General features: G+C 58.8%; 95 protein-coding genes, 2 tRNA genes and 6 pseudogenes (1 of these 103 cut by a window edge). 48 read left to right on the forward strand and 55 right to left on the reverse strand.

The window, feature by feature from the left end:
• Positions 1 to 85: 85 nt before the first annotated feature.
• A complete protein-coding gene (locus KUIN1_RS28715; protein WP_442963293.1) occupies positions 86 to 967 on the reverse strand; it encodes a methyl-accepting chemotaxis protein in 882 nt (293 codons plus the stop codon).
• Positions 944 to 1,714 (reverse strand): annotated as a pseudogene (locus KUIN1_RS28720) (MCP four helix bundle domain-containing protein); the annotation flags it as partial. The pseudogene KUIN1_RS28720 and the gene KUIN1_RS28715, both read right to left, overlap by 24 nt.
• Before the next feature lie 290 nt (positions 1,715 to 2,004).
• Between KUIN1_RS28720 and KUIN1_RS14430 the strand changes: the two are divergent.
• The 5 genes and pseudogenes from KUIN1_RS14430 to KUIN1_RS14440 all read left to right on the forward strand — a co-directional run.
• Complete coding sequence (locus KUIN1_RS14430; protein WP_152092078.1) at positions 2,005 to 2,778, forward strand: DUF2786 domain-containing protein; 774 nt, start codon at positions 2,005 to 2,007, stop codon at positions 2,776 to 2,778.
• A 98-nt stretch (positions 2,779 to 2,876) separates the two neighbouring features.
• A complete protein-coding gene (locus KUIN1_RS28725) occupies positions 2,877 to 3,335 on the forward strand; it encodes an MCP four helix bundle domain-containing protein (protein WP_442963262.1) in 459 nt (152 codons plus the stop codon).
• Positions 3,271 to 3,666 (forward strand): annotated as a pseudogene (locus KUIN1_RS28730) (MCP four helix bundle domain-containing protein); the annotation flags it as partial. The gene KUIN1_RS28725 and the pseudogene KUIN1_RS28730, both read left to right, overlap by 65 nt.
• Positions 3,652 to 4,569: a methyl-accepting chemotaxis protein gene (locus KUIN1_RS28735; RefSeq protein WP_442963296.1), complete on the forward strand. Its 918-nt coding sequence runs from the start codon at positions 3,652 to 3,654 to the stop codon at positions 4,567 to 4,569. The pseudogene KUIN1_RS28730 and the gene KUIN1_RS28735, both read left to right, overlap by 15 nt.
• Before the next feature lie 341 nt (positions 4,570 to 4,910).
• Positions 4,911 to 5,309: pseudogene (locus KUIN1_RS14440) on the forward strand (hypothetical protein); the annotation flags it as partial.
• A gap of 39 nt (positions 5,310 to 5,348) precedes the next feature.
• On the opposite strand, the gene KUIN1_RS14445 reads toward KUIN1_RS14440, so the two are convergent.
• Positions 5,349 to 5,567 carry a hypothetical protein gene (locus KUIN1_RS14445; RefSeq protein ID WP_003397855.1) on the reverse strand — a complete coding sequence of 73 codons (219 nt, stop codon included), beginning with the start codon at positions 5,565 to 5,567 and terminating at the stop codon, positions 5,349 to 5,351.
• Positions 5,568 to 6,326: 759 nt separating this feature from the next.
• Between KUIN1_RS14445 and KUIN1_RS14450 the strand changes: the two genes are divergently transcribed.
• Both KUIN1_RS14450 and KUIN1_RS14455 read left to right on the forward strand, forming a co-directional pair.
• Positions 6,327 to 7,310 (forward strand): DUF1852 domain-containing protein, encoded by a 984-nt coding sequence (locus KUIN1_RS14450; RefSeq protein WP_152092080.1) that lies wholly within the window; start codon positions 6,327 to 6,329, stop codon positions 7,308 to 7,310.
• A gap of 27 nt (positions 7,311 to 7,337) precedes the next feature.
• Entirely contained in the window at positions 7,338 to 8,369 is a 1,032-nt protein-coding gene (locus KUIN1_RS14455; RefSeq protein WP_152092081.1) for a methionine synthase, read from the forward strand.
• A gap of 158 nt (positions 8,370 to 8,527) precedes the next feature.
• On the opposite strand, the gene KUIN1_RS14460 is transcribed toward KUIN1_RS14455, so the two are convergent.
• The 4 genes from KUIN1_RS14460 to KUIN1_RS14475 form a co-directional block, all read right to left on the reverse strand.
• The gene (locus KUIN1_RS14460; RefSeq protein WP_003400932.1) at positions 8,528 to 9,301 is read right to left on the reverse strand and encodes a lytic polysaccharide monooxygenase auxiliary activity family 9 protein; all 774 of its coding nucleotides are present in this window, start codon (positions 9,299 to 9,301) and stop codon (positions 8,528 to 8,530) included.
• A gap of 147 nt (positions 9,302 to 9,448) precedes the next feature.
• Positions 9,449 to 9,835, reverse strand: a complete 387-nt coding sequence (locus KUIN1_RS14465) for a VOC family protein (RefSeq protein ID WP_024638614.1) — start codon at positions 9,833 to 9,835, stop codon at positions 9,449 to 9,451.
• A gap of 1 nt (position 9,836) precedes the next feature.
• On the reverse strand, positions 9,837 to 10,850 hold the full coding sequence (locus tag KUIN1_RS14470; protein WP_152092082.1) for an isopenicillin N synthase family dioxygenase: 1,014 nt from the start codon (positions 10,848 to 10,850) through the stop codon (positions 9,837 to 9,839).
• Positions 10,851 to 11,077: 227 nt separating this feature from the next.
• On the reverse strand, positions 11,078 to 11,716 hold the full coding sequence (locus KUIN1_RS14475; RefSeq protein WP_024651075.1) for an isochorismatase family cysteine hydrolase: 639 nt from the start codon (positions 11,714 to 11,716) through the stop codon (positions 11,078 to 11,080).
• Positions 11,717 to 11,895: 179 nt separating this feature from the next.
• Here KUIN1_RS14475 and KUIN1_RS14480 point away from each other — a divergent pair, with 179 nt between their 5' ends.
• Entirely contained in the window at positions 11,896 to 12,273 is a 378-nt protein-coding gene (locus tag KUIN1_RS14480; RefSeq protein WP_024651076.1) for a YceK/YidQ family lipoprotein, read from the forward strand.
• Positions 12,274 to 12,373: 100 nt separating this feature from the next.
• Here KUIN1_RS14480 and KUIN1_RS14485 read toward each other — a convergent pair whose 3' ends face one another.
• Positions 12,374 to 12,664: a hypothetical protein gene (locus KUIN1_RS14485; RefSeq protein WP_024659478.1), complete on the reverse strand. Its 291-nt coding sequence runs from the start codon at positions 12,662 to 12,664 to the stop codon at positions 12,374 to 12,376.
• A gap of 314 nt (positions 12,665 to 12,978) precedes the next feature.
• Here KUIN1_RS14485 and KUIN1_RS14490 point away from each other — a divergent pair, with 314 nt between their 5' ends.
• Positions 12,979 to 13,785, forward strand: a complete 807-nt coding sequence (locus KUIN1_RS14490) for a c-type cytochrome (RefSeq protein WP_024642730.1) — start codon at positions 12,979 to 12,981, stop codon at positions 13,783 to 13,785.
• Positions 13,786 to 13,941: 156 nt separating this feature from the next.
• Here KUIN1_RS14490 and KUIN1_RS14495 read toward each other — a convergent pair.
• The 5 genes from KUIN1_RS14495 to KUIN1_RS14515 all read right to left on the reverse strand — a co-directional run bounded on the left by KUIN1_RS14495 (position 13,942) and on the right by KUIN1_RS14515 (position 21,831).
• Positions 13,942 to 14,015, reverse strand: a tRNA-Cys gene (locus KUIN1_RS14495).
• Between the two features lie 200 nt (positions 14,016 to 14,215).
• Positions 14,216 to 15,955 carry a tannase/feruloyl esterase family alpha/beta hydrolase gene (locus KUIN1_RS14500; RefSeq protein ID WP_152092083.1) on the reverse strand — a complete coding sequence of 580 codons (1,740 nt, stop codon included), beginning with the start codon at positions 15,953 to 15,955 and terminating at the stop codon, positions 14,216 to 14,218.
• 118 nt (positions 15,956 to 16,073) lie between these two features.
• Positions 16,074 to 17,480 carry an efflux transporter outer membrane subunit gene (locus tag KUIN1_RS14505; protein ID WP_024638610.1) on the reverse strand — a complete coding sequence of 469 codons (1,407 nt, stop codon included), beginning with the start codon at positions 17,478 to 17,480 and terminating at the stop codon, positions 16,074 to 16,076.
• The gene (locus tag KUIN1_RS14510) at positions 17,480 to 20,626 is read right to left on the reverse strand and encodes an efflux RND transporter permease subunit (protein WP_060409824.1); all 3,147 of its coding nucleotides are present in this window, start codon (positions 20,624 to 20,626) and stop codon (positions 17,480 to 17,482) included. The genes KUIN1_RS14505 and KUIN1_RS14510 overlap by 1 nt, the downstream gene beginning before the upstream one ends.
• A gap of 2 nt (positions 20,627 to 20,628) precedes the next feature.
• Positions 20,629 to 21,831: an efflux RND transporter periplasmic adaptor subunit gene (locus KUIN1_RS14515; RefSeq protein ID WP_152092084.1), complete on the reverse strand. Its 1,203-nt coding sequence runs from the start codon at positions 21,829 to 21,831 to the stop codon at positions 20,629 to 20,631.
• Between the two features lie 144 nt (positions 21,832 to 21,975).
• Between KUIN1_RS14515 and baeS the strand changes: the two genes are divergently transcribed.
• Together baeS and KUIN1_RS14525 are read left to right on the forward strand one after the other, a co-directional pair.
• Positions 21,976 to 23,367 (forward strand): sensor histidine kinase efflux regulator BaeS, encoded by a 1,392-nt coding sequence (baeS, locus tag KUIN1_RS14520; RefSeq protein ID WP_003400907.1) that lies wholly within the window; start codon positions 21,976 to 21,978, stop codon positions 23,365 to 23,367.
• Positions 23,364 to 24,047 (forward strand): response regulator, encoded by a 684-nt coding sequence (locus tag KUIN1_RS14525; RefSeq protein ID WP_116830915.1) that lies wholly within the window; start codon positions 23,364 to 23,366, stop codon positions 24,045 to 24,047. Before baeS ends, KUIN1_RS14525 begins: the two co-directional genes overlap by 4 nt.
• A gap of 134 nt (positions 24,048 to 24,181) precedes the next feature.
• Here KUIN1_RS14525 and KUIN1_RS14535 read toward each other — a convergent pair whose 3' ends face one another.
• The 3 genes from KUIN1_RS14535 to KUIN1_RS14545 are packed head-to-tail and all read right to left on the reverse strand — an operon-like array spanning position 24,182 to position 27,257.
• Positions 24,182 to 25,582 carry an LLM class flavin-dependent oxidoreductase gene (locus KUIN1_RS14535; RefSeq protein ID WP_024660941.1) on the reverse strand — a complete coding sequence of 467 codons (1,401 nt, stop codon included), beginning with the start codon at positions 25,580 to 25,582 and terminating at the stop codon, positions 24,182 to 24,184.
• A 4-nt stretch (positions 25,583 to 25,586) separates the two neighbouring features.
• Positions 25,587 to 26,027 carry an acyl-CoA dehydrogenase gene (locus tag KUIN1_RS14540; protein WP_116830917.1) on the reverse strand — a complete coding sequence of 147 codons (441 nt, stop codon included), beginning with the start codon at positions 26,025 to 26,027 and terminating at the stop codon, positions 25,587 to 25,589.
• 15 nt (positions 26,028 to 26,042) lie between these two features.
• Positions 26,043 to 27,257 carry an SfnB family sulfur acquisition oxidoreductase gene (locus tag KUIN1_RS14545; RefSeq protein ID WP_162885968.1) on the reverse strand — a complete coding sequence of 405 codons (1,215 nt, stop codon included), beginning with the start codon at positions 27,255 to 27,257 and terminating at the stop codon, positions 26,043 to 26,045.
• Between KUIN1_RS14545 and KUIN1_RS28055 the strand changes: the two genes are divergently transcribed.
• Both KUIN1_RS28055 and KUIN1_RS14555 read left to right on the forward strand, forming a co-directional pair.
• Positions 27,256 to 27,483, forward strand: a complete 228-nt coding sequence (locus KUIN1_RS28055; protein ID WP_162885045.1) for a hypothetical protein — start codon at positions 27,256 to 27,258, stop codon at positions 27,481 to 27,483. The two genes, KUIN1_RS14545 and KUIN1_RS28055, sit on opposite strands and share 2 nt — an antisense overlap.
• Positions 27,484 to 27,683: 200 nt before the next feature.
• The gene (locus KUIN1_RS14555; RefSeq protein ID WP_116830918.1) at positions 27,684 to 28,922 is read left to right on the forward strand and encodes an acyl-CoA dehydrogenase family protein; all 1,239 of its coding nucleotides are present in this window, start codon (positions 27,684 to 27,686) and stop codon (positions 28,920 to 28,922) included.
• Between the two features lie 7 nt (positions 28,923 to 28,929).
• Here KUIN1_RS14555 and KUIN1_RS14560 read toward each other — a convergent pair whose 3' ends face one another.
• The 6 genes and pseudogenes from KUIN1_RS14560 to KUIN1_RS28740 all read right to left on the reverse strand — a co-directional run.
• The gene (locus KUIN1_RS14560) at positions 28,930 to 29,916 is read right to left on the reverse strand and encodes an ABC transporter permease (RefSeq protein WP_053275827.1); all 987 of its coding nucleotides are present in this window, start codon (positions 29,914 to 29,916) and stop codon (positions 28,930 to 28,932) included.
• Entirely contained in the window at positions 29,913 to 30,917 is a 1,005-nt protein-coding gene (locus KUIN1_RS14565; RefSeq protein ID WP_103359516.1) for an ABC transporter permease, read from the reverse strand. The genes KUIN1_RS14560 and KUIN1_RS14565 overlap by 4 nt, the downstream gene beginning before the upstream one ends.
• A complete protein-coding gene (locus KUIN1_RS14570; protein WP_103377752.1) occupies positions 30,904 to 32,475 on the reverse strand; it encodes a sugar ABC transporter ATP-binding protein in 1,572 nt (523 codons plus the stop codon). The genes KUIN1_RS14565 and KUIN1_RS14570 overlap by 14 nt, the downstream gene beginning before the upstream one ends.
• A gap of 15 nt (positions 32,476 to 32,490) precedes the next feature.
• Complete coding sequence (locus tag KUIN1_RS14575; RefSeq protein WP_011268054.1) at positions 32,491 to 33,495, reverse strand: sugar ABC transporter substrate-binding protein; 1,005 nt, start codon at positions 33,493 to 33,495, stop codon at positions 32,491 to 32,493.
• A gap of 244 nt (positions 33,496 to 33,739) precedes the next feature.
• Positions 33,740 to 34,909, reverse strand: a complete 1,170-nt coding sequence (locus KUIN1_RS14585; protein WP_371134856.1) for a methyl-accepting chemotaxis protein — start codon at positions 34,907 to 34,909, stop codon at positions 33,740 to 33,742.
• Positions 34,889 to 35,413 (reverse strand): annotated as a pseudogene (locus KUIN1_RS28740) (MCP four helix bundle domain-containing protein); the annotation flags it as partial. The gene KUIN1_RS14585 and the pseudogene KUIN1_RS28740, both read right to left, overlap by 21 nt.
• 164 nt (positions 35,414 to 35,577) lie before the next feature.
• On the opposite strand from KUIN1_RS28740, the gene KUIN1_RS14590 reads away from it, so the two are divergent.
• The gene (locus tag KUIN1_RS14590) at positions 35,578 to 36,009 is read left to right on the forward strand and encodes a VirK family protein (RefSeq protein WP_024643202.1); all 432 of its coding nucleotides are present in this window, start codon (positions 35,578 to 35,580) and stop codon (positions 36,007 to 36,009) included.
• A gap of 433 nt (positions 36,010 to 36,442) precedes the next feature.
• On the opposite strand, the gene KUIN1_RS14595 is transcribed toward KUIN1_RS14590, so the two are convergent.
• Complete coding sequence (locus KUIN1_RS14595) at positions 36,443 to 36,895, reverse strand: DUF3237 family protein (RefSeq protein ID WP_024638599.1); 453 nt, start codon at positions 36,893 to 36,895, stop codon at positions 36,443 to 36,445.
• Between the two features lie 401 nt (positions 36,896 to 37,296).
• On the opposite strand from KUIN1_RS14595, the gene KUIN1_RS14600 reads away from it, so the two are divergent.
• A complete protein-coding gene (locus KUIN1_RS14600; RefSeq protein WP_011268058.1) occupies positions 37,297 to 38,064 on the forward strand; it encodes a C1 family peptidase in 768 nt (255 codons plus the stop codon).
• A gap of 5 nt (positions 38,065 to 38,069) precedes the next feature.
• Here the strand turns inward: KUIN1_RS14600 and KUIN1_RS14605 are convergent, their stop codons facing one another.
• Complete coding sequence (locus KUIN1_RS14605; protein ID WP_024638598.1) at positions 38,070 to 39,269, reverse strand: XylR family transcriptional regulator; 1,200 nt, start codon at positions 39,267 to 39,269, stop codon at positions 38,070 to 38,072.
• Positions 39,270 to 39,438: 169 nt separating this feature from the next.
• Here KUIN1_RS14605 and xylA point away from each other — a divergent pair, with 169 nt between their 5' ends.
• From xylA to KUIN1_RS14625, 4 genes are all read left to right on the forward strand, one after another.
• The gene (xylA, locus tag KUIN1_RS14610) at positions 39,439 to 40,755 is read left to right on the forward strand and encodes a xylose isomerase (RefSeq protein ID WP_116886648.1); all 1,317 of its coding nucleotides are present in this window, start codon (positions 39,439 to 39,441) and stop codon (positions 40,753 to 40,755) included.
• Positions 40,756 to 40,888: 133 nt separating this feature from the next.
• Complete coding sequence (xylF, locus tag KUIN1_RS14615) at positions 40,889 to 41,893, forward strand: D-xylose ABC transporter substrate-binding protein (protein WP_116886647.1); 1,005 nt, start codon at positions 40,889 to 40,891, stop codon at positions 41,891 to 41,893.
• 102 nt (positions 41,894 to 41,995) lie between these two features.
• On the forward strand, positions 41,996 to 43,552 hold the full coding sequence (gene xylG / locus KUIN1_RS14620; RefSeq protein WP_011268061.1) for a D-xylose ABC transporter ATP-binding protein: 1,557 nt from the start codon (positions 41,996 to 41,998) through the stop codon (positions 43,550 to 43,552).
• Positions 43,553 to 44,689 (forward strand): sugar ABC transporter permease, encoded by a 1,137-nt coding sequence (locus KUIN1_RS14625; protein ID WP_003400873.1) that lies wholly within the window; start codon positions 43,553 to 43,555, stop codon positions 44,687 to 44,689. It abuts the gene before it with no gap.
• A gap of 33 nt (positions 44,690 to 44,722) precedes the next feature.
• Here KUIN1_RS14625 and KUIN1_RS14630 read toward each other — a convergent pair whose 3' ends face one another.
• The 7 genes from KUIN1_RS14630 to KUIN1_RS14660 all read right to left on the reverse strand — a co-directional run bounded on the left by KUIN1_RS14630 (position 44,723) and on the right by KUIN1_RS14660 (position 53,288).
• A complete protein-coding gene (locus tag KUIN1_RS14630) occupies positions 44,723 to 45,157 on the reverse strand; it encodes a RidA family protein (protein ID WP_024638593.1) in 435 nt (144 codons plus the stop codon).
• Positions 45,158 to 45,226: 69 nt separating this feature from the next.
• Positions 45,227 to 46,810, reverse strand: a complete 1,584-nt coding sequence (locus KUIN1_RS14635; RefSeq protein WP_116886646.1) for a flavin monoamine oxidase family protein — start codon at positions 46,808 to 46,810, stop codon at positions 45,227 to 45,229.
• A gap of 22 nt (positions 46,811 to 46,832) precedes the next feature.
• Positions 46,833 to 47,762 carry an ABC transporter substrate-binding protein gene (locus KUIN1_RS14640; RefSeq protein ID WP_011268064.1) on the reverse strand — a complete coding sequence of 310 codons (930 nt, stop codon included), beginning with the start codon at positions 47,760 to 47,762 and terminating at the stop codon, positions 46,833 to 46,835.
• Between the two features lie 28 nt (positions 47,763 to 47,790).
• Positions 47,791 to 48,576 (reverse strand): amino acid ABC transporter ATP-binding protein, encoded by a 786-nt coding sequence (locus KUIN1_RS14645; RefSeq protein ID WP_011268065.1) that lies wholly within the window; start codon positions 48,574 to 48,576, stop codon positions 47,791 to 47,793.
• On the reverse strand, positions 48,569 to 49,558 hold the full coding sequence (locus KUIN1_RS14650; RefSeq protein WP_011268066.1) for an amino acid ABC transporter permease: 990 nt from the start codon (positions 49,556 to 49,558) through the stop codon (positions 48,569 to 48,571). The genes KUIN1_RS14645 and KUIN1_RS14650 overlap by 8 nt, the downstream gene beginning before the upstream one ends.
• A gap of 42 nt (positions 49,559 to 49,600) precedes the next feature.
• Positions 49,601 to 52,048, reverse strand: a complete 2,448-nt coding sequence (locus KUIN1_RS14655) for a TonB-dependent receptor plug domain-containing protein (RefSeq protein ID WP_024651092.1) — start codon at positions 52,046 to 52,048, stop codon at positions 49,601 to 49,603.
• Positions 52,049 to 52,619: 571 nt separating this feature from the next.
• Positions 52,620 to 53,288, reverse strand: a complete 669-nt coding sequence (locus KUIN1_RS14660) for a DUF3313 domain-containing protein (protein WP_011268068.1) — start codon at positions 53,286 to 53,288, stop codon at positions 52,620 to 52,622.
• 496 nt (positions 53,289 to 53,784) lie between these two features.
• On the opposite strand from KUIN1_RS14660, the gene KUIN1_RS14665 reads away from it, so the two are divergent.
• Entirely contained in the window at positions 53,785 to 54,243 is a 459-nt protein-coding gene (locus KUIN1_RS14665) for a thiol-disulfide oxidoreductase DCC family protein (protein ID WP_011268069.1), read from the forward strand.
• A gap of 91 nt (positions 54,244 to 54,334) precedes the next feature.
• On the opposite strand, the gene KUIN1_RS14670 is transcribed toward KUIN1_RS14665, so the two are convergent.
• The 5 genes from KUIN1_RS14670 to KUIN1_RS14690 all read right to left on the reverse strand — a co-directional run bounded on the left by KUIN1_RS14670 (position 54,335) and on the right by KUIN1_RS14690 (position 58,072).
• Positions 54,335 to 54,410 (reverse strand) — tRNA-Gly (locus KUIN1_RS14670).
• Between the two features lie 66 nt (positions 54,411 to 54,476).
• Positions 54,477 to 55,037, reverse strand: a complete 561-nt coding sequence (gene pgsA / locus KUIN1_RS14675; RefSeq protein ID WP_011268070.1) for a CDP-diacylglycerol--glycerol-3-phosphate 3-phosphatidyltransferase — start codon at positions 55,035 to 55,037, stop codon at positions 54,477 to 54,479.
• Positions 55,038 to 55,069: 32 nt separating this feature from the next.
• On the reverse strand, positions 55,070 to 56,893 hold the full coding sequence (gene uvrC / locus KUIN1_RS14680) for an excinuclease ABC subunit UvrC (RefSeq protein WP_003400849.1): 1,824 nt from the start codon (positions 56,891 to 56,893) through the stop codon (positions 55,070 to 55,072).
• Positions 56,894 to 56,895: 2 nt separating this feature from the next.
• Positions 56,896 to 57,540 (reverse strand): response regulator transcription factor GacA, encoded by a 645-nt coding sequence (gacA, locus tag KUIN1_RS14685; RefSeq protein ID WP_002553344.1) that lies wholly within the window; start codon positions 57,538 to 57,540, stop codon positions 56,896 to 56,898.
• A gap of 169 nt (positions 57,541 to 57,709) precedes the next feature.
• Positions 57,710 to 58,072: a helix-turn-helix domain-containing protein gene (locus tag KUIN1_RS14690; protein WP_116800027.1), complete on the reverse strand. Its 363-nt coding sequence runs from the start codon at positions 58,070 to 58,072 to the stop codon at positions 57,710 to 57,712.
• Positions 58,073 to 58,153: 81 nt separating this feature from the next.
• Between KUIN1_RS14690 and KUIN1_RS14695 the strand changes: the two genes are divergently transcribed.
• The 7 genes from KUIN1_RS14695 (at position 58,154) to KUIN1_RS14725 (ending at position 66,350) form a co-directional block, all read left to right on the forward strand.
• Positions 58,154 to 58,387, forward strand: coding sequence for a DNA-binding protein (locus KUIN1_RS14695; protein WP_003400846.1), 234 nt, complete (start codon positions 58,154 to 58,156; stop codon positions 58,385 to 58,387).
• A 747-nt stretch (positions 58,388 to 59,134) separates the two neighbouring features.
• Positions 59,135 to 60,217: a 3-deoxy-7-phosphoheptulonate synthase gene (locus KUIN1_RS14700; RefSeq protein WP_054092644.1), complete on the forward strand. Its 1,083-nt coding sequence runs from the start codon at positions 59,135 to 59,137 to the stop codon at positions 60,215 to 60,217.
• A gap of 81 nt (positions 60,218 to 60,298) precedes the next feature.
• Positions 60,299 to 60,580 (forward strand): peptidylprolyl isomerase, encoded by a 282-nt coding sequence (locus tag KUIN1_RS14705; protein WP_002553340.1) that lies wholly within the window; start codon positions 60,299 to 60,301, stop codon positions 60,578 to 60,580.
• A gap of 235 nt (positions 60,581 to 60,815) precedes the next feature.
• Entirely contained in the window at positions 60,816 to 62,684 is a 1,869-nt protein-coding gene (locus tag KUIN1_RS14710; RefSeq protein WP_152092085.1) for an extracellular solute-binding protein, read from the forward strand.
• Positions 62,685 to 63,749 (forward strand): microcin C ABC transporter permease YejB, encoded by a 1,065-nt coding sequence (locus KUIN1_RS14715; RefSeq protein ID WP_057457832.1) that lies wholly within the window; start codon positions 62,685 to 62,687, stop codon positions 63,747 to 63,749. It abuts the gene before it with no gap.
• Positions 63,749 to 64,771: an ABC transporter permease gene (locus tag KUIN1_RS14720; protein ID WP_003400841.1), complete on the forward strand. Its 1,023-nt coding sequence runs from the start codon at positions 63,749 to 63,751 to the stop codon at positions 64,769 to 64,771. The genes KUIN1_RS14715 and KUIN1_RS14720 overlap by 1 nt, the downstream gene beginning before the upstream one ends.
• 1 nt (position 64,772) lies before the next feature.
• A complete protein-coding gene (locus tag KUIN1_RS14725) occupies positions 64,773 to 66,350 on the forward strand; it encodes an ABC transporter ATP-binding protein (RefSeq protein WP_003400838.1) in 1,578 nt (525 codons plus the stop codon).
• A gap of 50 nt (positions 66,351 to 66,400) precedes the next feature.
• Here KUIN1_RS14725 and KUIN1_RS14730 read toward each other — a convergent pair whose 3' ends face one another.
• Positions 66,401 to 67,570 (reverse strand): PilT/PilU family type 4a pilus ATPase, encoded by a 1,170-nt coding sequence (locus KUIN1_RS14730; protein ID WP_003400837.1) that lies wholly within the window; start codon positions 67,568 to 67,570, stop codon positions 66,401 to 66,403.
• 123 nt (positions 67,571 to 67,693) lie between these two features.
• Between KUIN1_RS14730 and KUIN1_RS14735 the strand changes: the two genes are divergently transcribed.
• Positions 67,694 to 67,969: a peptidylprolyl isomerase gene (locus KUIN1_RS14735; RefSeq protein ID WP_002553334.1), complete on the forward strand. Its 276-nt coding sequence runs from the start codon at positions 67,694 to 67,696 to the stop codon at positions 67,967 to 67,969.
• A 72-nt stretch (positions 67,970 to 68,041) separates the two neighbouring features.
• On the opposite strand, the gene pgm is transcribed toward KUIN1_RS14735, so the two are convergent.
• The 5 genes from pgm to KUIN1_RS14760 form a co-directional block, all read right to left on the reverse strand.
• The gene (gene pgm / locus KUIN1_RS14740; RefSeq protein ID WP_152092086.1) at positions 68,042 to 69,688 is read right to left on the reverse strand and encodes a phosphoglucomutase (alpha-D-glucose-1,6-bisphosphate-dependent); all 1,647 of its coding nucleotides are present in this window, start codon (positions 69,686 to 69,688) and stop codon (positions 68,042 to 68,044) included.
• Between the two features lie 163 nt (positions 69,689 to 69,851).
• Positions 69,852 to 72,179 carry an ATP-dependent DNA helicase gene (locus tag KUIN1_RS14745; RefSeq protein WP_152092087.1) on the reverse strand — a complete coding sequence of 776 codons (2,328 nt, stop codon included), beginning with the start codon at positions 72,177 to 72,179 and terminating at the stop codon, positions 69,852 to 69,854.
• A 105-nt stretch (positions 72,180 to 72,284) separates the two neighbouring features.
• Positions 72,285 to 73,691, reverse strand: a complete 1,407-nt coding sequence (locus KUIN1_RS14750; protein WP_152092088.1) for an aminotransferase-like domain-containing protein — start codon at positions 73,689 to 73,691, stop codon at positions 72,285 to 72,287.
• 91 nt (positions 73,692 to 73,782) lie between these two features.
• Positions 73,783 to 75,285 carry a hypothetical protein gene (locus KUIN1_RS14755; RefSeq protein ID WP_024641466.1) on the reverse strand — a complete coding sequence of 501 codons (1,503 nt, stop codon included), beginning with the start codon at positions 75,283 to 75,285 and terminating at the stop codon, positions 73,783 to 73,785.
• Positions 75,286 to 75,877: 592 nt separating this feature from the next.
• On the reverse strand, positions 75,878 to 76,900 hold the full coding sequence (locus KUIN1_RS14760; RefSeq protein ID WP_003400830.1) for a zinc-dependent alcohol dehydrogenase family protein: 1,023 nt from the start codon (positions 76,898 to 76,900) through the stop codon (positions 75,878 to 75,880).
• A 310-nt stretch (positions 76,901 to 77,210) separates the two neighbouring features.
• Between KUIN1_RS14760 and KUIN1_RS14765 the strand changes: the two genes are divergently transcribed.
• Entirely contained in the window at positions 77,211 to 78,125 is a 915-nt protein-coding gene (locus tag KUIN1_RS14765; protein ID WP_003347707.1) for a LysR substrate-binding domain-containing protein, read from the forward strand.
• Between the two features lie 240 nt (positions 78,126 to 78,365).
• On the opposite strand, the gene KUIN1_RS14770 is transcribed toward KUIN1_RS14765, so the two are convergent.
• Together KUIN1_RS14770 and KUIN1_RS14775 are read right to left on the reverse strand one after the other, a co-directional pair.
• On the reverse strand, positions 78,366 to 83,504 hold the full coding sequence (locus KUIN1_RS14770) for a RecQ family ATP-dependent DNA helicase (protein WP_152092089.1): 5,139 nt from the start codon (positions 83,502 to 83,504) through the stop codon (positions 78,366 to 78,368).
• Between the two features lie 749 nt (positions 83,505 to 84,253).
• On the reverse strand, positions 84,254 to 85,198 hold the full coding sequence (locus KUIN1_RS14775) for a GlxA family transcriptional regulator (protein WP_162885967.1): 945 nt from the start codon (positions 85,196 to 85,198) through the stop codon (positions 84,254 to 84,256).
• A gap of 193 nt (positions 85,199 to 85,391) precedes the next feature.
• Between KUIN1_RS14775 and KUIN1_RS14780 the strand changes: the two genes are divergently transcribed.
• From KUIN1_RS14780 to KUIN1_RS14815, 8 genes are all read left to right on the forward strand, one after another.
• Complete coding sequence (locus KUIN1_RS14780) at positions 85,392 to 86,336, forward strand: choline ABC transporter substrate-binding protein (protein WP_116886638.1); 945 nt, start codon at positions 85,392 to 85,394, stop codon at positions 86,334 to 86,336.
• Between the two features lie 73 nt (positions 86,337 to 86,409).
• Positions 86,410 to 87,297, forward strand: coding sequence for a 3-keto-5-aminohexanoate cleavage protein (locus KUIN1_RS14785; RefSeq protein ID WP_103753868.1), 888 nt, complete (start codon positions 86,410 to 86,412; stop codon positions 87,295 to 87,297).
• Between the two features lie 43 nt (positions 87,298 to 87,340).
• Positions 87,341 to 88,306, forward strand: a complete 966-nt coding sequence (locus KUIN1_RS14790) for an L-carnitine dehydrogenase (RefSeq protein ID WP_116886637.1) — start codon at positions 87,341 to 87,343, stop codon at positions 88,304 to 88,306.
• Between the two features lie 108 nt (positions 88,307 to 88,414).
• On the forward strand, positions 88,415 to 88,891 hold the full coding sequence (locus tag KUIN1_RS14795) for a thioesterase family protein (RefSeq protein ID WP_024660042.1): 477 nt from the start codon (positions 88,415 to 88,417) through the stop codon (positions 88,889 to 88,891).
• A 241-nt stretch (positions 88,892 to 89,132) separates the two neighbouring features.
• Positions 89,133 to 89,852, forward strand: coding sequence for a GntR family transcriptional regulator (locus KUIN1_RS14800; protein WP_024660041.1), 720 nt, complete (start codon positions 89,133 to 89,135; stop codon positions 89,850 to 89,852).
• Positions 89,849 to 90,862 carry an ADP-ribosylglycohydrolase family protein gene (locus KUIN1_RS14805; RefSeq protein WP_003400821.1) on the forward strand — a complete coding sequence of 338 codons (1,014 nt, stop codon included), beginning with the start codon at positions 89,849 to 89,851 and terminating at the stop codon, positions 90,860 to 90,862. The genes KUIN1_RS14800 and KUIN1_RS14805 overlap by 4 nt, the downstream gene beginning before the upstream one ends.
• A 160-nt stretch (positions 90,863 to 91,022) precedes the next feature.
• A complete protein-coding gene (locus KUIN1_RS14810; protein ID WP_096126506.1) occupies positions 91,023 to 92,492 on the forward strand; it encodes a purine-cytosine permease family protein in 1,470 nt (489 codons plus the stop codon).
• A complete protein-coding gene (locus KUIN1_RS14815) occupies positions 92,482 to 93,408 on the forward strand; it encodes a PfkB family carbohydrate kinase (protein WP_103713927.1) in 927 nt (308 codons plus the stop codon). Before KUIN1_RS14810 ends, KUIN1_RS14815 begins: the two co-directional genes overlap by 11 nt.
• A gap of 109 nt (positions 93,409 to 93,517) precedes the next feature.
• Here KUIN1_RS14815 and KUIN1_RS14820 read toward each other — a convergent pair whose 3' ends face one another.
• The 3 genes from KUIN1_RS14820 to KUIN1_RS14830 form a co-directional block, all read right to left on the reverse strand.
• Complete coding sequence (locus KUIN1_RS14820; protein ID WP_103753874.1) at positions 93,518 to 94,813, reverse strand: type II toxin-antitoxin system HipA family toxin; 1,296 nt, start codon at positions 94,811 to 94,813, stop codon at positions 93,518 to 93,520.
• Entirely contained in the window at positions 94,806 to 95,123 is a 318-nt protein-coding gene (locus tag KUIN1_RS14825) for a helix-turn-helix domain-containing protein (protein WP_024651118.1), read from the reverse strand. Before KUIN1_RS14825 ends, KUIN1_RS14820 begins: the two co-directional genes overlap by 8 nt.
• A 103-nt stretch (positions 95,124 to 95,226) precedes the next feature.
• The gene (locus KUIN1_RS14830; protein ID WP_003400811.1) at positions 95,227 to 96,432 is read right to left on the reverse strand and encodes an MFS transporter; all 1,206 of its coding nucleotides are present in this window, start codon (positions 96,430 to 96,432) and stop codon (positions 95,227 to 95,229) included.
• Between the two features lie 110 nt (positions 96,433 to 96,542).
• Here KUIN1_RS14830 and KUIN1_RS14835 point away from each other — a divergent pair, with 110 nt between their 5' ends.
• From KUIN1_RS14835 to KUIN1_RS14845, 3 genes and pseudogenes are all read left to right on the forward strand, one after another.
• Positions 96,543 to 97,169 carry a TetR/AcrR family transcriptional regulator gene (locus tag KUIN1_RS14835; RefSeq protein ID WP_103753875.1) on the forward strand — a complete coding sequence of 209 codons (627 nt, stop codon included), beginning with the start codon at positions 96,543 to 96,545 and terminating at the stop codon, positions 97,167 to 97,169.
• Between the two features lie 79 nt (positions 97,170 to 97,248).
• Positions 97,249 to 99,103: pseudogene (locus KUIN1_RS14840) on the forward strand (ABC transporter ATP-binding protein).
• Positions 99,104 to 99,161: 58 nt separating this feature from the next.
• A complete protein-coding gene (locus KUIN1_RS14845) occupies positions 99,162 to 100,034 on the forward strand; it encodes a LysR family transcriptional regulator (RefSeq protein WP_152092090.1) in 873 nt (290 codons plus the stop codon).
• 54 nt (positions 100,035 to 100,088) lie between these two features.
• Here the strand turns inward: KUIN1_RS14845 and KUIN1_RS14850 are convergent, their stop codons facing one another.
• The 3 genes from KUIN1_RS14850 to KUIN1_RS14860 all read right to left on the reverse strand — a co-directional run bounded on the left by KUIN1_RS14850 (position 100,089) and on the right by KUIN1_RS14860 (position 101,863).
• The gene (locus KUIN1_RS14850; protein ID WP_011268094.1) at positions 100,089 to 100,514 is read right to left on the reverse strand and encodes a VOC family protein; all 426 of its coding nucleotides are present in this window, start codon (positions 100,512 to 100,514) and stop codon (positions 100,089 to 100,091) included.
• Positions 100,515 to 100,692: 178 nt separating this feature from the next.
• Positions 100,693 to 101,562, reverse strand: a complete 870-nt coding sequence (locus KUIN1_RS14855) for a nickel/cobalt efflux protein RcnA (RefSeq protein ID WP_011268095.1) — start codon at positions 101,560 to 101,562, stop codon at positions 100,693 to 100,695.
• 7 nt (positions 101,563 to 101,569) lie between these two features.
• Positions 101,570 to 101,863 carry a metal-sensing transcriptional repressor gene (locus KUIN1_RS14860; protein ID WP_011268096.1) on the reverse strand — a complete coding sequence of 98 codons (294 nt, stop codon included), beginning with the start codon at positions 101,861 to 101,863 and terminating at the stop codon, positions 101,570 to 101,572.
• A gap of 163 nt (positions 101,864 to 102,026) precedes the next feature.
• On the opposite strand from KUIN1_RS14860, the gene KUIN1_RS14865 reads away from it, so the two are divergent.
• The 5 genes from KUIN1_RS14865 (at position 102,027) to KUIN1_RS14880 (ending at position 105,076) form a co-directional block, all read left to right on the forward strand.
• A complete protein-coding gene (locus tag KUIN1_RS14865; protein WP_011268097.1) occupies positions 102,027 to 102,608 on the forward strand; it encodes a TetR/AcrR family transcriptional regulator in 582 nt (193 codons plus the stop codon).
• Between the two features lie 56 nt (positions 102,609 to 102,664).
• The gene (locus tag KUIN1_RS14870; RefSeq protein ID WP_152092091.1) at positions 102,665 to 103,768 is read left to right on the forward strand and encodes an alkene reductase; all 1,104 of its coding nucleotides are present in this window, start codon (positions 102,665 to 102,667) and stop codon (positions 103,766 to 103,768) included.
• A gap of 72 nt (positions 103,769 to 103,840) precedes the next feature.
• Entirely contained in the window at positions 103,841 to 103,975 is a 135-nt protein-coding gene (locus tag KUIN1_RS28280; RefSeq protein WP_003400790.1) for a hypothetical protein, read from the forward strand.
• Positions 103,972 to 104,358 carry a nuclear transport factor 2 family protein gene (locus KUIN1_RS14875; RefSeq protein ID WP_003400789.1) on the forward strand — a complete coding sequence of 129 codons (387 nt, stop codon included), beginning with the start codon at positions 103,972 to 103,974 and terminating at the stop codon, positions 104,356 to 104,358. The genes KUIN1_RS28280 and KUIN1_RS14875 overlap by 4 nt, the downstream gene beginning before the upstream one ends.
• A 61-nt stretch (positions 104,359 to 104,419) precedes the next feature.
• Positions 104,420 to 105,076: an NAD(P)H-binding protein gene (locus tag KUIN1_RS14880; protein ID WP_011268099.1), complete on the forward strand. Its 657-nt coding sequence runs from the start codon at positions 104,420 to 104,422 to the stop codon at positions 105,074 to 105,076.
• 16 nt (positions 105,077 to 105,092) lie between these two features.
• Here KUIN1_RS14880 and KUIN1_RS14885 read toward each other — a convergent pair whose 3' ends face one another.
• Positions 105,093 to 106,190, reverse strand: a complete 1,098-nt coding sequence (locus KUIN1_RS14885; RefSeq protein WP_096104092.1) for an NADH:flavin oxidoreductase — start codon at positions 106,188 to 106,190, stop codon at positions 105,093 to 105,095.
• A 139-nt stretch (positions 106,191 to 106,329) separates the two neighbouring features.
• Here KUIN1_RS14885 and KUIN1_RS14890 point away from each other — a divergent pair, with 139 nt between their 5' ends.
• The gene (locus KUIN1_RS14890) at positions 106,330 to 107,214 is read left to right on the forward strand and encodes a LysR family transcriptional regulator (protein WP_003400784.1); all 885 of its coding nucleotides are present in this window, start codon (positions 106,330 to 106,332) and stop codon (positions 107,212 to 107,214) included.
• Positions 107,215 to 107,281: 67 nt separating this feature from the next.
• Here KUIN1_RS14890 and KUIN1_RS14895 read toward each other — a convergent pair whose 3' ends face one another.
• From KUIN1_RS14895 to KUIN1_RS14910, 4 genes and pseudogenes are all read right to left on the reverse strand, one after another.
• On the reverse strand, positions 107,282 to 108,238 hold the full coding sequence (locus KUIN1_RS14895) for a GGDEF domain-containing response regulator (RefSeq protein ID WP_003400783.1): 957 nt from the start codon (positions 108,236 to 108,238) through the stop codon (positions 107,282 to 107,284).
• 18 nt (positions 108,239 to 108,256) lie between these two features.
• The gene (locus KUIN1_RS14900) at positions 108,257 to 112,318 is read right to left on the reverse strand and encodes a CHASE domain-containing hybrid sensor histidine kinase/response regulator (protein ID WP_152092092.1); all 4,062 of its coding nucleotides are present in this window, start codon (positions 112,316 to 112,318) and stop codon (positions 108,257 to 108,259) included.
• Between the two features lie 500 nt (positions 112,319 to 112,818).
• Positions 112,819 to 113,580: pseudogene (locus KUIN1_RS14905) on the reverse strand (transporter substrate-binding domain-containing protein); the annotation flags it as partial.
• A gap of 368 nt (positions 113,581 to 113,948) precedes the next feature.
• Complete coding sequence (locus KUIN1_RS14910) at positions 113,949 to 114,851, reverse strand: LysR family transcriptional regulator (protein WP_003400772.1); 903 nt, start codon at positions 114,849 to 114,851, stop codon at positions 113,949 to 113,951.
• Positions 114,852 to 114,993: 142 nt separating this feature from the next.
• Here KUIN1_RS14910 and KUIN1_RS14915 point away from each other — a divergent pair, with 142 nt between their 5' ends.
• On the forward strand, positions 114,994 to 115,191 hold the full coding sequence (locus KUIN1_RS14915; protein ID WP_003400770.1) for a tautomerase family protein: 198 nt from the start codon (positions 114,994 to 114,996) through the stop codon (positions 115,189 to 115,191).
• Between the two features lie 85 nt (positions 115,192 to 115,276).
• Positions 115,277 to 115,343: the beginning of a putative quinol monooxygenase gene (locus tag KUIN1_RS14920; RefSeq protein ID WP_152092093.1), read on the forward strand. 287 nt of this gene lie beyond the right edge of the window; 67 of the gene's 354 nt are visible here — the first part of the coding sequence; the start codon lies at positions 115,277 to 115,279; the stop codon falls past the right edge of the window.

The following is a 115,343-nucleotide window of genomic DNA, read 5'->3' on the forward strand; positions in this document are numbered from 1 at the left end:
CCAGATGAGAGCGTGCACACATGTGTCAACGGCTCACCCCTCACTGCGAATTAGCACAGCCGAGTGGTTTGATTCGAACTCACACCTACATGCGGAACTGGCTGACAAGCCTGTTCAGTTCGACAGCAAGCTTGGTCAATTCTGATGTCGCAATGGCTGTCTGACTTGACCCATCGGAGGCTTGGTTGGAGAGGTCGCGAATGCTTACCAGGCTGCGATCCACCTCTCTGGCAACTTGGGCCTGCTCCTCCGAGGCCGTTGCAATCAGCACGTTCCGCTCTGTGATGTTGTCGATCGACTCGGTGATTTCGACCAGCGCGGATCCGGCACCATGAGCAGTATCGAGGGTTTTTTGAGCTTGGGCGTTCGTGTGGCTCATCGCGGACACAGCAGCTCCCGTACCCTTCTGTATCGAGCTGATCATCTGTTCAATCTCGCTCGTCGCCTGCTGGGTACGATGGGCCAACGCTCTCACCTCATCCGCCACCACAGCGAATCCCCGGCCGGCCTCTCCTGCTCGAGCTGCTTCGATTGCAGCGTTAAGGGCAAGGAGATTGGTCTGCTCAGCGATCGCGCGAATAACGTCCAGGACCTTACTGATATCAGTAGCCATGACAGCGAGCCCCTGCACTTCCTTGGTAGCGTCTTCGACGCTGCCAACCATCAAACTTATGGCCTCAACGGTTTGATCCACACGTGCGCGTCCGGATACAGCAGAAGAATTTGAACGAGTCGCAGCCTCAGATGCTGCCGAGGCATTTCGAGCGACTTCCTCTACGGCGGCGCTCATTTCGGTAACAGCAGTGGCAGCCATCTCTACTTCGTTGTTCTGCCGCTGCATCCCTTTGTTTGCGTCTTCGGTGACAGCGTGCATTTCCTCCGCAGTTGAAGCCAACTGATTGGAAGAGTCAGAGATCGAGGAAAGCGTCGTACGTAATCCGCTTTGCATGGCTTTCAAGGCCATCATGAGACGGGCGACCTCATCGTTTCCTTGAGGCTCAATGACTTCGGTCAAATCGTTTTTGGCAATGCGTTCAGCGATGTTCAAAGACTGGCTGACAGGGTATGTGATGCTACGCGTGTACATCAGTGCAAGAATGATTGCTGCAATCGTGCTCGCTGCGATGAACCCTCCAACAATCAGCTTCGTTTCCTCATACAGAACAGTCGCGTCCTCGCCGGCCTTCTTTGCCTTAGCGTTGTTCAGCTCAATGAGATTCTTTATAACGTTTGCCACAGAATCAGCGGACTGCTTCATAGCTCCGCTGGATAACTTAACGGCTTCGTCAATGTTTGCTGCCGCAACAAGGCCCGCATACTGTTCTTGAAGGACTCTATATTCAGGATAGACTTTGGACAGCTCGCCAAACAGCTGTTTACCTTTCGGAGTTACTATGAGTAGCTGCAGCTTAGAAATTGAATCCTCTATTGCCAATTCGGATTTTTTTATATCTTCCAAAGCCGTGGCTTTGCGATCAGCAGGTTCAACAGGATTGCGCAGCCTGGCGTTGCCGCCCCTAATGCTCACAAATTCCCGATCCATCACTCCCAGGAGTGAGACGCTAGGTAATACGTTGGTTTCAACGAATTTTTCTGCTGCATTCAAGCTTGATGCCTGCCTCAGCGCAATTAGTCCCAGCGCGAGAATCATCAGACAGAACAACCCAAAGCAGACAGCGGATCGGGGGGCAAGACTAAGTTTGCGCAGTATCATGTCGATAACTCCAGGTAATGTCCCCCTGTGTCGACGAGAAAGACCTCCGTCATCACTGCCGTTCGTCGGCCGCAGTCTATTACTGCTGCAAACGTAAGGTTTAGACACCTGAAGCTATTGTAAGTGCATGTTTCATATATTCCGAAAAACCTAAATTCGACGACTCACTTTAAATTAAGCATGACTGCGCCAAGTCAGACCGGTTGTTTTGATATGAGAGGTAATACGTCGCCCCCTCCTTCCCGCAAATTATAAATCAACTACTCACGCTACCCCGACGAGGATGAAATATGTCCGAAAAAACCATCGACCCTAAGAAGTTCGAGCGGGCTATCCGCAAGATCAAACATTGCTTGGCGCTGTCGCAAAGCTCGAACGAAAACGAAGCGGCCACGGCGATGCGCCAGGCGCAGATGCGTAAATACCACCTGAGCGAGACGGACGTAAAGGTGAGCGACGCTGGTGAGGCTGAATCCTCAATGTCGCGCGCTGCACGCCGCCCACTATGGGATCAACAACTGAGCGCAGTTGTGGCCAAGGTGTTCAACGTCAAGGCCCTGCTTTACACCCATTGGTGCGAGACCAAAAAGAATCGCGTCGAGCGTGCGAAGTTTGTGGGGGTGAGCCCTGCCCAGCACATCGCTCTCTACGCCTACGAAACTCTTCTTGCGAAGCTGACCCAAGCTCGAAACGCTTACGTTGCTGGAGTGCGCGCTGGGAAGCTCAGGAGCAGATATTCCACCCCCACTGCAGGCGATCACTTCGCCATAGCCTGGGTGTTCGCCGTTGAGAGCAAGCTGCAACAGCTGGTGCCGCACGGTGAAGAAACGACAACGCCTGAATACCAAGGCACAGGACAGGGGCTAGTAGCAGTAGAAGCCCAGCACCAAGCGCTGATCGAGAGCTACCTCGCAGATAAGCAGATCGGCAAAGCCAGGAAGGTCAGAGAGGCGGAGCTCGACCTCAACGCCCAGATCGCTGGAATGCTCGCAGAGCAAAAGGTGCAACTGAATGCAGGACTGGCAAGCGGTACTGACCAAATGCATGGCTTGACAGCTCTGTAAAGACAGCAGACGTGGACAACTGTAAACCCACAAGCTAGTACAGGGATAAACCGCCTGTTGCCCGCCACTGCGGGAACGGCAGTAGGAGGCCGATACAGATGCATCACCCTTCTGGTTCGGATAGGGAAAACAAGGAAGGCTACGCTACGATGAATCTCTTACGCGGCACTATGTTATCAACACGGCTAATTTCTGCGTTTGTAGTATGCGCAGTTGTCACACTAGGTGTCGGTTTTATCGGATATACGGGAATTACCGGCCTCAAAAACAGCGTAGATGGAATCGTAAACAACAACCTTATATCTGTATACAGCACGAGCAACGCCCGTTCAAATGCTATAGCACATTACCGTGACTTACACCGCGCATTGCTGTTCAAATTCGCGAAAGCAGATCAAGCCAAATATGAAGATGTTATAAGGTCCTTAGCAGACAACCAGCAAGAGGTGGAGCAACTTTTTAAAATATATCGGCAAACTCCTTTGCAAGACGATGAACGCATTGCAGGTGACCAGTTTGAAAAAATCGTGGCCAGCTTATATAAACGCATCTTCTAAAGTAATCGAATTAGCGGCGAAAGGTGACCTTGAAAGTGCGACCAGGCTATTCGAGCAAGAAGTGGATCCTGAATACAAAAAAGCAAACGATGACCTAAAGATAATAGTAGCTTCTAATAAGCGCCAGAGCGACGAAGCCGCAGTAGAAGCCGTGAAAACCTCAAACACCGCCTATTGGTCATTAGCCGTAGGTGTTGTGATCGCATTCATTGCCGCGATTATTCTGGGTTTATTGGTAACACGCTCGATCACTCGGCCGCTTCTTGGGGCACTGCGGACCGCAAAACAAGTGGCCGACGGCGACCTTTCTCAAAAAATTGATGTAAGTGGGAACGACGAGATTAGCACACTGCAATCAGCACTGGGCATAATGCAAATTAACCTAAGAGATACTATTCAGGAGATCGCTAATGCGGCTGATCAACTAGCATCTGCGTCCGAAGAGCTGAACGCAGTTACGGAGGAAAGCGCCAAAGCACTGATACGTCAGAACGATGAAATTCAGCAAGCCGCTACGGCGGTTAATGAGATGACAGCCGCCGTAGAAGAGGTAGCTCGTAACGCGTCTGGAGCCTCTGAGTCCTCTGAAGAAACCAGCCGTAGTGCTATTCAAGGACGTGACCAAGTAAAGAACGCAGTTGGATCGGTTAATACAATGGCAGAGCAGATTTCTCAATCGACTGAAAAAGTCACGGTACTCGCGACGAGAGTCAACGAGATAACCGGAGTTCTCGCGGTCATTCAGTCAATCGCCCAGCAAACCAACCTCTTGGCCTTGAATGCCGCAATTGAGGCTGCCAGGGCTGGCGAGCAGGGTCGCGGCTTTGCCGTAGTCGCCGATGAAGTACGTGCCCTTGCGCATCGAACGCAAGCATCAACTACAGACATCGAGTCTATGATGAGCCAGATCCGTGCCGGTGCGGATGAAGCAGTGATCGCCATGAATAACAGTAGGAGCCTTGCAGGAGAAACCCGTGACCAAGCGATTGAGGCAGGCCACGCGCTAGACAGAATAACCGAAGGTGTTTCAACGATTAACGAGAAAAATCTCGTAATCGCAAGTGCTGCCGAAGAGCAAGCTCACGTAGCTCGTGAGGTGGATCGAAACTTGGTCAACATTCAAGATATCTCTACTCAGACCGCAACTGGCGCACATCAGACCAATGCTTCAAGTGCCGAGCTCTCCCGACTGGCTGCCTCATTTGGATTGCTGGTTAATAAGTTTAAACTCTGAATAATAACTGATCAGAGTGCGCGCATGTTATACGCACCTGATGATAGTCTATCCATGTGCATAGTCGCTACCCATGCGTCTCTGCTAATAAGCCAATAATAGGTTCCGGCCTAAGTAGCTGGAACCTAACTCAGAGAACAGTGTGCGCCCTTACACTTCTATAAGCTAAACGCACTAGGCTTCAAAAACCTTAAGCGCGTCAACAGAGAAATATTACAACCTTGAATTAAATGAGGTGGGGGTATGACATCATCAGATTTGAGATCGCAGCCAACTGGACTGATGAACCCGTGCCAAGCTAGATAGGCCTTCTGATGCCGAGAATTAGCCTCCTCCCAATGGTACGAGAGGCTTGGCAGGCTGACGCTCAGGTGAATGCGATCGCGCCGCGAGAGCTGAGCCATGGTGAACCGATCCAGTACCCGGCGGATGGAGCCTCGAGGCAAAACGGATGCTCGATGATCACGCCAGGGAAAACTCGGCCATCCATTCACATGCCGCGCTGGGTCAGCCGCATACTGCTGGAGATCAATGATGTGCGGGTTGAGCGTCTGCAGGACATCAGCGAAGGGCAGGCAGAGGCAGAGGGCGTCAACTTCCTGCGTTCAGCACCAGACCTCGATGAGACGCTGACCGCTGCGCAGCTCTTCGATTGCCCTTGGTCGCCCATCAACAGTGCCGATTCATGGAACGCCAACCCATGGGTCTGGGTAATTGAGTTCAAGCCGGTGACGCGATGACAGGCTGCCAAGCACTAGAACAAGCCTGCGTCAACGACGTCAGCCTATGCTAAGCAACCGCGCTGGCGGTTTCTCATCAGCTTTCCGGTAGAGATATTGACGCCATTCCCGAAAGGCGCTTTGCTGACGCGAGCATGCATCTCTCCACTCCTCACCACCCACCTGCCCCACATGCAGGGCCATCATTATTTCAGTGGCCTTGTCGAGCTCGCCCACTAAATCATGTGCATTGGTTGTATCGAAATAATTGGTGTTCATAAAGATCCATTTTAATTATTGGCTATCAATCGACTAGCCATCTCCTTGATCGTGCTCGGGCTCTGACGAGCGGTAGAAATACAAAATCCAGCTCGAAACGTTAAGCATGTCCACTCTCCCAGTAAAACATTTACAGCCTGCCGGTGACCGGCAGGCGGAGACCTGTCATGCCTGAAAGAATCCCCTGCGTCGAGTACGACGCCGCAGCCATTCGTTGCAATAGCGGTTTCCCGGTCCTGCACTCTATTTGCCATGGTGGTCCTGTAGGCTGCCATTTCTGCGGCGTGCCAGGAACCATGCCCATGTGTCTGCGTGAAGACCTTCCGCCTCACCTGATGCAGAAAGACGGTATGCCGCTCGGCTGGCCTGACAAATCACACCGCCCTACATGTTCGTAAAGATCAGCTCTCCCCTGTCTGTAATTGCCATGCCGTACTTGAGTCTGCCCAGGTACTGCTCGTGCATGGCGTAGACCCGGTCATTGATGATTCTGAAAATCATCGTTGTGTCCGACCAGATATTACCGTGGATGGCCCCCCTTCCAGAGACCTGCCTACCCTTAGGTCAATCATGAGCGTGACTAATGATTTATTGAAATCAATTCGTTTTTGTTCATGTAGGCAACCGGCCTAAAATCCCTACAGCTCTTCACCATCAACAGAATAATGGTCGCTGATTGAAGAGACAGACACCGGTCAAAGCTGAAGGGGCAAGAAGCCTGTTCGGGCGTTGCCTCGTAAGGAAGGATGCCAAGCCAAGATGAAAAAAGAATTCACATTTTCTGTCAAGTTCACTCGTTTTGATGAGAATTATTCACCCTCAGACACGACACGAGTCACGACGAATTTTGCGAACCTGGCCAGGGGGGAAAGTCGCCAGGAGAATTTGCGTAATACGTTGACGATGATCGACAATCGCTTCAATGCCCTGGCGCACTGGGACAACCCTGAAGGCGATCGTTATACGCTGGCGCTGAACATTGTCTCTGCGGAAATGAATATCGATGCTGAAGGTGATCACTCTGCTATTCCGTTAATTGAGGTTTTGAAGACAACGATCATTGACCGAAAAACCAATACGCATATTAACGGAATGGTAGGAAATAACTTCTCTTCCTACGTGCGAGACTATGATTTCAGCGTGAGATTACCAGAGCACAAGAAAAACCAGTCCGGGCTCAGCACGCCAGAAGATTTCGGAGATCTGCACGGAAAGCTCTACAAAAGCTTTGTCAATTCAACCAGCTACAAAGCGCATTTTGACAAACCTCCTGTTATCTGCCTGAGTGTATCGAGCGCCAGGACCTACCACCGGACCGAGAATCAGCATCCTGTTTTAGGGTATGAATACCAGCAGGATGAATACTCGTTGACGGATGAATATTTCATGAAAATGGGCTTAAAGGTTCGCTATTTCATGCCCCCGAACAGCGTTGCGCCTCTGGCGTTTTATTTCTCGGACGATTTGCTGGATGACTACACCAATCTGGAGCTTATTAGCACCATCAGCACGATGGACACCTTCCAGAAAATTTATCGCCCTGAGATCTATAACGCAAATTCAACGGCAGGAAAAATCTATCAGCCTAGCTTGAAAAATAACGATTACTCATTGACCCGCATTGTGTACGACCGCGAGGAGCGAAGTCAGCTGGCTATAAAGCAAGGGAAATTTGTTGAAGAGCACTTTATCAAACCCTATCAGCCCCTTCTGGATCAGTGGTCCGCAAGCTGTATTCTTTGATCATTTAAAAACCAAGGTTGATTTTTCATGAAAAAACTTTTGCCCACCTCCACTGCTGGCAGTTTGCCTAAACCTTCGTGGCTTGCACAACCTGAGACGCTCTGGTCACCGTGGAAATTGCAAGGGAAAGAACTGGTTGAAGGCAAGCAAGATGCGTTACGTTTGTCGCTGCAAGAACAACAACTGGCCAATATTGATATCGTCAGCGACGGTGAACAAACGCGCCAGCATTTTGTAACTACATTTATTGAGCATCTCGACGGCGTCGATTTTGAACAGCGCGAGACCGTTAGAATTCGTGACCGCTACGATGCGAGCGTGCCAACGGTCGTGGGCGCTGTCGCTCGCCGAGCGCCGGTTTTTGTTGAAGACGCAAAATTTCTACGCCAGCAAACCAGGCAGCCTATCAAGTGGGCCTTGCCCGGGCCAATGACGATGATTGACACCCTCTACGATGCTCATTACAGAAATCGTGAAAAACTGGCTTGGGAGTTTGCCAAAATTCTCAACCAAGAGGCCAAAGAACTTGAGGCTGCCGGGGTTGATATCATTCAGTTTGATGAGCCTGCATTCAACGTGTTTTTTGATGAGGTGAACGACTGGGGCGTCGCCACCTTGGAAAGGGCAGTTGAAGGGCTTAAATGTGAAACGGCCGTGCATATTTGCTATGGCTACGGCATCAAGGCGAATACCGACTGGAAAAAAACGCTGGGTTCGGAATGGCGGCAGTACGAAGAGGCCTTTCCCAGACTGCAGAATTCCAGCATCGACATCATCTCATTGGAATGTCACAACTCGCGCGTCCCTATGGATCTGCTGGAACTCATCCGAGGCAAGAAAGTGATGGTAGGGGCCATTGATGTGGCAAGCCATACCATTGAAACGCCTGAGGAAGTCGCCAACACGCTGAGGAGAGCGCTTCAATTCGTCGATGCCGACAAACTCTATCCGTGCACCAACTGCGGAATGGCCCCCCTCCCTCGTCATGTCGCCAGCGGCAAGCTGCGCGCGTTAAGTGCGGGGGCAGACATCGTGCGCAAAGAACTCTTGAGCCAGTGATCGGCTACGTACGCAAGTCAGTAGGCGATACTCAGGCCTGGCTTGCACAAAAAAGCCCGGCGCTGAAGCCGGGCTTTCTGATCATCTATTCCTTATGCAGAACAAGCATGGGCAACGCTTCGCTGGACGCTTGCACCCTGCCCTTCACATCTACCGCCTCATTTTCCAGACACGGGCACATCAAAATCGACATCAAACGCCTGATAAAACGCTTTATCGGTTTCGGCGACGATCCAGGCAAGAAGAATGACATGATGTCCGTGTTTATCGCTGGGTAATGTTGCTTTTGTAATCTCTGCGGGCTGAAGCTCATCCCGGTGTTTATCAAAAGGACTCAACGGCGAGATATCGCTCCACATCAATCCGTCTTGACCGTCCGCTTTGAAGTGGTTATCACTGACGTAGTTCTTTCCCTGGAAGGCTTCCCGCGTAATGGGTTTGCTTTCATCCCAGCCGTCTTTGGTAATAAACCACCGGTAGCCGCGTGTGACATGTACGGCATGGTACGCCCATCTAACTTCAAACTCGTCTCCACCCGCAACGCTCAACCGAGGCCACTTTTCAGCCGCACCATGACCTTTTTGCGTTATTTCCTCAATGATCCCGACATCCGTCAGGTTCAAGCATTTACGCCGATCATCTTGCCCCCCGCTCAGTATGAGTCCGTCTGGTGGCGGGTTGGCAAGCGGCGGCGCTGACGCAGGCGGATCGAGATTAATAGGCTCATCGACGCCAGGGAAGTCGTGCGCAAGACCAAATGTCTCGTCTGGAAAGTTTTTGCCTCCTTCCATAGCGACCACCTCCCACTCCAGCAACAGCCCTTTGGATATGGCATAAGAACCACGGGATTCGGGACTGGTTACCATACCGTGTCTGGGTTGTGCGCTAGCAGATTCATTCATGTCCATATCCTCAATTATTGAATCAGGCATGCCTTGCCTGTTGCACAATTGAAGACCTGCTTTCACGGACGGGATAGCTAGCAGTTCAGCCAGTAGATTTTTCGATAAATGTCTGAAACAGAGGAGCCTGTCTGGCCGCGCCAGCCCCCTCTCCACTCCATGCTCGACAGCAACTTTTCAGCGCATCACGTTAATGCGAAAGACATTCTGCTCGGGGTCCAGCAGCACGGCCTGATACCAGTTGTAATAGGTCAAGTACGGTTCCTTGACCAGTGTTGCGCCCTGCGCCACCGCCAGCGGCACCAGTCGGTCCACCTCGGCCTGGTCGGACACGTCGATGTTGAGCAAGAACCTGCCCCCCGTGCTGCCTGCAAACGCCTCCAGGCCAAGCAGCTCGTACGCATCCAGTGCGTTGAAACCAATACAGGACTTGCCGGTGTCCAGTCCGCGAAAGATCGGTGACCTGATGGCCTCGATTTCGCGAAAGCCGAACAGGTTCGAGTAGAAGGTGCTCAGGCGGACGATGTCCTGCGCGAACACGTTGACGTATGAAAGTGTGCTCATGTCAGGCCACCTTGCTGCCGCCAAAAGTGGTCTGCTTGACGAACTTGGACAGCAAATGATCGCCTGATGTAACCGGCGCATGCCGAGGCGTGGCGCCAGGCTGCAGGCAACCTGGCAGGCATTGAATCAACGTGTCGTAGTTCGGTTGGTGGAAGAACACCAGAGACTGTCGGCGGTTGTCCTGCTCGCTGGTCATCGGTGGATTGACCACTCGGTGCAGCGTGGAAATCCACTGATCGTTGGTCCACTGCATCATCAGGTCGCCAATGTTGACCACAAAACCATTCTCGACATACGGCACATCGACCCACTCGCCCTGGCGATTACGTACTTGCAAGCCGCCCAGCGCGTTATCAGGGCGCACTATAGTCAGACTGCCGTAGTCGGTATGCGCACTGGCGCGTAACTGGCCAGCCTCGACTTCAGTCTTGATATCCGGATAACTCAGGCTGCGGAACATGCTGATATGCCGGTCGATCTTGTCATCGAAAAAACACTCATCCAGTTCCAATGCCAGGGCAAACAAGCGCATCAACGATTGAGCCAATTCGCTCATGGCATCGAAATAGGCCTGATAAGCTTCCTTGAATCCGGGCAGCAGGTCTTGCGCAGGCCAGACATTCGGTGCGAAGTGCGACCCCGCCTGAGCATTGTGATAATAATCTTCATCCGGCACATCGCTCGGCCCGATGGAGAAAGACTCCTTGAGATCCCCCGGCGCACTTTCCTCCAGAGAATAGGAAAGGCTCTCCTCGGCCACGGCGCTGTAACCACGCACCATTTCCGGGCTGGGCCGATCGACCTTGCGCTTTTCCGCCAGCGGCAAATCAAAAAATTGCCGGGTCAAACGCGAGACACTGTCGATAAGTTCTCCGGGAATCTGGTGCTCGGTGATGACCAGAAACCCGATATCCCGACACGCCTGATTGACTGCCCTGGCTACGGCAGCCTTGCCGTCCGGGTCTTCTGAAAAATAGGGGGCCAGGTTGATAATGGGCACATAGTGCAGAGTCATACGGCTGCTTCCTCTCGCTGAAACGCTGCTGGAAAGGCTCACCAACAAGGGTGAAGGTCAGCGAGGCAGGAGCAGAAAGCATGCCACTGGAAGAATTCATCGTTCATACAAGCAGTTAGCTGTTTCGACGGTTAAAGCCGGATCAAACGGTCTGAAACAGAACGCATGGTTTGAATGCACAGGTATGACAAAACGGGCCAGGATTGCGCACATTCGCCCCGCTTTTTTCAGGCGCTTGCAATACGCTGGATGACATCGGCGGTCGTCGTTACTTCACCGAACTCATAGGCAATCGTCGTCAGGGATATTCGCTGAACTTCTTCAGCTGAAACAGCGCCGAACCCGACGTCCGGGTAGTCCATCGCAGCATTGGCGTCGCTCAGCGCGATGACTTTGTATTCACGATGCACGCCGTCCCTGATCGTGGTTTCACAACACACATTGGTGACGGTACCGCAGACGATGATCGTGTCGACATCCCGCGCACGCAGCACGGTGTCCAGGTCCGTGTTATGAAAGCCGCTGTAAAACAGCTTGTCGACAATCACGTCACCGGGCCGAGGCGCGAGTGCTTCGATGACCTCAACGCCCGGATCATGCCGTGCCAGTATCTGGTCCACATTCGGATAAAGATCACGCATGCGCCCGGTGTCAGAACCATCGCCGCGCACGATATGGCGAAGATAAACCACCATCACCCGAGCAGCCCGTGCGGCTTGCAGCAGCGTCTGGATGGGCTGGACGATGTCCGCAGTACTTTTTACGTACAACGCCCCGCTGGGCTCACAAAATACCTTCTGCATGTCTACAACAATGACCGCCGTTCTGCGCGGATCGATCGGCCAGCGGACAAGGGGTTTGCTCATGGGACTTACCTCGATTGAGCCTGACAGGCTGGGTAGCCATGCCAAGCAATAATCGTGCTGTCTGTCTCCAGAGCATCTGCAGGGAAGAACTGTGCACCGTTCACGCGACAGTGCAGAGCATGTGCCTCATGCGCCTGAACTGCCGTCCTAAACGCATTGAAAATACAGGGAACGTTGTTATGAAGCCGAGTTTCGTAGAGCAAAAACAGTCAGGCAGGTTTCATCGGAAAACCCATGGCATGCTACTGCTGGCACTTGCCTTGACCGGATGCGGAACAATCAACACCACGTTTAGACCCGATTCCGTCGCAGGTGAAAAGCTTACTGACTGGAAATCAAATTGCTCCTCCATTCCGCGCGTTTACAGCGGGGTCATGCTCGACTTCTGTGAACTGAACGCCGAGCCCAAACAGAGTAGCGCTTATCAGAAAACCAATGCGCCTGAGTGGGTTTTGCTGGACATGGGCTTATCAGGCATCGTAGATACGTTGCTCCTGCCCTACACGATTTATCAGCAAAACCAATACGGCTATATCAACGCAAGCCGCTTTAAATAGCGGCTGAGCCAGGTTTTGGAACCCCTCGCGTTCCGATCCCCGGCAATAGCAAAGTACACGGGTACCCCACTCGTCCATTGCGTAAAGCATCAACGAAAGCTCAGGAAAGCTTGAAGGCCTTCAGCGCCTGCTTGGCATTGGCTATCAGGTCAGGCGTCATTGGCTTGCCCTGCCTGTCCAGAAGTACCGGGGTGCATGCGCATCGACAGCGCACGCGGTTATCCCCCTCTGCCCACCAATCGAGCATCTGCTGCCCCGTGAACAACTCGCCATGTCGTTCGATATGCTGCTCCCGACTGGTGGGCGTCAGGGCGGACAGGTGCATGAATTTCACAGTCATCCCGAGGCGCTCTGAATCAGCGATGTCGTTCTGCAACTTGCGAATCCGCATTTCATGAAGTTCAGAATCAGAAATTCTACCGACCAAGGCTGAGCCCTCGTTAAGACACACATAAAATTAATAGACCACTCCAGCAACTCGCGCCAGCTTTCAATCGCCTATCAAGCCAGTTCCAGCGGATAACGATCGCACGGCAGGGGTAATACCCGAGCGAATTACCCTTGCTATGGCCACGGGCAGAATGCGAACAAAGAGCCTGCAGCCCCGTTCAGGCTTCGCATAGCCTTCAAAATGAGCAAGCCCGCTTTTCACGTCCGTGTGGTCGTGCCAGACTTCTCGCCGTTCACGATAAGGAGCGAGATCCTTTGAAAGCACTTATTCTAGTCGGAGCTCTGTTGCTGAGCGGGCCGGTGTCCGCGGCTCAACTGGACCTGCAGTTGGGGCAGAACAGTCGCACCTGGCAAACGGAAGATTTGCTTACCCATCCTCAACTGCAAGTCATTACCGTTAAAAATGATGTTGCTTACAAGAAGGACATGGTCTATCGCGCCGTGCCTCTGACTGCGCTGCTGACAGGAGTCAAGCCCGGCGACCACCTGCAGGCAGTCGCTCTGGACGGGTTTGCCGCAGAGCTGGCCGCTGCACCCTTACTCAACGATAAAGGCGCACGGGCCTGGCTGGCGATTGAAGACCCTGCCCATCCGTGGCCCCCTTTGGCCGCTGACAAGCCCAGTGCAGGGCCTTTCTACCTGGTATGGACGGACCCTCAGGCTGGAAATATCAGCCCGGAGCAATGGCCATTTGAAGTGGCCAGCATCAAGCGCATGGCTCCCGTTGCCGAGCGCTTCCCTGCTCTGTTGCCGGATCCTGCGCTCAAGATTGATGATCCGGTCAATCAAGGGTTCGCGCTATTTCAGAAAAACTGTCTGGCTTGTCATCGTTTGAACGGCGCGGGGGACGCACAGTTTGGGCCTGATCTGAATATTCCCTACAACCCGACCGAGTATCTGGGAATGGACTTCCTCAAGCTCTACATTCGCAACCCTCAGGATTTGCGTCAGTGGCCGCAGGCGAAGATGCCGGCGTTTTCGGAAGCGGTTTTGCCGGATGCAGACTTGCAGATGCTGATGGCCTATCTGCAACATATGGCTGGACGCAAGATAAAGCCTTGATACCGGCGGGCCACTTCAGCCAGGAGATAACGAAGTGCGTGCAGCGCAGGGTCAGGGCCGTTGCGCAGCCTTTAACATGAGGAGATTTCGGAACCCCTCACTTTTCAGCGCCCAATAAAAAACCCCGCAGACCTTAATCTGCGGGGCTTTGAATAGTGGAGGCCGAGGTCGGAATCGAACCGGCGTAGGCGGATTTGCAATCCGCTGCATAACCATTTTGCTACTCGGCCTCAAACGAAAGATGCTTCACTTGAACATCAAACGTATTTTGATTTCGCGGGAAACCTGTATTTCTTTGGCTTCCAACCCATTGAATCTAAAGGGTTTTTTTCAATTCCTCGCTCAGGAATGGACGCAATTCTGTACTGGTTCGCATGCCATGTCAAGAACGAGGAGAAAATAATTCGCCTACGCTGTACCCGTGCAATCGTTACTGCGCCTGACGTTCCAGGGGCGTATACGGTTTGAAGAACGCGCTGCCCATCCATTGCGGTGTTTTTTCCGTAGTCAGCGGCTGGGCGCGCTGGTAGCTGTTTGCGTTTTTCGCGTAGCCCCTGTGGTCGTACTCGGCCATGAACGGGTACGGGAAGACCTTGCGAGTACGTCCGCGATTGCCCACGTTTTCCTTGACCATGGACGCCGGCAGCGACTGTGCCAGCGGTCTCTGCCTGTTGCCGGCCTTGTCGGGGCCTGCCTGCCTGACAACGATGGCATCCGGGGCCCGGCTTTTTTCGACCCAGGCCATGACCGGTGTCAGCAGATCGACCAGGCTTGGCCCTTCCCCGCCGCCGCAGTGATAGACGCCGGGCAGCATGTACAGCCTCGAGAACGCCTCGGTGCGGGTCTTGCCCATCTCGGCTTCAAGCGCCTCGTGATACGCCAGGGTGTTGAGCGGTGAGACGTTCGGGTCAGCCCAGCCGTGCCAGAGGATCAGCTTGCCGCCGCGGTTGGCGAATGGCGAAAGATCAGGGTTGGTAGCGTCGTACAGCGCATGCAGCGGGCGCAGTTGGTCAAAGGTTTTTTTGTCGAAGTCCAGCGCGTTCAAATCGAAACTTGCAGGCGGGTTCTTCTCGAACGCGACGTTGCGAATGGCCTCCAGCGCGGCCTTTTCGCTGTACACCGCCTGATCGGCGCTGACCGGCACGAACACGCCAGCCCAGGCCAGTTCCGAGCCCGGCTGCGGGCCGCCCAGGGTCAGCCGCTCGCCACTGGCAGCGTCTTTCGGGCCTTCGTAAAAGCGTCTGACCGTGGCCACCTCCTCTGCGCTCAGGCACGTGGCGGGGTCGGCAGATGCCTTGCATTGCAGCGCGGCGGGTTCGAAATGGCAGATACGCGGATCCGCTATAAGGCCATCGATCTGCCCGTCCAGCAGATCGCATTGGTCGAGTACAGCCTTGTGCAGCAACGGCAATCGTGAAGCGAGCAGAATCGGCTTGCCGTCCGCGCCGCGGTTGGAGCGCGCCATCCAGCCGTGATACAGGGTTTTCTGCACTTGAAAGTTGAGCGCCGGGGCTCCGGCAATGATGCCGTCGAAATCGTCAGGGTAACGCTGCGCTTCGATCAATGCCTCGCGGCCGCCGTCCGAGCAGCCACTGAAGTAAGCGTATTCTGCTTTGCGGCCATAGAACGCGGCGATCAGTTTCTTCGAGGCCAGCGCAGTGAGGTGCACACCACGATGGGCGAAATCGGCACGCTTTTGCGGGTCGTCGCCAAAATGCTCGTCTGCCGCCCGATGGCCCATGTCGGTTGAAGCCACCGCGAATCCGCCAGCACTCAGGGATGTGCAGCCATCAGCGGCGCGCACGGTCGAGTTGACGTTGCCACACAATCCGCCGCAGCCGACTTGCAGATAGCGCTGCTCCCAGGTGCCGGTTGGCAGCTCGAGCCTGAAGTTGATCTCGGGCGCCAGCCGCGCTTCTACGGCACACACCGCAACACCGTCACGCGTCGATTCACTGGCCGCCAGCACACGACTGCCCTGCCCGCCGATATCACTGAGTTCCACGCTGCTTAGTGCAGCACAGCTGCTGACCGGTTTGACCACTGCAAGCCGGGACGTATTGTCGGTGGTTGCAGAAGATGCCATACGGGCCAGAGCCGGTGTCTGAATGCTGAGTGAAGTGACCAGCAGCAACAAGGCGTGGGCGTACTTCGGCTGGGAGGGTTTCATGAGAACTCCTGTTCATGAAGGATCAAAACCACAGTGCGAACCCATAAATGGCCGCACTGTGCGCAAGGGTAAAACGTTTAAGCCTGGCGATTATTCAAAAGCCAGTAGAAAAAAACCATCACCGATTCCATCCGCCGCCCATGACCTTGTAGAGCGTGACGCGGTTGCTCTGCTCTGTGAGGCGCAGGGAAATCAGGTCCTGCTCGGCACTGTAGAGCGAGCGTTGCGACTCGAGCGCCTCCAGATAACTCTGCGATCCGCCGCGGTACAGGGCGTCGGCCAGTTCGTAGCTTCTGCGGCTGGCATCGGTGTAGGCCTGCTGCGCGGCAAGCCGCTCATCCAGCGTGCTGCGCACCGCCAAGGCATCGGCCACTTCCTTGAACGCGGTCTGGATCGTCTGCTGATAGGTCTGAATCTGGATCTGGTTCTCGACCTTGGCCGAGTCCAGCGTGGCCCGATTGGCGCCGCCATCGAAAATCGGCACGCTGATACTTGGCGCAAAGCTCCACGCGCCGGCTCCGGACTTGAACAGGCCTGACAGGCTGGTGCTGGAAGAGCCTGCACTGGCAGTCAGGGTGATACTGGGGAAGAACGCCGCACGCGCGGCACCGATATCAATGTTCGCGGCTTTAAGTGTGTGTTCGGCACTCAGCACGTCCGGGCGGCGTTGCAGGAGGCTGGAAGGCAGGCCGTCCGGCACCTGCACCAATTGCGCCACCGACTGCATGTCGGCATTGGGCAGCAGTTCCTCCGGTAGATCGCTGCCGACCAGCAAGCGCAAGGCGTTACGGTCCTGAAGAATCTGGCTTTTATATTGCGCGACATCGCCCCTCGCCGATTCGACCGTTGTCTGCGCCTGAGCCACTTCCAGTCCGGAAGAACCGCCCAGCGCATGGCTGCTTCTGGTCAGCTCGTAGCTTTTCTGCTGACTGGCCAGCGTGTCTTCGGCGAGTTTCAGAAGCTGGTTGTCGGCGGCCAGGGTCAGCCAGCCGGTCGCCACTTCGGCGATCAGGCTGATCTGCGTGCTGCGCCGGGTTTCGGTCAACGCCAGGTAATCCTCGAGCGCTTCGTCCTGAAGGTTCTGGATACGCCCGAACACATCCAGCTCATAGCTGCTCAAGCCCAACTGCGCGCTGTACTCGTGGCTGATCGACGACTTTCCGGTCATCGAGGTCGATGACGGCGTGCGTGTATGCGTGCCGCTGCCACTGGCATCAATGGTCGGCAGGCTCGCCGCCCGCTCGATGCGATATTGCGCCTGCGCTTTCTCGACGTTGAGGCTGGCCAGGCGCAGGTCGCGGTTATTCACCAGCGCCAGGGTCTGCAGGCGCACCAGGCGGTTATCGATGAAAAAATTCTGCCATTCGACGTCCGTGGGCACGCTGCCCGACGCGGCCGGTTGGCCAGCCGTCCCCGGCAGCCATTGGCTTGAGACCGGCGCTTCAGGGCGCTGATAGTCCGGGGCCAGATTGACGCAGCCCGCAAGCAGCGCCGTGACGGCCAGCGAAGGCCAGAAAAGACGCATCATGCTTCACCTGTAGATGTGGGTTGAGCCGCCGGAGCATTGCCTGACGAACGACTGAAGCGGCGACGTACTTCGACGAAGAACAGCGGCACCAGGAAAATCCCCAGCACGGTGGCGCTGAACATGCCGCCCAGTACGCCCGTGCCGATCGCATTACGCCCGGCCGAGCCTGCACCGCTGCTGAGGGCCAGCGGCAGCACACCGAACATGAACGCCAGCGAGGTCATCAGAATCGGGCGCAGTCGTTGCCGGGCGGCAAGAAGGGTCGCTTCATGCAGGCTTTTGCCCTGTTCCTGAAGATGCTTGGCGAACTCGACGATCAGAATCGCGTTTTTCGCCGCCAGGCCCACCGTGGTCAGCAAGCCCACCTGGAAGTACACGTCATTGCTCAAGCCACTGATCCGCGTCGCCAGTACCGCGCCGACCACACCCAGCGGCACCACGAGCATGACCGAGAACGGCACCGACCAGCTCTCGTACAAGGCGGCCAGACAGAGAAACACGAACAACACGGAAATGGCGTAGAGCATCGGCGCCTGGGAGCCGGACAGGCGCAGTTGATAGGACTGCCCGGTCCACTCGTAACCGATGCCTTCGGGAAGTTGCTTGATGATGGCTTCAACGGCATCCATCGCGGTACCCGAGCTGACACCTGGCGCAGGATCGCCCACCACCTCAAGTGACGAGCTGCCGTTGTAACGCTCCAGCAGGGGCGAACCGTAGCTCCAGCTGCTGCTGGCGAACGACGAGAACGGGACCATTTCGTCATTGCTGTTGCGCACGAACCAATGGTCCAGATCGGCTGATTGCATGCGCGAAGCGGCCTCGCCCTGCACGTAGACTTTCTTCACTCGCCCCTGATTGAGGAAGTCATTGATGTAGCTGCCGCCCAGCGCTGTGGACAGGGTCGAGTTGATGTCGCTGGTGGACAGGCTCAGTGCACCGGCCTTGCGGTCGTCGATGGTCACTTTCAACTGCGGAGTGTCGTCCAGGCCGTTGCTGCGCACGCCCAGCATGCTCGAGTCCTTTCTCGCCAGCTCGATAAACTGCTCGCGTGCCGCCACCAGTGCCTCATGCCCCACACCGCCGAGGTCCTTGAGTTGCACGTCGAACCCCGAACTCTGCCCCAGGCCGCGCACCGCAGGAGGCTGCATGACAAACACGCTGGCGTCGCCGATGCTCGCCAGGGCCAGCGTCGCGCGTTGTGCTACCTGCGCCGCACCCTGCTCCTTGCCGGACCGCTCGCTCCAGTCCTTGAGCTTGATGAACGCCCTGGCGGTGTTCTGACTGTTACCGCCCATCCCCAGCCCGGAAATACTGATCAACGCCTCGACTTCCGGCTGTTTGAGCATGTAAGCCTCGAACTGCCGCATCACCGCCTGTGTCCGGCTGTCGGTAGCGCCCACCGGCAGCTGGATCTGCGCCATCAGCGCGCCCTGGTCTTCATCCGGCAAAAACGACGTGGGCAGGCTGACGTAACCCACAGCCATGACCACCAGCACCAGCGCATATACCAGCAGCCCCTTTACGCGATGTTCGATGACTCCACTCACGCCTCGCTGATAGCGGTCGGCACTGCGGTCGAACGTGCGGTTGAACCAGCCGAAAAAGCCACCCCGTTTTGCATGCAGTTGCGCATCCGAGGCTTTGAGCATCGTTGCGCACAACGCCGGCGTCAGGGTCATTGCAACCAGCACCGAAAGCAGCATGGCCGAAACGATGGTCACCGAAAACTGCCGGTAGATAATCCCGGTGGAACCGCTGAAAAAGGCCATCGGAATGAACACGGCACTCAGCACCAGCGCGATACCGATTAGCGCGCTGGTGATTTCGTCCATTGATTTGCGGGTCGCTTCCAGCGGGCTCAGGTGCTCTTCGCCCATGACCCGCTCGACGTTTTCCACCACCACAATGGCATCGTCGACCAGCAGGCCGATGGCCAGGACCATCGCGAACATGGTCAGGGTGTTGATCGAATAGCCGAACAGCGCCAGCACGCCGAACGTGCCCAGCAGCACCACCGGCACGGTAATCGCCGGAATCAGCGTGGCGCGCAGGTTCTGCATGAACAGAAACATGATCAGCACCACCAGCGCGATCGCCTCACCCAGCGACTTCACCACCTCCTTGATCGACAGGCTCACGAATGGCGTGGTGTCATAGGCAATGACTGTTTTCAGCTGCATTTGCGCGGGGTAGAACGGTTCCAGCTCCTTGAGTTTGGCCTTGATCGCTTCGCCAACACTCAGCGCGTTTGCACCTGACGCCAGCTGAATACCCATTGCGGCCGCCGGCCGGCCATTGAGCGCCGAGTTGATGTCATAGCTTTCGCTGCCCAACTCCACCCGCGCCACATCGCGCAAGAGCACAACAGCGCCGTCACTGGAAGATTTGACGACCACGTTCTCGAACTGCTCGGGCGTCTGCAGCTTGCTGCGGGCGCTGATGGTCGCATTCAGTTGCTGACCTTCAACTGCGGGCAAGGCCCCCAACTGACCTGCCGAGACCTCGGTGTTCTGCGCCTCCAGGGCCGAGCTGATGTCGGAGGGCATCAGCGAATACTTTTCCATCCTGGCCGGGTCCAGCCAGATACGCATCGCGTACCCCGAACCCAGGGTCTGCACGTCGCCGACACCATCCACACGGCTCAGTTGATCGAGCAGCGTGCTGGAAATGTAATCACCAATCTGCGTGCCGGTGACGCTTTCGTTGTCGGAGGCAAGGGCGACCAGCATCAGGAAGTCGGAACTGCCCTTGGTCACCGTCAAGCCTTCACTCTGCACGCTTTGCGGCAGGCGCGATTCGGCCTGCTGCAACTTGTTCTGCACCTGCATCTGCGCCACATCAGGGTCGGTGCCTGCGGCGAAGGTCAGGCTGATGCTCGCACTGCCCGCAGAGCTGCTGGAGGCGGACATGTAAGTCAGCCGGTCCAGCCCCTTCATCTGCTGCTCGATGACCTGCGTGACGGAGTCTTCGACAGTCTTGGCCGATGCACCAGTGTAGGTGGCGGAGATTTTTACCGTCGGCGGCGCGATATCGGGGTATTGCTCAAGGGGCAGCTGGCTAATGGACAGCCCGCCGGCGAACATGATGCAGATGGCAATGACCCAGGCGAAGATGGGCCGATCGATGAAGAAACGAGCCATGTTCAGCCCTCCTTCACGGTAGCGGCAGTGGCCGCAGCACCAGATGCTGGCGAATCGGCGTTATCAGCGTTCTGCACGCTAACCTCGGTGCCGACCGGGGTTTTCTGCCCGCCTTCGACCACCACCTGATCATTGGCCTTGAGCCCGCTGCTCACCCACCACTGGTTGCCCACCGTGCGGTCGACGCTGATCACCCGCTGCTCGATCTTGCCGTCAACCACCAGCAACACCGTGGTCTGGCCACTGGCACTGCGGGTGACGGCCTTTTGCGGTATCAGGATGGCATTCTGATCCTGCGCCTGTTCCAGCACCGCCACCACGTACATGCCGGGCAGCAACAGCCGTTCTGGGTTGGCAAAGCTGGCACGCAGCGTCACGGTGCCGGTGCCTTCATTGACGCTGACGCCGCTGAATTGCAGGCGGCCATCCTGGTTGTAGGTGCTGCCGTCATCCAGCTTGAGGGTGATTCGGGCTTCCCCGTCGCTGTTGGTTTGCAGCTTGCCGCTGGCCAGGTCGCGCTTGAGACGCAGCAACTCGGTGGTGGACTGGGTGACATCGACGTAAATCGGGTCGAGCTGCTGAACCGTGGTCAGCGCGGTGTCCTGCTGGGCCACCACCAATGCACCGGGGGTCACGGTCGAGGTCTCGATGCGGCCGCTGATGGGCGCGGTAATCCGTGTGTAGGCCAGATTGATGCGTGCGGTCTGCACATCGGCCTCCGCCACTTTCACCTCGGCGGCGGCAGTCAGCAGGCTGGCCTCGGCGTCTTCTTTATCCTGCTGGCTGATGGCGTCGATCCTGGCCAACTGCACATCGCGTTTGGCGGTGGCCTGTGCGGACTTGAGCGTGGCACGGGACTTGGCGAGCGTGGCCTGCGATTCTGCCAGAGCCGCCTGGTAGGTCGCGCTGTCGAGTTGGTACAACGGCTGACCAGACTTGATTTCGGCACCTTCGACGAACAGTCGCTGCTGCACGATGCCGCTGACCTGGGGCCGTATCTCGGCAACCATGAACGCTTTGGTGCGCCCCGCCAGCTCGGTGGTCAGCGACTGGCTGCGCGGTTTGACGGTGACCACCGACACGCTCGGTTTCTCCGCAGCAGGCGGCGAATCACCGTCAGAACAACCGCTCAGAAGACCGATAAGGGCTGCGTAGATGACAAAGGTCAAAGTCATCAGGTATTTGGCGAAAATCTTGCTCGACATGATTGCCTCAGGACGTTGTGGCGAAAGCCTGACGTCAGAGTGCGAGGCAAATGTGCAGGAAAATTGAAGATTGCCGCGTTGACTTGAAACTTGCTGTCACGAAGGCCTAAATGGACGCCGTCTTCACGTAAAACCCGGGCCTTCATGAAATCGAGTATCTCCACCAAACTGTTTGTCGCGGTACTGGCCAGCGTACTGTCAGTAATCCTGATCATGGGCCTGACCGCGAACTGGAGTTTTGCCCGCGGCTTTCTGGGCTACCTCAACGAACAGGCCATGCAACGCATGTCGCCGGTCCTGCCGCGGTTGGCCGCTGCCTATGCACGCGAAGGCAGTTGGGAATTCATGCGTGACAACAAGGATCGCTGGTTCGAAGTGATGCGCCCGGAACCGGCACAGGATTTCGCCATCCCCGGGCTGGCGACACCGCCTACTTCCGACTTGACCGGCGCGGTGTTCCGGATCGCGCTGCTGGATGCGCAGAAGAACCTGGTGATGGGCTTTCCAGGGGTCCATGACGATGAATTCATGCGCCCGGTGGAAGTCGACGGCAACGTCGTTGGCTGGATGGCGGTCACGCCCTTTCAAAGTGTCAGCGAAGCCGGTGGTGAGCGCTTTCAGCAGTATCAGTTGCGCGCCAGCCTGGCGATGGGTGTGCTGTCACTGCTGCTGGCGGTGCTGATTGCCTGGTGGATCGCGCGCACCCTGCTCGATCCGGTCAAGCGGGTGGCCGCAGCAACCCATCGCCTCGCCGCAGGTGAATACGCCAGCCGCGTGGCGGTGTCCTCCAACGACGAGGTGGGTCAACTGGCGCGCGACTTCAACCAGCTGGCGTACACCCTGGAACGCAATGAGAAGATGCGCCGCGAGTTCATGGCCGATGTGTCCCATGAGCTGCGCACCCCGCTGTCGGTCTTGCGTGGCGAACTGGAAGCCATCGAGGATGGCGTGCGCACACTGGATCAGGCATCGATGAAGTCCCTGCAGGGCGAAGTCGGCATGCTCAGCAAGCTGGTGGATGATCTGTATGAGCTGTCCCTGGCGGATGTGGGCGCCCTGACCTACCGCAAGGTCGACTGTGACCTGGCGGAGCTGCTGACGAATATCACTGACATGTTCGAAGAGCGTTGCGCAGCCCGTCAGTTGCATTTGCAGTTGGAGCTTGCTGGCGGAGCTCTGCCGGTGCATGCAGACCCAGGGCGCCTGCAGCAATTGATCGGCAACCTTCTGGAAAACTCGGTGCGCTACACCGATGCCGGGGGGACAGTGCATGTGCGTGCCGCTTTGCAGGGCGATGAGGTGCGCGTCGATGTGATGGATTCCGGACCCGGCGTCGACCCGCAGCAATTGCCCAGACTGTTCGAACGCTTCTATCGCGGTGAAACCTCGCGTAACCGCGCCAGCGGCGGTGCGGGTCTGGGGTTGGCGATCTGTCACAGCATCGCCCTCGCCCACGGCGGCACCCTGAGCGCCGACCACTCGCCCACAGGCGGCCTCTGGCTGACCCTGTGCCTGCCAGGACACCTGCGCCCATGACCGCTGCCAGCCTCGACACACTGATTCTCATTGTCGAAGATGAGCCCAAGCTGGCGTCGCTGATGCGCGACTACCTGATCGCGGCCGGCTATTCGACCCACTGCCTGAGTAACGGGCTGGACGTTGTGCCTGCTGTCAGAGCGAACGCGCCACAACTGATCCTGCTCGACATCATGCTGCCTGGCCGCGATGGCATGGACATCTGCAAGGAACTGCGCAGCTTCAGCGATGTGCCCATTGTCATGATCACCGCACGCGTCGAGGAAATCGACCGGTTGCTGGGCCTGGACCTCGGTGCCGACGACTATATCTGCAAACCGTTCAGCCCACGGGAGATGGTCGCTCGCGTCAAAGCCATCCTGCGTCGGAGCTCTTCCAGCGAGCCGCACCCGCCCAAGGGTTTGCAGGTGGACGAAGCGCATTACCAGGCCTCGTTCAACGGGGTCACCCTGGACCTGACCCCGGTGGAACTGCGTCTGCTGGCGACCTTTGCCCGCTCACCGGGCCGGGTCTTCTCCCGTGACCACTTGCTGGACAGGCTCTACTCGGATCACCGCGTAGTGACCGACCGCACCGTGGACAGCCACATCCGCAACCTGCGCCGCAAACTGGAACAGGCCTGCCCGGGTCAGGACCCGATCCAGTCGCTGTACGGGGTGGGTTACAAGCTGGAGTTGTGACCGGTGCTGTGCGCAGCATGGGTACGATAGTTACAGGACGATCGTTCCTCACGCTCCCGCGTGGGAACGCTTGTCGTGACGCGCCGCGTCACGAATCTGCGCCGCGCCGCCTGCGCGACGACAGTCATCACATTTCAGGCACTCTCCGTCTGCCGGTTGCGCTGCAGCGCAGCCAGGTCGCGGAATCCGGCACCCGGATGCCCTGCTTCCAGGCGTGGCCCGTCGCCAAACAGCTTCTCGCGCAACGTGCCCTTGGCGTATTCGGTCTTGTAGACACCGCGCTTCTGGAGCTCCGGCACCAACAGCTCGACCGCATCGATGAAGGTTTCATGGGTCAGTGCGTAAGCCAGGTTGAACCCGTCGACGTCGGTTTCTTCAACCCACTCCTGCAGCAGATCGGCCACGGTTTCCGGACTGCCGACAAACAGCGGGCCGAAGCCGCCGATGCCGACCCAATCGGCCAGGGCCTGCGGCGTCCATATCGTGTTCGGGTCTGCCGTGGAAAAGGTCTCGACGGCCGACTGAATGGCATTGGTATGAACGTGGCGCAGGGGTTCGTCGGGCTTGAACTGGCTGAAGTCGATACCGGTCCAGCCGGAAATCAAGGCCATTGCGCCCTCATAACTGACCCAGCTTTTGTATTCCTCGAATTTGGCCCTGGCCTTGACATCCGTCTCGCCGAGGATCACCGTCTGCAAATTGAAAATCAGCACCTTGGACGGGTCGCGGCCAGCCTCTGCGGTGCGCCGGCGGATATCGGCCACGGTCTTTTTCAGCAGCACTTTCGAGGGCGCTGCAACGAAAACGCATTCGGCGTGCTCGGCGGCGAACTGCTTGCCGCGGCTTGAAGCGCCGGCCTGATAGAGCACAGGCGTGCGTTGCGGCGACGGCTCGCACAAGTGGATGCCAGGCACCTGGAAGTGTTTGCCGACATGGCGAATCTCGTGAATCTTGCTCGGATCACTGAATACACGGCGCTCCCGGTCACGCAGAATCGCGCCGTCTTCCCAACTGCCTTCCCAGAGTTTGTAACAAACCTCCAGATACTCCTCTGCGTAGTCGTAACGCGCGTCGTGTTCGGTAAGGGTTTTCTGGCCCAGGTTCTTCGCGCCGCTTTCCAGATACGAGGTGACGATATTCCAGCCTGCGCGCCCCTTGGTCAGGTGATCCAGCGTCGACAGGCGACGGGCAAACGGATAGGGATGTTCGAACGACAGCGACGCCGTCAGGCCGAAGCCCAGGTGCTCGGTCACCAGCGCCATGGGCGGGATGAGCTGCAACGGGTCATTGACCGGCACCTGGGTGGCCTGGCGAATCGCCGCCTCGCCGTTGCCGCGATACACGTCATAAATGCCCAGCACATCGGCAATGAACAACCCATCGAACTTGCCGCGCTCGAGGATTTTCGCCAGATCGGTCCAGTATTCGAGGTCCTTGTACTGCCAGGAGCGGTCGCGCGGATGCGCCCAGAGGCCCGGCGATTGATGGCCGACGCAGTTCATGTCAAACGCGTTGAGGCGGATTTGGCGGGACATACACTTACTCCTGAAGCTGTGGCGGAACCACGCCGTTGAGGCGTTGATTGCCGATAACCTGATAGTGCCAGCGCAGCGGCTCGCGACCGGCCGGGGCTGACAATGACGGGCGCTGCCCGGTCAATTCGTATTGAATATTGCCCACCGTTTGCAAAGCATCGGCGCTGGCAATGACCGCTTCGCTGCTGGCGATCAGGCGTTGCTCGGCCGAACCGTCCAGCCGCCGGGCGCGCTCCAGCAGCGCGGCGGCGACGTCCAGACGAATCTGCAGATCCCCGACCTTGCTGATCACGTAGGGCTCATCGATGATGCGCTGCAGGCCACTGAGCGACCACGGCCGACCATGCTCACGCAGGTAATCGAGGGTGTCTTGCAGGCCCTGGCGCGCCTGATCGAGGTCTTCGGTGGCGACCGCCAGTTGTGCGGTAATTGCGGGATGCGTCATGGGCGTACTCCTTGATCAGTTCCAGGCGTGACGTGGCGGTGCGATACCGTTGAGCACCTGATTGCCGATCAGGTGGTATTTCCAGCGTGCCGGGTCATGCAGCGTGTGGGTCCGCGCGTTGCGCCAGTAGCGGTCCAGATTGAGTTTACCGAGCACCGAGCGGGTGCCGGCCAGTTCGAACAGCTGGCTGCTGGCGAACAAGGCAATCTGCGCCGACAGCACCTTGGCCTGGGCGACGATCACCGAGGCCTGAGCGACGCTGGCTTCACTGGGTTCGGCCAGGGCATGGTCGATGGCCTGTCCGGCTTTGGCGAGGATCGCGTCGGTACCGTGCAGCCGCCACTGCAAGTCGCCGATGGCGGCAATACTGAACGGGTCCTGCCAGCCGAAATCCTGCTTGCTGTCGATCCATGGGCGGGCCAGCCGGGCATGCTTCAGGGTTTCCTCGAACGCGCCGTGAGCAATGCCAGTGTCCACCGCCGCCTGAATGATCTGCGAAATCGGCCCATTGGCCGTCGGTTCGTCGAAAGCGCGATGCGCCGGGATCACCGCACTCGAGGGTACGCGAACGGCCTTTAACACCGCCCCGCCACTGGCCGTGGTGCGCTGCCCGAAACCGTCCCAGTTATCGATGATGGTCAAGCCCGGGTTGTCGCGCTCGACGAAGGCGATGAACGCCTGATTCTGCTCGTTGACGCCGGAAACCGGCACGATGTGCGCGAACAGGGCGCCGGTGCAGTAGAACTTTTCGCCGTCCAGCACTGCGTGCTCACCCTCGAGGCGAATCCGGGTCTGAAAGGCGCCGGCGTTCTTGCTTTTCGACTCGGAGAACGCATTGCCGAAGCGGTAGCCGGCCAGCGCCTTGCCGAAGTAGTAGCGCTTCTGCGCCTCGGTGCCGGTCTGCAAGAGAATATCGAGCACGCCCAGATGGTTCTGCGGGATTTGCCCGAGTGACGGGTCGGCGGCAGAAATGAGCTTGATCACTTCCGCGACGGTGACATAGGAAACGCCCGCACCGCCGTAGGCCTTGGGTACGGTAATGGCCCACAGGCCGCTGGCGGAGAACTCATCCAGCTCGGCGACTGGCAGACGCCGTTCGCGATCACGCACTGAAGCTTCTTCAGCGAAGCGACCGGCCAGTGCCCTGGCCACTTCAATGGCTTCGGCGTCCGAGCCAATGACGTGCGCTGCGGGAGGTGCGGCAGTTGCAAGGGAGGAAGGGAAACTCATGGACAGGCTCCTGCTCGTTGGCGACAGGTTGAAAACACTCAACACGCTTGACCCTGAACACTGCACAGCCCGTGCCGAAAAATATTTACCTTTAAAAGCAATAAGTTGCGAAGCAATCCACATGAATAGCCGCACCCTGCAGCGCAAAATGTTCGAACGCTGTTGCTGGCCGAACAGCGGCGTACTCGCAGCGCGTCCAGCGCAGACACAGGTATTTCAGGGCTGACGAGCTGCCGACGTGGCTGACGACGCGGTGGGATTTGCCAGCCAGCAGTCATGCCACTGTTGTCTGATCAACAAGAAAACCATCGCCCCATAAATAAATCATTAAAATCAGTCAGTTACATTCAGGCACAAAGCATGCAGAGAGTCCGGCGAACCTTCCACCGGCCCGTGTGCCGATGTCTTCGCGCTCAGGAGTACTGCATGACTCAAACAACCGGCTCGAACCCGCTCTCGCTGGGGACCGATTACGAAACCCTGGCCAACCGATTTCGCCCGATCTTCCGTGAGATCGGCGCTGGCAGCGTCGAACGCGAAAAAGCCCGCGCCCTGCCTCATGAACCGATTGCCTGGCTGCAGAAAGCCGGTTTCGGCGCTGTGCGTGTGCCTATCGAATATGGCGGTGCAGGTGCTTCGATCATCCAGCTGTTTCAACTGCTGATCGAGCTGGCCGAAGCCGATTCGAACATTCCGCAAGCCCTGCGTGCGCACTTCGCCTTTGTCGAGGACCGTCTGAATGCACCGCCCGGCGCTGACCGTGACCAGTGGTTTGCGCGCTTTGTCGCCGGGGATCTGGTGGGTAACGGCTGGACCGAAGTCGGCGCGGTGAAAATCGGCGATGTGATGACCAAGGTCAGCCCGCAAGGCGATGGTTTCGTGCTCAACGGCACCAAGTACTACAGCACCGGCAGCATCTTTGCCGACTGGATCGACGTCTATGCTCAGCGCTCCGATACTGGCGCCGATGTGATCGCGGTGGTCGACGCCAGGCATGCCGGCGTGCGTCACAGTGATGACTGGGGCGGGTTCGGCCAGCGCACCACCGGCAGCGGCACCTCGGTCTACGACAACGTGCCGCTGCCGGCCACACACGTCATACCGTTCGAGCAACGCTTCAAATACCAGACCGCGTTTTATCAACTGGTGCTGCTGGCGGTGCTGGCCGGTATCGGTCGAGCTGTCGAACGCGACATCGCTCAGGAAGTGCGCGATCGCAAACGCGTCTTCAGCCATGGCAACGCCGGGAGCGTCAGCCAGGATTCGCAGGTGCAGCAAGTGGTCGGTCAGATCGCTGCCCAGGTCTACGCCGCCGAGGCCGCAACGCTGCGCTCCGCGGAGCCGTTGCAGCGTGCCTACGTGGCGCGCTTCGGCAATGACCCACAACGGGAAAAAGACGCCAATATCGCCGCCGAAATCGAGACCGCCAAGGCCCAGGTGATCGTCTCGGAACTGGTGCTGCGCGCTACCAGCGATCTGTTCAACGCGCTAGGCGCTTCAGGTGTCAGCGTCAACAAGGCGCTGGACCGCCACTGGCGCAATGCGCGCACAGCCGCCTCGCACAATCCGCTGATCTACAAGGCGCGCATTGTCGGTGACTGGCGCATCAACGGCACCGAGCCGCCGTTTGTCTGGCAGATCGGCAGCGGTAAAGGCAACGCTTGAGGCACACTTACGCCGCGTTACGCAGCAGGTGGCGACTGGTAAAACTGAACGCCAGCACCAGAAAGATCAGCGCCCCGGTCGCAACCTGCTGCCAATAGAAGTTCCAGCCGATCAGCAACAGGCCATTGGCGATCACGTTGATGAACAGCACGCCCAAAAGTGTGCCCGGAATATTCGGACGCCCTTGACGACTGAGCGTCGTACCGATGAACACGGCGCCGATGGCATTGATCAGGTAAGCGTTGCCCGACATCGGTACGTAGGCGTTAACCGTGGAGCTGAGCAGGATACCCGCCACCGCACAGGCCAGCGCGCTGGCGAAAAACACCTGCATGGCAATGCGTCGCGTGGGCAAGCCCGAGTAATACGCCAGTTGCGGCTGCGTGCCCAGCGCGAGGATTTCCCGCCCCAGACGTCCGCGCGCCAGGATCAGCCCGTAAAGCGCTGCCAGCACGCCGACCACCAGCAGCGGCAATGGCACGCCGAGGATCAGCACAGCGCTGATACCCGGCAACGCGCCCTGAGCGATATAGATCGGCTGGCCACCGTCGGATAACAACTGCTGCACGCTGGTACCGATAAACAACGTCCCCAGTGTCGCCAGAAACGGCGAAATACGCAGCCCGGCGATCAGCATCGCGTTGAACGCCCCGGCGATGCCCCCTGCCAGCATAGCCACCGCAACGGCCGCGCCCAGACCATGACCGCCATTCAGGGTGACCACGAAACCGAGGCTGGCAAAGTCCAGCGCCGTGCCCACCGACAGATCGATACCGCCAGCCGCAACAGCCCAGGTCATGCCGATTGCCACGATGGCCAGCAACACGAAGTTATTCAGCACCAGACTCGACAGATTGCCCCAACTCAGAAAGCCCGGTGCATTGATCGCGAAAAACAGCAGGATAATCAGCACCAACAGCGGCAGGACCGCTGGCAACAGGCGCGGCAGCACCTTTACCAGCGTCGAAGAGGTATTCAGGGCCAGCGTACTCATTGTTCACCCTCCCGGCGGCCGAGTGCCCCGGAAAATGCCACCACCAGCAGAATCAACACGCCTTGCACGCCGTTGACCCAGAAGCTGGAAATGTTCAGCAATTGAAAGCCGTTGATCAGAAAGCCCAGCAGCAGCGTCGCCAACAGCGTGCCGGGAATATTGGCAGTCAGTCGCCGCGAGAACACCACGCCGAGAAAGGCGATGGCCACCACTGACAGCAGCATGTCACCGGAACCGGTCGTGCTGCCGCTGAAAAACGCTGCGGAGCAGAATGCAGCCAGCGCAGCGCAGCCACCGGCAATCAGGTAACTGGCAAACACATAGCGCCGCAGATTCAACCCGGCAGCCTCGGCTGCTTGCGGGTATTCACCGATGGCGTACAAACGCAAGCCGAACGCGCTGTGCTGAATCACCAGCCACAACACCGCCGCGACACCCAGCAGCACCCAGGCCAGCGCCGGAACACCCAGCCAGACGCCGGACGCCAGGCTGTCCAGCAATGCCGAGTCGGTCGCGAGCACAGTGTTCTGGGTCAGCACCAGTTCCAGGCCGGCAATCAGGTTCATGCTCGCCAGCGTTGCCAGTAACGGCGGCAAGCGTAAAAACACCACCGCCATACCGTTGAACGCGCCGACCAGCAGGCCGCAGCCGAGCGTCAGGCCAATCGCTTGCCAGGCATCGAGCCCGGCATTGTTCAGGCTGCTGTAGACGGCCGCACACAGACCGAGATTGGCCGCCAGCGACAGGTCCAGGCCGCCACTGACCACATTGGAACCACCACCGATGACCACACAGGTCAGGCCCAGCGCGAGTATGCCGAGCGTTGCTGACTGGGCGAACACATTGCTGATGTTGCCAAGGCTGAGAAAGTTCGGCGCACTGACGGCAAAGCCGAGCAGAATCGCCAGAAACACCAGCAACGAACCGCGCTGCGCCAGTTGCACGAGCCAGCGTTGCGCTGGATCGTCAGCCTGCGCAACGGATAGATCAAGCGCGGACATAATGGGCCTCCGGAGGGAATGATTGGCTGTCATGGTCGCTTTCAGTGGCGCCCGTGGCGCAGGCCAGCAACTGGTCGCTGTCTGTGCTCAATGAGTCGAATTCGCCTGCAACGCGTCCTCTGTGCAGGACCACAATGCGCTGAGTGATGCCGATCAGTTCCGGCAAGTCCGACGACAGCACCAGCACCGCCGCGCCGCCCTCGGCAAGCTTGGCAATCAACCGGTAGATTTCCACCTTGGCGCCGATGTCGACACCCACGCTGGGCTCGTCCAGCAGGTATAACGTCGAATGGCGGCTCAGCCATTTGCCCAGCGCAACCTTCTGCTGGTTGCCACCGCTGAGCGCGTGCACCGGCGCATCATGGCCTGAGGTCTTGATTGCCAGTTCATCGATCAGCTGTTGGCTTTCCCCGGCCTGCGCCGCAGCGTCGAGCAATCCCCAGCGGCTGAAGCGCCCCAGGCTGGCAAGGGTGATGTTCTCCAGCACCGAAAGCGCCGGTGCCACGCCGTGTGTGCGGCGCTCCTCGGGGACCAGCGCGATGCCATAGCGTACCGCGTCACGCGGTGATTTCAGCTGCAACCGCTGACCGTTCAAGAGCAATTCGCCGCGATCCGGCTTGAGCAGCCCGAACAGGCTCTTGAGCAGCTCCTTGGCACCCGAACCGACCAGCCCGGTCAGGCCCAGTACTTCGCCACACCGTACGCTCAGGTCAACGCCGTCGTAGAAGCGCCCTGCCCCCAGTCCGCGCAGTTGAAGCACGGGCGCGCCGGATAATGTCCGGGCACGGAAATATTGCTCGCCTACCTCGCGATTGACCATCAGCCGGGCGATCTGCGCGGTGCTGGTGAGAGCCGGATCGAGCACCGCCACATCGCGTCCGTTACGCAGCACGGTGACCTGATCACACAGCGATTCGATCTCCTGCAAGTAGTGGGAAATGTAGACAATGGTCAGCCCTTCATCGCGCAGGCGGCGAACGATGTCCAGCAAGCGGTCCACCTCCTGCTTGACCAGTGACACACTCGGCTCGTCGAACACCAGTACCTTCGGCTTGGCCAGCAACGCGCGAGTGATCTGCAGTATTTGCCGCTGGGCGCTGTCCAGATCGCGTACCAGCGCCCCGGCGGGCAGGCGCATGGCAAAGTAATCGTCCAGAAGCCTTGCTGCCTCACGCTCCTGAGCGCGGCGATCGACGAAGGGGCCACGCTTGATTTCCTGCCCGAAAAACAGAGCCTCGCCGACGCTGAAGCTGCCTGGCAGGAGTCGCTCCTGATGAATGAAGTGCACGCCTGCAGCCTCGATCTGACGCGGCGTGAAATTGTCGAACGGCTGGCCATGAATACTCAAACGGCCGGCATCGGCACGATGAATACCGGCGAGAACCTTGATCAGGGTCGACTTGCCCGCCCCGTTTTCCCCCACCAGCCCGTGAATCGTTCCGGCCTCGACCCGCAGGTAGACGCCATCCAGCGCCTGAGTGGCCCCAAAGCGCTTGCTGATACCCTTCAAGTGCAAGGCTGGTGGCAGCGCCGCAACGTCTGTAATCGCTGATCCCATGATCGATCTCCCGCGTCAGTTATCGCCTCTGAGCTTTTGCACATCCGGCAGATTGGCGGCCGTGGTCAGCAAGGTGGGCACTTGGGTCTCCTTTGGCAGATCGTGCTGCCCGGCCAGGTAACGGGCGACGTTCTGCACCGCAGTCTTGCCGATCAATGCAGGCTGCTGGGCAACCACAGCACCCACCGGCGAATCTTCGCGGCGCATCAGCTCGAGCACCTCCGGCGTGCCGTCGACGCCGTAGGTCTTGATTTCGGTTCTGCCGGCGTCGATCAGCGCCTTGCTGGCGCCAAGCTGGGGAATGTCCCACGCGGCCCAGATCGCCGAAACACTGCCTTTGGGGTACTTGTTGAGCAACGCCGAGACTTGCGAATAGGCGTCCTGGACCGTGTTGGGAATGACATCGCGCAACTCCGGCTCGATGATTTTCAGCTGCGGATGATCCTTGAGCGCCAACTTGAGCTGGTCATAACGAATGGCACAGACCGGTACGCCATAAAAGCCATTGAACACCAGCACGTTACCCTGGCCACCTGCGTCCTTGATCAGTTGCCCGGCCAGCGCCTTGCCGGTGGCAACGTTGTCGGAGGTTGTGTTGTTGAGGCTGTATTGCGATGGCGCATCAATGGTGAACAGCGGAATCCCCGCCTTGCTGATGCGCTTGAGCCAGGGGTCGATAACGCTGAGAGTGCCAAGGGTCTGGATCACTGCATCGGGCTTTTGCGTGACCACGGTCTGCAATTGATTGACCAGGTTCTTGTCGTTACGACCGGCATCGAGCGTGATGGGCGTGCCGCCCAGGCGCTTGACCTCATCCACCTGCGCCTGGAAGGCCTTGATATCGAAGTAGTGACTGGTGCCGGTCATGCTGATCGCAATGCGTTTGCCCGCCAGCGAAGGCACGTCGCTGTCCTCGGCATACGCGGTTGCGACGAGGCTGGTGGCCAACAGGCTCAGCACCAGGGTGCGCCCTATTGCATGCAGGCGTTTGGTCTTGGGGGTCGGGACGGCATCAGGCATTCGGGTGGCTCCGCTGGCTCAGGAAAACAATCCTGATCGGCAGTGCACAGGTCATGCCCAAAGCCTTGTGCGCCGCCTGGCGATGGCGTGAAGCCCTGCGCCAGGCGCTTTCAAGCTGTTGCGCCAGATGGCGTTTGCGCGGAGTGGCCTGGCTTTGCCGGCGTCAGCGCCAAACACATTGTCGATTCGCTGTTGCACGGACAACAGCGAATCGATGCGGGAACAGGCCTGCTATAGGCGCGTGTTATCCGAGCTTGAATTGCCCCAGGGTGATCGTCAGGTCACTCGCCAGCTCGGCCAGCGACTGGCTGGCGCTGCCGGTCTGGCTGGTGCGCACCGCCGATTGTGCCGACAAGTCACGGATGCGCACCAGGTTGCGGTCCACTTCCCGCGCAACCAGTGCCTGCTCCTCGGAGGCGCTGGCGATCACCGTATTGCGCTCATCGATAACCATCACCGAGCTGGCGATGCTGGCCAGCACGGCATTGGCCGACTCGGCCTGTTGTTTGGTGCGTTGCGCCTGTTCGGTACTGACTTCAAGCGCAAGCAGGGTACTTTTGGTGCCCTGCTGGATGTGCCCGACCATGGTTTCGATCTCGCGCGTCGATTCGCTGGTGCGGTGGGCCAGCGCGCGCACCTCGTCGGCGACCACGGCAAAACCCCGTCCGGCATCGCCCGCGCGTGCCGCTTCAATGGCAGCGTTGAGCGCCAGCAGGTTGGTTTGCTCGGACACCGCGCGAATGACATCCAGCACCTTGGTGATATCCAGCGTGCGGGTTGCCAGCGCCTGCGCCTCGACCGACGCCGTGCCCACATTTCGGGTCAGCTCAAGGATCGATTTGACGGTTTGATTGAGCTCTTCCTGACCTTCGCGGGCCGACACCGAAGAGGCTCTGGATTCCACCGAAGTGGTCACCGCATTACGCGCGACTTCATCGACCGCCTGACTCATCTCGGTGACCGCGGTGGCGGCCATTTCTATTTCGCTGTTCTGCACCACCAGATCGGCGTTGCTGTTGACCATCAAGGCGCTCATTTCTTCCGTGGCCGACGCCAACTGGTGAGCGGCATCGCCCACCTGACTCAGGGTCTGGCTCAGATTGCCGCGCATGCGCTCCATCGATTGCAGCAACAGGGCCGCTTCATCAGTGCCCTCACGGTTGATTGCGCTGGGACGCAGGTCGCCCGCGGCAATGGTTTCCGAGCTGTGCAGCGCCTGACTGATCGGCACTGCCAGACTTTTGGTCAGACGCCAGGCAAGCAATACCGTCAGCAACACCGTCAGAAACATGACCCCCTGAGTGACGATCAGGGCGTTTTCATACACCGACGTCGCTGCTGCGCTGGATTCGGCTTCGGAGTCATCATTGATCTTTTCCAGCTTGCCAAGCGCCGTTTCCATACCTTCCGCCATGGCCTTCATCTCGCCCCAGACCAGCGCCCTTCCGGCCTCCGCCTGATTCTCGTTGATCAGCGTATAGACCTTCTCGGCACGCTCGATGTAGCCCTGATAAGTACTCTTCAGCCCCTCGACGAGCGCGCGCTCGTCATCCTCGGTGATCAGCGGGTCGTAGGCCTCTACGGCCTTTTGGAACCCGGCCTTCCTGTCAAGGAACTCGGTATGAGCCAGAGTCACCTGCGCCATATCATGAGCGGCAAGCATTTTGGCCACCGTCGTGCGGGTTTTCTCGACCGCCAGGGCAATATCGTCACCCAGCGCAATCCCGGGAAGCGCATCGTTTTCTATTTCAAGCGATTGCTCACGAATACCGTGCAATTGCTGAATGCTGAAAATACCAAGCCCGAACACCAGCACCACCATCAACGCAAAGCAGGCGGAGGTCCGCGCGGCTATTTTCAGCTGTCTCAGCATCTTCAATCCCCTTCCCGTGACCGGTGAATAAATTAACTCCGTCATGTCTATCGGCAGAACAGGGCAAAGGATGAAGATGCTCTGAACAGAGAGGTGCCACTGCTATCGTGGGCCCACCTGAATCGAAGCTTATGGTAGGTTTCGCGACGCTCGATAATCGCGAGATGGACGGGTCTTTTCCCCCTTCAGACTGACTTCCTGGAGCTGCCATGAAACATTCCTACGCCGCTGCACTGCTTGCTCTTTCAATGCCAGGCCTCGCTCACGCAGGCGACGCGCTACCCACCTACTCTGCCATTACCCAGGCATTGAATACCGGAAAATCGGTCGCCGTGGTGATCGACCTGGGACAATGCAAATCCTCGATCGCCGGTGCCGAGCCGTCCAAAACCAAAGGCGGCAAACGCATCGATGCCTACCGCATCACCCCCGACGGCACCCTGGCGTTTTCGGACACTCATTTCAGCCTCGACCGCGATAACAAGCCCATCGAGCAATTCATTCGCTATCAGGTACGCTCGAACGGCACAGCCACATTCAGCATGACCACGCTGAATGTTCCTGGCTATCAACAAGTGGGTACGCCGGTGAGTTATGAGTGTGCGATCAGCAAAGGACTGAGCTTTTTTGTCAGCCAGTAAGGTTCACGCCTTAACCGAATAAACCAGATAGATATTCGGCGTGAGCGACAGACCCTCCTCACGCCTTTAACAGTAACGCTCGAGCTGCTTGTCGGGAGACAACATTTCGAGCACTTCAAACCCCTGTGAACTGGCGACTTCGACAAAATGATCGGGATGTAATGAACATGCTTCAACGGCCCCGGATGAAGCCTTTTCACGATGCTTTGCTTGTGCTGCCGAGTACCCTGAGCAACCAGCTCCCACACCCTCAGGCCTGACAAGCCCCCCCTCTTCCGGGTGCAAACGAATCAAGCCCTGCTTCTATACATCAATAGAAAAAATAATTTAAATTTCGTTGCGCCGGGCCCGACAGGTGTCGACGACAAGGGTTGCGCCTCGATAGACAAAGCCAACACGTGCTTTCACATCTGCCCGCTTCTGTGAAGGCTCTTTATATCTCGTTAACCTGAAAAATACTGACACGCATGCTGTCATCCCCGGCGTGTATATTTACTCTGCCGACGTACAGGTTTCTCTGCAGGTCATCATGCGTACCGGAAGCAACGCTGAACTGCTTGCTGCACGTGCACCGACAGCGCGATTCGTCCAATGGTGCGCGGTCCGCTTCATCGAAGGCCACGAGCCCCTCTCCAACGACATCTATCTTTATTCCATCGTCAGTCAGCAAGGTGTAGTACAGGCTGAATCGTGCAAGGCTGTCATCCTGGGGCACGAGAAAAAGACTGCCTCCCGGAAGAACCTGCCCCTGCAATCCATCGCCGTTAAATTCTCCTCCCAGTATCTCACCGCTGCTGCGCTGGCCCCGCTGCGGGTTGCAAAGCGCTTGCGGCTTATCGATACGCAGGCGAGCAGTCAGTACTTCATGCAGTTGCATCGTCTCCATCCCCTACCCCCTTATCTTGCATGCGACGAGTGACGTTTCGCCCATAACTGTACCAAGGAGTATGTTTTAGCCCGTACACCGCACGCTGTCAATTTAAATGTACCCATTGGTACGCTTATCAGGTGCAGGACAGGTTCCGCCCAAGCGGTATCGTTTCGCCACTTCCGATAAAAACCCTGGTCCGTGCCATGCGCAAAAAGAGGTGTAAGTGCATTGCATAAGGCCATGTAATGAACTGATTAAAATGGTTTTTACTCAACTAACACCCCTGGCCAACCAAGCCTGCCTGGCCAACTCATAGCACACTAGGTACTAAATGAATTTTAATCCAACGCCTATCAAAAACCTGCTTACATGAGCGATATCAATTTTCCTGACCGTGCCTTACAAGGAGAAACGGAATGACCTATACCGTCAAACAGTATGGATGGATTCGCGATCTGCCTGATCATCGCGATCATCTGTATGCCGCCCCGCCCACCGCACTGGCGGCGCTTCCACACAGGGTTGACCTGCGCCCCCATTGCCCGCCTGTATACGATCAGGGCCAACTGGGCAGTTGCACCGCAAACGGTATTGCCGGAGCGATTCAGTTTGATCGCATGAAGCAAAAGCTGACGCCAGCATTCGAACCCTCGCGGTTGTTTATCTATTACAACGAACGGGTTATTGAACATACCGTCGATTCGGACAGCGGCGCGATGATCCGGCACGGCATTAAAAGTGTTGCGAAGCAAGGTGATTGCCCTGAAGAAGAGTGGCCTTATGATATTGAAAAGTTCGCTGTCAAACCTCCGGCAGCCTGCTACAAGGATGCAAGAAAGTACAAGGCGGTGTCTTATCAGAAAGTTGCGCAAAACCTCAACCAGATGAAAGGCTGCCTGGCGGCAGGTTATCCGTTTGTCATTGGTTTTTCCGTCTACGAGAGCTTTGAAAGCAAGAAAGTTGCCAAGACCGGGCATGCCCCAATGCCGGGTCCTCACGAAAAAATGCTGGGAGGGCACTGCGTATTGGCAGTGGGCTACAACGATGCCCATCAGCATTTCATCTTGCGCAACTCATGGGGCGCTGGCTGGGGCATGGAAGGCTACTTCACCCTGCCCTACAGTTATCTGCTGGATGAAAATCTGTCTACCGACTTCTGGACGATCAGGGTCGTGGCTGCCTGACCTTGTCAGGCACTTGAGCATTGCACGGCCGCATTGGCACCCTGCTGGTACTCTCGCGGCGTGCAGCCGAACTCGCGACGAAACACGGTGTGCAGGTATTGCGCAGACCGAAAACCACAATCACGGGCGATTTCGGCAATGGCCAGCCCGGTGTTTTCCAGTCCGTTCGCAGCGGCGGCCAGTTTGAAACGCAGGATCTCGTCATGCACGCTACAGCCCCTTACGCGGCGAAAGTGTGACTCCAGTGACGAGCGCGAAACGCCCACGTAGGCGGCGACCTGTGCAGTCTTGATGCCTTGGCACGCGTACTGCCGAATAAACAGCAGCGCTTGCATGACATAGGGGTCACCCAAAGGCTGATGCAGACTCGAAGCCTGCACGTTGACAGTATCCGGCGGTATCAGAATGTGGGTACCCGAGGACGGCATGCCGTGCAGCATCTGGTGCAGCAGACGTGCGGCGGTGCGGCCCATGGTGTCGGTGCCCTGAACGACCGAACTCAGTGGCACGCGAGTGAGGGTTCTGGTCAACGGATCATTGTCGATGCCGATCAGCGCCACCTGTTCGGGGACGGCAATTCCGGCGGTCAGGCAGGCCTGCAATAGCTGACGAGCGCGGGCGTCGGTCACGGCGATGATGCCGATCGGTTTGGGCAGGCTTTGCAGCCAGGCGATCTGCTGTTCTACCGCGCTGTCCCAGAGCGGCGCGCTGGTGCCCAGGCCACGATAGACCTCGGCGTGCAGGCCGTCGCGCTGCAGCAAGCGGCGAAAGGCCTGCTCGCGCTCCTGGGCCCAGCGATTGGCTTGCGCTTCAGGCAGGCTGAAGCAGGCAAAGCGCGTCAGCCCGGCCTCGATCAAGTGCTCGTAAGCCGCCTTGATCAAGGCGTGATTATCAGTCGCCACATAAGGAATACCCTTCGGGTAGGCGCGCTCATCCTGATAGGACCCACCCACCGCTACCACCGGCAGTTTGATCCCGGCCAGTGCCTCGCCGATCAGCGGGTCATCGAAATCGGCAATGATCCCGTCGCCCTGCCAGCGCTCGATGCCTTTCAGGCGACAGAGGAAATCCTCCTCCAGGAACAGGTCCCAGGACACCCGGGTGCTGCTGAGGTAGTTGCCGATACCGCTGATGATGCCGCGGTCATAAATCTTGCTGCCGTTGAACAACAGCGCGATACGGTGAACGGGAGGTACGGTTTTCATTGTTTTTATGCCGATTCGATAAGCACGACGCCGTTGGCCACAGACTAGGCCGCTGACCGGCGAATCTCAACACTCAAAATCGCACTGTGCGTTGACGATTTTCATAATCAGCGCACGCGGGGCCGTTGCTAGTATCCAGACACCGCCAAGAACAATAAGGAAAACGCTCATGCCGTACTTCCCCGACGTCGACAGGGTTCGCTACGAAGGCCCTGACAGCGACTCGCCCCTCGCCTTTCGCCACTATGACGCAGACAAGCTGGTCCTCGGCAAACCCATGCGCGAGCACTTGCGCATGGCGGCCTGCTACTGGCACACCTTCGTATGGCCGGGCGCCGACATGTTCGGTGTCGGCACCTTCAAGCGCCCCTGGCAAGGGTCCGGTGACCCGATGGAACTGGCCATCGGCAAGGCCGAAGCGGCGTTCGAGTTCTTCTCCAAGCTCGGCATCGACTACTACAGCTTCCACGACACCGATGTGGCACCGGAAGGCGCCTCACTGAAGGAGTATCGCCACAACTTCGCGCACATGGTCGATCACCTGGAACGCCATCAGCAACAGAGCGGCATAAAACTGCTGTGGGGCACGGCCAACTGCTTCAGCAACCCGCGCTTCGCCGCAGGCGCTGCCAGCAACCCGGACCCGGAAGTCTTTGCCTACGCCGCGACCCAGGTGTTCAGCGCGATGAATGCCACCCAGCGCCTCAAAGGGTCCAACTACGTGTTGTGGGGCGGTCGTGAAGGCTACGAAACCCTGCTCAATACGGACCTCAAGCGTGAACGCGAACAACTCGGTCGCTTCATGCGCATGGTGGTCGAGCACAAGCACAAGATCGGTTTCCAGGGTGACTTGCTGATCGAGCCCAAGCCACAGGAGCCGACCAAGCATCAGTACGATTACGACAGCGCCACGGTGTTCGGTTTTCTGCAGCAGTACGGCCTGGAAAACGAGATCAAGGTCAATATCGAGGCCAACCACGCCACGTTGGCCGGGCACAGCTTCCACCACGAAATCGCCACGGCGGTCTCGCTGGGAATCTTCGGCAGCATCGACGCCAACCGTGGCGACCCACAGAACGGCTGGGACACGGACCAGTTTCCCAACAGCGTCGAAGAGATGACCCTCGCCACCTACGAGATTCTCAAGGCTGGTGGCTTCACCAATGGCGGTTTCAATTTCGACTCGAAAGTGCGTCGCCAGAGCCTCGACGATATCGATCTGTTCCACGGCCACGTTGCCGCGATGGACGTCCTCGCCCTGGCGCTGGAGCGTGCCGCCGCCATGCTGCAGAACGATAAACTCCAGCACTTCAAGGATCAGCGCTACGCCGGCTGGCAGCAGCCTTTCGGGCAATCGGTACTGGCAGGCGAATTCAGCCTTGCCTCGCTCGCCGAACACGCCTTCGCCAACGAGCTGAACCCGCAGGCCGTCAGTGGGCGTCAGGAACTGCTTGAAGGCGTGGTCAACCGCTTTATCTACGCCTGACAGGCTTGGCTGGACGTCGCCGTGACATTCAGGCGACAAATCTTCATACGCGACGTCCGGCAACGCTCTACAGTTCTATCGGTATCACCCACAGTCAAGCAGTGTCTCAAACAACAATAAAAGGACGCACCCTATGAACACCCTGAAACGTACGCTGCTCGCCAGCGCGCTGGCCTTGCTGTCCCTGCCGGTGATGGCTGACTCTGCGCACCCGAAAATAGGTTTTTCCATTGATGACCTGCGTCTGGAACGCTGGTCACGCGACCGTGATTACTTCGTTGCGGCGGCGGAAAAGCTCGACGCCAAGGTCTTCGTGCAATCAGCGGATGCCAATGAACAGAAACAGATCTCGCAGATAGAAAACCTCATCTCTCGCGGCGTCGATGTGATCGTCATCGTGCCGTTCAACGCCACCGTGCTGACCAACGCCGTTGCCGAGGCCAAGAAGGCCGGGATCAAGGTGGTGTCGTATGACCGGCTGATCCTCAATGCCGATATCGACGCGTACATTTCCTTCGATAACGAAAAAGTCGGCGAGATGCAGGCCAACGGCGTGCTGAAAGCAGCGTCCAAGGGCAATTACTTCCTGCTGGGCGGCGCGCCCACCGACAACAACGCCAAGATTCTGCGCGAAGGCCAGATGAAGGCGCTGCAACCGGCTATCGACAGAGGTGATATCAAGATCGTCGGCCAGCAGTGGGTAAAGGAGTGGAACCCTACCGAAGCCCTGAGCATTGTTGAAAACGCCCTGACGCGTAATAACAACAAGATCGATGGCATCGTCGCCTCCAACGACGCCACTGCCGGCGGCGCGATTCAGGCCCTCGCCGCACAGAAACTGGCCGGCAAAGTCCCTATCTCGGGTCAGGACGCGGACCTCGCGGCGGTCAAGCGGGTCATCGATGGCACGCAGACCATGACTGTCTACAAGCCGCTGAAACTGATTGCCACGGAAGCCGCCAAGCTATCTGTGCAACTGGTGCGCAACGATGAGAAGCCGAAGTTTGACTCACAGTCGGACAATGGCATGAAGAAGGTCGACACCATGCTGCTGACCCCGACCTTGCTGACCAAGGACAACATCGACCTGCTGGAGAAAGACGGGTTCTATACCAAGGCGCAGATTGACGGGCAATGAGCCTCGATCGTTGATACGTCGCTGAAAGCCAGAGCACGACCCTGCGGTTTAGCCGGGTCGCCGCTCAGGGCAAGCCTTCACACCTTCGTAGAGCCCTGCGCCATGTCTGACTACCTGTTGCAAATGAACGGCATCGTCAAATCCTTTGGCGGTGTAAAAGCGCTCAACGGCATCGATATCACAGTGAAGCCCGGCGAGTGCGTCGGCCTGTGCGGCGAGAACGGCGCGGGCAAATCCACCTTGATGAAAGTCCTGTCGGCGGTCTATCCCTACGGCACCTGGGAGGGCGAAATCCTGTGGGACGGCCAACCGCTCAAGGCACAGTCGATCAGTGAAACGGAAGCGGCCGGGATCGTCATCATCCATCAGGAACTGACGCTGGTCCCGGACCTGTCGGTGGCCGAAAACATTTTTATGGGCCACGAGCTGACGCTCCCCGGCGGGCGCATGAATTACCCGGCCATGATGCACCGCGCCGAGTCGCTGATGCGTGAACTCAAAGTGCCTGACATGAACGTGGCGCTGCCGGTTTCGCAGTATGGCGGCGGCTACCAGCAACTGGTGGAAATCGCCAAGGCGCTGAACAAGAAGGCGCGCCTGTTGATTCTCGACGAGCCCTCCTCGGCCCTGACCCGCTCCGAAATCGAGGTGTTGCTGGACATCATTCACGACCTGAAGGCCAAGGGGGTCGCGTGCGTGTACATCTCGCACAAACTCGATGAGGTGGCCGCCGTGTGCGACACCGTTTCCGTCATCCGCGACGGCAAACATATCGCCACCACTGCAATGGCGGACATGGACATTCCAAAGATCATCACCCAGATGGTCGGACGCGAAATGAGCAACCTCTACCCCACCGAGCCGCATGATGTCGGCGAGGTGATTTTCGAAGCGCGGCATATCACCTGCTACGACGTCGATAACCCCAGGCGCAAGCGCGTCGACGACGTGTCATTCCTCCTCAGGCGCGGGGAAATCCTCGGCATCGCCGGGCTGGTGGGCGCGGGCCGTACCGAACTGGTATCCGCCCTGTTCGGCGCCTACCCCGGTCGGTACAGCGGTGAAGTGTGGCTGAATGGCCAGGCGATCGACACGCGCACGCCGCTCAAATCGATCCGCGCCGGCGTGTGCATGGTCCCTGAAGACCGCAAGCGCCAGGGCATCATTCCGGACCTGGGCGTCGGCCAGAACATCACCCTCGCGGTCCTCGACAGCTACTCGAACATGACCCGCATCGACGCTGAAGCCGAACTGGGCAGTATCGACCGGGAAATCTCGCGCATGCACCTCAAGACCGCCAGCCCGTTTTTGCCAATCACCAGCCTGTCAGGCGGCAATCAGCAGAAAGCCGTGCTGGCGAAGATGCTGCTCACCCGCCCGCGCGTTCTGATTCTCGACGAGCCTACCCGCGGCGTCGATGTCGGTGCCAAGTACGAGATCTACAAGCTGATGGGCGCGCTGGCAGCCGAGGGCGTGTCGATCATCATGGTGTCTTCGGAGCTGGCCGAAGTGCTGGGCGTGTCCGACCGTGTGCTGGTGATTGGCGACGGCCAGTTGCGCGGCGACTTCATCAACCATGACCTGACTCAGGAGCAGGTCCTCGCCGCTGCACTCAGCCACTCCGATGCCCCTCACAATAATGCCCGGAAGACCGCGTAGATGAACCAGGTCAAACAATTCTTTACCCGCTACAAAATGCTCGCGCTGGTGATTGCCATCGCCGTTATCTGGCTGTTCTTCAGCTGGCAGACCGAGGGCGGCTTCCTCACCCCGCGCAACTTGTCCAACCTGCTGCGCCAGATGTCCATTACCGGGATTCTGGCCTGCGGCATGGTGCTGGTGATCATCAGCGGCGAGATTGACCTGTCGGTAGGCTCATTGCTTGGCCTGCTCGGTGGCCTGGCGGCGATTCTGGATGTCGTTTACCACGTCCCGCTACTGGCAAACCTGAGTGTGGTGGCCCTGTGCGGCCTGATGATCGGCCTCGCCAACGGCTATATGACCGCCTACCTGCGGATCCCCTCGTTCATCGTCGGGCTGGGTGGCATGCTGGCGTTTCGCGGCGTTCTGCTGGGGATCACTGGCGGCACGACCATCGCCCCGGTGTCGCCGTCGCTGGTCTATATCGGCCAGGGCTATCTGCCACATGCGGTCGGCACCGGGCTCGGGATTCTGCTGCTGGCGCTGACGCTGTTCCTGACCTGGAAACAACGGCGCAACAGAGCGCTGCACGGCCTGGCAGCGCATTCGCTGATTCGTGATGTGTTGCGTGTGGTGTTGATCGGCGCCGTGCTGGGCGGCTTTGTCTATGTGCTCAACAGCTACGACGGAATCCCTGTTCCAGTGTTGCTGTTGCTGGTCCTGCTCGGCGTATTCAGCTACGTCACCAGCCAGACGGTATTCGGACGCCGCGTCTACGCCGTCGGCAGCAACATGGAGGCCACGCGCCTGTCCGGCATCAACGTACAGGCCGTGAAGCTATGGATCTTCGGCATCATGGGCGTGATGTGCGCGTTCGCCGGGCTGGTCAATACAGCACGCCTGGCCGCCGGCTCACCCTCGGCAGGCAACATGGGCGAACTCGACGCCATCGCCGCATGCTTCATCGGCGGCACATCGATGCGCGGTGGTTCAGGCACTGTCTACGGCGCCCTGCTCGGCGCACTGGTGATTACCAGTCTCGACAACGGCATGTCGATGCTCGACGTCGACAGTTACTGGCAGATGATCGTCAAGGGCGGCATTCTGGTGCTGGCGGTATGGGTGGACGTGAGTACCCGCGCCGGGCGGCGCTGATCGCTGCCCGACACGCAAGCTGACAGCGCGCGATCAAGCCGGTCTGGCCGCTATCGCTTCGACCTCGATCAACGCGCCAGGCAATGGCAGCGCCACCACCTGCAACGCCGTGCGCGCGGGTTTGAGAGGTTGTTCCGGCGTGCCGAAAAATTGCGTGTAACCGGCCTGCAGCCCGGCAAAATCCAGCTTGCCGGCGGTTTCCTCGGCACCGACCAGAAATACCCGCAACTGTACGATATCGCCCAGATCGAGGTCCTGTTGCTGAAGGATTCTGCGCAGTTTGTTGAATACCGAAACGGTCTGTACTTCGGTGTTGCCATAGGCTGCCGGCGTACCCGCCGGAGCCTTCGGGTCGGCAAGGTCAGGCAAGGTGCCGCTGACGAATACCAGGCTGGTCGAGGCTGGCACTGTCACGGTTTGCGAGATCGGAAAATCGCCGACGCTGGTGCGTTGAATGCTGTCGCTCATGGTGTCTCTCCTTCAATGGAAATTCAGGAATAAGGGTTACGTAAAACGACGGGGTCGTGCAGTTGCACGTCATGACGCGGCAAGGGTCGAAATCTGCCGCAATTGCGTCACTCGCTCGGCCAGTTGCGCCACCACATGTCGCGCCGAGTTGGCCGCCGACTCCTGCCAGATGCCGACTCCGCTTTGCACCAGTCCGTCACCGGCGAAGTACACACGACCATGGGGCTCGTCCAGCAACGCACTGGCAGCGGCCGGAAAATGTTCGCGTTGCAACCAAGGGCCTTCGCTGTAAGGGATCTGCTCCCAGGACACGGCCAGCGGGTTGCGCAACTGCCGCGAATACCCTGGATGCAGCAGCTCTACCGCTTCTCTGGAAGCAGCGTATTGTGTGTCGAACGGTTGCGCACCGAACGCAGCGGCCCCCTCCCCGGTTACATAACCCGCCACCAGCAGGCCTCCACGGGTGTTCAAATCGTTACTGGGATACCACAACAGCCGCGCCGGATGGTCGATCCAGGACAACCCGCCGTAGATGCGGTAGTCGGTTTCCCAAAAACGCGGAGATTGCCAGGCCACCTTGGTCGCCTGATCGTTGCGAGTGCTGAGCAAGGCCGCCTTGACCGGCTCACTGAAATCGGTGTCCAGTCTGGCCAGCAAGGGCAGTGGCAGGGTTGACACCAGATAGTCGGCGCGCACCACATGCTCGCGACCGCTGTATCTGTCGTGATAGGTAACTGCCACGCCGTCTTCCAGTTGACGAATCTGCCGTACCTGCGCGCCCAGTTGCACCTGGTCGGTGAGGCGCTGGTAAAAGGCGTCGGTGATCCGGTCCATGCCACCGACCGGTTGAAACATGGTCGCGGAAAACTCGGGAAATTCGGTGTGCAGCAGCGCGCCCCATAATTCGGGGTGCAGCAAGCGATCCAGCGCCACCGGTTGCGCACTGCTCGGCAAGGCTCCTGGATGAGAAAGCGACGTTTGATGCCCGGAGCGCAGGCTGCCCTCGTACGCCAGCTCCTGCGAAAGGTCGCCATACACCTGCAAGAACGCCAACAGCCGCTGACGCTCCTCGCCACTCAACACATCGTCCAGCGCGTCGCGCTGCACCGCCCTGGCCAGCAAACCGGAAAGATGGCCGCGAGCGTCATTGATCGCCTGGCCGACAGTGAACGCGGGGCGTTGCAGGTCCGGGCGTACCTGTGCTCCATGGCTGCTGTTGACCAGTACTTCAAGCGGCACACCCAGTTCACTGCAGTAGTCGAGCAACGTCCGATGCTGGCTGGGAATGCGCGCCGGACCGGCATTGAAATACACCCCTGAATCGAAGCTTGCGGTCTGTGAGCGGCCGTCCTTGTACTCCACCCGATCGCCGTTGCGCAGCGTCCAGTTACGGCCACCCACTCGCTCACGGGCTTCCAGCACTTGCACGGCAAAACCTGCGCGCTTCAGTTCCAGTGCCGTGACCAGCCCGGCAATGCCTGCCCCCAGCACCAGCACGCGCGTGCCCTGCCCCAGACCGTCGCCGAGTTTCAGAGGCTGTGGCCGTCGATGTGATGAAGGCCCCAGCCCCAGTACCGCAAGCGCATCCTTGACGGCGGTCTCGCCGCCCACGGCAGCGATACTGGAAAGCGCTTCACGTCGTGTCAGTCCCATATCGTTTGCTCCCTTCAACGCTTCAGTCCGGCAAGCCGGGCGGGTTGATCAACGACCTGTCGACGCGCTCCACATCCAGCCCCCAGCGTTTGAGCACCTGCTCGTACTGGCCGCCGGCAATCGCTCCTTCCAGGGCGGTGTGAATCGGCCTGACCAGGCCGTTGTCCTTGCGCGTGGTCACGGCGATATCCGCCTGCAGCGGCCAGCCGCCATTAACCGTGCCTACCCGCTTGATGCCGCCAGTAATCGCGGCCGAATAGGCATATATCGAATTGGGCCCGAACAGCGCATCACTGCGACCCGACTGAATGGCAAGTTGTGCGGCCGCCTGATCATCGAAGTACTGCAACAGCGCAGGCTTGATACCGGCCTTTTCATTCGCTTCGTTCCACGCCAGCAGAACCTTTTCCTGATTGGTGCCGGAGCCGACGATAATTTTCAGCCCGGCAATGTCCGACGCCTGTTTTATCTCGCTGATTTTGCTGTTGGCTTTCACGTAGAAGCCCAGGACGTCCTGACGGTAAGTGGCGAAATCGAAGCGTTTCTTGCGTGCTTCAGTGACTGTGACATTGCTGATCACCGCGTCGTATTTTCCCGAACTGACGCCCAGCGGCCAGTCCTCCCAACTGGTCTGCACCACGTTCAATTGCAAGCCCAGGCTATCCGCTACCAGTTGCGCGGTATCGGCCTCGCTGCCGATAGTGGTTTTGTCGTCGTTGGCCAGCAGCGCCAACGGTGGCCCCGCAACACCGGAGACGGCCACGGTGAACTTGCCAGGCTGGGCGAACTTGAAGCCCGCCGGGATCTGTGCGATGGCCGCCTCGTTACGCGGCACATGAATGCGTGGCCGGTCGGGACTCAGATCGACCGGTTGCGCGGTCGACGCCAACGTATTGTGGGCGACGCTGACAGCTAGCGTCAGCAAGGCCACACGGGCGCTATTGATGAACATCAGTGGTCACTCCTTGATAGCGGGAAAGTCATAGCACCTTGCCGAGAAAGGCAGCCGTGCGAGGATGTCGAGGTTGATGGAACACCTGTTCCGGCGGCCCCTGCTCGATCAGTCGGCCCTCGCAGAGAAACACGACATGGTCTGCCACCTCACGGGCGAAGCCGATTTCATGAGTGACCACCACCAGCGTGACGCCCAACTGCGTCAGGCCCTTGATGACGTCCAGCACCTCGCCGACCAGCTCGGGGTCAAGGGCTGAGGTGGGCTCATCGAACAACAGGACCTTGGGGTCCAGCGCAAGCGCGCGGGCGATGGCGACACGCTGTTGCTGACCACCGGAAAGCTGGCGCGGGTACGCATCTGTCTTGTCTGCCAGACCAACCCTGGCGAGCAGTTCACTTGCCCTGGCCCGGGCCTCGGACTTGCTCCAGCGTTTGTGGGCCAAAGGCGCCTCGGCGATGTTTTCCCAGGCAGTGAGGTGCGCGAACAGGTTGAAATTCTGGAACACGAAGCCGACCTCGATCCGCCGCTTGAGAATCTCGCGCTCCTTGAGTTCATAGAGCAGGTCGCCCTTGCGACGATAGCCAACGTAATCACCGTCGATGGTGATGTACCCGCTGTCGATCTTTTCCAGGTGGTTGATAGTGCGCAGCAGCGTGGACTTGCCGGAACCGGAAGGACCGAGTATCACCGTGACCTTGCCCGGCTCGATGCTCAGGTCGATGTCCTTGAGCACCTGCTGGCTGCCAAAGCGCTTGCCCACGCCCTGAATCTGAATGCGCCCTGCGCGCACTGGCGTGGAGGCCTCACTCATGGTGCTTCTCCCCGGAAGCGCTGGCATGGAGCCAGCCGCGCAGGCGCTGCAAGGGTGTCGGCGGCAGTACACGTGCCGAGCCACGGGCAAAGTGGCGTTCGACGTAATACTGGGCACTGGTCAGCACCGTAGTGATGATCAGGTACCAGACGGTGGCCACGATCAGCAACGGAATCACTGCCTGGGTGCGGTTGTAGATGACCTGCACGGTGTAGAACAGCTCCGGCAAGGCCAGCACGTAAACAATGGATGTTCCCTTGACCAGACCGATGATCTCGTTAAAACCCGAAGGCAGAATCGAGCGCAACGCCTGGGGCAGAATGATCCGGAAAATTCGCCGCGACGCAGGCAGGCCAAGTGCCGCAGCAGCTTCATGCTGACCGGCATCGACACCGATCAGCCCGCCACGAATGATTTCTGCGGTATAGGCCGACTGCATCAGGCTCAAGCCCAGTACCGCAACGGTGAACTGACTGAGCACGTCCACCGTCGACCACTCGGCGAAGACCAGCTGGGTGAACGGCACCCCGAGTACGATGTGGTCGTACAGGTAGGCGAAGTTGTAGAGGATGATCAACACCAACAGCGCAGGCATCGAGCGGAAAAACCAGATGTAGCCCCAGGCCAGTGCCGCCAGCAGCGGCGAGCCCGACAGGCGCGCCAACGCCAGCGCCGTGCCGAGAATGATGCTGAACAGCGTGCTGAGCAGCGTCAACAGAAGCGTCTGCGCAAGGCCGCGCAGCACCGATGGCGAGAAGAACCACTGGCCGAAGACGCCCCACTCCCAGCGCGGGTTGGTCGCCAGCGAGTGCACAATGGCCAGCAGCACAAGCGCCGCGAATATCGACCCGATCCAGCGACCGGGATGCCGGGCGGGAACGACCTGCAACGCCTTTATCGGCGGCGGTGCTACGCGGCTCTGAGGAAGCGGATAATGACTGGGCTCATCAATGAAGTCATAGGGTTTGGCGACAATGGGCATAGTGGTTCCTCGCACGCAATATTGGGTTGTCAGGTGCTGGCCTTAAAAGGCGTAAGTCAGCCGGGTGTAGTAATAGCCGCCAGTAAAACCGTAGGGCGAATAGGTGCCGTAGCTGCTGACCATGGTGCTGCTGGGAATCCCCTGCTTTTTGGGATAGACGTCGAACAGGTTCTTGGCCCCGACGGCGACGTTGAGGTTTTTGCTGAGGTTGTAGCCAAGGTCCAGATCGGTGATCCATTTGGTGCCGTACACCCGGTCCAGATCACGATTGGCTGAGGAATTGACCTCCTTGTAAGCGCCGTAGCGGGTCAGCGCCAGATTCAGGTTGAAGCGCTCGATACTCCAGTCACCGCCCAGAATCAGCTTGGTGCGCGGCTGCACACCGGTGATCAGATTGCGCGCTTCGCGGTCCATCAGTTCATAGGACGTACCGAGAATCGAGGTGGATTCCTTGTAGCTGAGGATCTTCGTCTGGTTCCAGTTGAACGCCGCCGTCCACTTCAATGCCCCGTACGGCCCCAGGTCCTGACTGTAATTGCTGACCAGGTCCAACCCCTTGGTACGGGTGTCGGCACCGTTGATGAAGTACTGGCCACCCGACGTCGAGTCGATGCCATTGTTGAGCAGCACCTGCGTGACCTCATCGCCCAGCAAGGTGCCGGTCAGCGTGATGCGGTCACGCAGATTAATCACGTAGGCGTCGGCGCTCAGCGTGAGGCGCTCGGTCGGTGTGAGCGTGAAACCCAGGCTGAAGTTGGTCGAGCGCTCCGGTTTGAGGTCCTCCGCGCCCAGCGCCTTCGCGGCCCCCGACCCGGTCGGCAACACGCCGTAGTTGATGGACTGATAGACCCCGTCCACCACGCCATACGTGGTCGAGCGTGCACTGAACAGGCTGTTGGCCAGAGACGGCGCACGGAAGCCATTGCTGACAGTGGCACGTACGGCGAATTGGGGAGTGAAATAGTAACGCGTGGTCAGCTTGCCGCTGCGGGTCGCGCCCACGCCCTGATTGTAATGCTCGTAGCGAAATGCGCTGCCAACGTACCAGTCCGGTACAGGGTTGAAGCCCACGTCGACATAACTGGCGACACTGTTACGCGAGGCGCTGTTTTCTTCGTCAGGGGAAATACCGTTGGTGACTTGCGCTCCGGAAGACGCGCAGTTGCCCGGCGCAATGCAGTAGCCGCCATTGGCATAGGATTCATAGTCACCGGCCTGCACCTCGTACGTCTCACGCCGATGCTCGAGGCCATAGGACACATCCAGAGGCTTTTGCAGACCGATGTCGAAGCCGCGCTTAAAGTCCAGATTGGTGGTCAGTTCGGTGGATATCCACGTGCCGGAAGTAAAGCGGTTGGGTGTGGCTTCACCCAGGGACGGGTTCTGATTGTGCGTAGTGCCCTGCTCGGCTGCGTTGCGCCCATAAGTGCTGGACAGGTCCCAATCCCATTCGCCGACGGCGCCCTTGCCGCCCAATGCTGCCTGAACATCGTCTTCATCGATGTACCAGGTCGGCGTGTATCCCGCCGGATATCCGTTAGGCCCGGTGGTAATGGTATTGGTGATGGTCGGCAGACGAAAATTCTGCCCCTGCTCGGCCTTACGACGTGAATACGTGGTGAAGGAATACAGGCTCAGACTGCCATCGACGGGCAGTTCGGCGTTGTACCCCAGGGTCAGCAGATTAGTCTTTGGCGTGCCGTAGCCGCCATACGTGGACTTGCCCGCCAGGTCATAGGCCTGCTCGTAACTGTAACCATTGGCGCTGGCCTTGTTGTCATCATTCTGGCTGCGGGCGTCCAGCGCCAGTTGCACAATGCCCCCGTCGCCGATCTCGAACCCCTTGTTGAGGCTTTGCTGCACAGTCTGCTTCTTGCCGTCATAGCCGAGCCCGGCATTGGTCACCGAGGTACCACTGGTGTCAGCCTTGAGGATGACGTTGATGACCCCTGCAATCGCATCGGAACCGTATTGGGCCGCTGCGCCATCGCGCAGGACTTCAACATGGTCGATGGCGCTGATGGGGATCAGGTCCAGGTCCGCAGGGGCAGCCCCGGTATTGATGCCGTTGATGTTCAGGGTGGCGCTGGTGTGACGGCGTTTGCCATTGACCAGCACCAGCACTTCGGCGGCGCTCAGACCCCGCAAGTTGGGCGCACGGGCAATGCCGCTGGCGTCCCAGCCGGTTTTTTCCGGCAGGGTCAGCGATGGAATCACAGCGCTCAGGGCTTCCATCAGTCCGGGCTTGCCGGTGCTCTGTAACTGTCTGGCGCTGACCACATCGATCGGCACCGGGCTGCTGGTGACCGTGCGTTGCTCGGCACCGCGATTACCGGTGACCACCACAGTGGACAAGGTACGCGGGTCGTCGGTGTTGTTTTCCTGGGCTCTTATGGTCCCTGACAGCAACATGCCCCCTATCGCCAAGGCCAATGGGCAGTAGCCCATTGCAGCAGTCGATACCCGGGCACGTTGTAAGGCTTGTTTCATACCCACTCCAGACATGGCTGTCATCGCAGCCACACATCCAAATCGCGAAATCGGACACTCCCGCTGTCTTGAGGACGGCGCGGCATGCACGGTTTTAAAAGTGATCAACGACATGCAGGAAAGCCTGCGGCCGGGTTTGGCACTTAGCGGTCTGAACGAACTAGCTGTGAGGCGAGTAGTCGGTGCGGAGCAGTGGCAAGGCGATGCGCCTGTCAATGACAGGGCGAGAGAAGTAAAGGCAACGGCAGGATTGAACAGGCAACATACGTTGAACTCCCTTCCAACGATTCTGCACCGGGGTCAGCGTTTCAGCGCCCCTGTCACACTGCGCAGGCTGGCGGCATGACACACAGAATCTTGATCACGATTGGTACCATCCGAGGTAAGGGGTAGGCTGTTGAAACCAAACATAACGGAATCAATTTCGAAAATATAATTCTATTTGGTCATAAGCTAATATTATTATTTCTGATCTAAATTAAATCTAATTATTTAAAAATAACATTTTCTGCATGAGAAATTTTCCAGATCGAAAAGCCCGGTTATCAAGCCGGGCTTCACGCCACATTGCCTACTTCGAGAGCAGAAGCTCGACCAGCTCGTCCGCCCCTCTCGAAATGCCGGCCTGCGCCGCCGACAGACTTCCGAAGGTTGAGCCGATGTCATAGACCTTCGGATACTGCCGGGTGACATAGGACGCCAGCAGTTGCGAAGTGGACGCGTCGTAGATCTCGACGGCATAACTCACGGAGCCGGTAAAAGTCCCCTTACGATCTCGGGCCGCCTGAAACAGGTTATAAGAGCCCATGCCGATATCGAATCTGGAGAACGTCGACAGCCCGGCGACAGTGGTCTCGGCCCCGGTCAGCGTGAGGCGAATCCTCAACGTACCGCGCCCCGGCGTGGCGGTGAATCGAAAGTGTCGCCCCAAGGCCTCGGAGAACTTGACCGTCATGTCGTTGGCCAGGGTTATGCGGTCCTTGCGCTCCAGCCCGGAAAACTGGGCATCCACTCCCGTGTAAATCACCACGGGCTCAAGCATGATTTGATCGTATTTATTCCAGTTGACTGCGGTGGTGTATTTAAACGGTATACGCCCGGTACTGTCCTGCTCGTTAGGCCGCATTTCGAGCGAGGACTCTATGCCCGAGTAAGGGGACGGTTCGTGGCTGGCACACCCCGCGGCCAGAAATCCCAACAACAAAAGCACGGACACCTTCATCTGTTTAACGTAGTGCATGGGCAATTCTCCAGCGTGATCAGGTTATTGATATTCAAACGCTCACCGTCCATCAGGCACGCCTGCAGGCAACGCGCTTGAACAGCATTGTTTGTAGTGAAAATCTCTCAGTTACCTGTTGCGGGCTATCCACAAACGGCGATACCGCATTGCACGGCATTCAATCGTTCGCTATCTGTTGGCACTGAAAGATGACTCATTCCGTTTGGGCTTTGCCGTCGCTCGTAGCGAAACCGGCAACGCCAAAACTGTACCAAGGTGTATACTTTTAGACGTTTGCAGAGCGCTCGTCAATCTAAAATGTACACATCGGTATACTTTTGATGGCTTCGAGATCATTGACCTGGAAAGACAGGGAGCGTGTCAGGTAAGTGGGAGCTAAACCCCCCTTGGATCGGTAGTACTCGAAACCCAAGGCCCGGATGACCGCCACCGCCCATTGTCAGCAAGGTCTTTTGAGCATAAGGTGTAAAAAACCTATACAAGACTACTAGCGATGTACAAGAAAGTTGAATGGCCGCTGACGCTTTACTTTGATGGTGACTGCCCGCTCTGCGCTCGAGAAGTCAGAACCCTGCGCGCCCATGCAAAGCCTGAGCGGCTTTTGTTCGTGGATATCCGTGATGACGCCTTTGACGCCACTTCACTGGGATTCACACTTGAGGATATGGAGTCGTTACTGCACGCCAGATTCAGCGATGACACGTGGATCAAGGGTCTGGACGCGACACTCTGGAGTTGGCGAGCGGCCGGGCTGGGTGCATGGGTCGCGCCGCTGTCATGGCGATTCATGAGGCCAGTGTTTAACCTGGGCTACCGGCTTTTCTGCCGCTCGCGCCCTTACCTTGCCTGGCTGCCCCACCCTGACGGCAGCCGCCGTTGCAGTAGCAACAGCTGTGCGGTCCCGGGCGCAAAACCTGCTTCGGCCAAGCGGACATCCACTACAGAGAAGTAAACCGGGAATGCATACCGCAGAAACGAAAAAAGACGCCTAGGCGTCTTTTTTGCTGATTCACAAAGCCCGGAGGGTTCAGTGAATCAATGTTTGGAGCGGGAAACGAGACTCGAACTCGCGACCCCGACCTTGGCAAGGTCGTGCTCTACCAACTGAGCTATTCCCGCATTGTCTTGATGACGGGCGCTATTATAGCGGTTCAGATAGCGGCGTCAAGCCTTTGATTCAAAAACTTATTTTTTTTCTGAAGTGGTCCTGAGGTGCGGCCACGCGGCTCTCAGGTATTGCACCATGGACCACAGGGTCAGCCCCGCAGCAATGAGCAGCAGCGCATAGCCGAGAATCACCCACAGGGTGATGGCCGGCGGGTTGCCGAGCAGAATGACCAGCGCGAGCATCTGCGCCGCCGTCTTCCATTTACCCATATTGGAAACGGCAACCTGCGCACGCGCGCCGATTTCCGCCATCCATTCGCGGAGTGCAGAGATTACGATTTCACGGCCGATGATCACCGCTGCGGGCAGCGTCAGCCATAGATTGGCATGCGCCTGAACCAGCAGCACCAATGCCACGGCCACCATCAGCTTGTCGGCTACCGGATCGAGAAAGGCGCCAAAGGGCGTGCTTTGTTCAAGACGGCGGGCCAGATACCCGTCGAGCCAGTCGGTCGCCGCAGCGAACGCAAAGACTGCACTGGCCGCCATGTAGCTCCAGTGATAAGGCATGTAGAACAACAAAATGAAGATCGGAATCAGTAAAACGCGTAGTACGGTGATCAGATTAGGGATATTCATCGGCACAACTGGCTACGAGGTGAACGAGCATTCTACTCGCTGTGCAGGTTTGCATAAATCGACTCTGCCAGCTTTTTGCTGATTCCGGGTGCTTTTGCTATTTCATCGATGCTGGCACGGGACAATTCCTGCAATCCGCCGAAATGTTTGAGCAGATCACGACGCCGGGTCGGCCCGACACCCGCCACGCCCTCAAGGGTCGATGTGCGCCGGGTCTTGCCGCGGCGGGCACGGTGGCCGGTGATTGCGAAACGGTGTGCCTCGTCGCGAATCTGCTGGATAAGGTGCAGGGCCGGAGAGTCGCCGGGCAGCGTGAATTCATGCGCTGAGTCGTTCAGGTACAACGTCTCGAAACCGGCCTTGCGCGTGGTGCCCTTGGCAACACCGAGCAGGATGAGCTCAGGAACCTGTAATTCATTGAGCACGTCGCGCGCCATGGACATCTGCCCCTTGCCGCCGTCCACCAGCAGCACGTCAGGCAACTTGCCCTCCCCGGCCTTGATGCGGCTGTAACGTCGGGTCAACGCCTGGTGCATGGCGGCGTAGTCGTCGCCCGCCGTCACGCCTTCGATATTGAAACGCCGGTAATCGGACTTGATCGGGCCTTCGGGGCCGAACACCACGCACGACGCTACGGTCGCCTCACCGCTGGAGTGGCTGATGTCGTAGCATTCCAGGCGCATTGGCGGGTCTTCGAGACCCAGCACCTTGGCCAGCGCTTCGAACCGCGACGCAACATGCTGACGGTTGGCCAGCCGCGCGGTCAGCGCCTGCTCGGCATTGGTGACCGCCATTTGCTGCCAGCGCGCCCGCGTGCCGCGCACGCGATGACTGATGACCATCTCGACGCCGCGCAGCTCTTCGACGGCGTCGACGAACGCAGGGAAATCGTCGTTGATGACATTGACGATGACTTCGCCGGGCAGCTCACGGTCGATGCCGCCGAGAAAATACTGAGCCAGGAATGCCGACATCACTTCGCCGACCTCCTCTTCTATGCCCACCTGCGGGAAGAAGTTCTTGCTGCCCAGCACCCGCCCGCCCCGCACGCTGATCAGGTGCACGCAGGCACCGCCAGGGTTGACGAACGCGGCGACCACATCGACATCGCCGGTGCCGCCATCCATGCTTTGCTGATCCTGGACGCGGCGCAACAAGGCCACCTGATCACGCAACTCGGCTGCGCGTTCGAAATCGAGCGCCATCGCGGCTTTTTCCATCGACGCGTTCAGCTCGTCGCTCAGGGCATTGCTGCGCCCTTCGAGGAACATTACCGAGTGACGCACGTCTTCGGCATACACCTCAGGCTCGACCAGCCCGACACACGGCCCTTTGCAGCGTTTGATCTGATATTGCAGGCAAGGACGCGTGCGGTTCTTGAAGTAGCTGTCCTCGCACTGCCGCACCTGGAAAGTCTTCTGCAGCAGGCTGAGGCTCTCGCGAATCGCGCCGGCACTCGGGTAAGGCCCGAAATAACGACCCTTGGCCTTCTTGGTGCCACGATGAATGCTCAGCCGCGGAAAGGCGTTGTCGGACAGAAACACATAGGGATAGGACTTATCGTCACGCAGGAGAATGTTGTACGGGGGCCGCCACTCCTTGATGAGGGTCTGCTCCAGCAACAACGCTTCGGTTTCGTTGCCCGTGATGGTGGTTTCGATCTGGGCGATGCGCGACACCAGCGCTCCGGTCTTGGGCGCGTGTCCGGTCTTGCGGAAGTAGCTGGCAAGACGCTTCTTGAGGTTCTTGGCCTTGCCGACGTAAAGCAGTGTGGCTTCGGCGTCGAACATACGGTAGACGCCGGGGCGACCGCTACAGGTCGCGAGAAATGCACTTGGATCAAATGTCTGGGTCATGTTCAGGCGCTGGCATCAACCATGCCGTGACGTACAGCGAGCAAAGCCAGTTCAACATCACTGCTGATCGAGAGCTTTTCAAAGATACGGTATCGGTAGGTATTAACGGTTTTCGGTGACAGGCACAGCTTGTCCGAGATGGTCTGGACTTTCTGACAGCCAACAATCATCAGGGCAATCTGGATCTCGCGCTCGGACAGCAGATCGAACGGCGAATTGTTGACCTGCGGCTGAAATGACTTCAATGCCAGTTGCTGGGCAATCTGCGGGCTGATGTAACGCTGACCGGCAAACACCAGGCGAATGGCCTGGACCATTTCAGCGAGCCCGGCGCCCTTGGTCATGTAACCGGCAGCGCCGGCCTGCAGCAAACGGGTCGGGAAAGGATCTTCTTCACAGACGGTGACAGCGACGACCTTGATATCCGGGTGGCTGCGCAGCATCTTGCGCGTCGCTTCCAGACCTCCGATACCCGGCATCTTGACGTCCATCAGCACGACGTCCGGCTTGAGCTCGCGCGCTTTTTTCAGGGATTCCTCGCCGGAATCGGCCTGTCCGACAACCTGCAGACCATCAATGTCGGCCAGCATGCGTGTGATGCCTGTCCGGACAAGATCATGGTCATCGACAACTAGCACCTTAATCAAGCAGACACCTCGCGCAACGGTCATAACGAATGCCAATCACCATAACAAAAACAACGAGACAGACCTAGCACTGCGAACACCGTCTCACATCAATATGATGGCAGGCGCATCCGGGAGGGCTGCAAAAATCTCGACAGGACGGCGGAGCCGCGCGCGTCCCGGTCTTGTATCAGTTACCCGAAGGAAGCTTTGCAGTGCCCGGTGATGGCGCCGACAGCTCGGCAATTGTGGTGGTCAGGCGTCTGATAGCGTCCTGATCTTCCTTGCCCAGCACCCGGTAATTGCCCAGGATCTTTTCTTCGATGAGACTGAGATTGTCGATCTGCACCGGCATTCGCGTCCCCGTTAACACATAGAGCACGTCAACACCTTTGGCCGCAACCGCAGCCAGGTAATCGGCCTTGGGCGCGCGATCGCCATTTTCATACTTACCCTGTGCGTTGGCCTCGACCCCTCCTATTTCGCCAAATGTACGCTGAGACATCCTCAGGCGCTCTCTTTCCTTTCTCAGCCGGCAACCGATTCCACTCATTTGAACATATGATCCTGTCGAAGCCATCCTAACGAATGTTAGAATCCTGCGGAATTGAATAGATTTGAACGGTTTTGAACTATGCCCGGAATACGTAGCGCCGCACAAGCCAAGGCCTGGCTGGACCAACAGGGCAAATCTGTTCAGGAGTTCGCTCGTGAAAATTGCATTGATCCGGCGACCACTTACCAGGTACTGGCAGGACGCAAGAAAGGAAGGCGTGGTGAAGCGCATAAGGTAGCTGTACTGCTGGGCATGAAAATCGGGACGATCCCGAACTCGGAAGCCCTGCATGAAGAAGCACGTGAAGAATAGCCGTTATTGGCTGGCGACAACGCATCCCGGTCAAAACGCCAAAGCCGTTGCCTGATTAAGGTATACAGGGTTGCAGGTAAAATAGCTCGCCCGGATACCGCATGCCATCAACCGTTGAGCGGTTCGCTGTCGCTACAGAGAATCCATCTGCCTGCGTTCGCAAAAATCGATAATCCCGCTGATTGAATTTTCCAATTGAAGGCGCCTGCTTTCCTGAAGTAAGCTTGCGCTCATTCTATGGAGACTCACCATGCTGCAATCCACTTCACTGCTACTCGACGTTGCTACCGGCATTACTTGCCGTGCACGCGCCGTGGCTGTGCAGATGGCTTCGGTGAACGCATCCGTTGATTCTTATTATGGGTATTGGTTTAGCCACTGGCGCGCCTGATACCCATCCGGCGCCCACGTTAAGGGGACGCCAACCAGAGAATTCTCTAACCCCCGGTCGGCTTCCCGACCGGGGGTTTTGTTTTTTCAGGGAAACGTATTTCAACGGTCTGTTCCAGAACAGCCTTAAACAATCAACCTGCATCGCATCAAGGATCACGACATGAACTACGCCACTTATTACCGTAACGACATCGATTTTGCCTGGCGATTTAGCCACCTCCGTTCGGGACAGCCTGCCGCCTCCGTTCGGTCACTGCCAGGTGGCAAGCACATACCCCCGGTTCTAGAAGCCCTTTGTCGAACACCCCAATAGGGTCTGCGCGGGAGCGTCCCGCCAGCCCAGGAAGCCAGAACATGAATTCGTCCGTTGCCGTAAACCCGTCCGATCTGTCCAGCCATGCCGTCAAACTGGCGGACAACAGCCCCGCCTCGAAACGCCTGCCAGGTACTCTGGAATTGAAGATGCGTCTGCCCCTCGACGCAGCGCTCACCGAACAGGTTGCCGGCCATCGCCGCGCCGTACGTGCCATCCTTGAAGGTCAAGACTCGCGACTGCTGGTCATCGTCGGCCCCTGCTCCATCCACGACCCTCGATCCGCCCTTGAATACGCTGAGCGACTGGCCGGCCTTGCCGCACAAGTCAGTGATCAGATGCTGCTGGTAATGCGCGCCTACGTCGAAAAACCGCGCACGACGGTGGGCTGGAAAGGCCTGGCTTACGATCCGCGCCTTGACGGCAGTGACGACATGGCCGAGGGCCTGACGCTGTCGCGGCAATTGATGCTGAAGATGCTGGGCCTGGGCCTGCCGATCGCCACCGAGATACTGCAACCCATGGCGGCGGGCTACTTCGACGACCTGCTCAGTTGGGTCGCGATTGGCGCTCGCACCACCGAATCGCAGATCCATCGGGAAATGGCCAGCGGCCTGCCCATGGCCGTCGGGTTCAAGAACGGTACTGACGGCGGCGTAACGGTGGCCAGCGATGCGATGCGCTCGGCTGCGCATCCACATCGCCACTTTGGCATGGACGGTCATGGCCACCCGGCGATTATCGAGACGCAAGGCAATCCGGATACGCACATCGTGCTACGCGGCGGCCACGGCGGGCCCAATTACGATCGCCAGAGTGTGGCCAAGGTGCAGGCGAGCCTGAGCAAGAATAATGTCGCGTCGCGAATCATGGTCGATTGCAGCCACGCCAACAGCGGCAAGGACCCCTTGCGTCAGCCAGGTGTGTTCGAGGATGTGCTGGAACAGCGCTTGTCAGGCAACACCTCGCTGATCGGCATGATGATCGAGAGCCACCTGTTCGATGGCTGCCAGGCATTGGGCGGGACGCTGCAGTACGGCGTTTCGGTCACCGATGGCTGCCTTGGCTGGGAAGGCACCGAACGCCTGCTGCGTCGCGCGGTTGACCGTCTGCGTTACAGATAAACAGAGCGAAGGAACTTTGTCGGGAAATACCGCACTGAATCCGGTAGGCTGTTTCTTTTTTTTCACAGGAGATTATTCCCCATGGCTAAAGCCACTGCCCGCCACATCCTTGTTTCGAGCGAAGAAAAATGCAACGAACTCAAGGCGCAGATCGAAGGCGGCGCTGATTTCGCAGAAATCGCCAAAGCCAATTCCAGCTGCCCGTCGAGCCGTCAAGGCGGTGACCTGGGTTCGTTCGGTCCAGGCCAGATGGTCAAGGAATTCGACACTGTCGTATTCAGCGCTCCGGTGAACACCGTTCAGGGTCCGGTAAAAACCCAATTCGGCTATCACCTGCTGGAAGTGACCAGCCGTCAGGACTGATCCTGCCGCGCCGGGTGCCAGACGGCTCATCTTCGGATGGGCCGTTTTTGTATGTGGCCGTTTTCAACAATACAGTGACCCGGCATGCGCGCCGTGGCTTGGCGAAGCGGCCATTTGTCTGTAGAAGATAGCGCGATGCAGAGCCATGAGCTCTGCCATGTTTTTTGTCACCGCTGCACAGCCAGTCGCCTTTAACCCTGACGTTCGCTTGCGAACGTCAGTCAGGATTCGAGTCATGCGTTTTGTTTTTTCATCATTGCTCGCCTTGACGCTGACCTTCGTTGGCGCTGCCCAATCGCTGTACGCAGCCCCGCAACACGCCCTGACCGTTTACGGCGAAGCTGCGCGCTATCCCGCTGACTTCAAGCACTTCGATTACGTGAACCCGGACGCGCCCAAAGGCGGCAGCATGCGCCGCTCGGCCATCGAGATCGGCCAGTTCGATCACCTGATGCCCTTCACCGACAAGGGCATGGGCGTTTCGCAGATCAACGGCATGCTCTATTCCCCACTGGCCACGCGCTCGATGGATGAGCCCTACACCGTCTACGGGCTTGTCGCCGAGAAAATGGAGCGTGGCGCGGATGGCCTCTCCCTGCGCTTTTACCTGAACCCGAAGGCACGTTTCGCGGACGGCACGCCGATTACTGCCAGTGACGTGAAGTACACCTACGAGCTGCTGATGACGCAGGGCAACCTGCAATACCGCACCCAGTTTGAAGCGGTCAAGGGCGTGGAGGTCGAATCGCCTTCGCAGGTCCGCTTCGACTTCAAGCAGAGCGATAACCGCACCCTGCCCCTCGACCTGGCTTCGCTGCCGGTATTCCCCGAACACTGGTGGAAAACCCGTGACTTCGCCAGCGGCGCCGGCTTTGAAATTCCGCCCGGCAGCGGGCCCTACCGGATCAGCCATGTGGACCCTGGCCGCACCGTTACCTTTGAGCGCGATGCGGACTGGTGGGGCAAGGACCTGCCGGTCAGCAAAGGCCTGTATAACTTCGACAGGTTCAGCATCGAATACTTCGGCGACACCGATGTTGCACGTACGGTACTCAAAGGCGGCGCCTACGATTACAACCGCGAGTTTTCGGCCACCGGCTATTCAATCCGCTATGACGGCCCGGCCCTCAGCGACGGACGCCTGCAGAAAGCCCAACTGGCCAGAGGCGCGGTGCAAAGCTCGCAGGGTTTCGTCTTCAACCTGAGCCGCCCCATGTTCCAGGACCGCCGCGTGCGCCAGGCGCTGTCGCTGCTCTGGGACTTTGAATGGACCAACCGGCAGATGATGCGCAACATGTACATCCGCCAGAACAGCTTCTTCTCCAACTCGGAGTTGGCCGCCAGCGAACTGCCCACGCCTGCCGAACTGAAAATCCTCGAGCCACTGCGCGGTAAAGTCCCCGAGCAAGTATTCGACAGCGTGTTCGAGACGCCAAAAACCGATGGCACAGGCTTAATCCGCGACAAGCAGCTGCAAGCGCTGGCCTTGATGAAGGAAGCAGGCTGGACGCCGAAGGGCGATGAGCTGGTGAATGCCCAGGGCGAACCCTTCAGCTTCACCTTTCTCAATGCACAAACAGGTTTCGAGCGGATGCTGCTGCCCTACAAACGCACCCTGGCGCAGATCGGTATCCACTTCGACATTCGCCGCATCGATGCCGCGCAATACCTCAACCGCGTCATGGCCCGCGATTACGACATGATCGTCACCGGCTATCCGGTCTCGACATCGCCCGGTGCCGAGCTGTACAGCAGTTTCGGCTCCAAGGTGGCGATGGACCCTGGTTCAAGCAATTACATGGCGCTGCGAGACCCCGCCGTCGATGCGCTGATTGCCGGCCTGCTCAAGGCCGACAGCAAGCAGACCATGACCGACTACGCCCATTGCCTGGACCGGGTACTGCAGTGGAACTACTACTGGATTCCCAACTATTATCCGCCCGGCTCTTCAACCGTCTGGTGGAACCGTTTCGGCATCCCGAAAATTCAGGCCAGCAATAACGAAGCCATCGAAACATGGTGGGAAATCAGCCCGACACCGCTGACCAACGAGCAATTCGCTGAAAAACGCGGCGCTTCAGCCATTGTTTCGGAGATGCAGTGAATGCTTGGCTATATTCTGCGTCGCGTGCTGCTGATCATCCCTACCCTGCTGTGCATTCTGCTGGTCAACTTTTTCATCGTGCAGGCCGCTCCGGGTGGGCCTGTGGAGCAGGCCATCGCTCGGCTGCAAGGGATCGGCGGCGCCACCGTGGGCGCAGGCGCCAGCGAGTCCGCCGGGGCCGGTCATTCCAAAGCGTCCCGCGGGCTGGACCCGGCGCTGATCAAGCAGATCGAACGTCAATACGGTTTCGACAAACCGCTGCACGAACGTCTCTGGCTGATGCTGAAGAACTACGCCCGACTGGATTTCGGCAGCAGCTTCTTTCGCGGCGCTACGGTGACCGACCTGATTCTGCAGAAAATGCCGGTGTCGATATCGCTGGGGCTCTGGGCGACGTTGCTGACCTACCTGGTGTCTATCCCGCTGGGGATTCGCAAAGCAGTCAAACACGGCAGCCAGTTCGATATCTGGAGCAGCACCGCCATCATCATCGGCTACGCCATGCCAGCCTTCCTGTTCGCCATGCTGCTGGTGGTGGTGTTCTGTGGCGGCACGTCGCTGAACTGGTTTCCGGTGCGCGGACTGGTCTCGGACAACTTCGAGCAACTGACCACGATCGGCAAGATCGCTGACTATTTCTGGCACCTCGCGCTGCCGGTCTTGGCGCTGGTGATTGGTGGCTTCGCCACGCTGACCCTGCTGACCAAACATTCCTTTCTCAACGAAATCACCCGCCAGTACGTGACCACGGCCCGCGCCAAGGGCATGAGCGAGCGGCGGGTGCTGTATGGCCATGTGTTTCGCAATGCCATGTTGCTGGTGGTGTCAGGCATTCCGCAGGCATTCATCAGCGTGTTCTTTGCCGGGTCGCTGCTGATCGAGGTGATCTTCTCGCTGGATGGCCTGGGCCGCATGAGCTATGAAGCCGCTGTGTCGCGGGACTATCCGGTGGTGTTCGGCTCGTTGTTCATCTTCACCGTGTTCGGCCTGCTGATAAAACTGATCGGCGATATCTGCTACACGCTGGTCGACCCCAGAATCGACTTCAGCGCGAGGAATGCATGATGCGCAGCCTTTCGCCGCTGGCCCGTCGTCGCCTGGAACGCTTTCGCAGCAATCGCCGCGGCTGGTGGTCGCTGTGGCTGTTCTGCGGACTGTTTGCCCTGACCCTGGGTGGCGAACTGATCGCCAATGACAAACCGCTGCTGGTCAGCTATCAGCACTCGCTCTATTTCCCGGTGTTCAAGCGTTATACCGAGCAGCAATTCGGCGGCGAGCTGCCCTTCCAGCCCGATTACCGCAGCGACTACGTGCGTACGCTGATCAGCAAAGGTGACGGCTGGATGCTGTTCCCGCCGATTCCGTTCAGTGACGACACGCCCAACTATGACCTGACCACCCCTGCCCCCAGCCCGCCCTCTGCAGAAAACTGGCTCGGCACTGATGACCAGGCGCGCGACGTCATGGCGCGGGTGATCTTCGGCGCCCGGGTATCGATCCTGTTTGCGCTGGCGCTGACCTTTATCAGCGCATTGATCGGCATCAGCGCCGGGGCGTTGCAGGGTTATTACGGCGGTTGGGTCGACCTGTTCGGTCAGCGACTGCTGGAGGTCTGGTCAGGCCTGCCGGTGCTGTACCTGCTGATCATCCTCTCAGGCTTCGTCGAACCCGATTTCTGGTGGCTGCTGGGCATCATGGCGCTGTTTTCCTGGCTGACCCTGGTCGATGTGGTGCGCGCCGAGTTTCTGCGCGGCCGCAACCTCGAATACGTCAAGGCCGCCCGTGCGCTCGGTCTGGGCGACCGAAAAGTGATCATGCGCCACATCCTGCCCAACGCAATGACTGCGACGTTGAGCTATCTGCCGTTCATCCTTACCGGCGCCATCTCGACCCTCACCGCGCTGGACTTTCTGGGCTTCGGCATGCCTGCCGGCAGCGCGTCGCTGGGCGAACTGATCGCCCAGGGCAAGCAGAACCTGCAAGCGCCCTGGCTGGGACTGACGGCGTTCTTTGCCCTCGCGTTGATCCTGACGCTGCTGGTATTCATAGGCGAGGCGCTGCGTGATGCCTTCGACCCGAGGTCCTGACATGTCGGAAAACCTGATCGAAATCCGCGACCTGAGCGTCGCCTTCAACGGGCAAAAAGTGGTCAGCAACCTGAGCCTGGATGTGCGCCGCGGCGAGTGCCTGGCACTGGTCGGCGAGTCCGGTTCCGGCAAGTCGGTTACCGCGCATTCGATCCTGCAATTGCTGCCCCGCAGCGGCACCCTGACCACGGGCAGCATCACCTACCGGGGTCAACAGCTGGTGGGGGCCGACGACCGCACCCTTCGCGAGCTGCGTGGCAACCGGATTGCGATGATTTTCCAGGAACCAATGACCTCGCTGAACCCGCTGCACAGCGTAGCCAAGCAAATCGGCGAGACATTGTTGCTGCATCGCGGCGTCAGTGGGCGTGAAGCGCAGAAACGCATTGTCGAGCTGCTGGAGCTGGTCGGTATTCAGCAGCCGGAAAAACGCCTGAAGGCCTATCCGCACGAACTCTCCGGAGGCCAGCGTCAGCGGGTGATGATTGCCATGGCACTGGCCTGCGAACCGGAGCTGCTGATTGCCGACGAACCCACCACTGCGCTGGACGTCACGGTACAACGCAAAATCCTCCTGCTGCTCAAGGAGCTGCAGCAGCGCCTGAACATGTCGCTGCTGTTGATCAGCCATGACCTGAATCTGGTGCACAGCGTCGCTCAGCGCGTCTGCGTAATGCGCGCCGGCGAAATCGTCGAGCAGTCCGATTGCAAGTCGCTGTTCAAATCACCTCAGCATCCCTACAGCCGCCTGCTGCTGGACGCCGAACCTGCCGGCGAGCCGCTGCCACGCGACACCCGGGAAACGGTGCTGCAAGTCGACAACCTGAAGGTCTGGTTTTCCCTGACCGGCGGCATCCTGCGGCGGCACAGGGAATACCTCAAGGCGGTGGATGACATCAGCCTGAGCATCGAGCGCGGCAAGACCCTGGGTATCGTCGGTGAGTCGGGTTCCGGCAAGTCGACCCTGGGTCAGGCGATCCTGCGTCTGCTGGAGTCACGCGGCAGTATCCGCTTTCGCGGGCAGGCGCTGGATGGCCTGAGTCAGAAACAGATGCGCCCGTGGCGTAAAGAGATGCAAGTGGTCTTTCAGGACCCTTACGGCAGCCTCAGCCCGCGCATGTCGGTGGCGCAGATCATCAGTGAGGGGCTGGAGGTGCACAGCCAGTACAACCCGGCGAAATGCGATGCAGAGGTCATTCGGGCGCTGGAAGAAGTCGGCATCGACCCGCAGAGTCGGCATCGCTACCCCCATGAATTTTCCGGTGGCCAGCGTCAGCGCATCGCCATTGCCCGGGCGCTGGTGCTGAAACCCGCACTGATTCTGCTCGATGAGCCGACATCGGCGCTGGACCGTACCGTACAGAAACAGGTCGTGGCGCTGCTGCGCGAACTTCAGGAAAAGCATGGCCTGACGTATCTGTTCATCAGCCATGACCTGGCAGTGGTCAAAGCCCTCGCCCACGACGTGATCGTGGTCAAGGATGGCAAAGTCGTCGAGCGTGGCGCGAGCCATGATGTCTTCGAGGCACCGCAACATCCCTACACGCAGGAATTGCTGGCGGCCGCGCATCCGGAATGATCTGGCCCACAACGAAGCTTCTGCCCGGGGGGCGTAGGAGCGTCTCCGATTTACGCCTGCGGACCCGGCGCGTCATCATCGACCAGCCCCCACTCGGCGGTGCTTGCCGTGCTGCTGCCGGTCGGGGCCGGCGGCGGTGTGGTGAGGCTCCCGGCGCCGCCTTCACTGTGCAGTTTGAGGCGCAGGCGCACGTTGTTCTGCGAGTCGGCGTTCTTGAGGGCTTCTTCTTCGCTGATCGCCCCTTCGACGGCCAGATTGAACAGCGCCGAGTCGAACGTCTGCATACCGAGGCTGCCGGACTTCTCCATGATGCCCTTGAGTTCGGTCAGTTCATTGCGCTGGATCAGGTCGCGAATGGTCGGCGTGCCCATCATCACTTCCACCGCCGCGCGGCGCTTGCCATCCGGTGTTCTGACCAGTCGCTGGGAGACGAATGCCTTGAGGTTGTTGCCCAGGTCATGCAGCAACTGCGCGCGACGCTCTTCCGGGAAGAAATTGATGATCCGGTCCAGCGCCTGATTGGCGTTGTTGGCGTGCAGGGTCGAGATCGCCAGGTGGCCGGTGTCGGCAAACGCCAGCGCGTGCTCCATGGTCTCGCGATCACGAATCTCGCCGATCAGAATCACATCCGGCGCCTGGCGCAGCGTGTTTTTCAATGCCGCATGGAAGCTGCGGGTATCGACCCCGACTTCGCGCTGGTTGACGATCGATTTCTTGTGGCGATGGATGAACTCGACCGGGTCCTCAATGGTGATGATATGGCCGCTGGCGTTGCGGTTACGGTAGTCGATCAGCGCCGCCAATGAGGTCGACTTGCCCGAACCCGTGGCCCCGACAAACAGCACCAGACCGCGCTTTTCCATGATCACGTCGAGCAGCACGGGCGGCAGGAACAGGTCTTCGAAACGCGGGATGTCCAGTTTGATATTCCGCGCGACGATGGACACTTCGTTGCGCTGCATAAAGATATTGATCCGGAACCGGCCGATGCCCGCCATAGAAACGGCGAGGTTCATCTCCAGTTCGCGTTGAAACTCGAGCTTCTGCTCCTCGTCCATAAGCCCCTGGGCAATGACTGCGACCTCCCCCGGCTTGAAGGTTTCGCTGCCCAGTGGCTTGAGCACACCGTTGAACTTGGCGCACGGTGGTGCTCCGGTGGAGAGGTACAGGTCCGATCCGTCCTGACTGGCCAGAATCTTCAACAGCGCCGGAAAATCCATAATCAATACCGTACAAAATGAAGTAAAAAGACCACGGCCGTCAGGACGGTACGCGTGACGTGCGGGCGTCGCTCAGCAAGAGCAGGCATAATGGCAGCCTTTTGCAGCAGGTGATATTGCGACATGAAAGCCCAAGCCCGCCATATTCTGGTGAAGACCGCCGAAGAGGCCGAACAGCTCAAGCTGCGCATTGCCAAGGGTGAGGCGTTTGACGTGCTGGCTAAAAAGCATTCTAGCTGCCCGTCCGGCAAACGTGGCGGCGATCTGGGCGAAGTCAGGCCTGGGCAAATGGTCGGCGCCATCGATCAGGTGATCTTCAAAAAGCCGCTGCGCGTCGTGCATGGGCCAATCAAGAGCAAATTCGGCTATCACCTGGTGCAGGTGTTCTATCGCGACTGAAGCGCAGAACAAAAGCTGAAAAACCCCGAACCGAGCGCGGTTCGAGGTTTTTCGGGCATCAGCCAGCGCTGATCAGTTCGGCGAAATGGCGCCGTCTACCAGCACTTGAGCTTCTGCCACCAGACGCTTGAGGTGATCTTCGCTGACAAAGCTCTCGGCGTAGATCTTGTAGATGTCCTCGGTGCCTGAAGGGCGCGCCGCAAACCAGCCATTTTCGGTCATGACCTTGACGCCACCAAACGCCTGATCGTTGCCCGGTGCATTGCTCAGCACCTGCTGAATAGGCTCGCCCGCCAGTTCAGTGGAAGTCACCTGCTCCGGCGACAGCTTGCTCAGCAGTGCCTTCTGTTGCGGGTTGGCCTTGGCATCGACGCGGGTCGAGAACGGCTCGCCCAGTTCTTCAGTCATGGTCTTGTAGATTTCGCTCGGATCGCGACCGGTACGCGCGGTCATTTCCGCAGCCAGCAAGGCCGGAATCAGACCGTCCTTGTCAGTGGTCCAGACCGTACCGTCGCGGCGCAGGAACGAGGCGCCGGCACTTTCTTCACCGCCAAAACCCAGCGAGCCCTCGAACAGCCCCTGAGCGAAGTATTTGAAGCCGACCGGCACTTCGTACAGGCGACGGCCCAGGCGCTTGGCCACCCGATCGATCATGCCGCTGCTGACCACGGTCTTGCCGACCGCTGCATCGGCACGCCACTCGGGACGATTCTGAAACAGATAGTCGATGGACACGGCGAGGTAGCTGTTGGGCGTCATCAGTCCACCAGACGGGGTCACGATGCCGTGGCGGTCGTGATCCGGATCGCAGGCAAATGCAACCTGATAACGGTCCTTGAGACCGATCAGGCTTTGCATCGCGTGGCTGGAGGACGGGTCCATGCGAATCTGGCCATCCCAGTCGACGGTCATGAAGCGGAACGTAGGGTCGACAAATTTATTGACCACATCCAGATTCAGGCCGTAATGCTCGCCAATAGCCGACCAGTAATTCACTCCGGCGCCGCCCAGCGGGTCGACACCAAGACGCAGGCCCGAGTTGCGGATGGCGTCCATGTCGATCACGTTCTTCAGGTCGGCCACGTAGGTGTTGACGTAATCATGGCGGTGCGTGGTATCGGCACGCAGCGCTTTTTCATGGCTGATGCGTGAAACGCCAGTGACGTTCTCGGCCAGCAGTTCGTTGGCCTTGTTCTCGATCCACTTGGTGACATCACTGTCGGCCGGGCCGCCATTGGGCGGGTTGTACTTGAAGCCACCGCTTTGCGGCGGGTTGTGCGACGGCGTAATGACGATGCCGTCCGCCAGCCCTGAGGTACGGCCGCGGTTGTAGCAGATAATCGCGTGGGAAACCGCAGGCGTCGGGGTGTATTCGTCACCTTGCGAAATCATCATCTGCACGCCATTGGCGGCCAGCACTTCAAGCGCGGTGGCTGCGGCCGGGGTCGACAGCGCGTGGGTATCGGCCCCCAGAAACAACGGGCCGTCGATGCCGTTGGCCTTGCGGTACAGGCAGATCGCCTGACTGATAGCCAGCACGTGCCATTCGTTGAAACCCAGGTCAAACGACGTGCCACGGTGCCCGGAAGTGCCGAACGCAACACGTTGAGTGGGCACCGATGCATCGGGCTGGCCGGTGTAGTAAGCCGTGACCAGTCTCGGAATATCGACCAGTAACTGCGCAGGTGCCAGCTTGCCGGCGAAAGGACTGAGACTCATACAACCTCCACTAAGAAATGAAATACGGAGAAAAAATAAAGACTTGCTGCAGCTGCCAAGATGATCGATGCCGCAGTTTACTGGCAGTTCGACAGCGCCGCTTGAGTATTGATCCCCGGCATCTGCTTCTGTTTCAGCTCAATCGCCAAAACGGCAACCGAGCTCAGGCCATCGACGTTTCGGGCCGCCACCACGCTGGAAACAACTGCTTCACCTTGTGCTCGGCAAAACGGTCATCGATGAGCATCACCACACCACTGTCACTCTGGCTGCGGATAACCCGCCCCGCAGCCTGCACCACCTTCTGCACGCCGGGGTAAAGGTAGGTGTAGTCGTAACCGGCACCGAACAGCGCCGCCATGCGCTGCTTGAACTGTTCGTTGACCGGATTGAGCTGAGGCAGCCCCAGGGTGGCGATGAACGCGCCGATCAGGCGTGCGCCCGGCAAGTCGATACCTTCACCAAACGCGCCGCCCAGCACGGCAAAACCGATGCCCTGACTGCTCAGGGTGAACCGGTCGAGAAACGCGTGGCGCTCGCTCTCGCCCATCCCCCGTGCCTGCTGCCAGAGGCTGATGTGCGGGTGGGTGCGCGCCATCAGCTCGGCGACCTGCTGCAGGTAATCGAAACTGCTGAAGAACGCCAGGTAATTGCCCGGCCGCGTGTCGAACTGCTCGGCCATCAGTTCGACAATCGGCGCCAGCGAAGCCTGACGATGGGTAAAGCGAGTGGAAATGCGACTGACGATGCGCACATCGAGCTGATCGTGGTGAAACGGCGATTCCACATCGATCCATGCCGTGTTGACCGGCAATCCCAGCAGGTCCGCGTAATAGTGGCGCGGGTTGAGCGTTGCGGAAAACAGTACGGTGCTGCGCGCAGCGGTCAGGCGCGGGCGGATGAAGCGTGCGGGGACGACGTTACGCAGGCTGAGGCGCGACAGAACGCGCTTGCCGCCCGCCTCGCGCCGGGTGATGTCGAAAATGAAATGCTCATCGAACAGCTCGGCGATGCGCGCAAAGCCGATGGCTTCCAGGTAGAACCCCTGCAACGTGCCATCCACGGCCTGCGGGTGCTCGTTGAAATGATCACCGATGGTCGAGATGCACTGGTTCAGGCTGCCGATGAATTTTTCCGGTGCTGCCGAATAAGCCTGATAGGTACCGGGCTGTGCCTTGTGCAGCGCATTCCATTGGCGATCCAGGCGCTGCAAGGCTTTTTTCACCGGTTCCGGCGCTGTCTGAATCAAGGCTTTCAGCTGGCTCTGGTCAAGGCTCGCGCTGTACATCTGGCGTGCCCGCTCGACCATGTTGTGGGCTTCATCGACCAACACCGCAACGCGCCACTGATTGAGCTGACCGAGGCCGAACAACAGCGCGCTCAGGTCAAAGTAATAGTTGTAGTCCGCGATGACTACGTCAGCCCAGCGCGCCAGTTCCTGACTTAAATAATACGGGCAGACCTGATGCTGCAAGGCGACATCGCGTACGCCCGCCTGATTCAGCCACGGCGAGGTCAACGCCGCTGAGCGCGCGGCTGGCAGACGATCATAAAAGCCGCTGGCCAGCGGACAGGAATCACCGTTACAGGCCTTGTCCGGATGCTCGCAGGCCTTGTCACGCGCCACCAGCTCAAGGACCCGCAGCTTCAGCTCCGGCGCACCGTGATTGATGACTTCCAGTGCATCCAGTGCCAGGCGACGCCCTGGTGTCTTGGCGGTGAGAAAGAAAATCTTGTCGAGCTTCTGGCCGGGTGCGGCCTTGAGCAAGGGAAACAGCGTGCCCACCGTTTTGCCGATACCGGTCGGGGCCTGAGCCATCAGGCAACAGCCGGTACTGACGGCCTTGTACACCGACTCGGCCAGCACCCGCTGCCCGGTACGGAAGGACGCGTGAGGGAATTTCAGGCTGCCCAGCGTCGTGTGCAGCGCCTGCGTATGCGCCAGCTCCTGCTGCGCCCAGCCGAGGAATATCGTGCACTGTCGTTCGAAGAACGCTTGCAACGTGGCCGCACTGAACGGCTCACGAATCAGGGTTTCCTGCTCGCTGACAATGTTGAAATACACCAGCGCCAGCGTCACGCTCTCAAGCTGCAGGCGCTGGCAAAGCAGCCAGCCGTAGACCTTCACCTGCGCCCAGTGCAACTGACGGTGGTTGGCGGGCATCGCGTCGAGTTCACCGCGATAGGTTTTCACCTCTTCCAGTTGATTGCGACTGGCGTCATAGCCGTCCGCCCTGCCCCTTACCGTCAGCTCGCGATAATCACCACTCAACGACAGCTCGGCCTGGTAATCGGCGCCGCGCCGCGTGGCGACCGTGCGATGCCCGGCAATACCTTCCTGCGCCGTGGGTGACGGCGTGAAGCGCAGGTCGAGGTCGCCCACCTTGGCGGTGAACTCACACAACGCGCGCACGGCCACGACATAACGCGCAGGCAGGTCGCTGGCGAGAACAGGCTCGGGATCAGGGTTTACGGGGGCGTTCGGGGTCACTGCGCTAGGGAGCCGTTGGTTGTGAATACTGGACAGGCGTCCAGTTAACAACCTTGCACCACGTCTGGCAAACACAAATGGATCGACGGCCTGCCAGGTCAACGCCTATGGCAGACGAGCGTGACTTAATGCCTCTGCCAGCGCGCCCAGCAGCCTGGCAGGTTCACGGGTCCAGTCAGTCGCATAGCTGACCCACAGATGTTGCGAGTAGCGGTTCTGCACAGTGAACAGCTCGCCAGGACTGACGACGATCGACTGGGCCAGCAACGTAACGAAGACTTGGCGCATGTCCACCGGGTACGCACTCTCGGCCCACACGCCGCAGCCGCCCTCGGGCAACTGATAGCGCAGTGTCCCGCCGGTCTGTTCATCCAGTTGCTGCGTCATCGCCTGCATGCGTCTGCCCAGCGTCTCTCGCAACGCCAGCAGATGCCTGTCCAGACGCCCGCTGCTGCATAACCTGGCGATGGCCCTTTGCCGAAGCGGCGGCAGTTCGAATGCTCGCAGGCAGAAATACTGCTGCCAATGCGCATCCAGGCTTTTGCACAGTAGGTAAGCATAGGGCGCTTCAGGCCCGAGGCTCTTCTCGAATCCGCCGATGATCACCAGCCGCTGCGGGTCGATCCAGTCGCGCAGCGGGGCCTGCCCGGCAGCAAATTGCAGCCCGGCGTGACTGTCGTTTTCCAGCACCCAGACCTGATGACGATTGAGCACTTCGGCGACAGCCTGGCTGTTGTCTTGCGGACGCACACTGCCTCGCACCGGGTTCAGCAGCGCGGGCAATACGGCAAGGCCGATGTCATGGCTGCGCAACAGGCCGTCGAGTCGGACCGCATCAAGGCTGCCGGTCTCATCCAGCGGCAATTCGATAACCCGTATGTCGAACGATTGCAGCAGGCGCAGCAACGCCCAGGCACAGGGCGATTCCACCAGTACCGTGCCACCGCGCAGCCGCAGCGTGCCAAGCACCGCCTTGAATGCGCCATGAAAGTCAGCGGCAACATAGACATTGTCAGCGTGCCAGCAATGCGCTGCATCGCGGGTGTACCGGGCGGCCAGCGCCGTGCGAAGTTCCGGCTCGCCGAATGGCTGAAAAACCGGGTCCCGCGGGTGCGGGTAATGCCTGCCCAGTTCGCGCTCCATTGCCGACAGCGGACTGTCCTGAGCGTGCAAAAGCGCCGGCTCATCGCAACCCAGCAACGCCATGCCGGGACGCCGGGCGTTGGCGTACAGGGCCTGCAAAAGATCGCCGTCTGCATCCGGCACTACGTGACCCTGCGCACTAAAACTGCGCGGTACCGAGTAATAACCCGATTTGGGCAGCGAATAGACGCGCCCTTCCTTTTCCAGCAGCGAGTAGGCGCTTTGCACCGTCGATATCGATACGTTCAGGCGCTGCGCCAGTTGTCGCAGTGACGGCATTTTCAGCGCCGGCTCGCCCTGCTGCTGGTCAACCAGACGCACCAGGTAGCGGTAGACCGCCTGATAGGCGAAATCCGTGTTGTTTTTCATGCAGGTACCCGCCGCTCAACCAGAACAGGCTTCAGAACATCGCTGCATGGCCGACGCCGTTGGCCGGCAGCAGTCATGTTTGGCGACCGGATCAGCGTCCCGAGAGCATCTCGGCCACTGCCTGCCCCGTCGCCGGATCAACGGTCATGATCCGGCGCTTGTCGGGGTCGGCAGCGCGGATTCTGGCGATGATTGACTGCGGGTCGTCGAAGTTCACCCGCTGCTTGCCGTAGAGGTTGTGCAACGACTTGAGGCTCAAACCGCTGATATCCACCAGCCACTGCATGACCTGATCCGGCGCCGTCGAACCCGACAGCGCCTTATGCAGATCCGGCAGCGCTACCAGCATCCCCGGGTGGCAACTGCGCAGAAACGACTCCAGGCCATGGCCATGATCCACGAACGGCGAAAACAGCATGCACACCAGTTGAGTCTCGTTCAGACCGAAGCCTTCCTGAGCGAAGCTGGATGCCAGCTCGCGGCGTGCCTCGATGCGCGCCCGACCGGCATAAGCGCTGAGCGTCTGGTCGATCAATCGCGGCGGCATCTGCTTTCTGCGCATCAGTGACGTCGCCAGTTCAAGGTATTCGGCGATCCCGTCGGCATAAGTACGCGCTTGCAGGTACTGCGCCGTCAGGCCGCGCATGTGGGCCATCAACAAAGGGTTGGCGCAATCGGATTCACTGAAGCTGAACGACAGATCATCGAAGCGGAAATCGAGGAATTCGGTCAGCAGGTTCCAGTGTTCGTCCGCCTTGCAACTGACCAGATCGGCAATGGTGATGAACGCCGGCGAGCTGCTTTTTTCAGGCAGCGCCATGGCTCGGCTTGCGGGCGTGCTGTCATCGCCCTCACCGTACAGCTCGTGGTAGTAGGCCTGGCCAATCGTATCGATGACATTGAGCACGCTGGCCAGCGTCTGCTTGCCCCAACTGCCCGAGTATTGCCCGGTACGCTGGGCCAGACGCATGATCCAGGTCGCGTACTGACGCTGCTCTCTGAGCGAATCGCCACTGACCACCGCATCAACCCCACTGCCCCAGCTCAGGGCGCGCCCCAGAAACTCCGCCAGCCCGAGGTAACAGGTATTGCAAAACGTGGTGCGGGCGTCGCCAGCAGACAGGTGCCCACCCAGCAGCATGTCCAGACGATTCTGCTCACGCCCCGCGCTGGAAAAAGGCAGGTCCGGCTCGAAGGCCTGGGTGTACTGATTGTCGATCACCAACATCTCGACACGCGGGTCGTCGTAGAGAAACAACGCAGAATAGGTGCGGTTGATGTTATCCATCACCGCAGGAGTCATGCCCGCGTGACGCCGATTGGCAACCCGCAGGCTGAATGTACCGGGCGAGCGGCAGGCAATACTCAACTGGGCAGCGCGCAAAAAGGCCAGTGTGTAGGCACTGTCCTTGCCACCACCGAACGCCACCAGCACCTTGAAGCCGGAAATTCGCTCAATGCCGCCAGCCGCCACAATCAGGCGCTGGATCAACAACTGCAGCGCAGTGCGCTCTGCTCGCGAGAAGTATCCCAACAAGCGTTGCAACACTTGCTGGTAGACATAATTCATTGCCTGTTCGTGGATAGAACTCATTGTGTGTCACCTGCCTGTCGCTCAAGACATGACACGGTGCAGACAGCACATTGAACATCAAGCTGACAACCCAATTTATAGTCGAGCATGACTCATTCCCTGAGTGGTAATTACCGACGCATTATCAGTATCTTTAAAACAATTACAATAGACAGTTTGCATTGAAAAACAGTGCAGTTCAGGGCGAACTTTCAACTGATTAAACACACTGTTTAAAGGTGTCACCGAACGCCGGCGACAAGCGATTCCCTTTGAACTTAACAGCCTGCAACCCCAGCAGCCAGGCCGCTCAGGCGTCACCACAGGCTGCCGGGCACCCGCCGCTGTTAATATTTCATTCTGACGCGTAGGACATGATATTTATAATATCGCTTTCACTGACAGAACTCATACACTCAAATAAACAATCACGTCGACCCTGTTGCGGGTTTTTATTGTCACTGTTCATTCACAGTTCTGCACGTCTCGGCAAACTGACAGGTGCATCATTCGACGTCGTTTAATGCCTGGCGGCTCTTTTGCAATATGGAATGCAAAAAGCCTTCCGTTCGGAAGGCTTTTCAATAACCCGCGCTGACAAGGAGGTGATGAATCAGACCGCCTCGACTTCCAGCACCGCACGCCCGCCGATCGGGCAGACATCCATGTAACGGTGCGCCTGCACTACCTGGTCGAACGGAAAGCTGCGCGTCTGCAATGGCATCAGCACCTTGTCGCGAGTCATCTGGTTGATGTCCTGCAAGGCACGCTGCAGCGCTTCTTGATCCTGGGTAATGCCCAGTTCGGGCTTGCCGGTGAAATTGCCCAGGCAATGCACGTAGAACTGGATGTTCTTCTGGAACGCGGCACAGGCCGGGAACGGCGTCTGATTACCGCCTTGCAGGCCATACAGCACCAGACTGCCACGTGGCGCCAGCACATCGCCCATGATCGACATCTGCGGACCGCCAAGACCATCGAAGACGGCATCGACACCACGGTTGTCGGTGTACTTGTTGATCGCCATCAACAAGTCCTGTTCTTCGGTGACCACCACCTTGTCGGCCCCCAGTGACAGCAGGTACTCGCGGGCGTCTTCGGTCTTGGTCGCGGCGATGACCCGAGCCCCCAGCGCCTTGCCCAACTGCACGAATGCAGGGCCGGAGCAGTGGCTGGCGTCGGTGACCAGTACGGTCTGCCCGGACTTGATACGCGCCAGATCAACGTATGCAAAGTAAGCCACCAGATACGGCGTGTAATGCACGCTGGCCTGGACCGGCGTCAGCGCATCCGGATAGCGGGTCAGCGCCCGACGCGGCATGACGATGGATTCGCCATAGACCGGGTGCTGATTGGCGTCGGCAGCAGGAAAACTGGCGACCTTGTCGCCCACTTGCAGATCATCCACACCGTCGCCCAGCGCGGTAACCACGCCAGCCATCTCATAACCCAGACCGGCAGGCAGCCGGGCATGGGTAGCCGCGAGATTTTGCCGCCAAAGAACGTCGTACCAGCTGACACCGATGGCCTGAACACGCACCTGTACCTCGCCGGTGACAGGCGACGCGACAGGATGCTCTTCGACTTTGAGCACCTCGGCCGGGCCAAACTGGTGGAAACGGATCGTGCGGGACATTTAGAACCTCGCCTGGTGAACCTTGATGCCACAAACTTTATCCGGGCATTGCCGGCAACACCATCGGTGGCTATTAATAGTCGACATGCCTGTCATCGATTGTGTCCTGTGCACTGCACGGCGCAGCCAGACAGCGTCCGGGCGTCGATGCGCGTAATGGCCGCCATTGTTCGCATGTCGACGAAACATTGCAAGCCGTGTGGACATTCAGTAACCCCCACAGTAATTTTCGCTGCGCCCGACCCGCATTTGCTCGTACTATCGCACCCTGCTCACGTCCTCAACCGACAAATGGCCCGAGATATTCCGCATGAATCGCAACGACCTGCGTCGCGTCGACCTCAATTTGCTCATCGTTTTCGAGACTCTGATGCATGAGCGCAGTGTCACGCGTGCCGCGGAAAAGCTGTTTCTCGGTCAGCCGGCAATCAGCGCTGCGCTGTCGCGGCTACGCGGCCTGTTCGATGATCCACTGTTCGTGCGCACCGGGCGCAGCATGGAGCCCACCGCCCGAGCGACTGAAATCTTCGCCCTGCTCTCCCCGGCACTCGACTCCATCTCGACAGCGGTCAGCCGTGCCTCGGAGTTCGACCCGGCGACCAGCACCTCGGTGTTCCGCATCGGCCTGTCCGATGACGTCGAGTTCGCACTGTTGCCTACCCTGCTCAAGCGTCTGCGCTCTGAAGCGCCGGGCATTGTGCTGGTGGTCAGACGGGTCAATTACATCCTCATGCCACCCCTGCTCGCCTCCGGAGAGATTTCGGTCGGCGTCAGCTACACCCAGGACCTGCCCGCCAACGCCAAGCGCAAGGTCCTGCGCAGGAGCAAGCCGCAATTGCTGCGCGCCGACTCGATACCCGGCCCGTTGAGCCTCGACGACTTCTGCGCCCGCCCCCACGCACTGGTCTCCTTCGCCGGCGACCTGAGCGGCTTCATCGACGAACATCTGGAAAAACTCGACCGCAAACGCCACGTCGTCCTCGCCGTGCCCCAGTTCAACGGCCTGGCCACACTGCTCACCGGCACCGACATCATCGCCACCGTGCCCGACTATGCGGCGCAGGTCCTGACCGCCGCAGGAGGCGTTCGCTCCGAAGACCTGCCGATTGAAACCCGAACGTTCGAACTGCACATGGCCTGGCGCGGCGCGCAGGATAATGACCCCGGGGAGCGTTGGTTGAGGTCGCGGATTCAGATGTTTTTTGGGGATCCGGATAGTCTTTAGGGGGCGTTGGGCAGGCTGTTTAGCTGGTTATTTCTGGCTTTTCATAGGTCATGGAGATGCAGTACTGCGCACGACACCTGGTATCAAAAATACGACAGCTGCACGGCAGCTATTTCCGGACGGGCGTTGTAAATACGGTATGCGATTTTGGTGTCCTGGCTCCAACCACAGATCAACTCAAATAGCATCGACAGTAGCGCTATTAGCTAAACTACTGCTCGAGGTAGATTAGCGTCAAAGTTATGTATCGCTCATTACGACCCGGCCAGCGATTCTCGGCACGACTAGCTCCCACTCTTGCGAACGATGATAAGCTCGAAACGACTCTTCACACCGGTCAGAACGCCGAACCAAAACAGCCGCCACTTCACACTCCTCAATATCAAGATCTAGGCTGAATGATTTTGCTGTGCGGCCAATAACATAACCGTTGGCGTCCTGAATCAGATATCTATCTTCATGAGCTTTAAACGAAAGCATGTCGCCAGGTTCAAGCGCTGCCAATACCTTGTGTATTGATGCCGTAGGGTTCTGACGCCCAGCATAATCAAGATCAATGTCCTTCAAAGAGAGTTGTAGGTAACGCTTCTCCAGCTCCGCAAGGTATTTTCCTTGGAAGGTTCGCGCCATGACCTCTTCCGTAAGTTGGCTGCAGAAAGGATTGCCTTCTGGGTATTCACACAAGGTTAAAGTCTGCTCGGCGCGAGTCATGCCCACGTAGTAGAGTCGACGCTCATCGCTAAGCGTTTCAGGCTGCGTGGACCAGCCGCCGTCAAGCACGACTACGTGGCGGAACTCCAGGCCTTTGGCGGAGTGGACAGTGCCCAGATAGAGACCCTTTCTAGGTTGCTGACGCAGCTCCCGGAAATAGTCATAGAGCCAATCGAGCAGGATCTCAGCACTTAGCGGACATTGTCCGAACTCGGCTGTTAGCTGATCAAAGGCGACGAGTAACATGTCGTACCATTCTGGCCCGAGCTGCCTCTTACCTAGATATGTCCATGTCTCGGAGGCACTCAGCGGTTCGGTAGTCTCTCTTAGTATTTCAACAGCCTGCACGAAGCCACGTTGAGCGGTGAGAGGTAAGACACCTTCCTTGTCGGCTGCCAAACAATATGGAACGCCGTGAGCTTCACACCACGCCTGAAGGGGCAGCAGGTTTTGATGGGTGCGGGCTAGCACGGCACACCCATGCCAATCCTCGCTGTCCAAACTGAGCAGGCGCTGCAACTCTGTCATCGCTGCCTGGGCTTGCAGATTAGCCCGTGCGTGGCCCTGAGCGTCTATTTTGAGGCGAAGCACGCGCCCCTCCCGCTCAATGTCGAGGGTTTCCCAGTCACCGCCTTTCGGCATTGCGCGACGAACAGTATCAATCTGAATCGGATGGTCCTTTTTCAGGCGATCTGGGTTACGACCAATAACCCGGTTAGCCGCATCAATGATGCGACCGCTGGAACGGTAGTTGTCGACCAGATAGTTCTTTGTAGCCGAATACTCATCGCGAAAGCGCTCTATATAGCGGTTATTCGTATCCCGCCAGGCGTAGATGTTCTGATCATCGTCACCGACTGCCAAAATGCACAAGCGCCCTTCTTCTTCAGACTTACGCCCGGCCAACGCACTTACGAGCCGATACTGTAGGTCATCAATGTCCTGGTACTCATCAACGAGGATGTAGCGGTAGCCTCGCATCAATTGCTCGCGCAGATCGTCCTCCCCTTCTACCTGACGCTTGCCTTCAAGCAACTCAACAGCCTCTCCCATCACCTGGGCTAATCGCCCTTCTTCAAGCGTTTCACCTCGCTCGAAGCGAGTGCCCGTCAGGCGCATGGCCATGCGATGATACGTCATCACGTTGACCCCAAAGGCATCAGCGCCAACCAACTTGATCAGGCGCTGCTTGATCTCATTTGCTGCATGCCGGTTGAACGTCAAAGCCACGATACAGCGCGCCGGAACGCGACGAACTCGCAACAGGTAAGCGATTCGATGCACGATCACACGCGTTTTGCCGGAGCCGGGCCCAGCCAGAATCAGGCGATTCACATCATCATCATCGGACACGATGATCCGCTGAGCAGCACTAAGCTTCTCGACAATGCTACGCCAAGATTCCTCACTCGTGGCTAGCTTAAGTACCTCCTCGCGATCTACGAAGTAGCGGCGAATGAACTCCTGTTTGGCTAGTGTGAAATAGTGCTGAACGAGATCCAGGGCATAGCCCATCGAGCCAAGCCCAACCTCGGCATACTCGCGCATGACGTGAACCTGAATACGTTTTTCTCGGTAGTGCTCATCAAGACGCTGATAATCATCTTTCAGGAATCCGGTGCGCTTTCCCCCCTCGACTTCAATCGTCATAGCCCGACGCATGACTGTCATGCCGTGGTTCAGCGTAATCACTTCTTGCTTATGCAGGTACAGCAGTACGTGCTCAACGGCCTTGCGGCGCTGCGACTCTGGGATTCTAGTGCGCAGCTCAAGATCCAGATCAATCAGGCCCATAAGTTCGCCGAACGTAGTATCCACTAACAGGTCTTTGTTGCGTGAACCCGGCGGTAATTTGCCAATCAAAAACGTGAGGACGACAGCGGCCAAAGCACGTCGACGCTCTCCCAGCCCTTGAATAGCTCTCCAGTTGTGTCCGCCGCGGATGCGCAACTTGAGGAAATCCTGAGTGATCTGGCGCAGTTCGAAACTGCTGCGCTGCTGGCTATTGCTGTCGTGATCTTGGGCCAGGCTGCGCAGCAGTCGCAACACGTGAAGCGGTATCAGGTCCTTGTTACCAGAAGCTGTTTTGAGCGTCGAGGTCAACAGTGGCACGTTCAGGTCCTGCCATTCCCCACTCTCGGCCTCAGGCGCCAGTTCCTGCAGCAGGTCGAACAAGGCAGACTCGAGCTGTAAGGTAGCTTGCAGGCGTTGAGTGGAAGGGAACACGACCCCATGTCGGACGTATAAGGTCAGCTTAGAGTCGTTAACCAAAAGCCCCAAGTCCTCCATCTGACGCAGTGTCGCAGTGACTTCTTCGGACGTGAGGCTAGTCAGAGCCATCAAGGCGTCGGTGTTGATTCGCTCGTCGACATTAGCTTCGTACAGATAACTCAAGATAGCCCTGAATTCTTCGAGCCGCCTGGCCGATAACTTAACGGTGGCCAGACGCTTATCGGCCTCCTCCTTAGTCAACTTCAGGCTTGCCGGAAAGATTTGGGTCTGGTTCTCCTCCCGTTTTAAAAACTGCCCTCGCTCAAGCCAGGACACTGCCGTGGCTACCTTGGTTTCAGCATCACGTTCTCCGGCTTCAAAGCTAGTATCAACATGCTCATCCATCAGCACCTCACCGGCAGTGATGACGAGCCTGCTGCCCTTGCGTCGGTCGCTCTCCTTGCGCAACTTGCGCAGGATTTGCTGGATATCACGCAGGGTCAGTTTCGAACCTTCGCACATCCCGAACTGGTTTTCGATGTCCTGAGCGTCATACAGAAGTACGCACCGAGCCTGCCCTTGATCGCGACCGGCGCGACCGGCTTCTTGTAAGTAGTTCTCGAGCGACCCTGGAATATCAGCATGTATCACCAAGCGAATATCGGGTTTGTCGACGCCCATGCCAAAAGCGTTGGTGGCCACGATAATCTTCAGTTCCCCGCCCTTGAAGGCGTCCTGAATATCTTTTTTTTCATGTGGCTCCAGCCCAGCGTGGAAGTACTTGCAAGCCCATCCGTGGCCGATCAAAAAGTCTGCAAGCTCTTCAGCGCCTTTTCGGCTTGAAACGAATATCACCGCGCCACCCTCGCTGGTGCCTAGCTCTTCCTCAATTAACGTCTGAGCATGGTGGCGCTTTTCTGAGCGAGAACACGGCAGGACCTCGAAGTGCAGATTGGTACGCTCGTGGGTACCGATAAAGTGCTTGAAGGTTATGCCCAACTGCTCTTTGAAATGCTGTTCGATGTCCTCAAGCACATCAGGTTTGGCCGTAGCCGTAAAGCAGCCAATCGCCGCGAGCGGACCGTCCCCAGAGAACTGCTTGATGAAGCGCGATACATAGAGGTAATCCGGGCGAAAATCTGCGCCCCATTTGGACAAACAATGCGCCTCATCGAAGATCCAGGCGCCGACCTGACGCTGGGAGATCGCGCGGCGAAAAGCCATATTGCGAAACTGCTCGGGGGATACCAGCAAAATGCCCACATCGCCTAATTGGATCTTCTCCAGCACCTCTGCCCGCTCGGGCATGGTCAACAGACCATTCAAAGTTGCAGCGCATTGGACGTTACGAGCCAGTAGGCCGTCGACCTGATCTTTCATCAGCGACTGCAGCGGCGATATGATGATCGTCAAGCTGCCGTTGCGGTGAAAGCGGTTCAGCGCCGGTAACTGGTAGCACAAGGATTTTCCGCCCCCTGTCGCAAGAATCGCGAGCACGTGCTTGCCCTGCATGCCTGCCAGCACCACGTCATGCTGTAAGGAGCGTCCGTCTGGTTCGGTCCGAAAGTCCTGAATAGGAGCGAAGTAGCGCCTGAGCTCGTGGCGAGGATCATGAGTGGTGCTGCAATAGTCGCATTGGCTCTCCCCGCAGGGAATATCACGCAGTTCAGCAATCAATTTACCTGTTGCAGGAAATTGATGGCGTACCCAAGGTGCCAGAACCGAGTTGCCGCCTGACACGCGCAGCCAGGCCAGCGCATAAGCAAGTGGCCAACGCTGGCTGTCGTCCATGAGGTCGCGTTGCAACAACTGGTTCAGTCGTTTACTGCAAACCTTGGAAGTGCGCGTCAACGCTGGGTCAGTTTCCCTAAGTAGCTCTGGGATCAGGTGACGAATTTCTTTGAGGGATCTAGGCGCCTGACCAGTTATCGAGGTAAAGAACGCCCCCAGGTCGCTATCTGGCATTGGAGCGAGCAGCGCTTGGTAGCAGAGCAGTTCTGATTGCAGATTAATACTCAGATCTTTGAATGCTCGCCGCTGATCATTGAACAGTGTCAAGGTTGAGCGGCAATCGGACAGTGGTGAGTTGAGGCTGTCACGAACGAGTTTGTAATCTTTGACCAGCCGGTGATACGGGTTTTGTGGAAAGGCCAAAGGCGATAGGCGTAGGGTGTCTATCACCGGCAGCTGGTGTAATGCCAGATGCGCAGCTTGCTCTAGAAGTATGGGTAAATCATGGTCGATAACGTTATGGCCAAGTACAAAGCTAGCGCCCTGCCCTAAGCGATCAAGGGCCTCAAGCACTGCAGGCAAGTCCTTGTTGACCTTATGCTCAAGCTCCTCGTCCTTATCAGGACGCATCGCACCAACCATAAATATGCGGTCAGTTTGATTGGGTTTGCCGGGGACGACTTCCAGGTCAAAAATCAGGCTTTTAGGTTGATCCGGTAAAACCATTTGAACAGCATCCTTGTAATAAGCCTCTCGCATACTGGCATTTTAACTTCAAATGGCACAGTGCGGATAGGTACGCGAGATTGCGGTGAAGTTCCAACATGGGCAGGTGGTGTCGAGGATTGGGATTTATGAAGCAAGCGAACCCGTCTCAGAAGCGCTTACCGAGAAGCTAGAGAGCAGAAATTTTCTCCCAGTCCCCTGTGTCGATGGCCAGTCATTGGGTAATCATTACGATATCCGGGTGTTCGATGTTCAACATATCAAAGTGCTCTAGTTCGATGCGGTGTTCCTCATCGGGCTGGACGAGCTCGTCGAAGCAAAGCAGACGCTGTTCGAGCGGGTCCTACATATGTGCTTCACCCGTGTGACGACTTATTTCGGCATTGTCTTTCATCAGAAGCTCCCACACAACCTGGAAGATCTCAGACCGTATCTTGAATCGCCATTCATGATCGTTCATATATGCCGTCTGACTGGGGGAAAAATTGAGGGCATATAAAGATTTTTTCAAACTGAAACCACCGGCCCAGAGCCCAGTAAAAATGTTTTTGGAGAAATCCGGATAGCCTCTAAACGAATTATCTCCCCATCGCCTACACCTCTACAGACCGCCCGCTAAACGCGCAAACATAATCACTCAAATCGGCGCTCCTGTTTCTACTGCTACCAACACCAGCCGGAGATTACAGCTATAACCAACACCAAAACCCGCCTACGCAAAGCCCAATCCCGCCCCCTGAAAACAACACTCAAATCCCCTCCCGTCGCCGATCCTCCCTCGGGCATTTTGCAAACCGCGCTCGATAGCTGCGGGTGAAATACGACGGCGATTCGAACCCGCAGGCGATGCTTACTTCCAGCACACTCAGACCGCTTTGCCGCAGCAGTTGCCGGGCTTTCTCCAGGCGCAGGCCCAGATAGAAGTTGCTCGGCGTGTCGTTCAGGTGCAGGCGAAACAAGCGTTCCAACTGGCGCCGGGTGACGTTGATCGCTTCGGCCAGGGCCAGCGTGCTGAGGGGGCGTTCGGTCTGCTGCTCCATCTCTCCGATCACGTGCACCAATTTCTTGTTGGCGATGCCGTAGCGCGTAGCGATCTGCATGCGTTGGTGGTCCCTGCGTGTGCGGATGCGGCCCAGTACGAATTGTTCGGACACTTGAATCGCCAATTCGGGGCCGTGCGCCTGGGCGATCAGGTCGAGCATCAGGTCGATGGACGCTGTGCCCCCTGCGCAGGTGATGCGGCGGCGGTCGATCTCGAACAGTTCCTGGGTCACGGTGAGCTGTGGGTAGGACTCCTTGAACGCTTCAATGGCTTCCCAATGCAAAGTCAGGCGATAGCCGTCGAGCAAGCCGGTTTCTGCGAGCACGCAGGCGCCTGTGTCGATAGCGCCCAGGGTCACGCCGTCATGATCAAGGCGCCGCAGCCATTGCTGCAGGGCCGGGGTCGCGAACTGCAGCGGTTCAAAGCCGGCCACCACCAGCAGGGTCGTGCCTTTTTTCAGCGACTCCAGCGCCGCGTCGGCGTTGACCGACATGCCGTTGCTCGCCTGTACCGCGCCGCCATCGGCGCTCAGGACGTGCCAGCGGTACAGCTCGCCACCAAAGCGGTTGGCCACCCGCAAGGGCTCCAGCGCGGAGATAAAGCCGATGGCCGAGAACCCCGGCATCAGCAAAAAATAGAAATCCTGGGCCATGGTAACGCTCTCCTCGGACCTGCAGCGTGGCACGTTGATACTCCCGTTCATGGGCGCATTCAAGGGGCAGGTCGCCGCAGTGCAAAAGCGGGTCGCTGCAGTGCGCTTGGCCGCCCTCCAGGCAGGGTAATTTGCTTCCACGGTGCACAAAGACGCCGGCACCCCACAATAACGATCTGCCGAGGGCCCCACCATGAACCGACTGATTGGCTGCAGCGTGCTTGCACTTGGCGCCAGCGCTCTCTTGAGCAGCAATGTAATGGCAGTTGATGCCGCTTCATGCCAGAACGTGCGCATGGGTGTGGTGAACTGGACCGACGTGATCGCAACCAGCGCCATGACCCAAGTGTTGCTCGACGGCCTCGGTTACAAGACCAAACAGACCAGCGCGTCCCAGCAGATCATTTTCGCCGGCATCCGCGACCAGCGCCTGGATCTCTTTCTGGGTTACTGGAACCCGTTGATGACCCAGACCATTATGCCGTTTGTCGAGGCCCGGAAAGTCAAAGTGCTCGACAAACCGAGCCTGGAAGACGCTCGCGCCACCCTCGCCGTGCCGACTTACCTGGCGGACAAGGGCCTAAAGTCCTTTGCCGATATCGCCAGGTTCGAGAAGGAACTGGGCGGCAAAATCTACGGCATCGAGCCTGGTTCAGGCGCCAATACCCAGATCAAGGCGATGATCGCCAAAAACCAGTTCGGTCTGGGCAAATTCCAGCTGGTGGAGTCCAGCGAAGCCGGCATGCTCGCCGCCGTAGACCGCGCCGTCCGCCGCAAGGAAGCCGTGGTGTTTTTCGGCTGGACGCCGCACCCGATGAACGTCAACGTGGCGATGACTTACCTCAATGGCAGCGACGACGCCCTGGGCCCGAACGAGGGCATGGCCACTGTGTGGACGGTCACTTCGCCGACTTATGCCGAACAGTGCCCCAACGTGCACAAATTGCTGACTAACCTGACGTTCACCGCCGCCGACGAGAGCCGGATGATGCAGCCGCTACTGGATCACAAGGATGCTCTCGAGTCCGCCAGACAATGGCTCAAAGACCATCCGCAAGACCAGGCGCGCTGGCTGGAAGGCGTCACCACCTTCGACGGCAAACCGGCTGCGGCAAACCTTCAATCGAGCAGCAAATAACCCGATTTTGAACGGCCGTTTCGCGAGCATCCGTGGTCGCGAACGGCGTCCTCACGCCTGTAAGGAGCCCCCCATGAACCACGACGTCATCATCACCTGCGCACTCACCGGTGCTGGCGACACGACCGCCCGAAGCCCTCACGTACCGGTCACGCCCAAGCAAATCGCGGCCGCCGCGGTTGAGGCGGCCAAGGCCGGTGCCACCGTGGTGCACTGTCATGTGCGCGACCCGCACACCGGAAAATTCAGCCGCGACGTGGCGCTGTACCGCGAAGTGATGGAGCGTATTCGGGACGCCGACATCGACATCATCGTCAACCTCACCGCTGGCATGGGTGGCGATCTGGAGATTGGCGACGGTGAGCACCCGATGGAGTTTGGTCCCAATACCGATCTGGTCGGCCCGCTGACACGTCTGGCCCATGTCGAGGAACTGCTGCCGGAAATCTGCACCCTCGACTGCGGCACCCTGAACTTTGGCGACGGCGACGCTATTTATGTGTCCACCCCATCGCAACTGCGTGCCGGCGCCAAACGTATCCAGGCGCTGGGCGTAAAGGCCGAGCTGGAAATTTTCGACACCGGCCACCTGTGGTTCGCCAAACAGATGATCAAGGAAGGACTGCTCGATAACCCGCTGTTCCAGCTGTGCCTGGGCATCCCATGGGGCGCACCAGCCGACACCACCACCATGAAAGCCATGGTCGATAACCTGCCAGCTGACGCAGTGTGGGCTGGCTTTGGCATCGGCCGCATGCAGATGCCGATGGCCGCGCAAGCGGTGTTGCTGGGCGGCAACGTCCGGGTCGGTCTGGAGGACAACCTGTGGCTGGACAAGGGCGTGCTCGCCACCAACGGCCAACTGGTGGAGCGCGCCAGTGAAATTCTCAGCCGTCTGGGCGCGCGAGTCATGAGCCCGGCAGAAGGCCGCACCAAGATGGGCCTTACCAAGCGCGGCTAATGCCTCCGAGACATAAATCACCGCACTCTTCAGGAACGTCGCCATGAGCTTTATCACTGAAATCAAAACTTTCGCCGCTCTCGGCAGCGGCGTCATCGGCAGTGGCTGGGTATCCCGCGCCCTCGCCCATGGCCTGGATGTGGTTGCCTGGGACCCCGCGCCCGGCGCCGAAGCAGCGCTGCGTAACCGTGTCGCCAAGTGCTGGGGGGCGCTGGAACGACAGGGCCTGGTACCCGGTGCCTCCCAGAACCGCCTGCGTTTTGTGGCCACTGTCGAAGAATGTGTGAGAGACGCCGACTTCATTCAGGAAAGCGCCCCGGAACGCCTGGAACTGAAACTGGATCTGCACAGCAGGATCAGCGCGGCGGTCAGGCCGAATGTGTTAATTGGCTCGAGTACGTCAGGCCTGTTGCCAAGTGACGTCTACGAAAGCTCCGCGCACCCGGAACGCTGCGTGGTCGGTCACCCGTTCAATCCGGTGTACCTACTGCCGTTGGTCGAAGTGGTGGGCGGCAAAAATACTGCTCCGGCGGCCATACAGGCGGCAATCAAGGTCTATGAATCCCTCGGTATGCGCCCGCTGCACGTGCGCAAGGAAGTCCCCGGTTTTATCGCTGACCGCTTGCTCGAAGCGCTATGGCGCGAGGCGCTGCACCTGGTCAATGACGGCGTGGCGACCACCGGCGAAATCGATGATGCGATTCGCTTCGGCGCAGGGCTGCGCTGGTCGTTCATGGGCACCTTTCTCACCTACACACTGGCGGGTGGCGATGCAGGCATGCGCCACTTCATGACGCAGTTCGGCCCGGCATTGCAGTTGCCGTGGAGCTACCTGCCGGCACCGGAACTGACCGAAAAACTGATCGACGATGTGGTCGACGGCACCACTGACCAGCTGGGTAAACACAGTATCTCGGCATTGGAGCGCTACCGTGACGATTGCTTGCTCGCCGTGCTGGGGGCGGTAAAGACTACCAAGGCCAGGCATGGCATGAGCTTCGCGGAATGAACCTACGGTAGCTGGCTTGCCTTTGATGGGTGGCGGTGATTCTTCCATCCTCCTGCAAAGCACGCCAGCGCCCTCATTTTGATCAGTAATGACCCGGAATCCCCCGACATGCCTGCACTGACCACCTACACCACCCGAGTCCAATCCGACTGGGTCGACTACAACGGCCACCTTCGTGACGCGTTCTACCTGCTGATCTTCAGCTACGCCACTGACGGGCTGATGGACGCCATCGGACTGGATAGCGATAACCGCGAAGCCAGCGGCCACTCGCTGTTCACCCTGGAACTGCACCTCAATTACCTGCACGAAGTGAAACTCGGCGCCGCGGTCGAGGTGCATACCCAACTGATCGCCTACGACGCCAAGCGCCTGCATCTCTATCACAGCCTGCATTTGGCAGGTGATGACATGGAGCTGGCCGGCAATGAGCAGATGCTGGTGCACGTAGACCTTGCCGGCCCGCATGCAACGCTGTTTACCGAGGCAACAAAGGAAAGACTTGACGCTATAAGCGCTGGGCAGTCGGAGCTGCCGAGGCCCAAATTCCTTGGCCGGGTGATCGGGTTGCAGGCTGGAAAATAATCGAAAAAGCCCTCCTATTGCCAAAGCCTTGACCCACATCGGACTGCCCTGGCTGGCACTGGAGGGTGGGTGAGCGCAAGGCTCGCTTCAAAAACCTTGCAGGCGTGACCTGCAAGGTGACTTGTCGAACTGCGAGCATGATGTGCGCAGACGATGAGACCAATCCCTTAAGCACGGTACGTCGCATGACAATGTGGCATGCAAAAACAGCTTGCATTCCGATCCAACATGCCACTATAAAATGTACATGACTAGACAGGTTCGATTCGACAAGAAAACCCAGGTGATCAATGAGCTGATCCGCCGTATCGAAAGCGGCCAGATGAGCTCGGGTGCCCTGCTTCCCGGGGAAAATCTCCTGGCCCAGGAATTCAACGTCAGCCGCGGCACGCTGCGCGAGGCGTTGTCCGAGCTCAAGCGGCGTAACTTCATTGCCACGCAGACCGGCGTGGGCTCGATCGTCACCTACGACGGCTTCAGCCTGGACCAGCGTGCCGGCTGGGCCCAGGCCCTGGCCGATACGGGTGCTGGCGTGCGTACGGAAATCCTGCGCCTGGTGGCGGTGCAACGCCCCGACATGGAAGTGTGCCTGGGCACTTCCAGTCTGGTGGCTCTGGACCGCCGACGTATCGCCGCCGACGGCAGTATCGTTTCCCTGGAGCGCGCCTTGATTCCGGCGGTCGATGGCTTGGAAAACCTGCCGCAAAACGGCCTGCTGGAACAGTCACTGACGGTGACCATGGCCGCGCACGGCTTCATTGGCGACAAGGGTGACCAGTGGATCGGCGCAGGCCCCTTGAACCGTGATGACGCCGCGCTGCTGGCACGCGAGCCCGGCACGGTGTTTCTCAAGGCCGTGCGCACGACCTTTGACCGCCGTGAACGTTTTATGGAGCACGTGGAGAGCCTGTTGGACCCCGTGCATTTTCGCCTTCATCTCGCCTTCGGATCGTCCACATGAGCGCAACATTTCTGCAAGACCGAGGCCTGGGCGCCTTTTATGGCCTGGCCCTGGGCGACGCCTTGGGCATGCCGACGCAGTCGCTGCCGCGCGCGTTGATCCTGCAACGCTATGGCCGTATCACTACGCTGATCGGCGCCGATGCCGACCAGCCGATCGCACCCAACATGCCGGCCGGCGCCATCACCGATGACACCGAGCAGGCCATCCTGGTGGCACAGTTGCTGGTGGCTGGCGGCGGCAGCATTGACCCGACAGCATTGGCCCACAGCCTGATCGAGTGGGAAGCCGCGATGAAAGCCAAGGGCTCCTACGACCTGCTGGGGCCTTCGACCAAGCGCGCGATTGAAATGATCCTTGACGGCCACAGCCCTGAAGAGGCTGGCCGCTTCGGCACCACCAATGGCGCGGCAATGCGTATCACCCCGGTAGGCATCGCGGCCGACGTGAGCAACCGCGAGGCCTTCATGGCGCTGGTGGTGCAAGCCTGTCAGGTGACCCATAACACCACGCTGGGCATCTCCAGCGCGGCGGCGGTCGCGGCCGTGGTGTCCGCCGGGATCAATGGCGCGCCCCTGGCCGAAGCGCTGGAGACAGGCGCCGAGGTAGCCCTGAGTGCCGAACGCCATGGCCATTGGGTTGCGGGTGGGCGTATCGCCGCGCGCATTCAATGGGCCAAGGCACTGTGCGCTGACTGCACAGACGAACAGCTGGCCGACCGGGTGCACGATGTGATTGGCACCTCGGTCGCCTCACAGGAATCAGTGGTCGCTGCCTTCACCCTCGCCCACCGCGTGGCAAGCAGCCAGCTCAGTCCGTTCGATGCGGTGTGCATGGCGGCCAGCCTGGGCGGCGACACCGACACGATTGCCGCCATTCTCGGTGCCATGCTGGGCGCCTGCAACGGCATGCACGCCTGGCCGGCGGCGCTGATCGAGCAAATCGATGCGGTCAACGCGCTCGACCTCGCGCCTTTGGTCGAACAACTGCTGGCCCTGCGCGCCGGATGATGGACCGGGCTGTGCTCGTCCACTGTGAACGAGATCACTTTCGCCCTCAGCCTTCCGGGCGGCGATCAGGCTGACCCGATTTCGGAAAGCCAATTTGCACTGGATTGCACCTGCTGACGTACTGCCACAACCACAATAAAAGGCAATAGGAGCAACGCAAATGACTACATCGTCCCCCTCTCAAGGTGCGGGTCAGCTGGAAACCCGCGGTATCGAGCCGGTTCCTGAAAACGAGTGCAACGGCCACCCGCTGCAGTTGTTCTGGGTCTGGTTCGCCGCCAATATCAGCATCCTCGGCTTGCCGCTTGGTGCCACCCTGGTAGCGTTCCAGGGGCTGGCCATCTGGCAGGCAATTATCGTCGCCATCCTCGGTGCCGCCGGCTCGTTCGCCGTGGTGGGCGTGATCTCCATTGCCGGGCGCCGCGGGCGGGCACCGAGCCTGACGCTGTCCCGGGCCATCTTCGGGGTACGAGGCAATATCGGGCCTACGCTGGTTTCGCTGATGTCGCGTCTGGGCTGGGAAACGGTCAACACCACCACCGCCGCGTTCGTCCTGCTGTCACTGTTCGCGATCCTTTTCGGCACCCCCGTGGAGGCGAAAAACTCGCCTGGCCTGACCCTGGTGTTCATTGCCTTGTTCGTGCTGCTGACCCTGACCGTCTCGGGCCTGGGCCATGCCACCTTGCTGGTCATCCAGAAATGGGCGACTTACCTGTTTGGCGCGCTGAACCTGGTGGTCGGTGGCTTTCTACTCACCCACATCGATTGGAGCCTGGTCTTCGACGCGCCAGCAGCGCCACTGAGTGCCATGATTATTGGCGTTGGCACCATGGCCGCAGGCACCGGTATCGGTTGGGCCAATGCGGGCGCCGACATGTCCCGCTATCAGCACGCCAGCGTCAAGGCCACTCGCCTGGTGGCCTCGGCGGCGTTTGGCGCAGGGATCCCCTTGGTCTTGCTGATCACTCTTGGCGGCCTGTTGTCGGTGGGCAACGATCATCTGGCGTCAGCCACCGACCCGATCATCGCCATTCGCGAAATGTTGCCCACCTGGATGGCCGTGCCCTATCTGATCACTGCGTTCGGCGGCCTGCTGTTGTCCAACAACCTGTCGGTCTACTCGGCCGGCCTGACCACCCTGACCCTCGGCCTGAAGGTCAAGCGAGTACACGCAGTCATCGTCGATATCATCGCGATCTTTGCCGGTTCGATCTATTTCATGTTGATCGCCGACAGCTTCTACGGCCCCTTCATTACGTTCATCTCGATGTTGGCAGTGCCCATTACCGCGTGGGTCGGCATCTTTGTCGTCGACCTGCTGCACCGCCACATCTACTCCCCAAAAGACCTGCTGGACCAGACCCCACGCAGCGCTTACTGGTATCGCGGCGGCGTCGAATGGCGCGCGCTGGGCTCGTGGGCATTAGCAATCGTGCTTGGCTTCAGCTTCACCACCGTGGCCACCACCCCGGAGCATGTGCTGTTCAAAGGCTTCCTCGCCGATTCCTGGCTGGGTCATAACGGCCTGGGCTGGATCGTGACCTTCATTGTCGCCGGTGGCCTGTATGCGCTGCTCGGCGGGGCGCGTGATCGCCGTGTCGTTACCGAAGAGGCTGCCCATGCCCGCTAAATTGTTCTACACCGGCCAGGTCGTAGTTGACCTGGTCATGGCCATCGACCGCCTGCCGCCGTCGGGCGGAGATGTGCTGGCCACCAGCGCCACGTTCGAGGCCGGAGGCGGCTTCAATGTCATGGCCGCTGCCTGCCGCAATGGCTTGCGCACCGTTTACCTGGGTCGCCATGGCCAGGGCCGCTTCGGCGACATTGCTCGCCAGGCTATGCGCGACGAAGGCGTGGAAATTTCTACGATGCCCGTTTCCGGTGAGGACACCGGCCTGGCCGTTGCCCTGGTGGAAGCCTCGGCCGAGCGCTCGTTCATCTCCTATGTGGGCGCTGAAGGTGGCTTATCTGCCGAGGATCTGCATGGCGTGCAGGTCAGCGCCGAAGATTACGTATTTGTCAGCGGCTACAGCCTGGCCCACAAAAACAAGGTCACAGCCCTGCTCGCCTGGCTGGGCGGAATGCCCAGCGGCACTGCCGTGGTATTCGACCCAGGCCCACTGGTTGATGCGCTTCATGGCGTCGAGATGCGCGCCGTACTTCCCCTGATCAGCTTATGGTCCAGCAACCGCGAAGAAGCCCTGCGCTTCACGCAAACCCGGACGCCCGACGACGCGATCCACCGCCTGGCGTCCATTCTGCGCGAAGATGCGCTCATAGTGATGCGTGACGGCCCCGCAGGCTGCTGGATCCACCATGCTGGACAGACGCGGCTCATACCCGGCTTTGCCGTCACGGCACTCGACACCAATGGAGCCGGCGACGCTCATGCCGGTGTGCTGCTGGCCGAGTTGGCCAGGGGCAGCGATGTCGACCGCGCAGCGCTGCGCGCCAATGCGGCAGCAGCAATCGCGGTCACCCGCCGGGGGCCGGCAACGGCGCCTGGCCGTGAGGAGGTAGATGCGCTGGTGGGCGCCGATTTTTAGGCTGGCTTGAGCCGCGCTACACCGTGATGAAGGTAATGACAGGGCAACTTTGCGGATGCTCAAAGTCTTGCGCACGGCCCTGAGCGCTCGAAGCATACGGCAGCATCGTTTATGAGAATCGCCCGTGACCGCCGTCGGCCTGACTGTGGTGTAACCGGGCTACGTTCTGATCAATGCGGCTTTGGATCATGCGCAGGGTGTCTCGAGTAATAACCTGCGGGCACAGGTTCTCGGCAATGGCTGTAAACCGGCTCGCTACATCACACATGCCATCAATCACTCCAGTTGCAGCGTCCGGGGACATCTCGGCTTCCTCGGCAAGCCGAAGCATTTGCGCACGGGAAATCTCCAGCGCCTCTCCCATCACGTCCATCTGATGGTATCCGCTTGGCCCCTCGCAGAAGGTTACGTCGTAAGCCGGCGACAGTCGCCACTGACCGTCCTGCGACATGATGTAGGCGAAATTCTTGGGATGATCGTCTCGGTTGTTGAACGCAACGTTAAAAACGGCACGTTCGAACGCGCGTGCCATCTCTCGTACATCGTTGGTACACATCTGTGTTGCCCGCAAAAAGTTGACATAGTCCAACACACCCGGAGACTGGTAATTTGCCCCCGTAAAGGCGGCCAGGCTTTGCATGGGTATACGTAGACCCTCGCGGCGGTCAAATCGCTTACTGGCAAACGCTGCCAGGCCATCAGGCAGATTGAAGTACTGGGTGTCAGGGGTCTCGATACCGCACATGCGCAGGCACTCGGCGTAGACCATTTCGATGGCGCACACTTCTGCATGTTCTTCTTTGGCCGGAAACTTGATCAACCATGCTTCAAAGCCCGGCGTAGCCGCAGTGGTAAACCCGCCAGTTTCAGGATCGCGATAGACGAGAGCCTTGGGCCTTGCACCTTGAGGCGAGCCACCCACTAGCAGCAATGCCTGCAGGAACTCGCCACCGTTTCCATGCAGTACTTGCTTCACGTCGGCGGCGAGCTGTTCCAGCGGGATGTGGACGTCAGATTCCTGCCCTTCGGGCGCCACGGGCTCAAACGACATGGCGCCCATTGCACTGCTACCGATATAGGCCAGCCGCTCCAGAGGGCCGATGCGCGCGGTGGTGAGCCCGCGGCGCCTGAAAAGACGGTCCATCAACAACATGCCCCATCCATCCGGCAACGAGTCGTAAACAGGCCCTGGCAAGTACAGCTGATGGTCCGGGAAGTCTCGACGCAACCTGTCCCCCTCCAGGGGCAGCGTATAGGAGGACAGTTCCAGGCCCCTTTGTCTGGCTTCATTGCTGTATTCGAACACGATCAGCGGGCGACCGGTCAAAGCGGTCGTCGAGACCAGCGTGCCCCACTGCCATCGCTCACCCCAGCCCTCGTAGAAGACGTTAACCTGCTCAAGCATCACCGGACTTCCTCTTTGTACGGAGACGATTGGCGCTGTTTTCGTAGCGTCGAATGTCTTCGATGCTGTCCAGCTTTGGCAGAAACAGGCCTTCGAGTTCCTTGGTTCGGCCAAGAGCCATAGCCACCCGAACGACGTTCTCGAATCCGACATTGCGTCCGGCTTCGAGGTTGGAGACCGTGTTTGTGCCGATGCCGGCACGCCCGGCGAGGTCGGCTTGTGTCATATTCAGCGCCAGTCGCTCTGTGCGCAGGCGCTCGCAAAGGCGCTTGACGATCTCACCGGGCTTGCTGAAGCTTAAATCCAACATAATGTGTATAAAGCTCCATTAAGCTATTTAATTCACAAAATTATAGAATTAACCCCCTGCATCAGCAAGCAGCTTGACGTCCATATTCCGGGTCTTGATCAGATCACCCAGCCAAAACATGTTCCCGGTCCAGCCGGCTGCCGCGTGCAAAACCATGAGCACCTGCGCGCAGTGCGATCAACAGGCTCAGCAATAACAGCATCAACAAGACCCAGGGAAAGGATCCCGCACCCCATTGGCCAAGCAACACGCCCCCCAATAACCCACCGCCTGCGATGGCGCTGTTCCAGACCACGACGTTCATCGAAAGCGCCACGTCTGCGCCCTCGCCTGCCGCATCGGCGAGCGCAGTTTGCAGCAACGTGGCGGCGCCACCGAAGGTCAGCCCCCAGATAAAAGCGCCGATGTAAATGGCCGGTGCAGAGCCGGAAAACACGCCGAAGAACACTGACACGGCTGCGAAGGTTGCCAGACTGGCAAGTACTGTCTTGCGCAGATGGCGATCAACCAGCCGTCCCGTTACCCAGATGCCTGCCAGCGCGGCGACACCGAATGCCAGCAATACCAGGTCCACATCATTCGCCAGCCCCGCCGCGGAAACGAAGGGAGCAACGTAGGTGTAAAGCAGGTTATGCGCCAGCATCCAGGTGAAGACCACGCCCAGCACCGAGCGTACGCCGGGCGTGAAAAAGACCTGACGCAACGCCATGCGCTGTGAGGAAGACTTGCCCGGATAGTCCGGCACCTTGACCAGCACCCAAATGATCAACAGCACGGTCATCCCGGACATCAAGCCAAACGCCATGCGCCAGCCCATGAACCCGCCGAGCCAGGTGCCCAGAGGCACGCCCAGTGACAAGGCAATGGGCGTGCCGACCATCGCCACGGCCAGTGCGCGGCCTTGCAGTTGCGGGACCACCATGCGCCGTGCGTAACCGGCAATGAGGCTCCAGGCCAGACCCGCCGAGACGCCAGCGAAAAACCTTGTGATCAGGGTCAGTCCGTAACTGGATGACAACGCGGTGACGCTGTTGAAAACCAGAAAGCCGATAATCGTCACCAGCAAGACCGTTCTGCGCCGCCAGCTTTGCGTCGCGATCGTCAGTGGAATGGCGGCCAGCAATGAACCCAGCGCATAAACAGTCACCATCTGCCCGGCAAACGATGCGGACACGTCCAGCCCATCGGCGATCTGCGGCAACAAACCCGCAGGCAAGGTCTCGGTGACGATGCAGATGAACCCGGTCATTGCCAGCGCCAGCAACGCCCCCAGAGGGAGTGTTTCGCCCTGCTTCTCATCTGTAGTCATTGAAAAACCCTCACTAATATACTGATCGGTACAAATATAGGCAGATGAAGTCAGGTGGTCAATGACTTATGTATCGATTAGTATTTAATTAATTCCGAAGGAGACTCGATATGGCACAGCTGGGGCGTCCGCGTACATTTAACCGTGATGTAGCGATCACTCAGGCGCTGCATCTGTTTTGGGAGCACGGCTACGACGCAACCTCCCTCAGCCAGCTCAAGGCAACCATCGGTGGCGGCATCACGGCACCGAGCTTCTACGCAGCGTTTGGCTCTAAACAGGCCCTGTTCAATGAAGTGATGGAGCGTTACCTCGACACCTACGGCCGGGTCACCGACAGCCTGTTCGATACGAACCTGCCGCCCAGAGACGCGATTGAACTCACCCTTCGTCGTTCAGCGAAAATGCAGTGCGAGCCCGGGCATCCGACAGGGTGCCTGGTGGCGTTAGGGCTGATGAGCGCCTGCTCGGACGAGAGCAAGGCCATTTCCGAACCTCTTGCGCGGGCGAGGGATCTGAACCGCACAGGTATCGTGGGCTGTATCCAGCGCGCCATTGCGGCAGGCGAGTTGCCCGCAACGGTAATACCGGAAACGCTCGCGGCCGTGTTTGACAGTTTTCTTCTGGGCTTGTCTACACTGGCGCGCGACGGAGTCCCACATGCCACACTGGACGCCGCAGTGACCCAGGTGATGAGGCTGTGGGACAGCCTGGGCACTGGCGCCGACAAAAATTGACCCTGAAGCTCAATCTGGAAGAGGTTCGGGAGGCGTCGAGGACGCCAGACTCTTTGCACTGATTTTTTTGGAGAACACCATGCTTCGCGCGTTTGAAAAATGGCTTGACCCGTTCCCGCCTGACGAGGTGCCGCCGCCACCTGACGGTCTGGCACGGTTTCTGTGGGCCTGCACGCGAGGGGCACGCGGTTACATCCTTGCGTTTGCGCTGCTGTGCGCCGGTGTGTCGATTTACGAAGCCTGGCTGTTTTCCTTCCTCGGGCAGGTCGTGGATCTGCTGTCCACCTGGAAGGCTGGCGGCGACACGGCCGCGCAGGAAAGTAGCGTGCTGTGGGGCATTGGCCTGGTATTGCTGAGCAGCATCGTGCTGGTGGCGTTGCGCACAATGGTGCAGCACCAGGTATTGGCGATCAACCTGCCCCTGCGGCTGCGTTGGGACTTCCATCGATTGATGTTGCGGCAAAGCCTGTCTTTCTTCTCCGATGAGTTCTCCGGCCGCGTCACCACCAAGGTGATGCAGACAGCGCTGTCAGTGCGCGAGGTGCTGTTCACCATCGTCGAAATCGTCCTCGGTATCGGCGTCTACTTCATCGCGATCATCGCCCTGGCCGGCGGCTTCGACCTGAAACTGATGCTGCCTTTCCTTGGCTGGCTGATGCTGTTCGGCCTGGCCATGCTGTACTTCGTGCCACGCTTGGGCAAGGTCGGCCAGGAGCAGGCCAACGCACGCTCTTCGATGACCGGACGTGTCTCGGACGCGTACACCAACATCACCACGGTAAAGCTGTTCTCCCACTCCAAGCGTGAAGCGCATTTCGCGCGCGCAGCGATGGAGGACTTCAAGCTCACGGGCCTGGCCCAGATGCGCCTGGTCAGCCAGTTCGAGATCGTCAATCAGGCACTGGTGGTCGCGCTGATCATGGGTGCCGGCGGTTACGCCCTGTGGCTGTGGCACCAGGGCCAGATCGGCACCGGTGCGGTCGCGGCGATCACCGCCATGGCGTTGCGCATCAATGGCATGTCGCACTGGATCATGTGGCAGATGACCTCGTTGTTCGAGAACATCGGCACCGTCCAGGACGGCATGGAAACCTTGACCCGCGGTCCCAAGGTTGAGGATGCGCCGGATGCGAAGGCTCTGGTCACCCGCGGTGGCGCGGTCACCTTCGATAACGTGAGCTTCAATTACAACGGCGAACGCCAGGTGCTCGATGCCCTGAGCCTGAGCATTCGTCCAGGTGAAAAAAATCGGCCTGGTGGGTCGCTCCGGCGCTGGCAAATCCACCCTCATCAACCTGCTGCTGCGCTTTTATGATGTGGACAAGGGGTCAATCAGCATTGATGGGCAGGACATTGCGCACGTCACTCAAGACAGCTTGCGCAGTGCCATCGGCATGGTCACGCAGGACACCTCGTTGCTGCACCGCTCCATTCGCGACAACATCGCCTACGGACGCCCCGACGCGACTGATGAGCAAATCCGCAGCGCCGCAGCCAGTGCACAAGCCGATGGGTTCATCAGCCAACTGAGTGACAAGCAAGGCCATAGTGGCTACGACACGCTGGTCGGTGAGCGCGGTATCAAGCTGTCGGGCGGCCAGCGCCAACGCGTTGCCATCGCCCGGGTGATGCTCAAGAACGCCCCGATCCTGCTGCTCGACGAAGCCACCAGTGCGCTGGACTCGGAAGTCGAAGTGGCGATCCAGGAAAGCCTCGATGAAATGATGCAGGGCAAGACGGTGATCGCCATCGCTCACCGCCTGTCCACGATTGCCGCCATGGACCGGCTGATTGTCATGGATGACGGCCGCATCATCGAACAAGGTACCCACGCCGAACTGCTGGGCAAAAACGGCACCTATGCGCGGCTGTGGCAGCACCAGAGCGGCGGGTTTCTCGGTGAGGATCAGGGTGTGGCCGAGGACATGGGATAAGCAGCAACAACAAAATAAACAAATGTGCTTTCAGTAAAAATACAATTATTCTTTGCCGATGATCAAAGAACTGAAAACGTTTATTGTCGTGGCGAGAGAAGGCACGTTTGCTGCGGCCGGCAGCAAGATCGGGCTCACCCAGGCCGCTGTCAGTGCGCAGATGCAGCGCCTTGAAGCAGAACTGGGCGTCGAACTGTTCGACCGAAAAGGACGTTCAGCCCAGCTCAACCGCATGGGGCAGCAGGTGTTGCTGCAAGGTCAGGACCTGGTGCGCCAGTTCAGCAGCCTGGGCACTACTACGGTCGGGCTACCCGCCAGCGTACTGGTGACCATCGGCGCAATTGCCTCTGTGCAACGCTCCTTTCTGCCGGAAGCGCTCGCTCGGTTTCATCAGCAATTCTCCGCGTGCAGGACGCGCGTCATACCCGGTCTTTCCATGGATCTGGTCAATCAGGTGGACGCTGGCGAGATCGACATGGCAGCGATCATCCGCCCGCCCTTCTCACTGCAAAGCGACTTGCGCTGGACGACGCTGGTCCGTGAGCCCTATCGCCTTATCGTGCCTGCCGACATGCCGGGGGATGACTGGGCCGAGCTGGTTTCGGCTCATCCATTCATTCGTTACGATCGATCGTCGTTCGGTGGCCGACAGGTTGACCGGTTCCTGCGCCAGACCCATGTCTCGCTGCGCGAAGTCTGCGAGCTCGATGAACTGGATGCGATCATCAAACTGGTCGCCAACGGCGTCGGCGTAGCCTTGGTTCCGGAAACGGCAACCCTGCAGACATGGCACGCCGGTGTGCGCTCTGTCGACTTGAAAGCGCATACGTTCCATCGCGATATCGGGCTGGTACATCGCGCTCGCCGCAGCCTGACCGAACCGGTGAGCGCGCTGGTGCAACTGATTAACGACCACGCTCTGACTCGTTAGCGCTGCGCCTGCTCAAGCAGGCCTGGCGCGACGTGGTGTGCGCCAGGCCTTTTACTATTTTGCGAACAGCTGACTCATGTCCTTGAACGCCTTGAACTCAAGCGCATTACCACAGGGATCGAAAAGGAACATGGTGGCCTGCTCCCCCACCTGCCCCTTGAAGCGAATGTAGGGTTCGATGACGAACTCGGTGCCGAAGGATTTCAGGCGCTCGGCCAAAGCTTCCCACTGGGCCCATTCCAGAATGATGCCGAAGTGCGGAACCGGCACGTCGTGGCCGTCTACCGGGTTGCTGTGCACGCTCTCTTGAGAGGCAGTTTTCGGGTGTTCATGAATCACCAACTGATGCCCGTAGAAATCGAAGTCGACCCACTGGTCGCTGGAGCGCCCTTCGGAAAGACCAAACACTTCACCGTAAAAGGTACGTGTCGCGGCCAGGTCATAAACCGGGATTGCAAGGTGGAAAGGAGAAAGACTCATCAGGACTCCGATTGCAGCTCTTGGTGGCGTGTGAAGCCGGGCGGCGTGATCACTGCCCGGCGACTTGTTCAAGTTCCACTCATGCTAAAGCCGGGCGACACCAATAAAAATCAATATATATTTTCAAGAAACACAAATTATTTTTGTGACAGCCGCCACGCCCAAGCGTCAGGCCAGCTCACGAGTGCAGGCCGATCCAACCGTTGATTCCTACATACATCCCGACACAAATAATCAGGACGCTGGACAGGTAAGGTGCGCGTCGAGCGGCTGCAGTGAGCCAGGGGAAACGATTCGAGGCTCTTCGCGCACCGATGGCGGCGGCCGCACCAACGGTGACCAACGTGATGGCAAGTCCCACGCTGAAACAGATCACCATCATCGCGCCAAGCGTGACCTGCTGCACCTGCAGGCACAGCAGCAGCACGGTGATGGCCGCCGGGCAAGGGATAAGTCCCCCGGTCAAGCCGAACATCAGGATCTGGCCATTGCTGACCTCTCGATGGGTGAAGCGCTTGCGGATGTCGTCGGCATGGGCCTTTTCATGGGCATCCTGGTAGCCCTCGGCGCTCAGGCTCAAGCCGCCCAGATCGCTGTGGTCATGGCTGTGACCGTGCTCATGCTCTTTGAAGTCAATGTCGTGCTCATGGCCATGGCCTGTATGCCCGTGACTGAGCCGGGCACTTTCGAACTTATACAACTGCTCGCCACGCCAGGTGCGCCACAGCATCCACAGCGCGATGGCGATGATCACGGCAGACGACGCGAGCTGAAAATAAGGCTCCGTGGTTTCAGCGTCCAGCCCCTGCCCCAGATACATCCCGCCGATGGCCACCAGCCAGACAACGGCAGTGTGCGAGACGGTAGCGGCGACGCCGAGCATCACGGCCTGTTTCACGGAGCCACGAATGGCCACGATGAACGCCGCCATCATGGTTTTCGAATGCCCGGGCTCCAGCCCGTGCAACGCGCCCAGCAGAATGGCACTGGGGAAATACAGCCAGGCATGCGAACCACCTTGCTGCAACAGCTCGACGAAATTCGGCATGCGAGACCTAAAGGTATTTGGTGATTTGCTTGAAGGCTTCCAGCGGTGCCCGCTCACCCTTGGCGAGTGAACCTAGCGTGTCTTCGAGGCAGTGATCGATATGATCCTGAATCAACGTGCGCTTGGCCTGGCACACCGCTTTCTCGACCGCGTGCAGCTGCTGGGCGATGTCCACACACTCGCGCCCTTCTTCGATCATGGTGATGATGCTGCGCAAATGACCGTCGGCCCGTTTCAGGCGCTTGATGACAGCTTCGTGGGACTGGTGCGTATGGCCGTGGGGATGGTCGTGGTCACTCATGGCTTGAGTTCCAGTCTGGATAATTCAGACCGGCACTGTATCCCCCCAGGGGGGATAGAGTCAAAGCCTATGCGGTATACATTTGCTGAGGTTTTTTTGCGCAAGCATATCCAGAAAAACTTACTAGACGACTGGTCGGTTTACGTTTAGGATGCTCGGCATTATGAAGAAACCAGCTCAGGACATGCGACAGCACATCATTGATGTGGCCCGCTCGCTCATGACGAACAAAGGCTATACCGCCGTCGGCCTCGCAGAGGTGTTAAGCACGGCTGGTGTACCCAAAGGTTCGTTCTATTACTACTTCAAATCGAAGGAAGAATTCGGTCAGGCGCTGCTGGAAGAGTATTTTTCCGAGTACCTGGGTCGAGTCGACGCCCTCATGGCACGCCCCGGAAGCGGCGCCGAGCGGTTACTGGCCTACTTCAACTATTGGATAGAAACCCAGGGCACCGACTTTCCCGAAGGCAAGTGCCTGGTCGTCAAGCTGGGGGCGGAAGTCTGCGATTTGTCTGAAGACATGCGTGGCGTGCTCGAGGTCGGCACAGCAAAAATCATCAAACGCATCACTGCCTGTGTCGACATGGGTGTCGCCGACGACAGCATTCATCCCGAGGGCGATCATGAAGGATTCGCAGAATCCCTCTATCAGCTCTGGCTTGGCGCTTCCCTTCTGGCGAAGGTGAACAAGTCCACCGAATCTTTCGAAAAAGCACTGACCATGACCAAACGCCTGCTGCGGTAGCGGGCATTTTTTTTGTCTTTTTAAGTAGACGACTGGTCTACTATATGGAGTATTTGATGCATGATCCCCGTACAACTACCGACCTGTTTTCCCCCGTCACCCTGGGCTCCATGGAGCTGGCGAACCGTATTGTGATGGCACCGGTAACACGCAGCCGCTATGGCGAGGATGGTGTTCCCAATGAACTGCACGCAACTTACTACGCACAACGCGCTACGGCAGGGCTGATCGTCGCCGAGGCGACAAACATTTCCGCTCAGGGTCGAGGCTATGCCGCGACACCGGGAATCTGGAGTGACCAACAAGTCGCAGGCTGGCGCCTGGTGACCGACGCTGTACATGCAGCAGGAGGCAAGATTGTCAGCCAGCTATGGCACGTGGGGCGATTTTCCAGTATCGACCTGCAACCCAACGGCGAGGCACCGGTAGCGCCTTCCGCCATCAAGGCCGAGGGCAATACCTACACCGCCGGCGGTTTTGTACCTGTCTCCATGCCGCGCGCACTGGAAACCGGCGAAATCCCCGGCATCATCGAGCAATACAAACACGCCGCAGAGAACGCCAAAAGGGCCGGTTTTGATGGCATTGAAGTCCATTCGGCCAACAGTTACCTGCTGGACCAGTTTCTGCGCGACTCGACCAATCAGCGCACCGACCAGTATGGCGGTTCGATAGAAAACCGCGCTCGCCTGACGCTGGAAGTCACCCAGGCCATCGTGGATATCTGGGGCAGTGACCGCGTGGGTATTCGCTTGTCGCCCGTGACCCCCGACGCCGGTAATACGGCACCCGACAGCAACGTCATGGGCCTTCATGGCTACCTGATCCAGCAACTGAACACATTCAATCTGGCCTATCTGCACTTTGTCGAAGGCGCCACTGCCACCTCCCGTGAAGTGCCGGAGGGTGTCGACATGGATGCCCTGAGCGCCGGGTTCAACGGTCCGTTCATTGGCAATAACAACTATGACCTGAAGATGGCGATCGAGCGTCGGGCGCAGGGCAAGATCGACGCCGTGGCTTTCGGCCGCTTGTTCATATCCAACCCCGACCTCGTCGCCCGTCTGCGCCATGCTGCCGAGCTGACCATTGCACCACGTGAGTCGTACTACGGCGGCGGTGCCAAAGGCTATATCGACTGGCCAATGGGCAAGTACTAAGCCACTGCCGGCCTCCTCCCCTTCATCAATTCCCAGGATCCCGGAAATACCGCGACAAAGGAAAAACACCACATGAATTATCTCGACAAGAAAACCGTAATCGTCACCGGCGCAGCAACAGCCAAAGCGCTTAACGAGATGGCCATTGCGCCTGAAGATATCAGCCGCGCAGTGGTCAGTTCCCAATCCAGGAGTAACACCCCATGAGCAAGAACATCAAAGCCGTCCCGACCACCGATTACAACGCAGTTATCGCAACGGCCGGCAAGTACGTAGAAGGCTTGCGTACAGGCAGCGTTGCCACTATCGAGGAAGCCTTTCATAAAGATGCGGTGATGTATGGTTTCACCAATGGTCAACTGCTGGGTGGACCGATCAGTAACCTGTACACCTTCGTCGAAACCAATGGTACCGCTCCAGACATCACAACGCGCCTGGACGTCCTTGCCATTACGCCCACCACGGCAGTGGTCCGGGTCGATATGGAAAAGGATGCTATTGGTGCGGACTACAACGACTACCTGACGCTGATCAAAATCGACGACAGCTGGAAAGTGATTGCCAAGGTCTACCATCAATTCGAAGGTTAACGTGGCTGGAATGCGCCGATATTGCTGAGCGTCGGCGCACGGCCAACCAGAGGAAGATTTCATGTCAAAAGTTTTTGTCATCGGCGCAGCCGGAAAGGTCGGCCAGCGCCTTCTGAAAAACCTTGGCGGCGGCGCTCATGAAGTGATCGCACTGCACCGTAAAGAACAACAGTCAGCGGCAATCAAAGCGACTGGCGCCATACCATTGCTCGGCAACCTCACCGATCTGGACGCTTCGCGATTGGCCGCTGCGATGACAGGCAGCGATGTCGTGGTTTTCACCGCCGGGGCTGGCGGCGCGGGCATTGAGCTGACCAATGCCATTGATGGCGAGGGCCTGGAAACCGCTGTTGATGCAGCCGTGCTTGCCGGGGTCAATCGCTTCCTGTTGGTGTCGGCATTTCCTGAAGCAGCACGAGGCACGGACACCTCCGCTGGCTTCGAGAATTACATGCGGGTGAAAAAACAAGCCGATGTGTATCTGGCCTCTTCCGCACTGGACTGGGTGATTCTCAGGCCAGGCACCCTGGTCGACAACCCGGGGACCGGTGAAGTCTGCGCAGGTCCGGCTATCGCATATGGCGAAGTACCGCGCGATGACGTAGCCGCTTTCCTGGCTGCACTGGTCGATCGACCCGGGATATCCCGCCAGATCATCGAACTGACTAAGGGCGCAACACCTATCAACGAGGCATTGCGCACGCTCAGCCAGCGCTGATGTTCGTCACAAACGACTAGACCAGCTCACTGTCCTTGATGTTGGCAATCGGCCCGAGAATGGCTGGATCGAAGTCGCGCAGTGGCGCGCCCTGACGCAACAACTCTGGCAGGTCCGGATTGACCAGCGCACCCTTGCCCACTGCGATGATGTCCGCACCCTGGCGAAGCACCTGGTCGGCTTTTTGCGGATCGTGCAGGCCGCCATTGGCGATCAGCGCAACATCCGGCGCGTAGCGACGGGCCAGTTCGACCAGGCTGGCTTGACCCTGGGTAAAGGCCGGCTGCCATGCTTCGTGTTCGGTCACATGGATGTAATCGACCCCGGCATCGGCCAGCGCAGCGAAAATGACTTCGGCATCGCCCTCGCCCCCGGCCCATTTGTGCTGAAAGTCGTTGACCTTGCCTTGTGAAAGACGCACGCCCACCGGTGCCTGCCCGGCGACCTTTTTCACTGCGGCGATGACCTCGAGCGTCAGTCGCAGGCGCTGTCCGACCTCACCGCCCCACTGATCGGTGCGCTGATTGCTGTAGTCGGTCAGAAACTGATCCAGCAGGTAGCCGTTCGCACCATGTATCTCGACACCGTCAAAGCCTGCAGTGCCGATAGCCAGTTGCGCCGCGCGGGCGAACCCGTCAATGGCCTCGGCAATATCCTTGTCACTCATCGCTCGCGGAACCCGGTAGCTGCCCACGCCGTAATAGAACGCCATCTGTTCGCCCTTGGGACGAATGGCCGAAGGGCCCGCCGACTCGCTGACGAAGCGATTGGCCTGGCTGAGTGCGCCGGCGTGCATGAGCTGCGCAATCATGACACTGCCATGCCGGTGCACAGCATCGGTCGTGGCACGCCATGCCTGCGCCTGCTCGTCATCAGTGAGCCCGGGCTGGAAGCGGTAGCCCTGGGAAAAACGGCGATCGGTGTAGTTGCCCTCGGTGATGATCAGGCCAAAACCGCCCTTGGCGAACCGCTCGTAATAGCGCGTCATGGCCTGCGTTGCACTGCCCTGCTCGTCCGCGCTCACGCGTGTCATGGGCGCCACCGCAAACCTGTTCTTCAGTTTCAGATGACCTCTGTCGAACGGGGCTGTAACGTGTTTGTTTGTCTCGCTCATGCTTCAAATCCTCACTGTGCAGACCGGCTGCGGATTGCCCGCAGTCATTGACAGAACCTGCAGTAACGGTAAGGGCTGGCGCAGCCCATTGGAACCCGGCCGTGCAGATAAGGCGCTTTAACGATAATGGATAGAATCCATGCAAATATCTGATATAGAGGTGTTCGCCGCCATTGCTTCCAGCAGGAGTCTGTCGGAAGCGGCGCGTCGACTCGGGTTGTCGCCGATGGCCATCTCCAGGCGTCTGGCTGCGCTGGAAAACGACCTGGGCGTCAGGCTGGTGCACCGCACAACCCGCTCGGCATCACTGACGCCGGAGGGCGAAGTGTTTCTGCCGCACGCCAAAACCATGCTGCACGCCAGCGAAACCGCCCGCGCGACGCTGAAAGCCGATGCCGGTACAGCCAGTGGCGTACTGCGAGTCACAGCACCCAGCGTGTTTGGTCAGACCGTCATCATGCCGCTGCTGCCAGCCTTGATGCAGGACAATCCGGCACTGAGTATCGACCTGACGCTGTCGGACAGCATCGTGGACATCGCCGGGCTGGGCATCGATGTCGCCATCCGAATCGCTACGATACGTGACTCCGCCCTGGTGGCCAGATCGCTGGCGCCCAACCCTCGGGTCGTGTGTGCAAGCCCCGACTACCTGGCGCGGCACGGCCAGCCATCGGTACTGGACGAACTCCGCCAACACCCGTGCATCACCTTGCATGCGATGCCTTACTGGCCGTTCATCAGAGAGGGCGAGCCGGTGGCCATCCGCGCGCAAGGGGCGTTCTCGGCCAACAGCGTCGAAGCGGTGCGCACGGCGTGCAAACAGGGCCTGGGGCTGGCCATGCTGACCTATTGGGACGTTCAGCAGGAAATCCGTGAAGGCAGCCTTCAACAGATAAACTTTGAGGATGTCATCCCCGAGCAGCTGTCGGTGACGGCCGTATTGCCAACCCGCCAGCGCGTACCTCACCGGGTACGCCTGTTCGTTGACCGTCTTGAAGCAGAGCTCAACAAGAATGCGGTTTGAAGCAAGGTGTCAGTGTCCCTGACGTTTCGCTGGCGCTGAAGTTATTTTTCAAACACCCGTTGTAGACTCAAGGCGCAACCTGTATCGGCTCAAACCGGCTGCAGTTTCGCCCCTCATGCTTGGCCCGGTACAAGGCCCGGTCGGCTTCCGCCAGCAACGCTATGGCGATCGAGTCAGGTGCAAGGCCGATTGCAGCGCCCGGGCTCGGGACGGGCAGCGCACCAGCCTCCAGACTTGCTACCCCCACCGACACGGTCACCCGGCCGAAGTCACTGGTTTCATGGGGCTTGTTGAGGCCATGAATGTGCTGCACGATTTCATCCGCCAGACGACAGGCGCCCTCTGCCCCGGTATCCGGCAACAGCACGGCAAACTCCTCGCCCCCATAACGAGCTACCAGATCGGTCGACCTGTGCACGCACTTTTTCAAGGCGTGGGCGATGGCAATCAGGCACTCATCGCCTTGCAAATGGCCATAGTGATCGTTGTAACGTTTGAAGAAATCGATGTCGAGCAACAGCAGCGAAAACGCACCTTGGTTGCGCCGCATGCGCAGCCATTCGCGCGCGATACTCTCGTCGAGGAAACGCCGATTGGCCAGCCCCGTCAGCCCATCGGTCTGGGCCAGCAGGTTGAGCTGGTCCATCGCCATTTTCAGGCGCAGGTGGGTCTTTACTCGCGCCGTGACGATCAAAGGCTGAATAGGCTTGCCGATGAAATCCACCGCCCCCAGCGCCAGTCCGGCTTCCTCGATACGGGTTTCGGTGTGGCTGGTGATGAAGATGACGGGAACGTCTTCCAGCAATTGATCGGCCTTGAGCGTCTCACAGACTTCAAAACCGCTCATTCCGGGCATCTCGGCGTCGAGAAGGATAAGGTCAGGACGCATTTCCCGGACCATCTTCAAGGCCTGGGCACCGCCCGTGGCAAAACGAATCTGCCCCAGACCGTTCAGAATTTTGCTCAATACGCGAATGGCGGAAATATCATCATCGACAATCAGCAGGCTAGGTACAGGTTGCATGGTGGGTGACGCTCCTTTTTATAATTCCGCACGTTCGAGCAGGTGCAGTGCCTGCTCGAACTCCAGCCCTTCAATGGTCTGCCAGAGCTGTTCGACCAGTGCCTGTCCGGCCAGCTCCTGAAGCGCCACAGCAGCCAGCGGAAACTGGTCCAGCGCGGCGATATCATGGTTTTCAAGCAGTTCACGCAAGGTCGACAATGCCTGTCGGGAAACATCGGGATCCGCATCGATACGCGGGGCCAGCGGCCTTTCCTCAAGTACCGGCGTGCGCTCCTGCAATGACCGGAAAGCGGCACTCAGGGCTCGCAACGCTTGCTCCGGGTCCGCAGCGTTGCGCAGCAGGGTTTCCGCCTGCCCGGCATGCAGGCCCACTTGCGTGGCGCCAAGCAGCAGTGCAGAACCGCGCAATTTGTGCAGATCAGCCATTGTTTGATCGGGGTTTTGTCGCGCCCGTGCCAGAACGCTCTCGCTCTCGCCGAACGCGGCAAATTCACTGAAAAAGCGCCGCAGGGACGAGAGAAACAAGGGCACATCATTGCCTAGCCGAGCGGCGACCTCCTGGGTGTCGATACCTTCGATAACCGGCCATGCAGAGCCTGTCGATGCTTCCTGCAGCAAGGTGCCGACCGCCAGCGGAGCACCTCGGACACGCTCGACGGCACGCCGTACCGCCCGAATCAGGGCTGCGGGGTCCAGAGGCTTGGTGAGGAAATCGTCCATACCCGCCAGCTCGGCCTGCCGCCGCTCTTCTGCCAGGGCGCCTGCGGTCAACGCCAGCACGGGCAAGCGTGTCAGGCCCAGTTCGCTGCGCAAGCGCCGCGTCGCCTCATAGCCATCCATTTCCGGCATCTGCACATCCATCAGCACAGCATCGAAGAAATCCGGCGTCTGCCGCAGTCGTTCAAGGGCCAGCAGACCATTGCTGCAGGTCTGGACCACAGCGCCCTGCTGCTGCAACAACAGGCTGGCAACCTCCAGGTTGATCTCGCTGTCGTCCACCAGCAGCAGGTGCAATCCACTCAACCAGAGCGTCATGGAGGTATCCATCCGCGTGGCCTGGATAACCCGTTCGGTGCTGCCCTGATACCTGGCGATACAAGCGTTGACCGCGTTGAACAGGGCCGAGCTGTCCAGCGGCTTGAGCAATACCTTGTCGACCAGAGGGTGCAGTTCTGCCCGGATCTCGGACGATGTCACCAGAATGACCGGAAGCGGCGTCGCCTCGATCAACTGCTGCACCTCCTCAACCTGCGGCTGCTGCCAGTCCACCAACAGTACATCCGGCAATGCCGCGTTAACGTGATTACGCTCCTGCAAGGCAGTGCGCAGGTCATGTTCGCCGGTCAGACTCGCCACACGCCAGCCCAGGCCGCGGCATAAGCGTTGCAACGCCATGGACGATTGCGCGTCGTCGCTGAGCAGCATGACCTCCAGACTGCTTCCCGGGCCGGACGGCTCCAGGTCGCTCTGGCTGATCTGGAACGGCAACTCCACCCAGAACTCGCTACCTGTGCCGAGTTCGCTCTCCACCCCTATACGGCCGCCCATCTGCTCGGCCAGCCCGCGCACCACCGACAAACCCAGTCCGGTGCCGCCAAACCGCCGCGTGGTGGACGCATCCGCCTGAGTGAACGGCGAAAACAACTGGCCGAGCACATCGCCCGGTATGCCGCAGCCGGTGTCCTGCACAGAGAAGCGCAAGCAGCAGGTGTCGGCGTGATCGTCCTCACGGCTGACCGTCACATCGACTCCGCCGACACTGGTGAACTTGAGCGCATTGCCGACCAGATTCATGAGGATCTGGTTGACTCGCAATGCGTCACCTATCAACTGGCCAGGCAGCGATGCCACAACGTTGACAGAAAAGCGCAGGCCTTTTTCCTGTGCCTGGGGCGTGAACAGCTCGCCCAGTTCGTCGAGCAATTGCCGGGGGCTGAAGGGGTTATGTTCCAGGCGCATCTCTCCCGCCTCGATCTTGGCGATGTCGAGGATATCGTTGATGATCCCCAACAATGTCCGGCCGGCAATCTGCAGTTTGGTCAGCAACTGGCGCTGCTGGTCGTTCAAGGCGGTGTTGTGTAGCAGATGGGAGATGCCGATCACGGCATTCATGGGCGTGCGGATTTCATGGCTCATGTTGGCCAGAAACAGACTCTTGGCCGCATTGGCAGCCTCGGCGCTGGACTTGGCCGCGTGCAACTCGGCGCTATGGTGCAGCCGTTCGGTGATGTCCTGAGCAATACCCAGATGACCGATGAGTTCTCCGTCGGCGGTACGGATCGGGGTGATGATCATCAGCACAGGCACCGTCGTGCCATCCTTGCGCACGTAGGTCCATTGCCGGGTTTCCGAGCCTTCGCGGGACGCTTTGTAGCAAAAGACGTCAATGCCTTCGATCAGGGTGCCGTATTCACGACTCAGCTCGGCGGAGCGTGCGGCCACTTCTTCAGGAAGATGAAACACCCCTGGGCCGTTGCCACTGAGCATTTCCGAATTGCTGTAGCCCAGCAGCAATTCAGCGCCCCGATTGAACACAAAGATCTGCCCCTGTGTATCGGTAGCGATGATCGAAACTTCCGAAGAAGCGTCCAGCACACCCTGCAGCAAACCCGCCACTCTGGACAGCTCTGCAGTGCGCTCGCTGACCTGCTGTTCAAGCTGTGCGTTGAACTCCATGAGGTAGCGTTCGACGCGCTTGCGGTCGGTGATGTCGTGCATCATTTTCGCCGCGCCGAGTAGGGTGCCGTCAGTCTCGCGGATGAAACTGCAGGTAATGGTCACATCGATCAACTGGCCGTTCTTGTGCAGCCGCCGGGTTTCCAGCGTCGGCCCGCGCTCACCGCGGGCCACCCTTTCCAACAGCTGTTCGTCTTCGTGAACCAGCTCTGGCGGAACCAGCAGTGGCGCCAATGGGCGGCCCAGCACTTCGTGCTCGTCGTAGCCAAACATCTGCTCGGCAGCCCGGTTCCAGGTGATGATCCGACCGTCCAGGGCTTCACCGATGATCGCGTCGCTGGAGTTTTCGACGATGGTTGCCAGCCTGGCCTGACCGGCAACCACCTGCTGTTTGCGCTGACGGGACAGTAGCAGCGTGCCGACCAGCACCGTCAACATCAGGCTGACCAGCGTGCCGATGAGGAACACCCTGCCCGCCGGGACCGGATCGAGGGCCGCGATAAATGCCGGGTGAGCACCTACCTCCATGCGCCACACGCGCCCATAGATCTCCCGCTCGAAAGCATAGGTCTGCAAGACCTCCTGATCATGATCGTTTTCCGGGGTCTGGTAGATCAGTTGCCGACCTTCATTGACGTCATAAAGCTTCAAGTGCAGCCTGTGGTTCAAGGGGTCCAGATTGCTCATCACCTCCCGCATGGCCAACGGTGCATAGGTCCAGCCGATCACGGACGTTTCACGCTGGGCGATATCGGTGGGGATTTCAGGGGTGCTGTAAACCGGTAACAGGAATAGAAACGCGCGCATGTGATCATCGTTGTCCTGCAGCAGGGTAATAGGCGCCGACAGGGTTGCAGCGCCGCTGCGCATGGCCTGAAGGGCTGCATCGCGACGATGCTCCTCCGAGGCAATGTCCAGCCCCAGCGCCTGGACATTGCGGTCCAGCGGGTCGATGAATTGAATGATGAAACGGTCTCCCTGCCGGGTGCCCGGTCCACTCAATCGACTGAGACTGAAGTCCGGCCTGCCATCCTCCCTGACACGCCTTACGAATTCGGCCTCATCGCTGGCCGCAACGCGGCGGATAAAACCGAATCCGCGCGCGCCCGGGTATTCCTTCTCGATATTGCGCCCTTTGCTGTAACGGCCCATCTGGCTGCTGTTGATATGCTGGAGGTCCAGCATGTGAACGGCACCGCGCAGACCTCGAAGGCGGTACTCATAGACCCTGAGCCGTGCCTGCAAGTTATCGCCGATCCCCTCTCCGGCCTCTTTGAGAGCCTGGCCTATGCGTGCATCAATCGACCTGCGCTGTTCATGGCTGGCGATAAAGCTGACGCTGAGCCCGGCCAACAGCACCACAGCCATCCAGCCAACGAGCCACGTGAGAGAGCTTTTCTTCATCAATCAGACACTCGTTTTCAATCCTGAATACCGGGAGGTGACCAGAGGACACCGTCCGCCTGCCCTGGCGCGTGTCTGCGACCTCAAGCGTAGATTGTCTTCGACCAAGCGCCAGTGACGTCGCCATGGCTGCCGGTTTATCGCGCGCGCGGCCGCACGGCCTCTGTCAGCAGCCACCTGCAACTCATGGAATCGACCCAGCAGATGGCTAAATGATAGTTATCCTTTTCTTAAGGAAACCTTAGCGCCTTTATCGACTGAGCACAGGCACGACTTGACAAGCCATCAGTGCCTTATTTATGCGGGTGTGTTCGACAGGTTGCGGTGTACGACGAAGGAAGGAAGGAAGTTGATCGGGCCCGGTCATGCTGGCCAGCCCGGCGGTTTCAGCTTGAATCGTAAGCTTGTTCAGCGTAGCCAGTGCGATTGCCGCTCATGCAGTAAAACGAACCGGCATTGAGCCGGTTCGCCATTCAGTCAATACCGTCAGGCCTCTGCCATCAAGGCTTCCAGCTTCCGCCTTCGACGATGACCGCGTTGGGGTCTGTGCCCTCGGCCAGTTCCGGGCGTACATACTGGTCGTAGAGCTTGAGCAGGTATTTCTCTTCGCCCAGTCTGGCCAGTTCGGTATTGACCCAGTCGCGCAGCTCGATATTGCCTTTTTTGACTGCAGGGGCGATTGGCGCTTCGTCACCGAGTTTCTGCTCCAGCACGCGGTAGCCGGGGTTTTTCTTCGCCCAGCTGAACAGCACCAGATTGTCCTGCGCATAGGCATCGCCACGACCATTGGCCAGCGCCTGCAGCGACTCGGAGTTTTTCTCGAATTTCAGCACTTTCCAGTCAGGGTGATTTTTCGTCAGCCAGATATCAGCGGTGATGCCGGTGGTGACGATGGTGGTCTTGCTCGCCAGATCGTCCAGGGTCTTGACCGGGCTGGCTTGCGGCACCAGCGCCTGGACTGCAACACGCAGATTCGGATGGGTGAAATCCACCGCCTCCCGACGTTCCGGCGTGACGGTCATGTTGGCCAGAATCAAATCTACCTTGTCACTCTGCAGAAACGGTATGCGGCTGGCGGGCTCGACCACCACGAACTCGACCTTCTTCTCGTCGCCCAGCAGGTCCTTGGCGAAACGCTTGCCCAGGTCAGTGTCGAAACCGACGTACTGGCCCTGCTCGTTGACGAAGCCAAAAGGCGGTTTATCGCTGAACACGCCGACAATCAGCTTGTCACGGGCCTTGATGGTTTCCAGGTAGCTGCTGGACGGTGAAGGGGCAGCCTTGGCCACGGGCTTCTGTTCGGAATGCGTAATCGAAGGTCATTGCTGGCCTTCCACATCGGGATAAACGGACAGAAAACACATCAGGCAGGGCCTTGAACTTACGTATTGATATATAGCTTAACCTTATGTTTTACATAAAATTAATACCTTTTTAGCATAAGCATAGCGCGAAAAAGGTGCCTGCCTGGGCGCCCCATACGCGTCACGTGCCAGTATCAAGTGGAATGAACACTTGCCCAATCAGTATGTGTGGGGCTCCATGAATTGGCGGTAGCGGGTTCTGCAAAACCGGATTGGCCCGAGGTGATGCAGGGCGTCTGCCTGGCTGGAATGTCTTCGCGAAGACGCTACTGCCAGTGCTCACACAACCGCACCAGCTCATCAACCACATACCTCACCTTGGGCCGCAAGTGAGAAACCCTGGGCCATACGGCATGTACTTCAACGGGCTCTGGTTCATAGCCTGCCAGCACCTCAACCAGTCGGCCCGCGTCAATGTCGTCCTTGAACAGGCAGCGCGGCATCTGGCACAGGCCGACGCCGGCGACGGCTGCCAGGATCATGGCCTCGCCATCGCCGATCTGATGTGCGGAAGGTGGCGCGTAGCGAACCGTTTCCTGATCTTCATTGACTCGCCAGGAGAGTGGTTGGCCCCGTCGATGGCCGACGATGCAATGGTGACGATTCAGATCTTCCAGGGTGTCAGGTACGCCAAAACGGGCCAGATAACTCGGCGCGGCGCAAATAGCCCAGCGTTGTCGCGCAAGCCGGCGAGCAACAAGGCCGCTGGTATCCTTGAGTTCTCCAAAACGAACCAGCAGGTCGATCCCCTCTTCAATCGGATCGACCAAGTGGTCAGAAAAAGTCATATTCAACTGCAGCGCGGGATACTTGTTAGCGATTTCAAATAACAACGGGGCGACAACCCGGCGCCCGAATGCCACGGGTATATCGATGCGCAATCGTCCGGACGGTTCGCGGGTTCCCGGAGCCAATCCGCTTTCAGCCGCACCTATTTCTTCGAGCGCGTTCGAGCAGGCGATGAAATAGGCATCGCCATCAGCAGTCAGAGATATTCGACGGGTAGAGCGATGAAACAGCTGGACGCCCAGTCGCGCTTCAAGCCGGGCTATGGATTTGCCGACGGCCGATTTCGAAATACCCAGTCGCCCGGCTGCCTCGGTAAAGCTATTCGAACGCGCTGCCACCACAAAGGTGATGACGCCTTGGAACGAGTCTATGGGAATCATAACCGCCCTGAAAAGTAGACAATAACTCTACCCACTTTAGAGTTTCAGGCAGTTTATCGCCAGACACTTCTACCCTAGCATGGCGGTATGTCTCTGGCTGATCACATCAGACCGAGTTTTCAATCCCAAACAGGAATACATCATGCCCGTCGTACGCGTCAGCTGGTTCGAAGGTAAAGAGCATGCTCAGAAAGCCGCCGTAGCTGCTGAAATCACCGAAAGCATCGTCAAAAACACGGGGACTCCCGCCGAATACATCTACGTCATTTTCGAAGACGTAGCACCGTCGGATTGGGCAGGTGCGGGCAAATTGTTCGGTGAAACTCCCGCCACGCCCTGAACCTGCACACTGCATAAATGCAACGACTGGATCAGCGTTGCATCCTCACCTGCCCCCTTGGGGGCCGACCGTGGAAGAGATCACCATGCATCCACATATTTCCTGCTTATTCTCGCTTGCAATCAAACCCGGCGACTTTGCCGATTTCAAAG

This window comes from Pseudomonas sp. KUIN-1, from assembly GCF_009176725.1.
Taxonomy (GTDB): Bacteria; Pseudomonadota; Gammaproteobacteria; order Pseudomonadales; family Pseudomonadaceae; genus Aquipseudomonas; species Aquipseudomonas fragariae.

Bases quoted from the DNA above. Each gene is read 5' to 3' on its own strand.
- KUIN1_RS14815 (WP_103713927.1), top strand. From the start codon at position 92,482: ATGCCCGCTAAATTGTTCTACACCGGCCAGGTCGTAGTTGACCTGGTC.
- KUIN1_RS14910 (WP_003400772.1), bottom strand. From the start codon at position 114,851: ATGATTCCCATAGACTCGTTCCAAGGCGTCATCACCTTTGTGGTGGCA.
- KUIN1_RS14835 (WP_103753875.1), top strand. From the start codon at position 96,543: ATGGCACAGCTGGGGCGTCCGCGTACATTTAACCGTGATGTAGCGATC.
- KUIN1_RS14575 (WP_011268054.1), bottom strand. From the start codon at position 33,495: ATGCCTGATGCCGTCCCGACCCCCAAGACCAAACGCCTGCATGCAATA.
- KUIN1_RS14895 (WP_003400783.1), bottom strand. From the start codon at position 108,238: ATGCAACCTGTACCTAGCCTGCTGATTGTCGATGATGATATTTCCGCC.
- KUIN1_RS14820 (WP_103753874.1), bottom strand. From the start codon at position 94,813: ATGCTTGAGCAGGTTAACGTCTTCTACGAGGGCTGGGGTGAGCGATGG.
- KUIN1_RS14635 (WP_116886646.1), bottom strand. From the start codon at position 46,810: ATGGGACTGACACGACGTGAAGCGCTTTCCAGTATCGCTGCCGTGGGC.
- KUIN1_RS14780 (WP_116886638.1), top strand. From the start codon at position 85,392: ATGAACCGACTGATTGGCTGCAGCGTGCTTGCACTTGGCGCCAGCGCT.
- KUIN1_RS14455 (WP_152092081.1), top strand. From the start codon at position 7,338: ATGAAAAAACTTTTGCCCACCTCCACTGCTGGCAGTTTGCCTAAACCT.
- KUIN1_RS14665 (WP_011268069.1), top strand. From the start codon at position 53,785: ATGTACAAGAAAGTTGAATGGCCGCTGACGCTTTACTTTGATGGTGAC.
- KUIN1_RS14485 (WP_024659478.1), bottom strand. From the start codon at position 12,664: ATGCGGATTCGCAAGTTGCAGAACGACATCGCTGATTCAGAGCGCCTC.
- KUIN1_RS14865 (WP_011268097.1), top strand. From the start codon at position 102,027: ATGAAGAAACCAGCTCAGGACATGCGACAGCACATCATTGATGTGGCC.
- KUIN1_RS14750 (WP_152092088.1), bottom strand. From the start codon at position 73,691: ATGAAAAACAACACGGATTTCGCCTATCAGGCGGTCTACCGCTACCTG.
- KUIN1_RS14445 (WP_003397855.1), bottom strand. From the start codon at position 5,567: ATGAACACCAATTATTTCGATACAACCAATGCACATGATTTAGTGGGC.
- KUIN1_RS14545 (WP_162885968.1), bottom strand. From the start codon at position 27,257: ATGAGTTTCCCTTCCTCCCTTGCAACTGCCGCACCTCCCGCAGCGCAC.
- KUIN1_RS14595 (WP_024638599.1), bottom strand. From the start codon at position 36,895: ATGGAGACGATGCAACTGCATGAAGTACTGACTGCTCGCCTGCGTATC.
- KUIN1_RS14855 (WP_011268095.1), bottom strand. From the start codon at position 101,562: ATGCCGAATTTCGTCGAGCTGTTGCAGCAAGGTGGTTCGCATGCCTGG.
- KUIN1_RS14660 (WP_011268068.1), bottom strand. From the start codon at position 53,288: ATGCACTACGTTAAACAGATGAAGGTGTCCGTGCTTTTGTTGTTGGGA.
- KUIN1_RS14875 (WP_003400789.1), top strand. From the start codon at position 103,972: ATGAGCAAGAACATCAAAGCCGTCCCGACCACCGATTACAACGCAGTT.
- KUIN1_RS14695 (WP_003400846.1), top strand. From the start codon at position 58,154: ATGCCCGGAATACGTAGCGCCGCACAAGCCAAGGCCTGGCTGGACCAA.
- KUIN1_RS14860 (WP_011268096.1), bottom strand. From the start codon at position 101,863: ATGAGTGACCACGACCATCCCCACGGCCATACGCACCAGTCCCACGAA.
- KUIN1_RS14870 (WP_152092091.1), top strand. From the start codon at position 102,665: ATGCATGATCCCCGTACAACTACCGACCTGTTTTCCCCCGTCACCCTG.
- KUIN1_RS14850 (WP_011268094.1), bottom strand. From the start codon at position 100,514: ATGAGTCTTTCTCCTTTCCACCTTGCAATCCCGGTTTATGACCTGGCC.
- KUIN1_RS14805 (WP_003400821.1), top strand. From the start codon at position 89,849: ATGAGCGCAACATTTCTGCAAGACCGAGGCCTGGGCGCCTTTTATGGC.
- KUIN1_RS14560 (WP_053275827.1), bottom strand. From the start codon at position 29,916: ATGAGTACGCTGGCCCTGAATACCTCTTCGACGCTGGTAAAGGTGCTG.
- KUIN1_RS14775 (WP_162885967.1), bottom strand. From the start codon at position 85,198: ATGGCCCAGGATTTCTATTTTTTGCTGATGCCGGGGTTCTCGGCCATC.
- KUIN1_RS14915 (WP_003400770.1), top strand. From the start codon at position 114,994: ATGCCCGTCGTACGCGTCAGCTGGTTCGAAGGTAAAGAGCATGCTCAG.
- KUIN1_RS28055 (WP_162885045.1), top strand. From the start codon at position 27,256: ATGGACAGGCTCCTGCTCGTTGGCGACAGGTTGAAAACACTCAACACG.
- KUIN1_RS14450 (WP_152092080.1), top strand. From the start codon at position 6,327: ATGAAAAAAGAATTCACATTTTCTGTCAAGTTCACTCGTTTTGATGAG.
- KUIN1_RS14640 (WP_011268064.1), bottom strand. From the start codon at position 47,762: ATGTTCATCAATAGCGCCCGTGTGGCCTTGCTGACGCTAGCTGTCAGC.
- KUIN1_RS14725 (WP_003400838.1), top strand. From the start codon at position 64,773: ATGTCGGAAAACCTGATCGAAATCCGCGACCTGAGCGTCGCCTTCAAC.
- KUIN1_RS14765 (WP_003347707.1), top strand. From the start codon at position 77,211: ATGAATCGCAACGACCTGCGTCGCGTCGACCTCAATTTGCTCATCGTT.
- KUIN1_RS28715 (WP_442963293.1), bottom strand. From the start codon at position 967: ATGATGGCCTTGAAAGCCATGCAAAGCGGATTACGTACGACGCTTTCC.
- KUIN1_RS14500 (WP_152092083.1), bottom strand. From the start codon at position 15,955: ATGAAACCCTCCCAGCCGAAGTACGCCCACGCCTTGTTGCTGCTGGTC.
- KUIN1_RS14625 (WP_003400873.1), top strand. From the start codon at position 43,553: ATGAACCAGGTCAAACAATTCTTTACCCGCTACAAAATGCTCGCGCTG.
- KUIN1_RS14570 (WP_103377752.1), bottom strand. From the start codon at position 32,475: ATGGGATCAGCGATTACAGACGTTGCGGCGCTGCCACCAGCCTTGCAC.
- KUIN1_RS14760 (WP_003400830.1), bottom strand. From the start codon at position 76,900: ATGTCCCGCACGATCCGTTTCCACCAGTTTGGCCCGGCCGAGGTGCTC.
- KUIN1_RS14795 (WP_024660042.1), top strand. From the start codon at position 88,415: ATGCCTGCACTGACCACCTACACCACCCGAGTCCAATCCGACTGGGTC.
- KUIN1_RS14890 (WP_003400784.1), top strand. From the start codon at position 106,330: ATGCAAATATCTGATATAGAGGTGTTCGCCGCCATTGCTTCCAGCAGG.
- KUIN1_RS14755 (WP_024641466.1), bottom strand. From the start codon at position 75,285: ATGAGTTCTATCCACGAACAGGCAATGAATTATGTCTACCAGCAAGTG.
- KUIN1_RS28280 (WP_003400790.1), top strand. From the start codon at position 103,841: ATGAATTATCTCGACAAGAAAACCGTAATCGTCACCGGCGCAGCAACA.
- KUIN1_RS14770 (WP_152092089.1), bottom strand. From the start codon at position 83,504: ATGGTTTTACCGGATCAACCTAAAAGCCTGATTTTTGACCTGGAAGTC.
- xylG (WP_011268061.1), top strand. From the start codon at position 41,996: ATGTCTGACTACCTGTTGCAAATGAACGGCATCGTCAAATCCTTTGGC.
- KUIN1_RS14470 (WP_152092082.1), bottom strand. From the start codon at position 10,850: ATGACTCTGCACTATGTGCCCATTATCAACCTGGCCCCCTATTTTTCA.
- KUIN1_RS14540 (WP_116830917.1), bottom strand. From the start codon at position 26,027: ATGACGCATCCCGCAATTACCGCACAACTGGCGGTCGCCACCGAAGAC.
- KUIN1_RS14430 (WP_152092078.1), top strand. From the start codon at position 2,005: ATGTCCGAAAAAACCATCGACCCTAAGAAGTTCGAGCGGGCTATCCGC.
- KUIN1_RS14900 (WP_152092092.1), bottom strand. From the start codon at position 112,318: ATGAAGAAAAGCTCTCTCACGTGGCTCGTTGGCTGGATGGCTGTGGTG.
- KUIN1_RS14590 (WP_024643202.1), top strand. From the start codon at position 35,578: ATGAAACATTCCTACGCCGCTGCACTGCTTGCTCTTTCAATGCCAGGC.
- KUIN1_RS14705 (WP_002553340.1), top strand. From the start codon at position 60,299: ATGGCTAAAGCCACTGCCCGCCACATCCTTGTTTCGAGCGAAGAAAAA.
- KUIN1_RS14655 (WP_024651092.1), bottom strand. From the start codon at position 52,048: ATGAAACAAGCCTTACAACGTGCCCGGGTATCGACTGCTGCAATGGGC.
- KUIN1_RS14790 (WP_116886637.1), top strand. From the start codon at position 87,341: ATGAGCTTTATCACTGAAATCAAAACTTTCGCCGCTCTCGGCAGCGGC.
- KUIN1_RS14555 (WP_116830918.1), top strand. From the start codon at position 27,684: ATGACTCAAACAACCGGCTCGAACCCGCTCTCGCTGGGGACCGATTAC.
- KUIN1_RS14700 (WP_054092644.1), top strand. From the start codon at position 59,135: ATGAATTCGTCCGTTGCCGTAAACCCGTCCGATCTGTCCAGCCATGCC.
- KUIN1_RS14810 (WP_096126506.1), top strand. From the start codon at position 91,023: ATGACTACATCGTCCCCCTCTCAAGGTGCGGGTCAGCTGGAAACCCGC.
- KUIN1_RS14715 (WP_057457832.1), top strand. From the start codon at position 62,685: ATGCTTGGCTATATTCTGCGTCGCGTGCTGCTGATCATCCCTACCCTG.
- KUIN1_RS14730 (WP_003400837.1), bottom strand. From the start codon at position 67,570: ATGGATTTTCCGGCGCTGTTGAAGATTCTGGCCAGTCAGGACGGATCG.
- KUIN1_RS14465 (WP_024638614.1), bottom strand. From the start codon at position 9,835: ATGAGCACACTTTCATACGTCAACGTGTTCGCGCAGGACATCGTCCGC.
- KUIN1_RS14880 (WP_011268099.1), top strand. From the start codon at position 104,420: ATGTCAAAAGTTTTTGTCATCGGCGCAGCCGGAAAGGTCGGCCAGCGC.
- KUIN1_RS14645 (WP_011268065.1), bottom strand. From the start codon at position 48,576: ATGAGTGAGGCCTCCACGCCAGTGCGCGCAGGGCGCATTCAGATTCAG.
- KUIN1_RS14630 (WP_024638593.1), bottom strand. From the start codon at position 45,157: ATGAGCGACAGCATTCAACGCACCAGCGTCGGCGATTTTCCGATCTCG.
- KUIN1_RS14480 (WP_024651076.1), top strand. From the start codon at position 11,896: ATGAAGCCGAGTTTCGTAGAGCAAAAACAGTCAGGCAGGTTTCATCGG.
- KUIN1_RS14475 (WP_024651075.1), bottom strand. From the start codon at position 11,716: ATGAGCAAACCCCTTGTCCGCTGGCCGATCGATCCGCGCAGAACGGCG.
- KUIN1_RS14515 (WP_152092084.1), bottom strand. From the start codon at position 21,831: ATGTCGAGCAAGATTTTCGCCAAATACCTGATGACTTTGACCTTTGTC.
- KUIN1_RS14735 (WP_002553334.1), top strand. From the start codon at position 67,694: ATGAAAGCCCAAGCCCGCCATATTCTGGTGAAGACCGCCGAAGAGGCC.
- KUIN1_RS14525 (WP_116830915.1), top strand. From the start codon at position 23,364: ATGACCGCTGCCAGCCTCGACACACTGATTCTCATTGTCGAAGATGAG.
- KUIN1_RS14710 (WP_152092085.1), top strand. From the start codon at position 60,816: ATGCGTTTTGTTTTTTCATCATTGCTCGCCTTGACGCTGACCTTCGTT.
- pgsA (WP_011268070.1), bottom strand. From the start codon at position 55,037: ATGAATATCCCTAATCTGATCACCGTACTACGCGTTTTACTGATTCCG.
- KUIN1_RS14830 (WP_003400811.1), bottom strand. From the start codon at position 96,432: ATGACTACAGATGAGAAGCAGGGCGAAACACTCCCTCTGGGGGCGTTG.
- KUIN1_RS14785 (WP_103753868.1), top strand. From the start codon at position 86,410: ATGAACCACGACGTCATCATCACCTGCGCACTCACCGGTGCTGGCGAC.
- KUIN1_RS14690 (WP_116800027.1), bottom strand. From the start codon at position 58,072: ATGAGTGGAATCGGTTGCCGGCTGAGAAAGGAAAGAGAGCGCCTGAGG.
- uvrC (WP_003400849.1), bottom strand. From the start codon at position 56,893: ATGACCCAGACATTTGATCCAAGTGCATTTCTCGCGACCTGTAGCGGT.
- KUIN1_RS14565 (WP_103359516.1), bottom strand. From the start codon at position 30,917: ATGTCCGCGCTTGATCTATCCGTTGCGCAGGCTGACGATCCAGCGCAA.
- KUIN1_RS14600 (WP_011268058.1), top strand. From the start codon at position 37,297: ATGACCTATACCGTCAAACAGTATGGATGGATTCGCGATCTGCCTGAT.
- KUIN1_RS14825 (WP_024651118.1), bottom strand. From the start codon at position 95,123: ATGTTGGATTTAAGCTTCAGCAAGCCCGGTGAGATCGTCAAGCGCCTT.
- KUIN1_RS14585 (WP_371134856.1), bottom strand. From the start codon at position 34,909: ATGGCGGAAGGTATGGAAACGGCGCTTGGCAAGCTGGAAAAGATCAAT.
- KUIN1_RS14605 (WP_024638598.1), bottom strand. From the start codon at position 39,269: ATGAAAACCGTACCTCCCGTTCACCGTATCGCGCTGTTGTTCAACGGC.
- KUIN1_RS14800 (WP_024660041.1), top strand. From the start codon at position 89,133: ATGTACATGACTAGACAGGTTCGATTCGACAAGAAAACCCAGGTGATC.
- KUIN1_RS14650 (WP_011268066.1), bottom strand. From the start codon at position 49,558: ATGCCCATTGTCGCCAAACCCTATGACTTCATTGATGAGCCCAGTCAT.
- KUIN1_RS28725 (WP_442963262.1), top strand. From the start codon at position 2,877: ATGCATCACCCTTCTGGTTCGGATAGGGAAAACAAGGAAGGCTACGCT.
- KUIN1_RS14505 (WP_024638610.1), bottom strand. From the start codon at position 17,480: ATGCGTCTTTTCTGGCCTTCGCTGGCCGTCACGGCGCTGCTTGCGGGC.
- KUIN1_RS14885 (WP_096104092.1), bottom strand. From the start codon at position 106,190: ATGAGCGAGACAAACAAACACGTTACAGCCCCGTTCGACAGAGGTCAT.
- KUIN1_RS14510 (WP_060409824.1), bottom strand. From the start codon at position 20,626: ATGGCTCGTTTCTTCATCGATCGGCCCATCTTCGCCTGGGTCATTGCC.
- KUIN1_RS14720 (WP_003400841.1), top strand. From the start codon at position 63,749: ATGCGCAGCCTTTCGCCGCTGGCCCGTCGTCGCCTGGAACGCTTTCGC.
- KUIN1_RS14460 (WP_003400932.1), bottom strand. From the start codon at position 9,301: ATGCCTGATTCAATAATTGAGGATATGGACATGAATGAATCTGCTAGC.
- xylF (WP_116886647.1), top strand. From the start codon at position 40,889: ATGAACACCCTGAAACGTACGCTGCTCGCCAGCGCGCTGGCCTTGCTG.
- baeS (WP_003400907.1), top strand. From the start codon at position 21,976: ATGAAATCGAGTATCTCCACCAAACTGTTTGTCGCGGTACTGGCCAGC.
- xylA (WP_116886648.1), top strand. From the start codon at position 39,439: ATGCCGTACTTCCCCGACGTCGACAGGGTTCGCTACGAAGGCCCTGAC.
- KUIN1_RS14845 (WP_152092090.1), top strand. From the start codon at position 99,162: ATGATCAAAGAACTGAAAACGTTTATTGTCGTGGCGAGAGAAGGCACG.
- KUIN1_RS14535 (WP_024660941.1), bottom strand. From the start codon at position 25,582: ATGTCCCGCCAAATCCGCCTCAACGCGTTTGACATGAACTGCGTCGGC.
- pgm (WP_152092086.1), bottom strand. From the start codon at position 69,688: ATGAGTCTCAGTCCTTTCGCCGGCAAGCTGGCACCTGCGCAGTTACTG.